At 62.7% G+C, this 109,631-nt stretch carries 116 protein-coding genes and 1 pseudogene (1 of these 117 running past the window's edge); 42 read left to right on the plus strand and 75 right to left on the minus strand.

Going from position 1 to position 109,631, the window contains the following annotated elements:
- Positions 1-182: 182 nt before the first annotated feature.
- The gene (gene ndk, locus ABID19_RS31235) at positions 183-605 is read left to right on the plus strand and encodes a nucleoside-diphosphate kinase (protein WP_352928811.1); all 423 of its coding nucleotides are present in this window, start codon (positions 183-185) and stop codon (positions 603-605) included.
- Between the two features lie 71 nt (positions 606-676).
- On the opposite strand, the gene ABID19_RS31240 is transcribed toward ndk, so the two are convergent.
- The 6 genes from ABID19_RS31240 to ABID19_RS31265 form a co-directional block, all read right to left on the minus strand.
- Entirely contained in the window at positions 677-1,444 is a 768-nt protein-coding gene (locus ABID19_RS31240; RefSeq protein WP_354494472.1) for a YbaY family lipoprotein, read from the minus strand.
- A 174-nt stretch (positions 1,445-1,618) separates the two neighbouring features.
- Positions 1,619-2,101: a molybdenum cofactor biosynthesis protein MoaE gene (locus ABID19_RS31245; RefSeq protein ID WP_354494474.1), complete on the minus strand. Its 483-nt coding sequence runs from the start codon at positions 2,099-2,101 to the stop codon at positions 1,619-1,621.
- Between the two features lies 1 nt (position 2,102).
- Complete coding sequence (gene moaD, locus ABID19_RS31250) at positions 2,103-2,360, minus strand: molybdopterin converting factor subunit 1 (RefSeq protein WP_354494476.1); 258 nt, start codon at positions 2,358-2,360, stop codon at positions 2,103-2,105.
- A gap of 1 nt (position 2,361) precedes the next feature.
- A complete protein-coding gene (pgsA, locus tag ABID19_RS31255) occupies positions 2,362-2,958 on the minus strand; it encodes a CDP-diacylglycerol--glycerol-3-phosphate 3-phosphatidyltransferase (protein WP_352928819.1) in 597 nt (198 codons plus the stop codon).
- Positions 2,959-3,056: 98 nt separating this feature from the next.
- Entirely contained in the window at positions 3,057-5,147 is a 2,091-nt protein-coding gene (gene uvrC, locus ABID19_RS31260; protein WP_354494478.1) for an excinuclease ABC subunit UvrC, read from the minus strand.
- Positions 5,144-5,920, minus strand: a complete 777-nt coding sequence (locus ABID19_RS31265) for an SDR family oxidoreductase (protein ID WP_354494479.1) — start codon at positions 5,918-5,920, stop codon at positions 5,144-5,146. The genes uvrC and ABID19_RS31265 overlap by 4 nt, the downstream gene beginning before the upstream one ends.
- A 419-nt stretch (positions 5,921-6,339) precedes the next feature.
- Between ABID19_RS31265 and ABID19_RS31270 the strand changes: the two genes are divergently transcribed.
- The gene (locus tag ABID19_RS31270) at positions 6,340-6,996 is read left to right on the plus strand and encodes an outer membrane protein (RefSeq protein WP_354494481.1); all 657 of its coding nucleotides are present in this window, start codon (positions 6,340-6,342) and stop codon (positions 6,994-6,996) included.
- Positions 6,997-7,120: 124 nt separating this feature from the next.
- On the opposite strand, the gene ABID19_RS31275 is transcribed toward ABID19_RS31270, so the two are convergent.
- From ABID19_RS31275 to ABID19_RS31285, 3 genes are all read right to left on the minus strand, one after another.
- Positions 7,121-7,732 carry a Pr6Pr family membrane protein gene (locus ABID19_RS31275; protein WP_354494483.1) on the minus strand — a complete coding sequence of 204 codons (612 nt, stop codon included), beginning with the start codon at positions 7,730-7,732 and terminating at the stop codon, positions 7,121-7,123.
- Between the two features lie 109 nt (positions 7,733-7,841).
- Positions 7,842-8,438 carry a glutathione S-transferase family protein gene (locus ABID19_RS31280; RefSeq protein WP_354494485.1) on the minus strand — a complete coding sequence of 199 codons (597 nt, stop codon included), beginning with the start codon at positions 8,436-8,438 and terminating at the stop codon, positions 7,842-7,844.
- A 470-nt stretch (positions 8,439-8,908) separates the two neighbouring features.
- Positions 8,909-9,373, minus strand: coding sequence for a hypothetical protein (locus tag ABID19_RS31285; RefSeq protein ID WP_354494487.1), 465 nt, complete (start codon positions 9,371-9,373; stop codon positions 8,909-8,911).
- A 554-nt stretch (positions 9,374-9,927) separates the two neighbouring features.
- Between ABID19_RS31285 and ABID19_RS31290 the strand changes: the two genes are divergently transcribed.
- Positions 9,928-10,266, plus strand: a complete 339-nt coding sequence (locus ABID19_RS31290) for a transcriptional regulator (RefSeq protein WP_352928829.1) — start codon at positions 9,928-9,930, stop codon at positions 10,264-10,266.
- Here ABID19_RS31290 and ABID19_RS31295 read toward each other — a convergent pair.
- The 11 genes and pseudogenes from ABID19_RS31295 to ABID19_RS31345 all read right to left on the minus strand — a co-directional run bounded on the left by ABID19_RS31295 (position 10,236) and on the right by ABID19_RS31345 (position 20,440).
- Complete coding sequence (locus tag ABID19_RS31295) at positions 10,236-10,688, minus strand: hypothetical protein (protein WP_354494489.1); 453 nt, start codon at positions 10,686-10,688, stop codon at positions 10,236-10,238. The two genes, ABID19_RS31290 and ABID19_RS31295, sit on opposite strands and share 31 nt — an antisense overlap.
- A gap of 303 nt (positions 10,689-10,991) precedes the next feature.
- Complete coding sequence (locus ABID19_RS31300) at positions 10,992-11,840, minus strand: 23S rRNA (adenine(2030)-N(6))-methyltransferase RlmJ (protein ID WP_354494491.1); 849 nt, start codon at positions 11,838-11,840, stop codon at positions 10,992-10,994.
- Positions 11,841-11,843: 3 nt separating this feature from the next.
- Positions 11,844-12,461, minus strand: a complete 618-nt coding sequence (locus ABID19_RS31305) for a hypothetical protein (RefSeq protein ID WP_354494492.1) — start codon at positions 12,459-12,461, stop codon at positions 11,844-11,846.
- Positions 12,462-12,639: 178 nt separating this feature from the next.
- Positions 12,640-13,740, minus strand: a complete 1,101-nt coding sequence (locus tag ABID19_RS31310; protein WP_354494494.1) for an ABC transporter ATP-binding protein — start codon at positions 13,738-13,740, stop codon at positions 12,640-12,642.
- A 10-nt stretch (positions 13,741-13,750) separates the two neighbouring features.
- Positions 13,751-14,584, minus strand: coding sequence for a carbohydrate ABC transporter permease (locus ABID19_RS31315; protein WP_128285115.1), 834 nt, complete (start codon positions 14,582-14,584; stop codon positions 13,751-13,753).
- A gap of 19 nt (positions 14,585-14,603) precedes the next feature.
- A complete protein-coding gene (locus ABID19_RS31320) occupies positions 14,604-15,539 on the minus strand; it encodes a carbohydrate ABC transporter permease (RefSeq protein WP_354494496.1) in 936 nt (311 codons plus the stop codon).
- A gap of 87 nt (positions 15,540-15,626) precedes the next feature.
- Positions 15,627-16,886 carry an ABC transporter substrate-binding protein gene (locus tag ABID19_RS31325; RefSeq protein ID WP_095483209.1) on the minus strand — a complete coding sequence of 420 codons (1,260 nt, stop codon included), beginning with the start codon at positions 16,884-16,886 and terminating at the stop codon, positions 15,627-15,629.
- A gap of 27 nt (positions 16,887-16,913) precedes the next feature.
- Entirely contained in the window at positions 16,914-18,089 is a 1,176-nt protein-coding gene (locus ABID19_RS31330; RefSeq protein WP_354494498.1) for a PLP-dependent transferase, read from the minus strand.
- Positions 18,086-18,826, minus strand: a complete 741-nt coding sequence (locus tag ABID19_RS31335) for a FadR/GntR family transcriptional regulator (protein ID WP_354494500.1) — start codon at positions 18,824-18,826, stop codon at positions 18,086-18,088. Before ABID19_RS31335 ends, ABID19_RS31330 begins: the two co-directional genes overlap by 4 nt.
- A gap of 197 nt (positions 18,827-19,023) precedes the next feature.
- Positions 19,024-19,859 (minus strand): annotated as a pseudogene (locus ABID19_RS31340) (EamA family transporter).
- Complete coding sequence (locus ABID19_RS31345) at positions 19,856-20,440, minus strand: TetR/AcrR family transcriptional regulator (RefSeq protein WP_354494502.1); 585 nt, start codon at positions 20,438-20,440, stop codon at positions 19,856-19,858. The pseudogene ABID19_RS31340 and the gene ABID19_RS31345 overlap by 4 nt, the downstream one beginning before the upstream one ends.
- A 247-nt stretch (positions 20,441-20,687) precedes the next feature.
- Here ABID19_RS31345 and ABID19_RS31350 point away from each other — a divergent pair, with 247 nt between their 5' ends.
- The gene (locus tag ABID19_RS31350; RefSeq protein ID WP_354494504.1) at positions 20,688-21,410 is read left to right on the plus strand and encodes a haloacid dehalogenase type II; all 723 of its coding nucleotides are present in this window, start codon (positions 20,688-20,690) and stop codon (positions 21,408-21,410) included.
- Between the two features lie 33 nt (positions 21,411-21,443).
- Here the strand turns inward: ABID19_RS31350 and ABID19_RS31355 are convergent, their stop codons facing one another.
- The 3 genes from ABID19_RS31355 to ABID19_RS31365 all read right to left on the minus strand — a co-directional run bounded on the left by ABID19_RS31355 (position 21,444) and on the right by ABID19_RS31365 (position 24,701).
- Complete coding sequence (locus ABID19_RS31355) at positions 21,444-21,893, minus strand: DNA polymerase III subunit chi (RefSeq protein WP_354494506.1); 450 nt, start codon at positions 21,891-21,893, stop codon at positions 21,444-21,446.
- An 18-nt stretch (positions 21,894-21,911) separates the two neighbouring features.
- Complete coding sequence (locus ABID19_RS31360; protein ID WP_354494664.1) at positions 21,912-23,423, minus strand: leucyl aminopeptidase; 1,512 nt, start codon at positions 23,421-23,423, stop codon at positions 21,912-21,914.
- A gap of 102 nt (positions 23,424-23,525) precedes the next feature.
- Positions 23,526-24,701 (minus strand): flavin-containing monooxygenase, encoded by a 1,176-nt coding sequence (locus ABID19_RS31365; protein WP_354494666.1) that lies wholly within the window; start codon positions 24,699-24,701, stop codon positions 23,526-23,528.
- Positions 24,702-25,043: 342 nt separating this feature from the next.
- Between ABID19_RS31365 and lptF the strand changes: the two genes are divergently transcribed.
- The 6 genes from lptF (at position 25,044) to rsmA (ending at position 32,838) form a co-directional block, all read left to right on the plus strand.
- Positions 25,044-26,246 (plus strand): LPS export ABC transporter permease LptF, encoded by a 1,203-nt coding sequence (gene lptF / locus ABID19_RS31370; RefSeq protein ID WP_354494507.1) that lies wholly within the window; start codon positions 25,044-25,046, stop codon positions 26,244-26,246.
- Positions 26,246-27,328, plus strand: coding sequence for an LPS export ABC transporter permease LptG (lptG, locus tag ABID19_RS31375; protein ID WP_354494509.1), 1,083 nt, complete (start codon positions 26,246-26,248; stop codon positions 27,326-27,328). Before lptF ends, lptG begins: the two co-directional genes overlap by 1 nt.
- Before the next feature lie 128 nt (positions 27,329-27,456).
- Entirely contained in the window at positions 27,457-29,745 is a 2,289-nt protein-coding gene (locus ABID19_RS31380; RefSeq protein ID WP_435528782.1) for an LPS-assembly protein LptD, read from the plus strand.
- Between the two features lie 253 nt (positions 29,746-29,998).
- A complete protein-coding gene (locus ABID19_RS31385) occupies positions 29,999-30,934 on the plus strand; it encodes a peptidylprolyl isomerase (RefSeq protein WP_354494513.1) in 936 nt (311 codons plus the stop codon).
- Positions 30,935-30,946: 12 nt separating this feature from the next.
- Positions 30,947-31,975, plus strand: coding sequence for a 4-hydroxythreonine-4-phosphate dehydrogenase PdxA (gene pdxA / locus ABID19_RS31390; RefSeq protein ID WP_354494514.1), 1,029 nt, complete (start codon positions 30,947-30,949; stop codon positions 31,973-31,975).
- 23 nt (positions 31,976-31,998) lie between these two features.
- A complete protein-coding gene (gene rsmA / locus ABID19_RS31395; RefSeq protein ID WP_354494516.1) occupies positions 31,999-32,838 on the plus strand; it encodes a 16S rRNA (adenine(1518)-N(6)/adenine(1519)-N(6))-dimethyltransferase RsmA in 840 nt (279 codons plus the stop codon).
- Between the two features lie 37 nt (positions 32,839-32,875).
- Here rsmA and gmk read toward each other — a convergent pair whose 3' ends face one another.
- The 9 genes from gmk to fabD all read right to left on the minus strand — a co-directional run bounded on the left by gmk (position 32,876) and on the right by fabD (position 39,932).
- On the minus strand, positions 32,876-33,550 hold the full coding sequence (gene gmk / locus ABID19_RS31400; protein ID WP_354494518.1) for a guanylate kinase: 675 nt from the start codon (positions 33,548-33,550) through the stop codon (positions 32,876-32,878).
- A gap of 5 nt (positions 33,551-33,555) precedes the next feature.
- Positions 33,556-34,446: a YicC/YloC family endoribonuclease gene (locus ABID19_RS31405; RefSeq protein WP_354494520.1), complete on the minus strand. Its 891-nt coding sequence runs from the start codon at positions 34,444-34,446 to the stop codon at positions 33,556-33,558.
- A 179-nt stretch (positions 34,447-34,625) separates the two neighbouring features.
- The gene (gene mltG / locus ABID19_RS31410) at positions 34,626-35,852 is read right to left on the minus strand and encodes an endolytic transglycosylase MltG (RefSeq protein ID WP_354494522.1); all 1,227 of its coding nucleotides are present in this window, start codon (positions 35,850-35,852) and stop codon (positions 34,626-34,628) included.
- Positions 35,853-35,954: 102 nt separating this feature from the next.
- Positions 35,955-37,217 (minus strand): beta-ketoacyl-ACP synthase II, encoded by a 1,263-nt coding sequence (fabF, locus tag ABID19_RS31415; protein WP_127292612.1) that lies wholly within the window; start codon positions 37,215-37,217, stop codon positions 35,955-35,957.
- A gap of 34 nt (positions 37,218-37,251) precedes the next feature.
- The gene (locus tag ABID19_RS31420; protein WP_006203723.1) at positions 37,252-37,488 is read right to left on the minus strand and encodes an acyl carrier protein; all 237 of its coding nucleotides are present in this window, start codon (positions 37,486-37,488) and stop codon (positions 37,252-37,254) included.
- A 189-nt stretch (positions 37,489-37,677) separates the two neighbouring features.
- On the minus strand, positions 37,678-38,415 hold the full coding sequence (fabG, locus tag ABID19_RS31425) for a 3-oxoacyl-[acyl-carrier-protein] reductase (protein WP_354494524.1): 738 nt from the start codon (positions 38,413-38,415) through the stop codon (positions 37,678-37,680).
- 40 nt (positions 38,416-38,455) lie between these two features.
- Entirely contained in the window at positions 38,456-38,722 is a 267-nt protein-coding gene (locus tag ABID19_RS31430; protein WP_354494525.1) for a type II toxin-antitoxin system RelE family toxin, read from the minus strand.
- On the minus strand, positions 38,706-38,927 hold the full coding sequence (gene relB, locus ABID19_RS31435) for a type II toxin-antitoxin system RelB family antitoxin (protein ID WP_354494527.1): 222 nt from the start codon (positions 38,925-38,927) through the stop codon (positions 38,706-38,708). Before relB ends, ABID19_RS31430 begins: the two co-directional genes overlap by 17 nt.
- A gap of 63 nt (positions 38,928-38,990) precedes the next feature.
- The gene (fabD, locus tag ABID19_RS31440; RefSeq protein ID WP_354494529.1) at positions 38,991-39,932 is read right to left on the minus strand and encodes an ACP S-malonyltransferase; all 942 of its coding nucleotides are present in this window, start codon (positions 39,930-39,932) and stop codon (positions 38,991-38,993) included.
- 266 nt (positions 39,933-40,198) lie between these two features.
- Here fabD and ABID19_RS31445 point away from each other — a divergent pair, with 266 nt between their 5' ends.
- From ABID19_RS31445 to ABID19_RS31510, 14 genes are all read left to right on the plus strand, one after another.
- On the plus strand, positions 40,199-42,121 hold the full coding sequence (locus ABID19_RS31445; RefSeq protein ID WP_354494531.1) for an LTA synthase family protein: 1,923 nt from the start codon (positions 40,199-40,201) through the stop codon (positions 42,119-42,121).
- 302 nt (positions 42,122-42,423) lie between these two features.
- The gene (gene rpsF / locus ABID19_RS31450) at positions 42,424-42,918 is read left to right on the plus strand and encodes a 30S ribosomal protein S6 (RefSeq protein WP_354494533.1); all 495 of its coding nucleotides are present in this window, start codon (positions 42,424-42,426) and stop codon (positions 42,916-42,918) included.
- Positions 42,918-43,166 carry a 30S ribosomal protein S18 gene (rpsR, locus tag ABID19_RS31455; RefSeq protein WP_006203718.1) on the plus strand — a complete coding sequence of 83 codons (249 nt, stop codon included), beginning with the start codon at positions 42,918-42,920 and terminating at the stop codon, positions 43,164-43,166. The genes rpsF and rpsR overlap by 1 nt, the downstream gene beginning before the upstream one ends.
- Before the next feature lie 209 nt (positions 43,167-43,375).
- Positions 43,376-43,960: a 50S ribosomal protein L9 gene (rplI, locus tag ABID19_RS31460; RefSeq protein WP_095496637.1), complete on the plus strand. Its 585-nt coding sequence runs from the start codon at positions 43,376-43,378 to the stop codon at positions 43,958-43,960.
- Positions 43,961-44,136: 176 nt separating this feature from the next.
- Positions 44,137-45,426, plus strand: a complete 1,290-nt coding sequence (locus ABID19_RS31465) for a cyclopropane-fatty-acyl-phospholipid synthase family protein (RefSeq protein ID WP_354494535.1) — start codon at positions 44,137-44,139, stop codon at positions 45,424-45,426.
- A gap of 85 nt (positions 45,427-45,511) precedes the next feature.
- Positions 45,512-45,835 carry a YnfA family protein gene (locus tag ABID19_RS31470; RefSeq protein ID WP_354494537.1) on the plus strand — a complete coding sequence of 108 codons (324 nt, stop codon included), beginning with the start codon at positions 45,512-45,514 and terminating at the stop codon, positions 45,833-45,835.
- Positions 45,836-45,838: 3 nt separating this feature from the next.
- Positions 45,839-46,801, plus strand: coding sequence for a small ribosomal subunit Rsm22 family protein (locus ABID19_RS31475; RefSeq protein ID WP_354494539.1), 963 nt, complete (start codon positions 45,839-45,841; stop codon positions 46,799-46,801).
- A 249-nt stretch (positions 46,802-47,050) separates the two neighbouring features.
- Positions 47,051-48,541 carry a replicative DNA helicase gene (locus ABID19_RS31480; protein ID WP_354494541.1) on the plus strand — a complete coding sequence of 497 codons (1,491 nt, stop codon included), beginning with the start codon at positions 47,051-47,053 and terminating at the stop codon, positions 48,539-48,541.
- Between the two features lie 84 nt (positions 48,542-48,625).
- Positions 48,626-50,029 (plus strand): DNA repair protein RadA, encoded by a 1,404-nt coding sequence (gene radA / locus ABID19_RS31485; RefSeq protein ID WP_354494543.1) that lies wholly within the window; start codon positions 48,626-48,628, stop codon positions 50,027-50,029.
- A gap of 27 nt (positions 50,030-50,056) precedes the next feature.
- Positions 50,057-50,725, plus strand: coding sequence for a CvpA family protein (locus ABID19_RS31490; protein ID WP_354494545.1), 669 nt, complete (start codon positions 50,057-50,059; stop codon positions 50,723-50,725).
- A 78-nt stretch (positions 50,726-50,803) separates the two neighbouring features.
- The gene (purF, locus tag ABID19_RS31495; protein ID WP_352928898.1) at positions 50,804-52,273 is read left to right on the plus strand and encodes an amidophosphoribosyltransferase; all 1,470 of its coding nucleotides are present in this window, start codon (positions 50,804-50,806) and stop codon (positions 52,271-52,273) included.
- A 114-nt stretch (positions 52,274-52,387) separates the two neighbouring features.
- Positions 52,388-53,134, plus strand: coding sequence for an SDR family NAD(P)-dependent oxidoreductase (locus ABID19_RS31500; RefSeq protein ID WP_354494547.1), 747 nt, complete (start codon positions 52,388-52,390; stop codon positions 53,132-53,134).
- An 80-nt stretch (positions 53,135-53,214) separates the two neighbouring features.
- Complete coding sequence (locus ABID19_RS31505; RefSeq protein ID WP_354494549.1) at positions 53,215-53,844, plus strand: hypothetical protein; 630 nt, start codon at positions 53,215-53,217, stop codon at positions 53,842-53,844.
- Positions 53,845-53,969: 125 nt separating this feature from the next.
- On the plus strand, positions 53,970-54,176 hold the full coding sequence (locus ABID19_RS31510) for a hypothetical protein (protein ID WP_354494550.1): 207 nt from the start codon (positions 53,970-53,972) through the stop codon (positions 54,174-54,176).
- Between the two features lie 15 nt (positions 54,177-54,191).
- On the opposite strand, the gene ABID19_RS31515 is transcribed toward ABID19_RS31510, so the two are convergent.
- The gene (locus ABID19_RS31515; RefSeq protein ID WP_352928906.1) at positions 54,192-54,698 is read right to left on the minus strand and encodes an OsmC family protein; all 507 of its coding nucleotides are present in this window, start codon (positions 54,696-54,698) and stop codon (positions 54,192-54,194) included.
- Positions 54,699-54,840: 142 nt separating this feature from the next.
- Entirely contained in the window at positions 54,841-55,875 is a 1,035-nt protein-coding gene (locus ABID19_RS31520) for a MerR family transcriptional regulator (RefSeq protein ID WP_354494552.1), read from the minus strand.
- 233 nt (positions 55,876-56,108) lie between these two features.
- Here ABID19_RS31520 and ABID19_RS31525 point away from each other — a divergent pair, with 233 nt between their 5' ends.
- Complete coding sequence (locus tag ABID19_RS31525; RefSeq protein WP_354494554.1) at positions 56,109-56,996, plus strand: DMT family transporter; 888 nt, start codon at positions 56,109-56,111, stop codon at positions 56,994-56,996.
- Between the two features lie 79 nt (positions 56,997-57,075).
- A complete protein-coding gene (locus ABID19_RS31530) occupies positions 57,076-57,966 on the plus strand; it encodes a DMT family transporter (RefSeq protein ID WP_354494556.1) in 891 nt (296 codons plus the stop codon).
- A 143-nt stretch (positions 57,967-58,109) separates the two neighbouring features.
- Here ABID19_RS31530 and ABID19_RS31535 read toward each other — a convergent pair whose 3' ends face one another.
- Positions 58,110-58,973: a LysR substrate-binding domain-containing protein gene (locus tag ABID19_RS31535; RefSeq protein WP_354494558.1), complete on the minus strand. Its 864-nt coding sequence runs from the start codon at positions 58,971-58,973 to the stop codon at positions 58,110-58,112.
- 111 nt (positions 58,974-59,084) lie between these two features.
- Here ABID19_RS31535 and ABID19_RS31540 point away from each other — a divergent pair, with 111 nt between their 5' ends.
- Both ABID19_RS31540 and ABID19_RS31545 read left to right on the plus strand, forming a co-directional pair.
- Positions 59,085-59,492 (plus strand): tautomerase family protein, encoded by a 408-nt coding sequence (locus tag ABID19_RS31540; RefSeq protein ID WP_354494559.1) that lies wholly within the window; start codon positions 59,085-59,087, stop codon positions 59,490-59,492.
- 128 nt (positions 59,493-59,620) lie between these two features.
- Positions 59,621-61,843 (plus strand): AMP-binding protein, encoded by a 2,223-nt coding sequence (locus ABID19_RS31545; RefSeq protein WP_354494561.1) that lies wholly within the window; start codon positions 59,621-59,623, stop codon positions 61,841-61,843.
- 4 nt (positions 61,844-61,847) lie between these two features.
- On the opposite strand, the gene ABID19_RS31550 is transcribed toward ABID19_RS31545, so the two are convergent.
- The 7 genes from ABID19_RS31550 to ABID19_RS31580 all read right to left on the minus strand — a co-directional run bounded on the left by ABID19_RS31550 (position 61,848) and on the right by ABID19_RS31580 (position 68,201).
- Complete coding sequence (locus ABID19_RS31550) at positions 61,848-62,105, minus strand: hypothetical protein (protein ID WP_354494563.1); 258 nt, start codon at positions 62,103-62,105, stop codon at positions 61,848-61,850.
- 130 nt (positions 62,106-62,235) lie between these two features.
- Positions 62,236-63,051, minus strand: a complete 816-nt coding sequence (gene pssA / locus ABID19_RS31555) for a CDP-diacylglycerol--serine O-phosphatidyltransferase (protein WP_354494564.1) — start codon at positions 63,049-63,051, stop codon at positions 62,236-62,238.
- 3 nt (positions 63,052-63,054) lie between these two features.
- Entirely contained in the window at positions 63,055-63,858 is an 804-nt protein-coding gene (locus tag ABID19_RS31560) for a phosphatidylserine decarboxylase (RefSeq protein ID WP_354494566.1), read from the minus strand.
- Between the two features lie 108 nt (positions 63,859-63,966).
- Positions 63,967-64,314, minus strand: coding sequence for an antibiotic biosynthesis monooxygenase (locus tag ABID19_RS31565; protein ID WP_354494568.1), 348 nt, complete (start codon positions 64,312-64,314; stop codon positions 63,967-63,969).
- 105 nt (positions 64,315-64,419) lie between these two features.
- Complete coding sequence (locus ABID19_RS31570; protein WP_354494570.1) at positions 64,420-66,306, minus strand: ABCB family ABC transporter ATP-binding protein/permease; 1,887 nt, start codon at positions 66,304-66,306, stop codon at positions 64,420-64,422.
- Between the two features lie 75 nt (positions 66,307-66,381).
- Positions 66,382-66,708, minus strand: a complete 327-nt coding sequence (locus ABID19_RS31575; RefSeq protein WP_354494572.1) for an ArsR/SmtB family transcription factor — start codon at positions 66,706-66,708, stop codon at positions 66,382-66,384.
- A 62-nt stretch (positions 66,709-66,770) separates the two neighbouring features.
- Positions 66,771-68,201, minus strand: coding sequence for a LysM peptidoglycan-binding domain-containing protein (locus tag ABID19_RS31580; RefSeq protein WP_354494574.1), 1,431 nt, complete (start codon positions 68,199-68,201; stop codon positions 66,771-66,773).
- 145 nt (positions 68,202-68,346) lie between these two features.
- Between ABID19_RS31580 and ABID19_RS31585 the strand changes: the two genes are divergently transcribed.
- Together ABID19_RS31585 and ABID19_RS31590 are read left to right on the plus strand one after the other, a co-directional pair.
- Positions 68,347-68,958, plus strand: a complete 612-nt coding sequence (locus ABID19_RS31585) for an LOG family protein (protein WP_352928928.1) — start codon at positions 68,347-68,349, stop codon at positions 68,956-68,958.
- 198 nt (positions 68,959-69,156) lie between these two features.
- Complete coding sequence (locus ABID19_RS31590; RefSeq protein ID WP_354494576.1) at positions 69,157-70,158, plus strand: transporter; 1,002 nt, start codon at positions 69,157-69,159, stop codon at positions 70,156-70,158.
- On the opposite strand, the gene rarD is transcribed toward ABID19_RS31590, so the two are convergent.
- From rarD to cysS, 8 genes are all read right to left on the minus strand, one after another.
- Positions 70,133-71,068 carry an EamA family transporter RarD gene (gene rarD / locus ABID19_RS31595; RefSeq protein ID WP_354494578.1) on the minus strand — a complete coding sequence of 312 codons (936 nt, stop codon included), beginning with the start codon at positions 71,066-71,068 and terminating at the stop codon, positions 70,133-70,135. The two genes, ABID19_RS31590 and rarD, sit on opposite strands and share 26 nt — an antisense overlap.
- An 83-nt stretch (positions 71,069-71,151) precedes the next feature.
- A complete protein-coding gene (cimA, locus tag ABID19_RS31600; RefSeq protein WP_354494580.1) occupies positions 71,152-72,768 on the minus strand; it encodes a citramalate synthase in 1,617 nt (538 codons plus the stop codon).
- Positions 72,769-72,770: 2 nt separating this feature from the next.
- Positions 72,771-73,727, minus strand: a complete 957-nt coding sequence (gene pip, locus ABID19_RS31605; RefSeq protein WP_354494581.1) for a prolyl aminopeptidase — start codon at positions 73,725-73,727, stop codon at positions 72,771-72,773.
- Positions 73,724-74,200 carry a GFA family protein gene (locus ABID19_RS31610; protein ID WP_352928934.1) on the minus strand — a complete coding sequence of 159 codons (477 nt, stop codon included), beginning with the start codon at positions 74,198-74,200 and terminating at the stop codon, positions 73,724-73,726. Before ABID19_RS31610 ends, pip begins: the two co-directional genes overlap by 4 nt.
- Positions 74,197-74,688 (minus strand): GFA family protein, encoded by a 492-nt coding sequence (locus tag ABID19_RS31615; RefSeq protein ID WP_354494583.1) that lies wholly within the window; start codon positions 74,686-74,688, stop codon positions 74,197-74,199. Before ABID19_RS31615 ends, ABID19_RS31610 begins: the two co-directional genes overlap by 4 nt.
- Positions 74,689-74,692: 4 nt before the next feature.
- Positions 74,693-75,079 (minus strand): VOC family protein, encoded by a 387-nt coding sequence (locus tag ABID19_RS31620; protein WP_354494585.1) that lies wholly within the window; start codon positions 75,077-75,079, stop codon positions 74,693-74,695.
- A complete protein-coding gene (locus ABID19_RS31625) occupies positions 75,076-75,483 on the minus strand; it encodes an endonuclease domain-containing protein (RefSeq protein ID WP_354494586.1) in 408 nt (135 codons plus the stop codon). Before ABID19_RS31625 ends, ABID19_RS31620 begins: the two co-directional genes overlap by 4 nt.
- Positions 75,484-75,661: 178 nt before the next feature.
- Positions 75,662-77,134, minus strand: a complete 1,473-nt coding sequence (gene cysS / locus ABID19_RS31630; protein ID WP_354494587.1) for a cysteine--tRNA ligase — start codon at positions 77,132-77,134, stop codon at positions 75,662-75,664.
- Between the two features lie 397 nt (positions 77,135-77,531).
- On the opposite strand from cysS, the gene ABID19_RS31635 reads away from it, so the two are divergent.
- On the plus strand, positions 77,532-77,684 hold the full coding sequence (locus ABID19_RS31635) for a hypothetical protein (RefSeq protein ID WP_352928940.1): 153 nt from the start codon (positions 77,532-77,534) through the stop codon (positions 77,682-77,684).
- Positions 77,685-77,760: 76 nt separating this feature from the next.
- Here the strand turns inward: ABID19_RS31635 and ABID19_RS31640 are convergent, their stop codons facing one another.
- Complete coding sequence (locus tag ABID19_RS31640) at positions 77,761-78,522, minus strand: SOS response-associated peptidase (protein ID WP_354494589.1); 762 nt, start codon at positions 78,520-78,522, stop codon at positions 77,761-77,763.
- A gap of 119 nt (positions 78,523-78,641) precedes the next feature.
- Here ABID19_RS31640 and ABID19_RS31645 point away from each other — a divergent pair, with 119 nt between their 5' ends.
- The 4 genes from ABID19_RS31645 to ABID19_RS31660 all read left to right on the plus strand — a co-directional run bounded on the left by ABID19_RS31645 (position 78,642) and on the right by ABID19_RS31660 (position 80,972).
- Positions 78,642-79,058: an NUDIX hydrolase gene (locus tag ABID19_RS31645; RefSeq protein ID WP_354494590.1), complete on the plus strand. Its 417-nt coding sequence runs from the start codon at positions 78,642-78,644 to the stop codon at positions 79,056-79,058.
- A gap of 48 nt (positions 79,059-79,106) precedes the next feature.
- A complete protein-coding gene (locus ABID19_RS31650; RefSeq protein ID WP_354494592.1) occupies positions 79,107-79,478 on the plus strand; it encodes a TIGR02301 family protein in 372 nt (123 codons plus the stop codon).
- Positions 79,479-79,796: 318 nt separating this feature from the next.
- The gene (locus ABID19_RS31655; RefSeq protein WP_008874920.1) at positions 79,797-80,054 is read left to right on the plus strand and encodes a hypothetical protein; all 258 of its coding nucleotides are present in this window, start codon (positions 79,797-79,799) and stop codon (positions 80,052-80,054) included.
- A 123-nt stretch (positions 80,055-80,177) separates the two neighbouring features.
- Positions 80,178-80,972: a hypothetical protein gene (locus ABID19_RS31660; RefSeq protein ID WP_354494595.1), complete on the plus strand. Its 795-nt coding sequence runs from the start codon at positions 80,178-80,180 to the stop codon at positions 80,970-80,972.
- Positions 80,973-81,003: 31 nt separating this feature from the next.
- Here the strand turns inward: ABID19_RS31660 and ABID19_RS31665 are convergent, their stop codons facing one another.
- The gene (locus tag ABID19_RS31665) at positions 81,004-82,335 is read right to left on the minus strand and encodes a dihydroorotase (protein WP_354494597.1); all 1,332 of its coding nucleotides are present in this window, start codon (positions 82,333-82,335) and stop codon (positions 81,004-81,006) included.
- 81 nt (positions 82,336-82,416) lie between these two features.
- Here ABID19_RS31665 and ygfZ point away from each other — a divergent pair, with 81 nt between their 5' ends.
- The gene (gene ygfZ / locus ABID19_RS31670; protein ID WP_354494599.1) at positions 82,417-83,295 is read left to right on the plus strand and encodes a CAF17-like 4Fe-4S cluster assembly/insertion protein YgfZ; all 879 of its coding nucleotides are present in this window, start codon (positions 82,417-82,419) and stop codon (positions 83,293-83,295) included.
- Complete coding sequence (locus tag ABID19_RS31675) at positions 83,295-83,930, plus strand: HD family hydrolase (RefSeq protein ID WP_354494601.1); 636 nt, start codon at positions 83,295-83,297, stop codon at positions 83,928-83,930. The genes ygfZ and ABID19_RS31675 overlap by 1 nt, the downstream gene beginning before the upstream one ends.
- Here the strand turns inward: ABID19_RS31675 and ABID19_RS31680 are convergent.
- The 3 genes from ABID19_RS31680 to ABID19_RS31690 are packed head-to-tail and all read right to left on the minus strand — an operon-like array spanning position 83,927 to position 87,438.
- On the minus strand, positions 83,927-85,309 hold the full coding sequence (locus tag ABID19_RS31680; RefSeq protein ID WP_354494603.1) for a hypothetical protein: 1,383 nt from the start codon (positions 85,307-85,309) through the stop codon (positions 83,927-83,929). The genes ABID19_RS31675 and ABID19_RS31680 overlap by 4 nt on opposite strands.
- A gap of 4 nt (positions 85,310-85,313) precedes the next feature.
- Positions 85,314-86,267 carry a DUF6384 family protein gene (locus tag ABID19_RS31685; RefSeq protein ID WP_354494605.1) on the minus strand — a complete coding sequence of 318 codons (954 nt, stop codon included), beginning with the start codon at positions 86,265-86,267 and terminating at the stop codon, positions 85,314-85,316.
- Complete coding sequence (locus tag ABID19_RS31690; protein WP_354494607.1) at positions 86,260-87,438, minus strand: cell surface protein; 1,179 nt, start codon at positions 87,436-87,438, stop codon at positions 86,260-86,262. Before ABID19_RS31690 ends, ABID19_RS31685 begins: the two co-directional genes overlap by 8 nt.
- 206 nt (positions 87,439-87,644) lie before the next feature.
- Here ABID19_RS31690 and ABID19_RS31695 point away from each other — a divergent pair, with 206 nt between their 5' ends.
- Positions 87,645-89,822 (plus strand): putative bifunctional diguanylate cyclase/phosphodiesterase, encoded by a 2,178-nt coding sequence (locus tag ABID19_RS31695; protein ID WP_354494609.1) that lies wholly within the window; start codon positions 87,645-87,647, stop codon positions 89,820-89,822.
- 15 nt (positions 89,823-89,837) lie between these two features.
- On the opposite strand, the gene ABID19_RS31700 is transcribed toward ABID19_RS31695, so the two are convergent.
- A complete protein-coding gene (locus ABID19_RS31700) occupies positions 89,838-90,728 on the minus strand; it encodes a fatty acid desaturase family protein (protein ID WP_354494611.1) in 891 nt (296 codons plus the stop codon).
- Positions 90,729-90,835: 107 nt separating this feature from the next.
- On the opposite strand from ABID19_RS31700, the gene ABID19_RS31705 reads away from it, so the two are divergent.
- Entirely contained in the window at positions 90,836-91,780 is a 945-nt protein-coding gene (locus ABID19_RS31705; RefSeq protein WP_354494613.1) for a LysR substrate-binding domain-containing protein, read from the plus strand.
- 14 nt (positions 91,781-91,794) lie between these two features.
- Here ABID19_RS31705 and ABID19_RS31710 read toward each other — a convergent pair whose 3' ends face one another.
- From ABID19_RS31710 to ABID19_RS31730, 5 genes are all read right to left on the minus strand, one after another.
- Positions 91,795-92,067: a DUF3303 domain-containing protein gene (locus ABID19_RS31710; protein WP_354494615.1), complete on the minus strand. Its 273-nt coding sequence runs from the start codon at positions 92,065-92,067 to the stop codon at positions 91,795-91,797.
- A gap of 21 nt (positions 92,068-92,088) precedes the next feature.
- Positions 92,089-93,552: a RimK family protein gene (locus ABID19_RS31715; protein ID WP_354494617.1), complete on the minus strand. Its 1,464-nt coding sequence runs from the start codon at positions 93,550-93,552 to the stop codon at positions 92,089-92,091.
- Complete coding sequence (locus ABID19_RS31720) at positions 93,549-94,655, minus strand: peptidase C39 family protein (protein WP_354494619.1); 1,107 nt, start codon at positions 94,653-94,655, stop codon at positions 93,549-93,551. The genes ABID19_RS31715 and ABID19_RS31720 overlap by 4 nt, the downstream gene beginning before the upstream one ends.
- Before the next feature lie 226 nt (positions 94,656-94,881).
- Entirely contained in the window at positions 94,882-95,673 is a 792-nt protein-coding gene (locus ABID19_RS31725) for an anti-sigma factor family protein (RefSeq protein WP_354494621.1), read from the minus strand.
- Entirely contained in the window at positions 95,670-96,188 is a 519-nt protein-coding gene (locus tag ABID19_RS31730) for an RNA polymerase sigma factor (RefSeq protein WP_354494623.1), read from the minus strand. Before ABID19_RS31730 ends, ABID19_RS31725 begins: the two co-directional genes overlap by 4 nt.
- A 304-nt stretch (positions 96,189-96,492) precedes the next feature.
- Between ABID19_RS31730 and ABID19_RS31735 the strand changes: the two genes are divergently transcribed.
- On the plus strand, positions 96,493-96,747 hold the full coding sequence (locus ABID19_RS31735; RefSeq protein ID WP_354494625.1) for a type II toxin-antitoxin system VapB family antitoxin: 255 nt from the start codon (positions 96,493-96,495) through the stop codon (positions 96,745-96,747).
- The gene (locus ABID19_RS31740) at positions 96,737-97,165 is read left to right on the plus strand and encodes a type II toxin-antitoxin system VapC family toxin (protein WP_354494626.1); all 429 of its coding nucleotides are present in this window, start codon (positions 96,737-96,739) and stop codon (positions 97,163-97,165) included. Before ABID19_RS31735 ends, ABID19_RS31740 begins: the two co-directional genes overlap by 11 nt.
- A 3-nt stretch (positions 97,166-97,168) precedes the next feature.
- Here the strand turns inward: ABID19_RS31740 and ABID19_RS31745 are convergent, their stop codons facing one another.
- The 11 genes from ABID19_RS31745 to ABID19_RS31795 all read right to left on the minus strand — a co-directional run bounded on the left by ABID19_RS31745 (position 97,169) and on the right by ABID19_RS31795 (position 107,259).
- Positions 97,169-99,916 carry a DUF2339 domain-containing protein gene (locus tag ABID19_RS31745; RefSeq protein ID WP_354494628.1) on the minus strand — a complete coding sequence of 916 codons (2,748 nt, stop codon included), beginning with the start codon at positions 99,914-99,916 and terminating at the stop codon, positions 97,169-97,171.
- Positions 99,917-99,979: 63 nt separating this feature from the next.
- Complete coding sequence (locus tag ABID19_RS31750) at positions 99,980-100,498, minus strand: PaaI family thioesterase (RefSeq protein WP_352928972.1); 519 nt, start codon at positions 100,496-100,498, stop codon at positions 99,980-99,982.
- Positions 100,495-101,265 (minus strand): DNA repair protein RecO, encoded by a 771-nt coding sequence (gene recO, locus ABID19_RS31755; RefSeq protein WP_354494630.1) that lies wholly within the window; start codon positions 101,263-101,265, stop codon positions 100,495-100,497. The genes ABID19_RS31750 and recO overlap by 4 nt, the downstream gene beginning before the upstream one ends.
- 274 nt (positions 101,266-101,539) lie before the next feature.
- Complete coding sequence (locus tag ABID19_RS31760; protein ID WP_354494631.1) at positions 101,540-102,475, minus strand: aminoglycoside phosphotransferase family protein; 936 nt, start codon at positions 102,473-102,475, stop codon at positions 101,540-101,542.
- A gap of 3 nt (positions 102,476-102,478) precedes the next feature.
- Entirely contained in the window at positions 102,479-103,411 is a 933-nt protein-coding gene (gene era, locus ABID19_RS31765) for a GTPase Era (protein ID WP_354494633.1), read from the minus strand.
- Positions 103,408-104,133, minus strand: a complete 726-nt coding sequence (rnc, locus tag ABID19_RS31770; RefSeq protein WP_354494635.1) for a ribonuclease III — start codon at positions 104,131-104,133, stop codon at positions 103,408-103,410. The genes era and rnc overlap by 4 nt, the downstream gene beginning before the upstream one ends.
- A 4-nt stretch (positions 104,134-104,137) precedes the next feature.
- Complete coding sequence (lepB, locus tag ABID19_RS31775; protein WP_352928979.1) at positions 104,138-104,887, minus strand: signal peptidase I; 750 nt, start codon at positions 104,885-104,887, stop codon at positions 104,138-104,140.
- A 77-nt stretch (positions 104,888-104,964) separates the two neighbouring features.
- The gene (gene acpS / locus ABID19_RS31780; RefSeq protein WP_354494637.1) at positions 104,965-105,378 is read right to left on the minus strand and encodes a holo-ACP synthase; all 414 of its coding nucleotides are present in this window, start codon (positions 105,376-105,378) and stop codon (positions 104,965-104,967) included.
- Entirely contained in the window at positions 105,375-105,947 is a 573-nt protein-coding gene (locus ABID19_RS31785) for a DUF2062 domain-containing protein (protein WP_354494639.1), read from the minus strand. The genes acpS and ABID19_RS31785 overlap by 4 nt, the downstream gene beginning before the upstream one ends.
- A 198-nt stretch (positions 105,948-106,145) precedes the next feature.
- A complete protein-coding gene (locus ABID19_RS31790) occupies positions 106,146-106,715 on the minus strand; it encodes a putative glycolipid-binding domain-containing protein (protein ID WP_354494640.1) in 570 nt (189 codons plus the stop codon).
- A gap of 130 nt (positions 106,716-106,845) precedes the next feature.
- Complete coding sequence (locus ABID19_RS31795; protein ID WP_459077255.1) at positions 106,846-107,259, minus strand: DUF417 family protein; 414 nt, start codon at positions 107,257-107,259, stop codon at positions 106,846-106,848.
- An 83-nt stretch (positions 107,260-107,342) separates the two neighbouring features.
- On the opposite strand from ABID19_RS31795, the gene ABID19_RS31800 reads away from it, so the two are divergent.
- Positions 107,343-107,846, plus strand: coding sequence for a MarR family winged helix-turn-helix transcriptional regulator (locus ABID19_RS31800; protein ID WP_354494642.1), 504 nt, complete (start codon positions 107,343-107,345; stop codon positions 107,844-107,846).
- 121 nt (positions 107,847-107,967) lie between these two features.
- Here ABID19_RS31800 and ABID19_RS31805 read toward each other — a convergent pair whose 3' ends face one another.
- The 3 genes from ABID19_RS31805 to ABID19_RS31815 form a co-directional block, all read right to left on the minus strand.
- A complete protein-coding gene (locus tag ABID19_RS31805) occupies positions 107,968-108,348 on the minus strand; it encodes a VOC family protein (RefSeq protein WP_354494643.1) in 381 nt (126 codons plus the stop codon).
- 14 nt (positions 108,349-108,362) lie between these two features.
- Complete coding sequence (pyrE, locus tag ABID19_RS31810; protein WP_352928992.1) at positions 108,363-108,941, minus strand: orotate phosphoribosyltransferase; 579 nt, start codon at positions 108,939-108,941, stop codon at positions 108,363-108,365.
- 123 nt (positions 108,942-109,064) lie between these two features.
- Positions 109,065-109,631, minus strand: the final stretch of a protein-coding gene (locus tag ABID19_RS31815) for a RelA/SpoT family protein (protein ID WP_354494645.1). 1,662 nt of this gene lie beyond the right edge of the window; 567 of the gene's 2,229 nt are visible here — the last part of the coding sequence; the start codon falls outside the window, past its right edge; the stop codon is at positions 109,065-109,067.

Consider the following 109,631-nt stretch of genomic DNA (forward strand, 5'->3'; position numbering starts at 1 on the left):
ACGCTGCCCGCTTCATCCCCAGCCTCCATTCGCTGGCGATAAAACCGGACAACTCACGTGCTACCTAATCCGGACAACTCATGTGCTTACGACACGATCGAGCACCTCCCCTTGGCAAGCAGACGGGCGGCTTGTATAGAGCCCGCCACCCTCAGTTCCACTTTCATCACAAGGACGACCCCATGGCGCTCGAACGCACCTTTTCCATGATCAAGCCGGACGCGACCCGGCGCAATCTTACCGGCGCCATCACCCAGATGCTCGAAGAAGCCGGCCTGCGCGTCATCGCCTCGCGCCGGGTGTGGATGAGCCGCCGCGAGGCGGAAGGTTTTTATGCCGTCCACAAGGATCGTCCTTTCTTCGGCGAGCTGGTGGAATTCATGTCGTCGGCGCCGACTGTCGTGCAGGTGCTGGAAGGCGAGAACGCCATTGCCAAGAACCGCGAAGTGATGGGCGCCACCAACCCGGCCAACGCCGCCGAAGGCACCATCCGCAAGGTGCATGCGCTGTCGATCGGCGAGAATTCGGTACACGGCTCCGACGCGCCGGAAACCGCCGCGCAGGAAATCAAATACTGGTTCTCGGATACAGAGATCGTCGGCTGAGCTGACAGTTCAGATCAACACGTCATATGCAGAAAGGCCGGCGCAATGCTGGCCTTTTTTCTTTGCGGCGATCAGGTCGCGGCATTAAAGCGCAGGATGACGCGGTCGTCCTTGTCGGCAATAAGAAGCTTGCCGGCGTCGACGCGGTAAGACGTCGCCTTGGCCAGCGCCTCGAACAGCGCTTTTTCCTCGGCCATGACATCAGGCGCGCAGGCCTTGAAAGTCGAACCGATGCCGCTGACGGCGATCGTCGAACCATCTACCTTGGCGGTGGCGAAGTAGACGTTGCAGGGGCCACTGCCGCCGGCCTTGCCGTCCTCGCTGATCCTGAATGTCGCCTGCGGCTCGGCGATCACACCTATGCCGTCGATATACTCGACCAGCCAGCTCTGACCGAACACCGGGGTCGCTGCCGGTTTCTCGCTCGACGTCACCATCTTCAGCATGACGGTCTGCGGCGCGTCGCTCAGCGGGTCGACCTGGTGGCGCATATCGGAAATGAACAACAGCCTGTCGTCGACGGTGATGCGCGCCTGGAGCGCGTAGGTCATGTTGGGCCGGATCACCCCGGGATCGAAGCTGATCTCGAACTTGATCGGCACCTGGCCGGCCGGCGCCACTTTGCGTTCGCCGAGGATTGCGGCGGGTGCATCAGCCAGCGACACATCGGCAAGCTGGACCGAGAGCACGGCGTTGGGCGGCAGCGCAATGCGCTCGCGGTATAGAACTTCGCCCTTCAAGACTTTCTCGGCGGCCACAGACAACTCCGGAACGGCCAGCATGCCGACGACCAGCGGCACGAAACCGAAGATGAAGAACTCGGCGATCCTGCCCAGCATGATCCTGCTCCCTAGAGCCTGTTCCATCCCGATGGATCGGGATGGGACTCTATCTTCTTGTTTGAGCATGATCTTTTCCGAAAACCGGATTCCAATTTTCGGATCATGCTCTGCCTGCCTAACCGGCCAGAAGCTCTCGCAGGATTGCGGTCAATGCATGGCCGCGGGCTGGATTTATTCGCCGGGTTTTAGCTTCCAGCGGCTGGCAGCCCGGTCATCGCTTTCCTTGGCATCGACCCAGCCGCCATCCGAACCATCACTATGGTATTCTTTCTTCCAGAAGGGCGCACGCGATTTAAGATAATCCATCAGGAAGTTCGCCGCCTCGAACGCGGGCTGCCGGTGCGCGGAAGCCGCCACCACCAGCACGATGTTTTCGCCGGGCGCAATCCTGCCGTGGCGATGGATGGCGGTGAGCCCCTGGAGCGGCCAACGGCCGACCGCTTCGGCGGCGATGCGGCCGATCTCGGCTTCGGCCATGCCGGGATAATGTTCGAGTTCGAGTGCCGCGAGCCTGCCCGCTTCATCGCGGCAGAGACCGGAGAAAGTCACCACGGCGCCGATGTCGGTACGGCCTTGCGTCATTCGAGCGATCTCGGCGGCGACATCGAAATCCTCCGCCTGGATGCAAACCGTCGGCACCACCGCGGCCGGCATTTCAGCCACCCGTCATCGGCGGGAACAGCGCGATCTCGCGCGCGCCTGATATCTTCTCGCGGTGCTCGACATGTTCCTGGTTGATGGCGACGCGGATCACGTCGGGGTATTGCAGCGCGTTCTCGTACTCCTCGCCGCGTGTTTTCAGCCAGCGCAGCAGGTCGGCCACCGTCTCGATGCCGGCGGGCAATTCGACATCCTCGTGCGGTTTGCCGATCCGCTCGCGCACCCAGGCGAAATAAATGAGCTTTGTCGACATCCTATTCGTCCATGATGTGCTTGAGGCCGGCACGGAAATAATCGTAGCCGGTGTAAAGCGTGACCAGGGCAGCGATCCACAACAGCACCAGCCCGGTCTGGGTGGTCAGCGGGAAGACCTTGTCGCCGGCAGGTCCCGCCAGCAAGAAGGCGATGGCGACCATCTGGATCGTGGTCTTCCACTTTGCCAGCTGTGTCACCGGCACCGAGACCTTCAGCGCCGCCAGATATTCGCGCAGGCCCGAGACCAGGATCTCGCGGCACAGGATGATGATCGCCGCCCACAGCGACCAGCCGGCGATGCCGGCATGGCGGTCGGTGTCGGCTGCCAGCAGCAGCAGGCAGGTGGCGACCAGCAATTTGTCGGCAATAGGGTCGAGCATCTTGCCGATATTCGAGGTCTGCTGCCAGGCGCGCGCCAGATAGCCGTCGAAATAATCGGTGATCGAGGCGAGCAGGAAAATGATCAGCGCCGACCAGCGGGCGAAGTCGCTCGATTTCAGATGCCCCTCAAGAAAAAAACACAGCACGACCAGCGGCACCGCGACGATGCGGGCGTAGGTGAGCATGTTGGGCAGGTTGAATGCGCGCTGGGCCATATTTTTTGGGAACTCTTTCTGCCTGACTACTCAAATCAGAAGCGAATGTGGGGGGTCAACAGGCGATAGTCGATGGACCAACCGAAAATAGCAATCCATCAACTCTCATGAAAATGGTTGTAGACGAGCTTCGCCACCTGCTCGGATATACCATCGACCTTGATCAAATCCTCGATCGCGGCGCGGCTGACCGCCTTGGCGGTGCCGAAGTGCATAAGCAGCGCGCGCTTGCGGCCGGGACCGATGCCGCTGATCTCGTCGAGCGGGCTCTTGACCATTTCCTTCTTGCGGCGGGCGCGGTGCGAGCCGATGGCGAAGCGGTGGACCTCGTCGCGCAGCCGTTGAACGAAATAGAGCACCGGATCGCGAACGGGGAGCGAAAACGAGTCCCTGCCTTTGACGAAGAAGCGTTCCCGACCGGCGTCACGGTCCTGGCCCTTGGCGATGCCGATGGCCTGGACACGGTCCTCGATGCCGAGATCGGCGAGGATCTTGCGCACCGCCGTCATCTGGCCCTGGCCGCCGTCGATGAGAATGACGTCTGGCCAGGCCGGGAAGCCGCCCGCATCCTCGATATCGTCGCCCTGTTCGGCCGGGGCCGCGGCGTCCGCCGCCTGGTCGCTCTGTGGGGCGTCGCCATGTTCCTTCAGCAGCCGGGAAAAACGCCGCTCCATCACCTCGCGCATCATGCCGAAATCGTCGCCTGGCGTGATCTCGGTCGAGCGGATGTTGAATTTCCGGTACTGGTTCTTCACGAAGCCTTCCGGCCCGGCGACGACCATGGCACCGACGGCGTTGGTACCCATGATGTGGGAGTTGTCGTAGACCTCGATGCGAACCGGCGGCTTTTTCAGCCCGAAGGTCTCGGCGAAACCGGTAAGCAGCCGGCCTTGCGTCGAGGTCTCGGCCAGCCGGCGGCCGAGCGCCTCGCGGGCGTTCTGCAAGGCGTTGTCGGTCAAATCCTTCTTCTCGCCGCGCTGCGGCACCGAGATCACCACCTTGCGACCTGCGCGGGTGGAGAGAGCCTCCGCCAGCAGTTCCTGGTCCTCGACTGCATGTGACAACAGGATAGCGCGCGGCGTCGGCTTGTCGTCGTAGAATTGCGCCAGGAACGAGCCCAGCACTTCCGATCCCTCCAGCGCCGGATCGGCCTTGGGGAAATAGGCGCGGTTGCCCCAGTTCTGGCCGGTGCGGAAGAAGAATACCTGGATACAGACCTGGCCGCCTTCCTGATGGATGGCGAAGACATCGGCCTCGTCGACGGTCTGCGGATTGATGCCCTGGTGGCTCTGCACATGCGACAGCGCCGCCAGCCGGTCGCGATAGATGGCGGCCCGCTCGAAATCGAGGTTCTCCGAGGCCTGCTGCATGGCGGCGGAGATATCGGTCTTCACTTTCTGGCTGCGGCCGGACAGGAAGTCCTTCGCCTCGGCGACCAGTTTGGCATAGTCGCCATGCGAGATCTCGCCGGTACACGGCCCGGCGCAGCGCTTGATCTGAAATAGCAGGCAGGGCCGGGTGCGGTTCTCGTAGAAGGAATTGGTGCAGCTCCTGAGCAGGAAGGCGCGCTGCAACGAATTGATGGTGCGGCCGACGGCGCCTGCCGAGGCGAAGGGGCCGAAATAGTCGCCCTTGCGCGAGCGCGCGCCGCGATGCTTGTAGATGCCGGGCGAGACATGATCGCCAGTCAGCAGGATGTAGGGGAACGATTTGTCGTCCCGCATCAGCACGTTGAAGCGCGGCCGCAAGCGCTTGATGAGGTTGGCTTCCAGCAGCAGCGCTTCGATCTCGGTGCGGGTGACGACGAACTCCATCGTCGACGTCTCGCGCACCATGCGGCCGATGCGGCTGGTGTGGAACCGGCCCTGCGCGTAATTGGTCACCCGCTTTTTCAGGCTGCGCGCCTTGCCGACATAGAGCACGTCGCCTGCGGCATTCATCATGCGGTAGACGCCGGGCGCGTTGGGCAGCCGCTTGACCAGCGTCTGGATCACTTCGGCACCGACCATGCCGTCGGCATCGCCGGCATGCGGCGTCCAGTCGATGGCGGTGAAGGCGACCTCAGCGCCGCCGGCACCGGCAGCTGGTGCCTCGACGCTCTCCTCCGCCGCCTCGTCATCGAGGTCGATATCGGGGGGCAAGTCGTCGGCGGCGCCGCCTCGTTTGTGTTTCTGGTCCATGGGACTCATTCAACAATGCCTGTCACATCCGGCGTCTGCCATGCAAGGTGCTGGCCGCCGTCGAGCGCGATCATCTGGCCGCTCACCGAGCGCGCAGCCCAGAAATAGCGGATGGTGGCGCCGAATTCAGGCAATTCCGGGCCGCGCTTCAGGATCAGGCCGTCGACCTGCGCGGCAAAATCGCTGTCGTCCTGACGCGCGCTCTTCAGCGTTGGGCCAGGGCCGATGGCATTGACGCGAATACGTGGTCCCAGCGCCTGCGCCATCATCTGCGTCTGCGTCCACAATGTCGATTTCGACAGCGCATAGGAGAAATAGCGTGGCGTCGGGCGCCAGACGCGCTGGTCGATCATATTGACGATCAGTCCTTCCTGGCCTTGCGGCAGCGCGCGCGCGAATTTTTGCGCCAAAAGTGCCGGCGCCTTCACATGGACTGCGAAGTGGCGGTCCCAGACAAGCCAGTCGAAATCCTGAACCGTGTCATCCACGAACAGCGAGGCATTGTTGACCAGCAGGGTGACAGGTCCGAGCGCGGCCTCGGCGCGGCCGACCAAGTCGCCGACCGCGGCCATGTCGGTCAGGTCGGCGGCGACGACAGCGGCGCGGCCATCCTGGCCAAAATGGCCGCCGTTGATCCGGGCGGCCAACGCTTCCGCCTCGCCCCGCGAGCGGTTGCAATGAATGGCGACTGCAAAACCGTTCGCGGCAAGATCCTCCACGATCGCCTTGCCGATCCGCTTGGCCCCACCCGTCACCAATGCCGTTCCAGCGGCCTTGCTCATCCTGTCAATCCTCAATAAGCCTCGATTTCAGGCCGGCCGGCGAAATATGGCCGGCCAAGCGTTAAATGCCGTTCGTACCTTGGGCAGCATTGTGGCAAAGCGGCCGGATCGGTCTTTCGACCCTTGCCGGGACTCGGCCTGACAGACCGCAATATAGGGTGCTGGACCCCTTGCTCCAAGCGGTGTTCAGCACGGCAGGGCAAAGCCTCCTGACACGATCTGTTGCGCAGATGCAACGTCAAAGTTCGGCCTCATTCGTGCCCGGTAATGACCCAAGTTCAGGTTCGCTTCAGCCGCATTTTGACACGACATTCGGAACCGTTGAGCGCCAGATCCGTTTATCCCCCCGGCGGGTTGAGGGGCGCTCGTGAAAAGCGTGAAAAGCAAGCCTGTGCCTGTGGCTTAAGGAGTAAAGAACAATGCAAGCCAATCTTAAATTTGCGCGACCGCTGGCGGTGGCGTTCGGGCTTTTCGCCCTCGGCGGAACCGCCTATGCTGCTGACGTGATCTCGGAAGAGCCGCCGGCACCCGCCCCGATCGCTGAACTTCCGGTCGCGTCCTGGGCCGGTCCCTATGCCGGTGTGAGCGTCGGCTACGGCTTCAGCGGCCATGCCGATGCCGAAGATATCGGCGTAGACGTCGGTACCGATGGATTCGTCGGCGGCGTCTTTGGCGGCTATCAGTGGCAGCAGGACAACTTCGTGTACGGTGCTGAAGCCGATATCGGCTACAGTGGCATCGAAGGCGAAGATGCTGACATCGAGGCCAAGGGCGGCGTCGAAGGCTCGCTGCGTGCTCGCCTCGGCTACGCCGTCACGCCGGAGATACTGATCTACGGCACCGCCGGTGGCGCGCTGAAGCACCAGAAGGTGGAAGACCATTTGGTTGGTACCAGCGACAGCAACACCATGTTCGGCTGGACGGCCGGCGTCGGCACCGACATCAAGATCACAGACAATGTGTTCGGCCGTGTCGAATACCGCTACACCGACTTCGGCGACAAGGACTTCGGCGATATTGGCAACGTCAAATCGACCGACAACCGCGTCACCTTCGGCGTCGGTATGAAGTTCTAAGTCGTCCAAGCCACGACAGGAAAGAGCCGGGCCTCGTGCCCGGCTTTTTTATGCCTGAACGCCTGCCCTCTCGCGATGTGTCACCTGTGGTGAGAGGATATCTCGCCTGCCGACGATCTCGAGGTCATTGCCGAGCCAGAATTCGGTCGACCAAGACAAGGACTTCGGCTGCTGCGACAAAACCGAGGGCGATCACGACTGCATTCGACATGACCCCGACCCAGCCATGCGCGGACACGTCTATGAATGGATACGCGTATTTCCCTTCAGCGGCACCTCGGGCCAGGGCATAGGCCAGATAGGCCAGAGGATAGAGCGCCCACAGAAGCGGATCGCGCCACGAGAGCGCCCCCTTTCGCGTGAACAGCAGCCAGAACGATACGACAAGAACAGGGTTGAGCTGATGGAGCAAAAAGTTTGCTTCAGCGGTGGCGCCAGCCAAGGTGCGCAGCCCTTGGAGCAGCAATGCGAAAATCACGCCGACCAAGGCCATGACGGCAGCCACCCCTGGCACCAGCCGTGGGTGATCGAAACGCTCCCCGAGGAGCGCAATGGTTCCGAATACAACGGCGACAAGACCGTTGGTCAGGATTGTGAAATATCCTATCAACACCCATAGCGAGCCGAGCATCGAGGCGCCACCTCTCGTCAGGGTGCCGAGTTCAAGACCAATGCCAATACAGGCGGACAGACAAATAACGAGTGCAAATAAACGACAGATCAAATCGCCACCCATTGGTCGGCTCCCAGTCTGGGAGACCACGATAGGCGCAGGCTGAATATCTGTCGACGAAATCCCCTCGGTCAAACGCGGCAGCCAAGGCTGCCCGCCCCGCCTCAGGCCCTCAAGCCGGGACCGCTGGCTTCAGCTCCGGAAACTTCTCGTCGAAACGCGCTGCCCAGCGGACCAGCCGGCTGCGGCCCTTTTCCCATTTTCCGGCAAAGCGCAGCGAGAGATAGCCAAGGCAGGCACGCAGCGCCAATTGGCCGGCGGTGATCTTCTTCGGCAGTTTTGGCGGATTGGCGTTGAGCAGATCGAGCGTTGTGGTGATCTTCGCCCACTGGCGGTCGAGCCAGGGCTGGTAGACCATGTCCTCGGGGCGCGTGCGCCGCTCATAGACCATCGACAGCGCGCAGTCGCAGATGCCGTCGGCCAGCGCCTCCAGCACTTCTGCCTCGAGTCGCTTGTCGGGATTGCGCGGAAACAGCGCGTTCTTCGACATGCGGTTGAGATGCTGGGTAATGGCGCGGCTGTCGTAGATCGAGCGGCCGTCGTCGAGCACCAGCACCGGAATTTTGCCGAGCGGATTGGCGCCGATCAACTCGGCCGGCTGGTCTTCGGTTTTCATCGGCACGAGTTCGACGGCGATGCCGGCATAAAGCGCGGCCATACGCACCTTGGAACTGTAAGGGGACGTAGAAGCGTAGAGCAGTCTGGGCATGATCTGGTTCCTGATTGCCGCGACAGCGCCGCGCGTCCTATTGGACGTGCAAAGGACGCTGTAGAATTTCGATTTTGCGCATGGTCCTTTCCGAAAATCGATCCCGATTTTTGGGGTCATGCGTGGCACTGTTGGCCGGCTACGCCGATATGATCAACAGCCCACAGACGGGAAAACCAGCTGCCAAGGAGCAGCGGCCGCTTTCTCGCTTGAGGCGGTTGGAGCGACGGGAATAGCTGAACAGGTCAGACGGATCCGAACCTGGCCAATCGCCTTGCAGCGAGGAACCTTTCAGGCACAGAGAAATGCCCCACCAGACTTCGCCGTAACGGCGAAGTCCTGGGAGCTGCGAAAGCTGTGTTCCCTCCGCCTCTGTTCTCGCCCGAGCACCGACCTTGCGAGCGAGGCGCCTGTCCGGCACCCGCCCTCAACCGTCATCAGCACTGTCCCGCGCGGGCGAAGAAACGCGATTACTTCTTGGCCTTTGCCTTGGCCGGCGCTGCCTTTGCCTTCGGCTTGGCCGCAGGCGCTGCTTTCTTCACCGCCGCGGAAGACTTCGCTGCCGCCGCTTTCTTGGCCGGTGCAGCCTTCTTAGCCGGTGCAGCCTTGGCAGGCGCTGCTTTCTTCGCAGCCGGTTTTGCCGCGGCCTTTGCAGCAGGCTTCTTGGCCGGAGCTGCTTTTGCCTTGGCGGGCGCAGCCTTGGCCTTGGCAGGTGCTGCTTTCTTCACAGCCGGTTTTGCCGCGGCTTTTGCGGCCGGCTTCTTGGCCGGTGCTGCTTTTGCCTTGGCCGCGGCGGCCTTCGGCTTAGCAGCGGGCGCTGCTTTCTTCACAGCGGTTGCGACTTTCGCCGCCGCTGCTTTTACCGGCGCCTTCTTTGCCGGTGACTTCTTTGCCGGTGACTTGGATGCCGGCGCTTTGGATGACTGTTTAGCCATGTCATGCCCCTTCCGTTGTGCCGACGGCCATTAGTGACCCGGCGTGCAATGCATATCTGACTCGCGGCTTGCTAGCCAGCGAAGCATCAGCATGAATTTTGCAGTTTAAGTTTTGGTTACGGGCGACACAAGCTCATGCTGATTTCACAAATGTCGCTGCTGCTCTTCGACCTTTTCCGAGGGCGTACGACAGACATTCTGCGCGCTTTGCCGGAACTAATCCCGCTACGAAGCGCGAAGGTTATCAAGCGATTTTTCTCCTCGATCATCGATCGGAAACACCATGATGCGCCGCTTCGTCGATCTCATCGTCTTGTACAAATGGACGATCTACACAAGCTACAGAAACAAAGCGGGGCCGTTCTGTACCATGATCTTCTCTAAGCCCGCCGAGGCAACCCCACGCTCGCACATTTTCTTCTAAGTTGACAGATTACTCCATCTCACAGAGTATTCTGCGGCATGCGGGAGAGTGCAATGTCATTCGCACGAGATCGAACGGCGCTGTCCGAGATCAGTGAGACAGAACGCCGGACACCACGGCAGGCTCGGTGATGGCTGCCGACGAGATCATCCACCAGAGCGTGCGGCTCAGGATCATGGCGGCGCTGAATTCTCTGGAAAGGCGCGAAATGCTGGAATTCAGCCGATTGAAAGCTATCGTCAGCGCAACCGACGGCAATCTCGGCGCGCATATCGATACGCTTGCCAGGGCGGGATACATCGATGTCGAAAAGCTGTTCGTCGGACGCCGACCGCAAACGCGCATCAAGGCGACGTCAGTCGGACGACGCGCCTTTCGCGGTCACGTCGCCTTCCTTCGCAAAATTCTCGACGAAGCTGAGCAGCCGGACAAACGCGGTCAGCGCAGGACGCGGCAGCGGCCGTTGTAAACCATCCAGCGATCGAAGCCCGAGACGCAGAATTCGACATTGTCGCCGATCGAGGCAAAGCCTTGCCCTTCCTCGATCAGATACCAGATGGTGCGGGCACGGCCGTCGGACAAGCTGACGGTGGCGCCGCAATAGCGGCGGCCGATCGGCCAGGTTTCATTGGCGGGCAGATAGCGGTGCTGGTGGATGCGCTGGAAATCAGTGATCTCGACATCGGGCAGGTTCGGCACGTGGTGCACCTGGTAGGAGAAGCGGCTGGTGATCTTGTTCAGCACCCAGGCCTCGCCGCAAACGCCGCTGTCTTCATCGGTATAGACGGCAAGGTCGGCCGCCTTTGCTGCCTGGGTGACGGCAAGGGACGTGCCGAGCGGCGTGCAAAGGGCGATCACTGCAGCAAGGGCGGATTGGGCGAAGCGAGTCATGGCAGCCTCTTATGGTCGATTGCGCGCACTGTGCGGATTCGCTGGCGCGCGGTCAAGCGGTTGTAGAGACGATGGTTTCTTTGTTTCGAAGCAGCTTCGGTCCAATCGCCTGACTAGGGCCAGTCGCATCCATCATCAAACTCCTGTATGATCTCGGTCGGCAGAGGGGAAGGCCAGCCCGTTGTGGGGCACCAGAGGCTAACGCTGACCGCGCCCAGGGTCTTGGGCACCGTGTGAGAAAAGGGCAGCTCACACCTTGCCTCTGCCACATAACAGATACTCAAATTGCGGTGTTAACCGGACTTACCCCCCCGCCAGCCATTCAAGCGTCCAGTGCGCTGGCTGCTCGACCACGAGAAGCCTATGTAGCGCCGGCAGCAGCGTGCGCAGTTCGCCCTCCAGCGTGAACGGCGGGTTGACCACCACCATGCCGCTGCCGTCGAGGCTGGGCTCGGGCGATGGCGGCCTGATCTCGAAGCCGATGTCGAGCAGCTTCGGGATGCCCGACTGCACCAACGCCTTCCGGAAGGCGGCGACCGCTTTACGGTCCTTGACCGGGTACCACAGCGCATAGATGCCGCCCGGCCAGCGCTTGTGCGCTTTCTGCAGCCCGTCGACAAGACGGGCGAACTCGCCCTCCTCCTCAAACGGCGGATCGACCAGCACGAGGCCGCGCTTTTCCTTCGGCGGCAGATGCGCGCCGAGCGCCAGCCAGCCGTCGAGCTCGATCACCCGGGTCTGGAAATCGCCTTGGAACAGCGCCCTCAGCCTCGCGGCATCCTGGCGATGCAATTCGATCGCCGACAGCCGGTCCTGCTTGCGCATGAGATGACGCGCGATCAGCGGCGAGCCCGGATATTTTTTCACGCCGCCTTCGGGATTGAGCGAACGGACGGCTTCCAGATAAGGCGCGAGCAGCGCCGCCGCAGGGGTGCTGATCTCGGCGTCGACCAGCCGGCCGATGCCGCCCTGCCATTCGCCCGTCTTTTGCGCTTCAGTAGACGACAGGTCGTAGCGTCCGATGCCGGCATGGGTGTCGATGACGCGAAACGCCTTGTCCTTCTGCTTCAGATATTCGACGAGCCGGCACAGCACGACATGCTTGACGACATCGGCGAAGTTTCCGGCGTGGTAGGCGTGGCGGTAATTCACGAGCTAATTCGACCCCCTGCCCCAGCGCGGCGGTGGCGGCTGCGAATTCGGATTTTGCGGCCGGCCGCGGCCGCCGAAACGCAGCGCCAACAGCAGCCCGATCAGGCCGGCCGCCATCAGCGAAAACCCGACCGGGCGCGCCCGGCTGTCGATCTCGCCGACGCCGGAGCGCAGCACGAGATCGACCGTCCGCATCTCGATGCCCTCGGCGTCACCGGGGCCAACGGTGAAGGTGTAAGGGCCGGGGCTGACCGTCGCTATCAGGCCTGCCTCGTCGCGGAAGATCTTGTCCGGCAGTTGCGGGCTGACCTGGCGCGGATTTTCCGAATGGGTGAATTGCAGCGTCGAGGCGAGCACCGTTCTGCCGCCGGTGGCGGCGGTCAGCGTCAGCACGGTGCGCTGTTGCGAGACGACGATGCGTTCGGTCCTGGCGGTGAGATCGAGCAACACCCGCACCGGCGCGTCGGCAGCTGCCAGCGGCACCGTCACCGGCTTGAACCGACCCTGTTCGTAAACCCGCCAGGTGCCGATCTCACGGCCGGAGAAATTGGTCATCGCCCAGGGATAGACGACGCCGATGCCGGTGCCGGCGAGCAGGATCAGAAGAAACAGAAAGCGCATGCGCTCAGTCACCTAGCATTGGCGCCGTCGGCGCGTTCCATCTCGTCCAGGAGCCATGTCGAGGCCGAGATCGAATGTCGTATCGAATTCGGCGGTGCCAAGATAGACAATAGCATCGGCCTCAAGGGTGGGAACCGGTTTTGGGAAAATTCGAGTACTCTGAGCGACCCACGGAGGATCAGCTCTTCCCCTTCTGGAGGCTCGATTCCAATGCGCGCATCCCAGTCTCATCGAACAAATGCAAATGTTGCGGCGGGAAAGACACCGTCACCGTCGGGCCAGCTGTCAGCGCGGCCCGGTCGAGCGTGAACACGTTGAAAGGCAGGCCATGCAGGCCGAGATGCAGGATGATGCCGAAGCCAGTCGGTTCGATCAGGTCGACCGTCGCCCTCAGGCTGCTCTCCGAAGCTGGCGACATCTCGACATGCTCCGGCCGGATGCCGAGCGTCACCGCCGAGCCTTCCTCGAGTTGATAGGCTGAGGATAGCCCGATCAGCGTCCCATCGGGCAGCCGTGCGCCGGCCGTGCCCCCACTGACCTCATAGCGTGCCGACAGAAAATTCATGGCGGGCGAACCGATGAAGCCGGCGACGAACAGGTTTGCCGGGCGGTCGTAAAGCTCCAGCGGGCTGCCGACCTGCTGCACCACGCCCTCATGCATGGCGACGATCCGGTCGGCCAGTGTCATCGCCTCGATCTGGTCGTGGGTGACATAGATCGAGGTCGCGCCGAGATCGCGGTGCAGCTTTTTGATCTCTGCCCGCATCTGCTCACGCAAGCGCGCGTCCAGATTGGATAGCGGCTCGTCGAACAGGAATGCCTTGGGCTGTCGCACGATCGCGCGTCCCATCGCCACGCGCTGGCGCTGACCGCCCGACAGTGCCTTCGGCCGCCGCGCAAGCAGCGGCTGCAGCTCAAGCTTCCTGGCCGCATTGCTGACAGCGGCTGTGATCTTCTCGCGGGCCGCCTTCCGGATCCGCAGGCCATAGCTCATGTTCTCGGCGACGTTCATATGCGGGTAGAGCGCGTAGGACTGGAACACCATGGCGATGTCGCGGTCCTTGGGTGCCCGCTCATTGACGCGCATGCCGTCGATCCGGATCTCGCCTTCGGTCACCTCTTCGAGCCCGGCGATCATGCGCAGCAGCGTGCTCTTGCCGCAGCCGGACGGACCCACCAGCACCACGAACTCGCCGTTCTCTATCGCCAGATCGACGCCGTGCAGCACGGAGACGATGCCGAAATTCTTGCGAACGTTGCGGATGTCGATCGATGCCATGAAACCTCGCTCAGCCCTTGACCGCGCCGGCCGTCAGGCCCTGAACCAGATAGCGCTGGATGAACAGAAAGAAGAGGCAGGCCGGGATCAACGCCAGCACGCCAGCCGCCATCATCTGCCCGAAATCGACCGAAAACTTCGACACGAAGGTGAGCAGACCGACCGGAAACGTGGCGGCGCTGTTGCCCGAAATCAGCATCAGCGCGAACAGCAGTTCGCTCCACGCGGCTGTGAACACAAAACCCAGCGTCGCGGCAATGCCCGGCAGCGTCAGCGGCAGGACGATCTGGCGGAACGCCATGAACTGCGTGGCGCCATCGATCTTGGCCGCCTCCTCCAGTTCCTTGGGGATGCCATCGAAGAACGACTGCATCAGGAATGTCGCGAAGGGGATGTTGAAGGCCGTGTAGACGACCACTAGCCCGGTCAGGCTATTGGTCAGTCCGAGCGGCGAGAGCATCTTGAAGATCGGCGCGACCAGCATCACCAATGGAAACATCTGGGTGAGCAGCATCAGCGCGACCAGCCAGTACTTGCCACGGAAGGTGAAGCGCGACAGCGCATAGCCAGAGAGAGACGCGAGCAGCGTCACGATCACGGCCGTCGCGCCGGCAACGATCATGCTGTTCCTGAAGAAGATCGGGAACGCACTATGGGCCAGCACGAAGCGGAAATGTTCAAAGCTCATCCGCGACGGCCACATCCGCACGCCCTCCGAATAGAGCAGGTCGTTCGGCGTGACAGATACTTTCAACAGCCAGAACAGCGGGAACAGCGCAAAGACCACGTAGCAGAGGATCGCCAGGCGGTGCAGCGCGGTGCCGAAGATTGAATACCTGTTCATCTGGTTATCCCCTGATCCATCAGGCCCGATCCATCAGGACTTGCCGCAGCATGACGATCAGCATCGAATAGGCGAGCAGCAGGACGAGCAGCACCAGCGCAATGGCCGAGGCATAGCCGAAATCAAGCGCCCTGAAAGCTTGCGTGAAGATGTAGCTCGCGACGATCTGCGTGCGGTCGGCCGGCCCGCCGCTGGTCATCACGATGATCAGGTCGGCGAAGTTCGAGATCCAGACGGTGCGCAACAGCACGGTGATCGCAATGGTCGGCGCAAGGAATGGCAATGTGATCGAGGTGAACCGCCTGATCGCGCCGGCGCCGTCGATCGCCGCCGCTTCGTAGAGGTCGCGCGGGATGGCCTGGAGCGCGGCCAGCAGCGTGATGGCGAAGAAGGGAATGCCCCACCATACGTTAGCGATGATCGGCCCCCACATGGCGAGTTGCGGATTGGAAAGGATGTTGGCCGGCTCGCTCATGAGGCCGAGCGCATAAAGCCAATGCGGCAGCGGTCCGATGACGGGGTTGAACAGCCACGCCCAGTTGAGCCCGGTGAGGAAGGTCGGCACCGCCCATGGCAGGAACACCAGCGCCTGCGCGATGGCGCGGCCGGCAAACGGCCGGTCGAGCAACAGCGCCAGGATCAGGCCGAACACGAATTGCAGCAAGACGGATGCGCCGGTCCACCACAGCGTGTTGCGCAGCGCGCGGTAGAAATTGTCGTCGCCATAAAGGGTGCGAAAATGATCGAGTCCGACGTAGCCGCCGGAGAAAGGATTGAGCAAGTGCACGTCGCGGAAGGCGTAGGACAGGCCTAGCACCAGCGGCGCCAGCATGATGGTGACGATCAGAATCAGCGCCGGCGCGGTGTAAAGATATGGTTCGGCGTGGCGCGTGATCCGGTCGACCAGCGACCGGCGGCGCGATTCCGGGAGGCCGGCAGCGGCGTCAAGAACCATCGGGTAACGCTTTCATTCCAATCGACCATGGACGGGATCTATCGGAGCCACCCACGATGGGCGGCTCCGATGCTCGCGGTCCGCCGTTTATTTCTTGGCCAGGAATTTCTGCTGTGCCTTGGTCAGATAGTCGGCCCACTGGTTGGCCATTTCCTCGGGCGTGATATCGCCGAGCAGCGCCTGTTGACTGGTTTTGATGACCATCGAGTCCTTGAAGAAGGCGAACTCTTCGAGATAGGTCGGCATGACCGTCGGCACCGCATCCTTGTCCTCGAGTTCGGCGAACCAGCCCTTGAACTGCTCGCTTGCGTAGAACGGATCCTTTTCGGCCGACTTGTGAACCGGCAGCGCTCCGGTGCGCTTGTTCCACTCGACATTGCCCTCAGGCCCTTCGAGCGTTTCGATCAGCTTCCAGGAGAGGTCCTTGTTCTGGCTGGCTGCCATCATCGACCAACCGGCATAGCCGATGGTCGGGAACGTCTTGCCGGACGGCCCCTTCGGCATGGTCATGACGCCGTAGTCTTCCGGCTTCATCCGCTCGGCGATTGCGATCAGCGCGTCTGGATCCTGATCGAGCATTGCGCAGGTGCCGGTGTAGAAACCGGCGACGATTTCGTTGAAACCCCAGTTGACGCTGTCCTTCGGCGCCAACCCCTTCTTGTAGAGATCAACGACCCAGGTCAGTCCCTTGACCCAGCCTTCACTGTTCATGGTCGAGGTGCCGTCTTCATTGAAGAATTTGTTGGAGCCGGCCATGGTTGCGCCGAACATCATCCAGCCGTTGAGGCCGCCCGGCCCGCCGCGCAGGCAGTAGCCATATTTGCCTGGGAGCTTGGAGACTTTCTCCGACGCCGCCACGAACTCGTCCATCGTCTTGGGCGGCTCGGCGACACCAGCCTCCTGGAACAGCTTCTTGTTGTAGAACATCGCCCGGAGATAGAAGCCATAAGGCAGCATGTAGGCGGTGTTGTTCACGTCGCGGCCGAGTTCGAGCGCGCGATCGGTGAGGCCCGAGGTGTGCTCCCACTTGGCAAGATAGGGCTCGAGGCTCTCAAGAAGGCCGTTGTTGGCATAGAGCGACAGCCACGTGTCCGGCATCTCCATGACGTCGGGGATTTCGCCGGCAGACACCATGGTCGCGAACTTCTGGAACGCTTCGCCCCAGGGCAGCGAGATGACCTCAACCTTCGTGCCCGGGTTGGCGGCCTCGAATTTGGAGACGATCGATTTAAGGGTTTCGGTGCGCTCGGGGCTAGTGATCACCTCCACGAGCTTCAGCGTCGTGTCGGCGAGTGCGGCACCCGACATCAGTACGGTCGCGAATGCCGCGATAAGAAGCTTCTTCATTTTCCGTTCCCTTCTTGTCTGATTGCTTCAGGTCTTTTCTTCGGAAGCGGCGGCGATCGCCGTTTCCAGGTCTCTCCACAGCGCCTCGGTTCCCTCGAGGCCGACATGGAGACGCACGGACCGCGGATGGACGCCGAACGCCAGCGCGGAATTGGGTTGGGCTTTCTGCTGCAGCACGACCTCGCCCGGGACGATGAGACTTTCATGGCCGCCCCACGACACACCCAGCTTAAACAGCTTAAGGCGGTCGGCAAACGTCCGGATATCGATGCCGTCGCGGAAGACGAATGAGAACAGGCCCGACGTGCCGGTGAGCCCCGCGGGAAGCCGGTTGGCCAGGCCCGGATGGCAGACCCTCTCGACGATCGGATGATCCTGCAGGCGCCGTGCGATTTCGAGGCCGGACGCCTGATGCGCGCGCATCCGGATCGGCAGTGTGCGCAAGCCACGGATCAAGAGCCAGGCATCGAATGGCGACAGCTTGCCGCCGAGATATGGGTAGGCTTCGGCGCGGATGCGGCCGATCAAGTCCTTCGAGCCCGCGACCACGCCGGCCACGACATCGCTGTGGCCACCCAGATACTTGGATGCGGAGTGGACCACGACGTCGACGCCGAGCGACAGCGGCCGCTGGAAGACCGGGCTGGCCCAGCTGTTGTCTATGATGGTCGGGATGCCACGGGACTTTGCAAGCGCAGCGAGCGCACCGATGTCATGCGTTTCCATGACCCAACTGGTCGGGCTTTCCATATAGAACAGCTTCGCGCCAGACAGGGCGCTGGCGACGGCAGCTTCGTCGCGCCCGTCGACATAGGTCACTTCGATACGCATGCGCGCCAGCAGCGTCCCGAACAGCCGGAACGCGTCCGGGTAGATGTGCTTGACCGCGACGATGCGGTCGCCGGGCTCGACAAAGCTCAGCACCGCCGACGAGATGGCGGACATGCCGCTCGCAAAACCGATCGCGTCCTCGGCGCCTTCTAGTTTTGCGAGCATTTCCTCGAACATGCGCACTGTCGGGTTCAACCCACGCGTGTAGGTCGGCCGCACTTTTTCGCCGCGGTATGTCTCGAGCATCTCGTCATAGTTCGGGAAGGTGAAGAGCGAAGTTTGCACGATCGGCGGCACGACGGCGTCGAAGGCGTTGCCCTCGTCATGCGCGGCAATCAGCGATGCCTGGTCGAAAAAATCGGGACCGTTCATTTCGACATTTCCTCGATATCCTCTTCCACGATCTCGAGGATCTTCAACGTTTTTCCGCGCGCCTGCTCCGCGTCCTTGGCGACGATGGCATCGAACAATTCGCGGTGATACGGAAACGATCGCCGCGCGAAATCCTGGCGGTCGAAAGGATGGTCCCAGAAGCGCTCGAACGCTTCGCGCATCTGTCCCAGGAGCTGCCGGAAAAGCGGGTTGTGCGTGGCGTCGTAGACGGCCAGATGGAAGGCCAGATCTTCCGGACCCGACGTGCCGGTGGCGAGATGGACGCGCTCCATCTCGATGAGTTTTTCCTCGATCGTCCTGAGATCGTCGGCCGTTCGCCGCCGTGCCGCGACCATGCTTGCTTCGGCCTCGATGCCGCGGCGCACCTCGAGGGTGTGCAAGAGACCATCGCGCAGCTCTGCCGTATCGAGCGACAGCGGCAAATGGATCGTGCCGGCGGATATCGGCTTGAGCAGATAGGTGCCGCTACCCTTGCGGGTCTCGGTGACGCCGAGCGCTTCGAAACGCCCCATCGCCTCCCGTATTGTCGAACGCCCGACGGAAAGCGCGGCCATCAATTCACGTTCGGTCGGAAGCCGGTCACCGCTCTTCAGCGCGGCGCGCTCGACATAGTCGGCCAGCGCTTCCATGACCTGCTTGCCGCGATCCAGCGGCGGGAGCGTGGCGATTGCCACACGCGTGGCAGGGGCCCCGGGCAGTTCGCCGCGCGCTCTCATCGCCACCTATTTCCAAAATTGGTCTGACATCTTAGCAGTTTTGCGCGCGGTCATCTTTTCGTCAAGTGGCTGGCAGTGTCTCAGTTTGAATTTCCGCTCACGACCCTTGCGGACCTTGAGCGTTGCCGCAAAGGCTTCTGCGACGTTGCAAAAACCAGGTGCAAACTGTCGTTTTTAATCGGGAATTTCGCGACAGATCATGACTGGTAGCCGAGGCAGATCGCGCCGATCGCTACGATACCGCAGGCGACAATGCGGCGAGCGGTCAAGGTTTCCCCAAGGAACAACCATCCAATGAGGACCGCGAACACGACGCTCGTTTCCCTCAGCGCCGTAATTGGACCTGCCGGCCCCAGCGCGAAAGCTGCCACGACGACGCCATAGGCGATCATTGCAACGAGGCCACCGCCGAGTGCTTTCCATGTTTCGGGGGAGCGAACGTCAACAGCGAGCTCTCCTCGCATGAGCATGAACGTGGCGGGAAGCAGGCTTCCGTAGAGAACCAGCACCCAGGCCGTGTATGCGCCGCTATGGTCGGCCAACCGCACGCCGACTGCATCGACTGTAGCATAGCTGGCGATGATCGCGCCCGTCGCCAGGGCAAATAGGATCGAGGACGTTGAGGCCCTGCCCTTACCGAGCGAAAGGCTCATGATGCCCGCGGCAACAAGGGTGACACCCACCATCTGGTAGTGCCGAGGCGTTCGCCGGCGAGCAGGAAACCGCCCAGCGTGACCAGCAGAGGCACGGTCCCCCGGACGATCGGGTAAACCTGTCCAAGTTCGCCATACCGGTAGGCCGCGACGAGGAAGACGCTGTAGCCGACCTGAAGGGCGGCAGAGAGCGCAATGTACGGCCAGGCATCAGCGGCCGGCAGTGGAAGGATAAAGATAAACGGCAATGCCAGTACCGTGCTGGAAATGCTCATGACGGTCACGGTCCACAGCCGATCAGCGCCGTTGCGGAGAAAAGCGTTCCATGTCGCATGAAGGGTGGCGGCAAAGATTGCGAGGCCGACGACGACCGCGCTCATTGGATCGCCTTCGGTACAGCAAGAATCCGCTTTGCTGCCTCGCGTGCATTCTCGATGGCAGCCTTGCCCTGCCCCATTTGAGCAAGAAGGGTTGCGCCTTCGATTAGCATGAACAGTGCCGAAGCCATGCTTTCGGCCCGGGCGTCCGGCATCGTCGCTTCGAGGATTTTTTGTATCCGCCGCCTCAGACCGTCCTTTTGCCGAGTGACAGCCTTGAACACCGGGTGCTCGGGGTCTCCAAATTCGGCCAGGGCATGCTGGAACAGGCATCCGTGAAAATCCGGGCTGTCGAACCAGTGCTCGTACCAGTCGAGAATAGTCGCGATCTTCTGTTGGGGTGTGGTGGCTGCGTCCCCAAGCCGATCGAGCTGCCGTGCAAACCGATCGGCCCGCCAGTCCAGAACCTCGACAATGAGGGCGTCCTTTTTCGGGAAATGACGATACATCGTCATCTTGGCGACCTCGGCCTCGGCAATGATGCGGTCGATGCCGGTCGCGTGGAAACCTACGCGCTTGAACAAGCCATAGGCAGTTTCAACAATGTGCTGCCGCTTTTCGGCGGCGTCGGCGCGGAGCGACATGGCAAAACCTTAAGTGATACAGACCTGTCTCACTTATAGATCGACCGGCAGCTTCGGTCAACGAGTGTCGGAGCGTCGAGACTGCAGCAGCGCCAGGCCGGCCGAGATCGGACCAAAATGTGCATGTGCCAGTCGAGGGCAAGCCGCACAGCTGCACCAACGACGCCAGCCCCTGGGGAGCGCGCGGTCGACTTCCCAGGCCGATCCGTGCCAAAGACGCCGTGTGCGGATCAAGGAGCCAAATGTGATGCCATTGGATGGTGTACGTGCCCTGGTATTCGACGTATTCGGCACTGTCGTCGATTGGCGCAGCGGCGTGGCGCGCGAAGCGGAACCGTTCCTGAAGCGGCATGGAGCCGTAACGGCCACTCCTACCGCTTTCGCGGATGCGTGGCGCCGCCGTTATTCCCCAGCGATGGAGGAAGTGCGCAGCGGCCGACGGCCCTTTACACGGCTCGACGTGCTGCATCGGGAGAACCTGGAAGCCGTTTTGCCAGAATTCGGGATCGACCCGGCTTCGGTGCCGGCATCCGAGCTGGACGAACTGAACCTGGCATGGCACCGCTTGGAGCCATGGCCGGACGCGGTGGCCGGCCTCACACGGTTGAAGGCCCGCTATATCGTCGCGCCGCTCTCGAACGGCAACATCGTCCTCATGCTCAACATGGCCAAGCGTAGTCGCATCCCCTGGGATGCGATCCTCGGCGCCGAAGTCGTGCAAGCGTACAAGCCGATGCCGGAAGCCTATCTTCGCACCGCTGACGTCCTGGCAATGAAGCCAGATGAGATCTGTCTCGTGGCCGCTCACAATGGCGACCTTGCAGCGGCTCGGGCGTGTGGATTGCGAACAGCCTTTGTCCCGCGTCCGACGGAGCACGGGTTAGCGCAGACCACGGATTTGCATCCCGATCAGGCCTGGGACCTGGTGGCCAGCGACTTCATTGAATTGGCTGAACGTCTTCAGTTGTAGCGCGTCTCGACGACCGCAAACGAGGCAAAGGCTTTACGCCTTGCGTTCCCAGCGCCGATCCGATGTCTGTTGCCAGTAGGTGACCGCGTGGCCGGCTTCCTTCATCGTCTTCCAATGGGTGCGCGCCGCCTCGACTTGGGCCGCATCGTGGCCGTCGAACAGGAACACGGCGCGCTTATAACTGCCAAGCTCCGGCGGCGCCGCTCCGTCGACCAGGAAGCGTATTTGCGCCTCGTTTGGATTGTCCTGGCCGGTGGTCAAAAGGATCGGTTGCTCGGCCAGATGGGATTCGCGGTCGGTTGCATGCGCCAGGAACGAATCGTCCCTGAAGGTCCAAAGATGCTGGTCCAGAGCGTCGCGCCGCTCCTCGGTGCCGGTCTGCACCACGGCGCGCCAACCGCGATCGACGCTGCGCTCGAGCAGGCCGGGCAGCGCATCCTCCAGCGTCGATTCGGTCAGGTGATAGAACAGGACGTCGGCCATGATCGTGCCTTGAAGGCCTCACCCCTCGTAGTTGTCGCGCACCAGCCGGTCGAGCAGCCTGACGCCGAAGCCGGAGGCCCATGACTGGTTGATCTCGCTGGACGGCGCGCCCATCGCGGTGCCGGCGATGTCGAGATGCGCCCAGGGCGTATCCTTAACGAAGCGCTGCAGGAACTGCGCCGCGATGATGGCGCCGCCGTAGCGGCCGCCGATGTTCTTCATATCGGCATTTTTCGAATCGATCAGCTTGTCGTATTCGGTGCCGAGCGGCATGCGCCACACCCGTTCCTGCGTCGCCTGCCCGGCGCTCGTCAGCCTGTTCGCCAGTTCGTCGTCGTTGGAGAACAGGCCGGCATAGTGCTGGCCGAGCGCGACCATGATGGCGCCGGTCAGCGTCGCCAAATTGACCATGAATTTCGGCTGGAAGCGATCGTTGCAGTACCACAGCGCATCGGCCAGAACGAGGCGGCCTTCGGCGTCGGTGTTGAGCACCTCGATGGTCTGGCCTGACATCGAGGTGACGATGTCGCCGGGGCGCTGCGCGTGGCCGTCGACGGCATTTTCCACCAGCCCGATGACGCCGACGACGTTGGCCTTGGCCTTGCGTGCGGCCAGCGCGTGCATCAGCCCGGTCACGGCGGCGGCGCCGCCCATGTCGCCCTTCATGTCCTCCATGCCGGAGGCCGTCTTTATCGAATTGCCGCCAGTGTCGAAAGTGACACCCTTGCCGACGAAGGCAACGGGGCTGTCCTTGGCCTTACCGCCGTTCCATCGCATAACGGCCAGGCGGGCGCCACGCGGCGAGCCCTGCGCGACGCCGAGCAGCGAGCCCATGCCGAGCTTCTTCATATCTTTCTCGACCAGGATCTCGACCGTGACGCCGAGCGCTTCCAGTTCGCTGACGCGGGCGGCGAATTCCACCGGCCCGAGTATATTGGCCGGTTCGTTGACCAGATCGCGGGCCAGGAGCACCCCGTCGATCACCGCCACCTCGTCGGCGAAGGCCTTTTTCGCCACCGCCGGATCGGCGGTGTGGATGGTCACCTTGACCGGCTTTTTGGGCTCGGCCTTCTTGCCATCGCGCTGGGCGTCGCCGTTGTCCTTTTTCGTCTTGTACTTATCGAAGGCATAGCTGCGCAGAAGGATGCCCGCGGCAAGCTGCGCTGCATGCCCACCGCCGACGTCAACGCCAGGCAGATCGAACACGACGGCCACCTCTGTCGCCTTGCGCAAGGATCCAGCGATGGTGCCGCCGAGCTTCAGCCAGGCATGGTCGTTGAGCCCCGAGACCTTGCCGACGCCGATCGCCACCAGCCGGTCGAGCGATGTGCCCTCCGGCGCCAGCACTTCGACCAACCCGGCAAACTTCCCGGAAAAGTCGGCCACCGGAAACGCTCGCTCCAGGGTGTTGGCCGGATCGCAAGCCTTTGCCGCGTCACCCAGGGCGCCATCGTCGGCCGCCAGCACGAAGACACTGCCCTTTTTGGGCGTGGCGAATTTGGCGAAGGCGATCGAAGGTCTCGAAGTCATCATGTCCTGCTTTCGGGAACGGCGTTGGTTTTTTGGGAGAATGCCTTGATAGAACCCGATACTTGGCCGTTTCCGGACGGAAGCACCACCCCAATTTTCAAATCAGCGCCCCTGCCTGACGATCTGCTGCGCGATTGCCTTGGCCTGGATGCGGGCATTGGCGAAGCAACCGCGAATGCTTGGCCGCATGCCGGTAAACCACAGGCCGGGCAATTTCGGGTCGGTCTCGCCGCCGTTGAAAAGCGGAACGCCCTTGCCATCGAGGACGCCGAGCTTGCCGACCATGCGTTCGAGCCCGGTGCGGTAGCCGGTCGCCGCGATGACGATATCGGGAGCGATCAGGTTGCCATTGTCGAGGAAAACGCCGTCGCGGGTAAATTCCCTTACCTGCGGCAGTACCACGACCTTACCGGCCTTGATGGCGCTGACGGCGCCGTCGTCGGTGGCGATCGCGGTGTAATCGGCAGTCAGGCGGCTCGCGCCTCCCGAGGGTGCGGGCGGCAGGCCAAACTTCGTCAGGTCGCCGAAAACCAGGCGCTGCGTTGCAGCCATCACCGCATCGGCGAGCCAAAACGGCAATCGCGCCAACAACGGCGAGACCCTGTGGACCGCGATCTTGCCGATGCGTTTGGGCAGCAGCGAGGGCCCATTGCGGGCCGACAGCCAGACAGAGGCGGCGTTCGCCCCTGTCAGATGATTGAGCACGTCGAAGCCCGAATTGCCGGCCCCGACGACCAGCACTTTTTTTCCCGCATAGTCCTCGGCCTTGCCAAAATCCGCCGAATGCACGATGCGGCCGGCAAAGTTTTTGGTGCCCTTCCACTGCGGGATGAACGGCTGCCGGTCGCGCCCGGTGGCAATGACGACATGACGTGCCAGCAGGGGCCCGGCACTGGTCTCAACGGTCCAGTGATCGCCGTTGAACCTGATCTCCTCGACGGCGACGCCAAGGCGGATCGGCAAACCGTGCGCCTGGCTGAAATCGTTCAGGTGGCGGATGACGGCGGTTTTGTGGGGAAAGGCGGGAGTGCCCGCGGGATAACCGACGCCAGGCAGCGTCGAGAGATCGCGATGCGAATTGAGATGCAACCGTTCGTGCCGCCGGTACCAGGGCTCGGCGAGCCGGCTTTCCTTTTCCAGCACAAACGTCGGCACGCCGGCCTTTATCAGCGCATGGGCGGCGGCCAGCCCCGCTGCGCCGGCGCCGACCACGATCGCACCGTGAAAAATCGATTCCTGGCCGGTTTGACCGCGCAATTCTGTTACGTCTGCTTCCATGCCTGTACCTATCGCAGCCACGGCGGCCATGTCAGTGATCGGCGCGACATTTGGTCGTTTTCCGGCATTTGGCAAGACTTTGCCGGAATCAGGTCCCATATGGCGCAGGGAATCGATGGCGATTCGTCGCGGCACGGCCCCGCTTTCCTGCCGCAACCTGTTGTTAACCATTGATGTTCGCCCTTTCTTATCCATTGCCGCCGACACTCCGGCCCACCGGGACAGCGATGTGGGACGGGAAACCAGATCGAACCGTCAAACGGGACCGGTTGTGCAGGCGTCGCCGGACCACTACCTTGTCCGGAGGCATGATGCCGTTCGGCAAAATCGAGAAAAGCCTTTATGAAGGTCGTTGAACGCTACATCATGCGTCGTGCGTTGGCGGTGTTCCTGGCAGCGCTCGTCTGGACGCTGGCAATCGTGTGGACGACGCAGGTGCTCGCCCGCATTGACCTTGTCACCGACAGCGGGCAGTCGGCGCTGACCTTCTTTGAGGTCGCTGCGCTGATCATTCCGTCGATCGTCCCTGTCGTCGTCCCTTTCGCCCTGGTGGTCGCGGTCGCCCAGACGCTGAGCGCGATGAACTCCGATTCTGAACTTGCCGTCTTGAACGCCGCCGGCGCCTCGCGCTGGACCATCGTCAGGCCGATCATGCTCCTGGCGCTGGCGGCCAGCATCTTTTCGTTCGCCGTCGACAACGGCGTCGACCCCTATGCACGCCAGAGAAACCGCGAACTGGTGGCGTCGTCGCGTGCCGATCTGTTGTCGCTGATCATCCAGGAAGGCACCTTCCGCAAGATCGACGACGGCCTGTTCCTGCAGATTGGCGAACGGCTTCCGGACAACCGCCTCGGCGGTATCTTCGTCGCCGATTCGCGCGAAGAGGGGGTCAACCTCATCTACTACGCCAAGAGCGGCGCCATCATCGAAAGCGGCGACGAGAAGGTGCTGATGATGAACGACGGCGTCATCCATCGCGAAACGCTGACAGGCGATCTTTCGGTCATCCGATTTACCTCCTATGCCTTCGACCTGTCCGCCTTCATGTCGGCCTCGTCGGACATATTGCTTTTACCGAAGGACCAGACGACCCAATACCTGCTCAATCCCAGTCCGAACGACAAGGCGTTCCAGAAAAGGCCGTATAGGTACATGGCCGAAGTCAACCAGCGTTTTTCCGAGTGGTCCTATTCCCTCGTCTTTGCGCTGATTGCGCTTGCGGTCGCGGGAGACGCGCGCTCCCATCGCGAAGCGCGCATTCATCCGTTGATCACGGCGATCGCGATTGCGCTTTTCGTACGCTGGCTTGGTTTCTTTGCCGCCGGCAAGGCCGATAACGTTCCACAATACGCCTATATGGTCTACGGCGTTCCTATCATCGCGTCCGCGATCGCGATTTGGTTCATCGTCTCCAACCGGACCATGGAACTGCCGGTTGCCTGGGCCGACTGGATGACGAATTTCGCAGGCCGCTTCAGCGACGGCTGGAGCGCCATCAAGCTCCGCTTCGCCAGGCGTGGCGCTTCTGGCCAAGGGGCCGGCTAATGGGCTGGACGCTGGGTAGATACTTCTTCTTCCGCTACGTGACGATCACCATCTGGTTCTTCGTCGGCTTGTTGGCGCTTGTATTCCTGATCGACTTCACCGAGCTTTCCGGCCGCACGAGCGGGGTGCCGGGCTTCACCTACGGCGCTGCGTTAGCCATTTCAGGGCTGAGGATGCCGATGATCATGCTGCAGACGGTGCCGTTCGTCGGGCTGTTCTCGGCGATGGCGACGCTGGTCTCGCTCAATCGCAGATATGAGCTGGTCATCGCACGTTCCGCCGGCGTGTCCGCATGGCAATTCCTGCTGCCGTGCTGCATCGGGGCGCTGCTGTTCGGCGTGCTCTCGGTCGGCATCATCAATCCGATCGCCGCGCACGCGTTTTCCTGGTCCGAAAAGATCGAGACGCAGCTCCGTTCCGGCAAGTCGAACGCCGTCTCGGCCGATGCCGCGCCTTGGATCCGGCAGAAAACCAGCTCCGGCGACACTATTATAGGCGCGCGCGCCATTCTCAATCAGGGCCTGGAGATGGCCAACGCCGTCTTCTTCGTCCTCAGCCCGCAAGGCGACATCGTCGAACGCAAGGACGCCGCGCACGCCTTTTTGCGGGATGGCTATTGGGAACTGCGGGACGTCAAAATTTTCCGGGACGGCAACATCCAATCGGTGGCAAGCGACCGGGTGCCGACCAATCTCAAGCCGGAATTCGTGCAAGAGCGGCTGGCGCGCCCGGAGACCATTCCTTTCTACGATCTGCCCAGCAAGATCGAGGTTGCCCGCTCCTTCGGTCTCAAGGCAAATGCCTTTGCCATGCAGTTTGATTCGCTGGTGGCGTTGCCGTTCCTTCTCGTCGCCATGACGCTGATCGCCGCAACGGTGTCGATGCGATTTGCGAGGATGGGACAATCCGCGACGATGATTCTGGGTGGCGTCCTGGCTGGGTTTCTGCTTTATGTCGTGACGGTGCTGGTCAAGGCATTCGGCGTGGCAGGATTCGTACCCACAGTCGTGGCTGCATGGGTTCCGGTTGTTGTGGCTATGTTCTTCGGGGTGACTTTCTTGCTGTACAAGGAAGACGGCTAGTGAGGGGGGCGGTTTTGCGCATCCATAGGCAGGCCGGTTTGGCGCGCCTTTATGGGGCGAGCGCCTTGGCATGCCTGTTCGCTTGCGTCGTCCCGAATATTCCGGCTTCTGCCCAGGATATCAGCGACATGGCAGCCGACGTTCCCGCCGGCTCGCAAATGCTGCTGGCGGCGGATACGCTGGTCTATGACAACGACAACCAGACAGTGACGGCCGTCGGCGGCGTCCAGATCGACTATGGCGGCAACCGCCTCGTCGCCCAGCGGGTCGAATACAATCGCAATACCAAACGCCTCGTCGCCAGCGGCAATGTCGAGGTCGTCAATAGCGACGGTACCAAGATCTATTCGGAGCATGTCGACATCACCGACGACTTCGCCGACGGCTTCGTCAATGCGCTGCGCGTCGAAACCGTCGACAAGGCATATTTCGCCGCCGAAAGCGCGGAACGCATGGGCGGCGTGCTGACAACGTTCCACAACGGCGTCTACACGGCCTGCGAGCCGTGTGAGGACAAACCGGACAAGGCGCCGACCTGGCGCATCAAGGCCAGAAAGATCATCTGGAACGGCGAGAAGAAGACGGTTCGCTTCGAGAATTCGAATTTCGAGTTCTTCGGCTTTCCGCTTGCCTATCTGCCGGCCTTCGAGATCGCCGATCCGACCGTCAAGCGCAAGAGCGGCTTCCTGATCCCCGGCATCGCCTACAAGAGCGAGCTCGGCGTCGGCGTCAAAGTCCCCTATTATTTCGCACTTTCACCCACCTACGACCTCACCGTCACCGGCAGCGGCTACACCAAGCAAGGTTTCCTTGGCGAAGCCGAGTGGCGCCAGCGCTTCAACAACGGCCAGTACAGCCTGAAGATCGCCGGCATCCGGCAAGAGGACCCCGACGAATTCATCGACAGCTTCGGGCACAATGTCGATTCGGGTGCGGACGGCGATCCGAACAAGTTCCGTGGAATGATGGGCACCAAGGGCCAGTTCGCCATCAATCCGCGCTGGGACTTCGGCTGGGATGTCCTGTTGCAGACCGACAAGAACTTCTCGCGCACCTACGCCATCGAAGACTTCAACGACAGCGTGCATCGCTCGTCGATCTACCTGACCGGCCTCAACGGCCGTAACTATTTCGATGTGCGCGCCATGCGCTTTGAGGTCCAGGAAAAGACGCTTCCTGACGATCCGACCGCGCGCGCCGGCAAGCAGCCCTGGGTGCTGCCTTCACTCGACTACGCCTACATTCCCGACATGGCGGTGGGCGGCGGGCAATTGTCGTTCAATGTCAACGCGCAGGCCATCAGCCGTGAAAGGCTTGATCGTATCCTTGCCGATCCCGGCGACGCTGCGTCCGTCAACAATGTCCGCGGCATTGAGGGCCAGTCGGGCCGTCTCACCGCCGAAGCGGAATGGAAGCGCACCTTCACCACCGATGGCGGGTTGCTGCTGACGCCGCTGCTGGCGCTGCGCGGCGACGCCGGCTATGTCAATGCCTCCTCGGCCTCGCTCGCCGCCGTCAACCAGATGGCGTCGAATTTCGGAGTTGATGACGACATGCGATCATCGCTCACCCGCTACATGGCGACCGCCGGGCTGGAAATGCGTTGGCCGGTGCTGTTCTCGTCGACCCATTCCAGCCATGTCTTCGAGCCGATGGCGCAGGTCTTCATGCGTCCGAACGAGCAATATGTCGGTGGTCTCGCTGTCCCCAACGAGGACGCCCAGAGCTTCGTCTTCGACGCCACGACATTGTTCGAGCGTGACAAGTTCTCCGGTTACGACCGCCTGGAAGGAGGCACGCGCGCCAATGTTGGGCTGCGCTATTCCGGGGCCTACGACAATGGCTGGAGCACCAACGCGCTGTTCGGCCAATCTTATCAGCTGGGCGGGCGCAACTCCTTCGATTCGCCCGACCTGGTCAATGTCGGCGCCGAGTCCGGCCTTGAGACAGCGACCTCCGATTATGTCGGCCTGGTCGGCTTCAACAGTCCCACCGGGTTCTCCGGCTCGGTCAGCGGCCGTTTCGATGAACAGAGCTTCGACGTTCGCCGCGCCGAGGTGAAGGCGGCCTATTCCGGCCTGCCGATTTCGTTCAGCGCTAAATACGCCTTCATCGAGGCGCAGCCGCTCTATGGCTTCGCGACCGATCGCCACGAAGTCACGCTCGGCGCCTCGACGCAACTTGCAGAGAATTGGCGCGTCTTCGGTACCGGCACCTACGATCTGGAGCAAAGTGTCCTGGTCAGGGACGGGTTCGGCTTTGCCTATAGTGATTCATGCTTCACCTATTTGATGACGTTCTCGGAATCCCGTGACCTCGTCACCAAGGAAGTGTCGCAGAATGTCGGTTTCAACCTGTCGTTCCGCACGCTCGGCGATTTCGGCTCGTCATCCAGCGCCATCGACACTACCCGGTAGCAGACGCTGGCCAGTAGCAGACGCTGGCCAGTGGGGGACGACTGGCCAGCAACAGACGGCCAACGCATCGGCTTGAAAATCAGAATTGATTTTGGGAAAGCGCGATGCGTAGATTCAAAGTGTTGGAATGTGCTTATGCGTCCAAGTGGATGCACGCCGCTCTAACGACATCGTTTCGCCGCATAGGGCAGGCACGGGTTTCAGCTCCCTCAATAATGAGATGGAATTGGGCCGGAACCGAGATAGAATTGGGATGCTTTCGATGAGGAAATACCTCTTTTCGGCAGGGTTCGCGCTGCTGGTGGCGGCGACCTCGGCCTCGATCACCGTGATGACGCCGCCGGCTTTCGCCAGCCAGATCAAATATGTCGTCAACAACGTACCGATCACCACCGGCGACATCCAGCATCGAGCTGCCTTCCTGCGGCTGCAGCGCAAGAAAGGCGACGCCGCAAACGAAATGATCGAGCAGACACTGCGCGTCGCCGAAGCCAAGCGTCTTGGCATCCGCATCAGCGACGCCCAGGTCGATGCCGCCTATCAGCGTTTTGCCACGACCAACAAGATGCAGCTCAAGCAGCTCGATGGCGTCATGGCGCAGTCCGGCGTCGGCAAGGAGCATTTCAAGGAGTTCATCCGCTCCCAGATGGCCTGGAACCAGGCGCTGACGGCGCGCCATCGCTCCGAGAGCGGCGGCGGCGCCATGAGCGAGCAGGACGCGGTCAGGCGCATGCTCGACAAAGGCGGCGCCAAGCCTACCGCCATGGAGTACATGCTGCAGCAGGTCATCTTCGTCGTGCCGGCGAGCGAGCGCAGCGCCACGCTATCCAAGCGCAAGCGCGAGGCCGACGCCATGCGCGCCCGCTTCAACGGCTGCAATACTTCGCGCGAATTTGCCAAGGGCCTGATTGACGTCACTGTTCGCGATCTCGGCCGGGTGCTGGCGCCGCAATTGCCGCCGGAATGGGCCGACCAGATCAAGGCCACCAAGGTCGGCGGCGCCACCACCACGCGCGAGACGGACCGCGGCGTCGAGTTCATCGGCATCTGCTCGTCACGTGAAGTGTCCGACGACAAGGCTGCCCAGATGGTGTTCCAGAGCGAAGGCGCAACCGGAAAGGACGCCGACCAGCTCTCCGAGAAATACGTCGCGGAGTTGCGGAAGAAAGCCCGCATCGTCGAGCGTTAAGACATTCTGGACGTGCCAGAGATACAGCTTCCGCTGGCGTTGAGCGTCGGCGATCCGTCCGGCGTCGGGCCGGAGATCGCCATTGCGGCCTGGCAAGCGCGTGACAGCGCCGGTGTGCCGCCCTTCTATCTTCTCGCCGATCCGGTGCTGATTGCCGCACGGGCGCGCCTGCTCGGCGTTAAGGTGCCAATCACGGGGACGGTGCCAGCCGAAGCGGAGCGCGTCTTTGCACGCGCCCTGCCCGTCGTGCCGCTTGCCGCCGGCTTCGTCGACAACCCCGGCCGGCCGGACCCAGCCAACGCCGCTGGGATAATCGAGGCGATCGACCGCGCTGTTGACGACTGCCTTGGCGGCAGTGCAGCAGCTGTTGTCACGTGCCCGATTGCCAAGAAGCCACTCTACGATGCCGGCTTTCGTTTCCCCGGCCATACCGAGTATCTGGCGCATCTGGCGACGCTCCAAACCGGCGCAGAAGCAATGCCGGTGATGATGCTTGCCGGTCCCGAGTTGCGCACGGTTCCCGTCACCATCCACATCGCGCTGTGCGAGGTGCCGAAAGCGCTGACGACAGACTTGATCATCGCAACCGCCCGCATCACCGCCGCCGATCTCGAACACCGCTTCGGCATCGCCAAGCCACGGCTTGCCATTGCCGGCCTCAATCCGCATGCCGGCGAAGGCGGCGCGATGGGCGGCGAGGACGAGCACATCATCCGCCCGGCGATCGACAGGCTGAAGGCGGAGGGCATCGACGCTCTCGGGCCGTTGCCCGCCGACACACTGTTCCATGCCCGCGCCCGAGCCGGCTACGATGTGGCGCTGTGCATGTATCATGACCAGGCGTTGATCCCAGCCAAGGCGCTGGCCTTCGACGAGGCGGTCAATGTCACGCTCGGCCTGCCCTTCATCCGCACCTCACCGGATCACGGCACCGCCTTCAATATCGCCGGCAGGGGCATAGCACGAGCCGACAGCCTGATCGCGGCGCTGAGGCTCGCCCGCAGGCTTGCCGATACCAGGACGAAGGCTGCCGGCGCATGAGCGCCTTGCATGAGAGCGGTCGCATGAGCATCGACGGCCTGCCGCCGTTGCGCGCGGTGATCGAACGCCATGGGCTGCAGGCGAAAAAGGCGCTCGGCCAGAATTTCCTGCTCGACCTCAACCTGACCGGCAAGGTAGCACGCGCAGCCGGCGACCTGACGGACGCCACGGTGATCGAGGTCGGTCCGGGTCCCGGCGGACTGACCCGGGCGCTGCTTTCCCACGGCGCTGGTCGGGTCATAGCCATCGAGCGCGACGAGCGCTGCCTGACAGCGCTCGCGGAAATATCAGATCACTATCCGGGCCGTCTGGAGATCATTGCCGGCGATGCGCTGAAAACCGATTTTGCAGCACTTGTCGAAAAGACGCATGGGGCCTATGGATCTGTGAGGATCGTCGCGAACCTGCCCTACAACATCGGCACCGAACTTTTGGTACGCTGGCTGACCGTCGCCGAGTGGCCGCCCTTCTACGCATCGATGACGCTGATGTTCCAGCGCGAGGTGGCCGAGCGCATCGTCGCCCGTCCCGGCAGCGATGCCTATGGCCGGCTGGGCGTGCTTGCAGGCTGGCGGACGGAGGCAAAGATCGCCTTCGACGTGCCGCCACAGGCGTTTACGCCACCGCCCAAGGTGACGTCGTCGGTGGTACATCTGGTGCCGCGGGCAAATCCCCTGCCCGTCGAGGTCAAGAAACTCAGCCGCGTCACCGAAGCGGCCTTCGGCCAGCGCCGCAAGATGCTGCGGCAGAGCGTGAAGAGCCTCGGCGGTGAAGCCCTGCTCACCCGCGCCGGCATCGATCCGACACGGCGCGCGGAAACGCTCAGTGTCGAGGAATTCGTGCGGCTGACGAATACGGTTTAGCTTCCTTCGCCCCGTTTACGGGGAGAAGGAAGAGGCATCAGCCCGTTTTCTCGTCGAGCAATCCCGAGACGAAATCGAACAGGCCGGGGCGGCGGTCGCGCCTGAGCCGTTCGGCGATCACGATGCCCCGCACTTCGGCGAAAGCGCGGTCGAGATCGTCGTTGATGATGACGAAATCATATTCCTTCCAGTGCTCGATCTCGTTGCGGGCGTTCTTCAGACGCGTCTCGATCACCGTTTCCTGGTCCTCGGCGCGGCGCTTCAGCCGCGCCTTCAATTCCTTCATCGAGGGCGGCAGGATGAAGATGGAAACGATGTCGGCGCGCATCTTCTCCTTGAGCTGCTGGGCGCCTTGCCAGTCGATGTCGAACAGCATGTCGCGGCCCTGTGCCAGCGCCAGTTCGGCCGGCTCACGCGGCGTTGCATAGCAATTGCCATGCACTTCGGCCCATTCGAGCAGTTCGTCGGAATCGCGCAGTCGCTCGAACTCACGCATGGTGCGGAAATGATAATGGACGCCCTCGATCTCGCTGCCGCGACGCGGCCGCGTCGTGACGGAGACCGACAGTTCGAGGCTGGAGTCACTTTCCAGAAGATTGCGTGCGATCGTCGACTTGCCGGCACCGGACGGCGACGACAGCACGAGCATCAGACCCCGTCGGCGAATGCGGGAGCCCAAATCCTTAGCTACCATCGGCTCCTTGGCGACCATCAGGGTTACTCCAGATTCTGGACCTGTTCGCGAAACTGGTCGACGACCGCCTTCAGCTCCAGCCCTATGGCCGTGACCGTAGCGGCGTTCGACTTTGAACACAGCGTATTCGATTCGCGGTTGAATTCCTGCGCCAGAAAATCGAGCTTGCGGCCGATGGCGCCACCGCCTGCCAGCAGCACCCGGCCGGAAGCCACATGCGTCTTCAACCGATCGATCTCCTCACGGATGTCGGCCTTGGTGGCCAAGAACGCCGCTTCCATATGCAACCGGCTGGCATCGAGATTGGCGGACGCGTCCACCAGCAGCCGAACCTGTTCGGCAATCCGTTCGCGGATCACCGCCGGCTCCCGCGACGGATCGGCCTCGGCGCGCAGCGTCAGCGCCTCGATGGCGTCGATATGGCCGGACAGCAGCAAGCGCAGCGCGGCGCCCTCGCCCTGGCGTGCCTGCTCCAGCCCGCCTAGCGCCACTTCGAGCGCCGATAGGATCGCGCCGTCGAGCGCCGCCCGCGCCTCTTCAGTTTCGTTGGTTTCGGGGATGTCGAGCACGCCGCGTAGTGAAAGCAGCCCGTCAGCTGTCGCAGGCGCTGCGCCGAACTGCTCCTGCAGCCGCTTGGCCAGCTCCGCCAGATCCCTCAGGAAGGCCTCGTTGACCACGGGCTGCGCCTGCTGGCCGGCGGCGCGGCCGACGGTCAGCGTTGCTTGGAAATTGCCGCGCGAGAAGCGCTTTTGCACCGTCTGTCTAACGGCCGGCTCCAGTCGCTCGAGGCCCTGCGGCAGCCGCAGCCTCACCTCGACGCTCTTGCCGTTGACCGACTTGACCTCCCAGGCGATCGACGTGCCGTCGTGTTCGGCGACGGCCCGTGCAAAACCGGTCATGCTCTGCAAATTCATGATGCCCTTGCAACCCCCTGGCGCATAACCCCGGAAGCGGTTCCGGCCAGATCATACGCGGTTTCAGAACGCTGGAGCGCCTCTTCGCGCCGAATCGGACGCAAGGCGCTCCGGATCAAAAAAACGACACGTCCCTGCCGTCAAACGGATCGGAGGGACGATCCAAGAACCGTTCGGCGCTATTGCGCCGTTCCTGTATCGCCGTCCACCGGCGCATCGGTCTGACCTTCCACCTTGGCAGCGTCGGTTTTGGCAGCGCCGGCCTTGGCGGCTTCATCGGCCAGCTTCTTCTGCAGCGCCCGGTAGCGAGCGACGTTCTGGTTGTGCTCGGCGAGCGTCGGCGCAAAGACGTGACCGCCGGTGCCGTCAGCGACGAAATAAAGATCGTCTGTCTTCGACGGGTTGGCCACGGCTTCCAGCGCCGCACGGCCGGGATTGGCGATCGGCGTCGGCGGCAGGCCGTTGATCAGATATGTGTTGTAGGGCGTCGGCTTCTTGATGTCCGACTGATAGATCGGGCGGTCGGCCGGTTTGCCCTTACCGCCGAACAGGCCGTAGATGATGGTTGGATCCGACTGCAGCCGCATGCCCTTGGCCAGCCGGTTGAGGAAGACGGCGGCGACCCGTGAGCGTTCGTCGCCCTTTCCCGTCTCCTTCTCAACGATGGAAGCCAGGATGACGAACTCATCGACACTGGCCAGAGGCAGATCGGGAGCGCGCCGCTGCCAGACGTCCTCGACCAGCTTCTTCTGATCCGCCAAAAGCTTGTCGACCATCTGCTGGCGTGTCGCACCGCGCGTGAAGCGCAACGTGTCGGTAGCAAGGCTGCCCTCGGGTGGAATGGTCGCAGGCATATCGCCGTCGAGCGCTGCCTGATCGGCGATGCGCTGCAGCGCCTGCTCGACGGTCAGTCCCTCGGGGACGGTCAGCGAGTACATCACCGACTTGCCGCTCTTCAGCAGCTCCATGATGTCGCGCATGGAGGCCTGCGGCTTGATCTCGTATTCGCCGGCCTTCAGCGCGGCGTCATTGCCAAAGGCACGCACGCCAAGGCGGAAGATGCGCGCGTCGCTGATCAATCCGCGCCGCTCGAGCTGGTCGGCAATTTCTTGGACGCCGGTGTTCGGCTTGACCAGGAAGGTGTCGGCATTGGCCGACGGGCCGGGTTCGTTGAATTCCTGCTTGCCGAAATACAATGCAGAGCCGGCCGCCAGAACCATCAACATCACCAGGGAGATGACGAAGTTCATGAACACGACGAACTGGCTGCGCGAAGCGCGCGAGCGCTTGGGCGGCGGCGTGCCGGCTTCAGGCCGCAATGCCTCGCTGGCCGTTTTCGGCACGATCGGACCCGACGGTACGGGCCGCTGCCCTAATTCCCCGTTGTCCGCCGAATTTGTGTTCATGGCGCCCTACCGTTTGATCTTGCAGCGAATCCCCTTGGGCAGAGTAGGGGCGAATATGGCAAAATTGACGACATGCGCGTGCCGTGCCGGTCGGTGCACAAGTCAGCCATTGTAGCGCTGGAAGACCAGCGAGGCGTTGGTGCCGCCGAAGCCAAAGGAGTTGGACAGCGCCACGTCAACCTGGCGGGCACGCGGTTTATGCGGCACCAGGTCGATCGCCGTTTCACGCTCCGGGTTGTCGAGGTTGATGGTGGCCGGCGCGATGTTGTCGCGGATGGCGAGGATCGAAAAGATCGCCTCGGCGGCGCCCGCCGCACCCAGAAGATGGCCTATCGACGACTTGGTCGACGACATCGATATTTTCGACGCGGCGTTGCCGACCAGCCGCTCGACGGCGCCGAGCTCGATCGTGTCGGCCATGGTCGAAGTGCCGTGCGCATTGATGTAGTCGACGTCTGCGGGCGTCAGCTTGGCCCGGTTCAGCGCCGCGACCATGCAGCGAAAGGCGCCGTCGCCATCTTCGGCCGGCGCAGTGATGTGATAGGCATCGCCGGTCAGACCGTAACCGGTTACCTCGGCATAGATCTTGGCGCCGCGCGCCTTGGCGTGCTCCAGCTCTTCCAGAATGACGACGCCGGCGCCTTCGCCCATGACGAAGCCGTCACGGTCGCGATCATAGGGACGCGAGGCCGTCTCCGGAGCGTCGTTGCGGTCGGTGGACAATGCACGGCAAGCAGCGAAACCGGCGATCGACAGCCGCGTCACCGGCGCTTCGGCGCCGCCTGCGACCATTACGTCGGCATCGCCCCACATGATCAGCCGGGCGGCATCGCCGATGGCGTGCGCGCCGGTGGAGCAAGCGGTGACGACGGCGTGGTTGGGGCCTTTCAGCCCATGCCGGATCGAAACCTGGCCGGAGACGAGATTGATGATCTGGCCGGGGATGAAGAACGGACTGATGCGGCGCGGTCCGCGCTCCTTCAGGATCATCGCGTTCTCGGCGATGCCTTCGATGCCACCGATGCCAGAGCCGATCAGCACGCCAGTGGCGCACTGCTCCTCGTGCGTTTTCGGCGTCCACCCCGAATCCTTCAGCGCCTCGTCGGCGGCCGCGATCCCGTAAAGGATGAAGTCGCCGATCTTGCGCAATTCCTTCGGCTCGAGAACGGCCTCGGGATTGAAGGTGGCGTTCTCGCCATTGCCGCGCGGAATGACGTGGGCAACCTTGCAGGCAAGATCCTCCACCTCGAACTCGGTGATACGCTTGGCTGCGCTGCGGCCGGTCAGAAGCTCCTTCCAGCTATGCTCGAAGCCCATGCCGAACGGCGAAAGCAGCCCAAGGCCCGTGACGACGACACGCCTCATCGCAGGTCCTCCTCGGTGATGACTGCAAATAGCGTCAGGCCGAAGCCTTGTCGATGTACTTCACTGCATCGCCAACAGTCAGGATGGTTTCTGCCGCATCGTCCGGAATCTCGACGCCGAACTCTTCTTCGAACGCCATGACGAGCTCGACCGTGTCGAGGCTATCCGCGCCCAGATCATCGATGAAGCTCGCCTGCTCCGTCACCTTGTCGGCATCGACGCCGAGGTGCTCGATAACGATCTTCTTGACGCGCTCTGCGGTGTCACTCATTTGGGCATCCTCGTCTTTTGTTTGTCTGTCTTCGTTAGCGGGCAGAATGCCGCTAATCAAGCTGAAAGATGGTCCTGCCGGAAACGCAATGGCACCGGACCGGTTTTTGCCCGAACCGCCGGGTTGCGGGCCGCATTACACGAAAATCGGCCTGGGTCCAAGGCGAAAAGGGGTGTTTTCCCGCAACTGTCAAATCATCGCCATGCCGCCATTCACATGAATGGTCTGGCCGGTGACATAGGCAGCTTCGTTGGACGCGAGGTAAGCGACGGCGGAAGCGACTTCGGCGCTGGTGCCCATGCGCCGTGTCGGGATCGCCGTCATGATCGCCTCTTTCTGCTTATCGTTGAGCTTGTCGGTCATCGCCGATTCGATGAAGCCAGGGGCGACGCAGTTGACGGTAATGTTGCGGGTGGCGATCTCCTGCGCCAGCGACTTGGAAAAGCCGATCATGCCGGCCTTGGAAGCGCAATAATTGGCCTGGCCGGGATTGCCAGTGACGCCGACGACCGAGGTGATGTTGATGATGCGGCCATGCCGGCGCCGCATCATCGGATGAGTGAGTTCGCGGGTCAGCCGGAAAACGGCGGTCAAGTTGACTTCAAGCACGCTATCCCAGTCAGCGTCCGCCATGCGCACGAACAGCCCGTCCTTGGTAATGCCGGCGTTGTTGACGAGAATGTCGACGCCTTCGAGATCGGCCTCGGCCTTCTGGCCGAGCGCCTTGACCTCGTCGCGGTTGGAAAGGTTCGCCGGGAACAGCTTGACCCGGTCGCCGAGCTCGGTGGCCAGTGTCTCCAGCTTTTCGACGCGGGTGCCATGCAGCCCGACGATGGCGCCCTGCGCATGCAACACCCGGGCGATCGCCTCGCCGATGCCTCCCGACGCGCCTGTGACGAGCGCCTTGCGGCCAGTCAGTTCGAACATGTCCTATCCTCTTCTCGAATTCGGAAGCCGGCAACTTCGATTATCTGTAGACGCCGCCGCGGTGCCCGATCGTTACCACCAGAATGACGAGCCGAATGTCCTGCACATCGCAGATAATGCGGTAATCCCCAACCCGATACCTCCAGAAGGTCGCCAAAGGCCCTTTCAGCGGCTTGCCGGCCTCACGTGGATTGTCGAGACCAGCAACGCGGTTTTCAATAAAGTCCCGGATGCGGTGACGTGTCTGCGGATCAAGTTTTTCGACAAATTTACGCGCCGAGCGGGCATATTCAAGCGTCCAAGCCACGCCAGAAGTCCTCGCTCTTCACGACCTCCTCCTCGCCGCTCCTGATCCGCTCTAGGACCTCGGCCGCAAGATAATAGTCCTCCACGTCCTCCAGACCGCGTTCGATAAGCTCGCGCAGATAATAGGCCTTGCTGCGGCCGGTCCTGGCGGCAAGAAAATCCAGGCGCTCTTCGATTTCAGGCGCAAGGCGAACCGAGGTCGGCATGGCGATCTCCCAATGAATACATGTATTCATGTATCGTCGCAGAGGCGGAAATTCAAGCCTAGGTCAGCTAAGCGCCGCCAGCGTCGCCTCGACATCGGCCGGCGTGCCGACGGCGCCAGTGGCGATATCGCGGTTGATGCGCCTCGCCAGTCCCGACAGCACCTTGCCGGCGCCAACCTCGTAAAGCGTCGCAACGCCATTCGCGCCGAACCACTCCACCGTTTCACGCCAGCGCACGCGGCCGGTCACCTGTTCGACCAGGCGGCGGGCGATTGCGTCCGGATCGCTGGACGCGGTGACCGACACGTTGGAGACCACGGGCACCAACGGCGCGTTCTTCGTCACCCCGGCCAGCGCCTCGCGCATGATTTCGGCCGCCGGTGTCATCAGCGCCGAATGGAAAGGCGCGGAGACCTGCAGCATCAGCGCCCGCTTGGCGCCTTTTTCCGTACACAACTTCGCCGCCAGTTCGACCGCCGCTCTGGCGCCGGAGATCACCAGCTGGCCGCCGCCATTGTCGTTGGCGATCTGGCAAACTGAACCTTTGGCCGCCTCAGCGCAGGCGGCTTCGACATCGGCCTGTTCCAGCCCGATGATCGCCGCCATGGCGCCCTCCCCGGCCGGCACTGCCGCCTGCATGGCATTGCCGCGGATACGCAAGAGCCGGGCGGCATCGGCGACCGAAACGAAACCGGCGGCGGCAAGTGCCGAATACTCGCCGAGCGAATGTCCCGCGACATAGGCGACTTTGTCCTTCAGCGAGAAGCCGCGCGATTCCAGCGCCCGGATTGCGGCAAGCGATACAGCCATCAGCGCCGGCTGGGCGTTTGCAGTCAGTGTCAGGGTCTCTTCCGGCCCTTCCCAGATCAGTTTCGACAGGTTTTCGCCAAGCGCGTCGTCAACCTCTTCGAAGATCTTCCGCGATTCCGGAAAGGCGTCGGCGAGATCCTTGCCCATGCCGACCGCCTGGCTGCCCTGTCCCGGAAAGGTGAATGCGATGGCCATCTGTGGCTCCCAAGCGCTGATTTTTCCTGCCTGTGACGCAAGGCGGGCGGGCAAGTCAAGTCCGCCAGCGACCCAACCCGGCCGGCTCCGGCTCGGCATCGCTGGCCGAGTGCCTGTTCCAAAAGGCTTTTTGTCGATCACTCATGATGAAAATCGCTCACGATTCGTTTGCTGGCTCTTCTTATTTTAGCCACAGGCGCTAGCTTTTCGTGACATATCGATGACAGCTCAGTGACGCTTTTGTGTATGGTCGGGGGAATTGTAAGTTGGCAAGGACTAGGAAAGGCGCCGGCAGAGCCGCGCCACAGTTTTTGGAAGGCGATCCGGCCACCGGCTATCTGCCAGGCCGGAAATGGCCTGTTATCCGCTACGGCCTCGTCAGCCTGCTCGCCGCCACCGTGCTGGTGTTTGCGATCGAACTGATCGTGCGCGGCGACTTTGCCGGCACCGTCGCCTTCTTCCTGCAGCCTTTCAAACCGGGCTGGACCACCATCATCATTTTCGCGTTGATCCTGATCGGTCTCGACGCCGTGCTCGGCCGCAGTCACCAGAGTCTGATGATCGTCGCGCCGCTGACATTGGTGCTTGCCTTTGTCGGCCACCAGAAGTCGCTTTATCTGGGCGATCCGCTCTATCCGACCGATTTCCTCTATGCCCGACAGATCGTCGCGCTGATGCCACTCCTGGTGCGCGATCGCCCGGGAACCGCCCTCGCCTTGGCGGTTGGTATCATTGGCGGCCTGTCGCTGCTCGTCTATGGCTGGCGGCTATGGCGCCGCCGGGTACCGGCGCTCAGCCGTAAGGGCCGCCTTGCCCGACTGACGTTGACGGTGCCGCTGCTCGCCTTCTTCGTCTCGATCATGGATTACGCGACCTTCTCGTGGACGCGTGACCGGTTGCAGATCATCCCGATCATGTGGGATCAGAAGGAAAACTACGCCTCCAACGGCTTCGCGCTCGCCTTCGCGCTCAACGTGCCGATGGCCCATGTCTCGGCGCCTGCGGGCTATTCCGACAAGTCGATCGCAGCGATCGACAGGCCCGACGTGACGGCATCGGTACCGGCCGAGAAGCCCGACATCATCATCGTCATGAGCGAATCCTTCTGGGATCCGACCGAGTTGCCCGGCGTCGCCATCACGCCCGATCCGATTCCCAATGTGCGGGCGCTGCGCTCGGGCTCGATGTTCTCGCCCGAATTCGGCGGCATGACCGCCAATGTCGAGTTCGAGGCACTGACCGGCTTTTCCAACGCCTTCCTGCCGGCCGGAAGCATCCCCTACCAGCAATATGTCCGCGCGCCCGTGCCGTCGATGGCGACGTTCCTGAAGAGCCAGGGCTATGAAACGCGCGCCATCCATCCGGGCACGAGCTGGTTCTGGAATCGCACACCCGTCTATGCGGATTTCGGCTTCGACGACTTCAAGTCGGAAGAAAACCTGCCGTACCTCGAAAAGCGCGGGCCGCTGGCCTCGGACGCAGCGATGACCGACGAGATTATCCGCGAGGCTGACGCCACCGACGATCCGGTCTTCCTCTTCGCCGTCAGCCTGCAGAACCACGGCCCCTACGAGCCGTATCGCTACTACAATCCGACCCACAAGGTGCAGGCGCCGACCAGCCAATGGGCGAAGGATTCGCTGCTGAGCTTTACGGAGGGTGCAGCCGACGCCGACAAGGGCCTCGGGCGCCTTGTCGAATGGGCGAAGAACCGCCGGCGCCCGACGGTCATCGCCTTCTTCGGCGACCATCTGCCGCCGCTCGGTCCTGTCTATGTCGAGACCGGCTTTCTCAAGGACAATGTCGCGCCGCGCAAAGAACCACCTGAGCAAATGCTGCTGCACCACCAGACGCCGCTGATCGTATGGTCGAACCGCACCGGGCCAGCCGAGGAGATGGGCGCGGTAAGCCCTGCCTTCCTGCCCTACCATATCCTGACCACGGCCGGGATCAGCCACCCCTATTACACCGGCTTTCTCGGCCAGATGCGCGAGCATTACCGTGTCGTCGACCGCAATCTGCTATTGACGCCGGCCGGCGAGGCCACGCCGGATTGGGCGCGCAAGAAGGAAATCGACCCGGCCATTCGCGATTTCCGTCTGCTGCAATATGATATGATGTTCGGCAAGCGCCGGGCGGCGCCCGACTTCTTCCCGGAAACAGTGAATAAGCTCCCGCATACAAGCTGAAGCTGTAGCGACATGTCGTCCTGCAGCGGTGGGTTTTCGGACTCGCCCTTGCCTTGTGGTCGAATTCCTGTATAGACGCCCGCAATCTGCCGGTCCTTGCTGGGGGCTGAACGGAGGGCCGGAGGTTTTCGAAAACCTTCGTGTGGAGCCAGAAGCGCTTCCGCCTCCCGTGTCTCCGCTCTCGACCGTCTCGTCATGCTCCTTTCTTCCCCGCCCCCTCTAGGGATTGGCGGGCCAGAGAAGTTGCAGAGGCTTTTGCCGCCGGGAACCGGGAGAGAAACGAAGAAAGGCTTGAGAACAATATGGCTCTTTACGAACATGTGTTTCTTGCCCGGCAGGACCTCTCGCAGCAGCAGGTCGATGCGCTTGTCGAACAGTACAAGGGTGTCATCTCAGCGAATGGCGGGTCCGTCGGCCGGGTCGAGAACTGGGGACTGAAGTCCCTCACCTACCGGGTCAACAAGAACCGGAAGGCATACTACACGCTGATGGACATCACCTGCCCGCCGGCTGCGCTCAACGAGATGGAGCGCCAGATGGGCCTGTCTGAGGATGTGCTGCGTTTCCTCACCATCAAGGTCGATGCGCATGAGGAAGGCCCGTCGGCGATGATGCAAAAGCGCGAAGAGCGCTCGGAACGCGGTGGCTTCGGCGACCGTGACCGTGGCCCGCGCTCGTTCGGCGACCGCGATCGCGGCGACCGTGGCGATCGTCCGCCGCGCAGCTTCGGTGGCGACACTGGTGCAGACCGTGGTCCGCGCCGTCCGCGCGAAGGCGTTGAAGGGAGTGCAGAATAATGGTCGACATCAATCAGATCCCGACCCGGCGCCCGTTCCACCGCCGCCGCAAGACCTGCCCGTTCTCCGGTGCAAACGCGCCCAAGATCGACTACAAGGACGTACGTCTTCTGCAGCGCTACATTTCCGAGCGCGGCAAGATCGTGCCGTCGCGCATCACCGCCGTCAGCCAGAAGAAGCAGCGCGAACTCGCCAAGGCGATCAAGCGCGCCCGCTTCCTCGGCCTGCTGCCCTACGTGGTTCGCTAACACTCTTCTGCGGGCGGTTCGCCGCCCGTTTTTCCCACGGCGACGGGCGCCGCAGGGTTGCCATCAAATCCCGGGTTGAGGTGAAGACCTCTAACTGCCGCGACAGGCAGGACAGCGACATAGGCGGCGACGCCCTCAGCTTCCTGACCTGTTCCAGACAATTCGGCGTCGATGCCAGTGATTTGGCGCCCAAACGAAGGAACAAAACCATGGACGTCATTCTTCTCGAGCGCGTATCCCGCCTCGGCCAGATGGGCGATACCGTCAAGGTCAAGGATGGGTTCGCTCGCAACTTCCTGCTGCCGCAGGGCAAGGCGCTACGCGCCAACGAAGCCAACAAAAAGAAGTTCGAAGGCCAGCGCGCCCAACTCGAAGCCCGTAACCTCGAACGCAAGTCCGAGGCCATGCAGATTTCGGAAAAGCTCGACGGCAAGAGCTTCATCGCCGTGCGTTCGGCAGGCGAAACCGGCCAGCTCTACGGCTCGGTATCGACCCGCGACATCGCCGAGCTGCTGACCGCGGAAGGCTTCTCGGTCAACCGCAATCAGATCCTGCTTAACCAGCCGATCAAGACCATCGGCCTCACCAACGTGGCGATCGCGCTGCATCCGGAAGTTGAGGTCACCATCACGCTTAACATCGCCCGCACGGCCGATGAAGCCGAGCGCCAGGCCAAGGGCGAGACGCTGACCACCGCCGAAGCCATCTATGGCGAAGACATCAACGACAATGCGCGCCCGGATAATTTCTTCGACCCCAATGCCGAGTTCGAAGGCGGCGAAGACAACGGCTGATTGCACCTCATAGGGCGTCGGCGCGGCGCCTAAACAATTTCGTCGGCTTCCAGTCATTTCTGGACCAATGCCCGGGCGCCTCGCCCGGGCATTTTTGTGCCAACAGGAACTTTTCGAAACCCTATATGTTGATGCAGAATAGGACAGCTTGTCTGACCGAGAGGGGACAATTGGTCATGAATATTCTGTTGAAACGCGTTCTCGACCGGCTGGTGCGCACCGGAAATCTCAAAGTAACCGGACCGAAGGGCTTCTCGGTCATTTTCGGCGACGGCAGCGGCGAGCCAGTGCACATGCACATCAAGACCGCGCATGCCGAGCGCGCCATTACCTTCGATCCGATGCTGGCGGTGCCGGAAGCCTATATGGACGGCGAACTCGACATACTCGAGGGCGGCGTGCTGGGGGTCATGCGCATCGCTTTCCAGAACATGGGCAGCGGCGGCATCGACGCCACCTGGTCGAAGGCGATCGAGGGCCTGCGTCACGCCTTCCGCCGTCTGCAGCAGATCAACACGGCGGCGCGCGCGCGCCGCAACGTGCAGCGCCACTACGATCTGTCGGGCGACCTGTACAGGCTCTTCCTCGACGAGGACATGCAGTATTCCTGCGCCTATTTCGAGCAGCCGGATATGACGCTCGATGAGGCGCAGGCCGCCAAGAAGCGCCACATTGCCGCCAAGCTCAGGCTGAAGGCCGGCCAAACCGTGCTCGACATCGGTTCCGGCTGGGGCGGGCTCGGTCTCTATCTCGCCAAGTCCTTCGACGTGGACGTGCAAGGCGTGACGTTGTCGACCGAGCAGCATGGCGTCGCCACCGACCGGGCCCATGCGCAAGGTCTGGAAAACCGCGTGCATTTCGAATTGAGGGATTATCGCGAGCTCAACGAGCGCTTCGACCGGATCGTCTCGGTCGGCATGTTCGAGCATGTCGGCGTCAACCACTTCCGCACCTTCTTCGACAAATCGGCGACGCTCTTGAAGCCGGACGGCGTCATGCTGCTGCACACGATCGGCCGCTCCGGGGTGCCGTGGGCAACCAGCGCCTTCATCCGCAAGTATATCTTCCCGGGTGGCTACATCCCTGCGCTATCGGAGGTGATGCCGGCGATCGAGAAGTCGGGCCTCGTCGTCACCGACATCGAAATCCTGCGGCTGCATTATGCCGACACGCTTAAGCATTGGGGCGAGCGCTTCGCTGCCAATCGCGACAAGGCCAAGGCGATTTACGACGAGCGTTTCTGCCGCATGTGGGAATTCTACCTGGCGGCCTCTGAAGCCGCCTTCCGCTGGCAGGACCTGGTGATCTTCCAGATCCAGATTGCCAAGAAGAACGATACCTTGCCGATGACGCGCGACTACATGGCCAAATGCGAGAAGGCGCTGGAGATGCGCGACATGGGGCATCGCCCCAAAACCCCTGCCGCCAAGCCCGCGCGACGCCGCAAGGTGGCGGATACGGAATAGACTTCCGGCGATTTCGCCATTGCCCGCTTGCCATCGCTGGCCCGCACGCTGAAAAAGGTCTCGCCGTCGCCGCGAGACCTTTTTCATGACCTACCTCATCTACATCGTTGCTGCCCTTGCCGAGATCGCCGGCTGCTTTTCGGTCTGGGCGTGGTGGCGGCTGGAAAAATCTCCGCTGTGGCTAGCGCCAGGCTTGGCCTCGCTCGCCCTGTTCGGTTTCCTGCTGGCGCTGGTCGACATCGGTGTGGCAGGCCGCGCCTATGCCGCTTATGGCGGCATTTACATCGCCGCCTCGCTCGGATGGCTGTGGCTGGTGGAAGGCGTGCGCCCCGACCGCTGGGACCTCGCCGGTGCAGCGATCTGCATCGTTGGTGCGTCGGTCATCCTGCTCGCGCCTCGGGGGGCATGAGCCATGGAACTGCCTATCCCGCTTCGACAGGGCGTCGAGCGCCTCCTCGAGAAAGTGCCGCTGCCGGCGCTGAAACAAGCAGCAAGAACGCTGTCGGACCGCTACCGCGCCGAGCTGCGCGACGGCCGGCTGCATATGGCCGAGGAGATCGCGGTCAAGGCCTATCTGGCAACGCGGCTGCCGGCGACCTACGCCGCCGTCCGTGCCAGTCTGGATGCGGTCAGTGAGGCAAGGCCCGATTATGCGCCGAAAACCCTGCTCGACGTCGGCGCCGGCCCTGGTACGGTGATTTGGGCCGCGCTCGATCTCTGGCCCGACCTCGAGCAGGCGGTGCTGATCGAGGCGAGCGCCGCAGTGCGCCGGATCGGCGAGGTTCTTGCCGCTGAGGCGATGACGGCCAGGATTGCCTGGCTGACCGGCGATGTCACGGTCGACCTTGCCGATCTCAAGCCGGCCGATCTGGTCACCTGCGCCTACGTGCTGGACGAGATCGCTCCGGCGTCACTGCCAAAACTCATCGACCGGCTCTGGCATCTGACCGACGACACGCTGCTGGTCGTCGAGCCGGGCACGCCGGCCGGATGGCAGCGCATCCTTGCAGTGCGCCGGCACCTGATCGAGGCAGGCGCGCATGTGCTTGCGCCTTGCCCGCATGAGGCGCCCTGCCCGCTAGCGGCGCCAGACTGGTGCCATTTTTCGCGCCGTGTCGCGCGTTCGCGCCTGCACCGGCTGGCCAAGGATGCCGAGGTGCCTTGGGAGGACGAAAAATTCATCTATGTCGCCGCGTCCCGCCAGGCTGTTGCCCCGCCGCAGGCACGGGTGATCGCCCCACCGAAATCAGGTTCCGGCAAGGTTTTGCTGAAACTTTGCGAAAAGGACGGCCGCGCCGGCGAAAAACTGTTCACCAAGCGCGACGGCGAGATGTTCAAGGTGGCGCGGCGACTGGACTGGGGGGACACAATCTAATCTCGCGTCGATTCCTGATGCAGCTTCCTCCCCTTCGATTTTGTTCTTGCTTTGTTCAACGCGTTGCGTAGAATCGCAACCTTGCCGTGTCAAATGGAATCAGAGCCCGGGAATTCTGTCCTGTGGACGGTTTGCCGTTCCTGTGAACAGCGGGCATCAACGCTGTTTGAGCGCGAGTGATGCATATAAGTCAGCACCGGCTTTTCCTCGTTCTGTTATCGAGAGGCCGGGATCGAAATCGGGGACATCATGGCAGAAGCAGCGCGAAAATTCGGCGTGGCGGAAACACCGCTCTATCGCGAGGCGCCGAACAACATCGAAGCCGAGCAGGCGCTGCTTGGCGCCATCCTGGTCAACAACGACGCCTTCTACCGCGTCTCCGACTTCCTCAAGTCAGGCCATTTCTACGAGCCTTTGCACAGAAAAATATTTGAGGTCGCCGCCGAGCTCATTCGCATGGGCAAGGTGGCGACGCCGATCACGCTGAAGACCTTCCTGCCCGCGGACGAGAAGGTCGGCGACATGACGGTTGCGCAATATGTCGTGCGGCTGGCCGTCGAGGCGGTCACCGTCGTCAACGCCGCCGACTATGGCCGCGCCATCTACGATCTCGCCACGCGACGCGCACTGATCACCGTCGGCGAAGACATGGTCAACATCGCTTATGACGCGCCGGTCGACATGTCGCCGGGCGAACAGATCGAGGACGCCGAGCGGCGCCTGTTCGAACTGGCTGAAAACGGCCGCTACGATGGTGGTTTTGAGAGTTTTTCCGATGCGTTGAAGAATGCCGTCGACATGGCCAGTGCCGCCTATATGCGCGACGGCCATCTGTCGGGAATCGCCACCGGCCTGCGCGATCTCGATAACCGCATGGGCGGCTTGCAGCCATCGGATTTGATCATCATCGCCGGCCGCCCAGGCATGGGCAAGACGTCGCTGGCCACCAACATCGCCTATAACATCGCTGCCGCCTATGAACCTGCACAGCAGGCCGACGGCTCCGTCAGGGCGGCCAATGGCGGTGTGGTCGGCTTCTTCTCGCTCGAAATGTCGTCGGAGCAGTTGGCCACCCGCATCATCTCCGAGCAGACAGAAATTCCATCGTCGAAGATCAGGCGTGGCGACTTGACCGAAGCCGATTTCGGAAAGCTTGTCGCGTACACCCAGGAGAACCACAAGCGTCCGCTGTATATCGACCAGACAGGCGGTATATCGATTGCCCAGCTTGCGGCTCGCGCTCGTCGCCTCAAGCGCCAGCGCGGGCTGGATTTAATGGTCATCGACTACATCCAGCTCATGCAGGGCTCGTCCGCCAAAGCGTCGCAGAATCGTGTCCAGGAAATCACCGAGATCACCACCGGGTTGAAGGCACTTGGCAAGGAACTGTCCGTGCCGATCATCGCGCTTTCCCAGCTCTCGCGTCAGGTCGAAAGCCGCGACGACAAGCACCCTCAGCTGTCCGACTTGCGCGAATCGGGTTCGATCGAGCAGGACGCCGACGTGGTGCTGTTCGTCTACCGCGAGGAATATTACATAAAAAACAAGGAGCCTGAGAAAGGCACGCCAGAGCACCTCGTCTGGGAAGCCAAGATGGCCGAGGTTCAAGGCAAGGCCGAAGTGATCATTGCCAAGCAGCGCCACGGGCCGACCGGCACTGTCAGCCTTGCCTTCCAGGGCGAATTCACCCGCTTCTCCGACCTCGCCGAGGAGCATCATCTGCCGGACAGGTTTGAGTGACCTCTTGATACAGGTCTCACTCCGCCTCATCTCGCCGGCCTGCCTGCCGTTTACCCCGGCCAAACATCAAACGGCATCAGCCTGATGGCCAAATCCCGCGTCCAGTTCATCTGCCAAAATTGCGGTTCGGTGCATCAGCGCTGGGCCGGCAAATGCGATGCTTGTGGCGAGTGGAATACGCTGGTCGAGGAAGGCACGTCCGGCGGCATCGGCTCGGGTCCGGCCAACACGCGCAACGCACGCAAGGGCCGCGCCGTGGTGCTCACGACTTTGTCCGGCGACATCGAGGATGCGCCGCGCATCGTCTCCGGCATCGGCGAACTCGACCGCGCCACCGGCGGCGGCTTCGTGCGCGGCTCGGCCCTGCTGGTCGGCGGCGACCCCGGCATCGGCAAGTCGACGCTGTTGACTCAGGCCGCCGCCGCACTCGCGGCAAAGGGCCACCGCATCGTCTATGTCTCGGGCGAGGAGGCGGTCGCCCAGATCAGGCTGCGCGCGCAACGGCTCGGCGTCGCCGACACTCCGGTGGAGCTTGCCGCCGAAACCAATGTCGAGGACATTCTGGCCACTATTGCAGACGGCAGGCGGCCGGACCTGGTGATCCTCGATTCGATCCAGACCTTGTGGACCGACATGGCCGATTCGGCGCCCGGCACCGTCACCCAGGTGCGCGCCGCCGCCCAGGCGATGATCCGCTATGCGAAATCCACAGGGGCGGCGATCGTGCTCGTCGGCCACGTCACCAAGGAAGGCCAAATCGCCGGGCCGCGCGTCGTCGAGCATATGGTCGACGCCGTGCTCTATTTCGAAGGCGAAGGCGGTCACCACTACCGCATCCTGCGCACGGTCAAGAACCGCTTCGGACCGACCGACGAGATCGGCGTCTTCGAAATGTCTGATATGGGCCTGCGCGAGGTCGCCAACCCGTCCGAGCTTTTTCTCGGCGAACGCCATGCGAAAGCGCCGGGCGCGGCGGTTTTCGCCGGCATGGAAGGCACCCGTCCGGTGCTGGTCGAAATCCAGGCGCTGGTCGCGCCGTCGTCGCTTGGCACGCCTCGCCGCGCCGTCGTCGGCTGGGACGGCGCCCGGCTGTCGATGATCCTCGCCGTTCTCGAAGCCCATTGCGGGGTGCGCTTTGGTACCCACGACGTCTATCTCAACGTTGCCGGCGGCTACCGCATCTCGGAGCCGGCCGCCGATCTGGCGGTAGCGGCCGCACTGGTTTCATCGCTCACCGGTCTTGCCCTTCCGGCCGATTGCGTCTATTTCGGCGAAATCAGCCTTTCGGGCGCCGTGAGGCCGGTTGCGCACGCGCAGCAGCGCCTAAAGGAAGCCGAAAAGCTGGGTTTTGGAAGCGCGGTTCTGCCCTTGGGCAGCGAGGAACTTGCCGGGGGGATAGGGGCCGGCGCTTTCCAGCCCACCGAGCTTGCCGATCTCGTGGCGCGCATAGCCGGCTCACGGCGCAGCCGTGCCGACGAGCAAGAGTGATGCGGCTCATGAAGTGGGGCAAAAGACATGCCGATTACGCTGCTTGACGGAATTCTCGTCGGCTTCACCTTAGTCTCGGCGATGCTCGCCATGGTTCGCGGCTTTTCGCGCGAGGTCCTCTCCATCATCTCCTGGATAGCGGCGGCGGCGGCGGCGTTCTTCCTCTACAAACCGGTCCTGCCTTATGTTCAGCCCTATGTCGATAATGAGAAGATCGCCATGGTGGCCGCCGCCGGCATCGTCTTCATCATCGCACTGATCGTGGTTTCCGTCATCACCATGAAGCTGGCCGACTGGATCATCGATTCCAGGATTGGTGCGCTCGACCGCACACTCGGTTTTCTCTATGGCGCAGCGCGCGGCATTCTGGTCGTCGCGGTGGCGCTGCTGTTCTTCAACTGGCTGGCCGGCGCCAAGGCTCCCGGCTGGATCGCCAACGCCAAGTCGCGGCCGCTGCTCGAATCGGTCGGAGCCAAGCTCGAAAGCCTGCTGCCCGAGGATCCGGAAAACGCGATCCTCAACAGGCTCAATCCTGGCCAGCCGGTACCCGAGACCGGCGCCGAGACGCCCCCGGCGGCCGACGCACCCGCGGCGGACGCGCCGGCAACCGGCGACGGTGCTCCGGCACCCGACAACAGCGGAACCGACGCGCCACCGGCCGACAATGCACCGGCCAATCCGGCGCCGGCAAACTGACGATCATGTGAAAGCCGCAAACTCTACGTTGCTCTCAAGCAGTCATCACACTATATAGCGACTTTAGCGGAGCTGAAGATGGCAGACGCAGACGACGTGCTTTCCGCCGAAGCCGACGATCATTTCCATGATGAATGCGGTGTGTTCGGTATTTTCGGCCGGCAGGATGCCGCAGCTATTGTCACGCTTGGCCTGCATGCGTTGCAGCATCGTGGCCAGGAAGCGGCCGGCATCGTTTCTTATGACGGCAGCCAGTTCCATGTCGAACATCATGTCGGCCTGATCGGCGACACCTTTACCAAGCAGCGCGTCATCGACAGCCTGCAAGGCAATCGCGCCATCGGCCACACGCGCTACGCCACTACGGGCGGCGCCGGCCAGCGCAACATCCAGCCGTTTTTCGCCGAGCTCGCCGATGGCGGCTTCGCCGTCGCCCACAACGGCAACCTCACCAACGCCATGACCGTGCAGCGCGCGCTGCAGAAACAAGGCGCGATCTTCTCGTCGACTTCCGACACCGAGACGCTGCTGCATCTGGTCGCCACCAGCAGGGAACGCGATCTCAACTCGCGCTTCATCGATGCGGTGCGCCAGGTCGAGGGCGCCTTCTCACTGGTGGCGATGACGGCAAAGAAAATGATCGGCTGCCGCGATCCGCTCGGCATCCGCCCGCTGGTGCTCGGCGATCTCGACGGCGCCTGGATTCTGGCTTCCGAAACCTGCGCTCTCGACATTATCGGCGCGCGTTTCGTGCGCGACCTGAAGCCCGGTGAGATGGTCGTCGTCACCAGCAAGGGCATTGAGAGCCTGTTTCCTTTCGAGCCGCAGAAGACCCGCTTCTGTATCTTCGAATATGTCTATTTCGCGCGTCCCGATTCCTCGGTCGAAGGCCGCAATGTCTACGAGGTGCGCAAGCGCATCGGCGCCGAGCTGGCGCTGGAAAGCCCGGTCGAGGCCGATATCGTCGTGCCGGTGCCGGACAGCGGCACTCCGGCGGCGATCGGCTTTTCGCAAGCAGCGGGCATTCCGTTTGAACTCGGCATCATCCGCAATCACTATGTCGGCCGAACCTTCATCCAGCCTGGCGATTCGATCCGCCACATGGGCGTAAAGCTCAAGCATAACGCCAACCGCCGCATGATCGAAGGCAAGCGCGTGGTGCTGGTCGACGATTCGATCGTGCGCGGCACCACCAGCCAGAAGATCGTGCAGATGGTGCGCGATGCCGGCGCCAAGGAAGTGCATATGCGCATCGCCTCGCCGCCGACGCGCGCCTCCTGCTTCTACGGCGTCGATACGCCAGAGAAGTCGAAGCTCTTGGCATCGCGCATGTCGGTGGAAGAGATGGCCGAGTTCATCCGCGTCGATTCGCTCGGTTTCCTCAGTATCGACGGGCTGTACCGCGCCGTCGGCGAGGCTGGCCGCGACAGTGAGCAGCCGCAATTCTGCGACGCCTGCTTCACCGGGCAATATCCGACCCGGCTTGCCGACTTCGAGGGATCGGACAATGTGCGCACGCTGTCGCTCTTGGCGGCGGGCGGGTCGTAGGGGTCTTGCTGCAACCCGCGAATTTCGCCGGTTTGCAAATTTCATCGCGATTGCTGTATCGCGTCCCCTCCGTCCCGCCTGAGATCATAGAGCGCTAACCTTCGGAGCTGCCCGGTGACCCCTGCCCTCGACCTCTCCGGCCGTGTTGCGGTCGTCACCGGCGCCTCGCGCGGCATCGGCTACTTCATCGCCCTGGAGCTTGCCGCTGCCGGAGCGCATGTCATCGCGGTTGCGCGTACCGTCGGTGGGCTGGAAGAACTCGACGACCAGATCAAGGCGGCCGGAGGACAAGCCACACTTGTGCCGCTCGACCTCGCCGACATGGCCGGCATCGACCGGCTGGGCGGCGCCATCCACGAGCGCTGGGGCAAGCTCGATGTCCTCGTCGCCAATGCGGCGGTGCTCGGCGTCATCTCGCCAATCGGCCATGTCGAGGCCAAGACTTTCGAAAAGGTGATGACCATCAACGTCACCTCGACATGGCGGCTCATCCGCTCGGTCGATCCGCTGCTCAGGCTCTCCGATGCCGGCCGCGCTATCGTGCTTTCCTCCAACGCGGCCCATTCGGCGCGGGCGTTCTGGGCGCCCTATGCGGCGTCGAAGGCGGCGGTCGAGACCATGATGCGTTCCTGGGCGCGTGAGACGGAAAACTTGGCCCTCAGGGTCAATGCCGCCGATCCGGGCGCCACCCGCACCGCCATGCGGGCGCAGGCGGTGCCCGGCGAGGATCCGGACACGCTGCCGCATCCCCAGGAGATCGCCAAGCGCATCGTACCGCTGGCCAGCCCGCATCTGAAGGAAACCGGGCTGATCTTCCAGGCGAAGCACAACCGCTTTGTCGCCTACCGGCAGCCGGAGTAGGCGCATCGCGCATTTTGGCGGAAGAATTGCGCCGCCACCGACGTTGTTGGAATGCAAATATTCGCAAACGGAGGAACACCATGCGCAGACTGCTTCTCGTCACCGCCGCCGCATCGCTTGCAGCCGTTGGCGTCGCATCCTCACAGGATACGACAATGAGTTTCTTCGTCACCAGCGTCGGCTCGGGCAAGGGCGCCGATCTCGGCGGCCTGGCTGGCGCCGATGCGCATTGCGGGTCGCTGGCTGAAGCCGCCGGCGTTACCGGCAAGACATGGCGCGCCTATCTCTCGACCAGCGACACCGATGCGCGTGATCGCATCGGCAAGGGACCGTGGTTCAACGCCAAGGGCGTCAAGATCGCCGACGATGTCGCTTCGTTGCATAGCGATGCCAACGCCATCACCAAGCAGACGGCGCTCGACGAAAAAGGCGAAATGGTCAACGGCCGCGGCGACAAGCCCAACCGGCACGACGTGCTGACCGGCTCCAAGCCCGACGGCACAAAGATCGCCGACCAGACCTGCGGCGACTGGACGCTGAGCCGAGCAGAAGGTGCGGCAATGACGGGCCATCACGATCGCGCCGGTCTCGACGATTCGGCCGCCGCCAAATCGTGGAATTCCTCGCACGCTTCACGCGGCGGCTGCAGTCAGGAAGCGCTGAAGAGCACTGGTGGCGACGGTCTGTTCTACTGCTTTGCCGCGAACTGAGCTGTTCAAACAAACGTGGGGCTCACGCGGCGGCGCCGTGGCGAACCACCGCGCCCAGCCGTGCTTTCGTCTATCGCCCGGAATTGATAGGATCGGCCGAATCCCACAACAAACGAGGAATTCCCATGGCGGCTTCGAGCGTAGCGTTGGTCTGGTATCTGGTGATTGCCGGACCGCAAGGCGGCATGGTGGTGCTGCCCAGCACGTTCGACACCCGCGAACAATGCACTTCCGCAGTCGCTGAATATCAGAAGCAGCCAACCCCTGCCGGCTGGTCGGTGCAATGCGTGCCGAGCGCCTCGCCCTTCGCTGACGAGGGCGAAAGCGAGTAACTGGCCGCGTGTGCTTCAGCGGCGCGCGCTCACCGTCAGTTCCGGCCTGGCGTTGATGGTCTGGAATACCACGCAGTAGCGTTCGGTCAGTTTGAGCAGCGCATCGATGCGTTCTTGGGGCTCATCGCTGTCGAGGTTGAAATTCAGCCGGATGGCGCGGAAGCCGACCGGCGCATCTCTTGCTACACCTAAAGTGCCGCGAAAATCGAGATCACCTTCGGCCTCCACCGTCGCAGTGCCGAGCTTGAATTCCAGCGCCGTTGCCACCGCCTTCAGCGTTACGCCGGCGCAGGCGACCAGCGCCTCCAGCAGCATGTCGCCCGAACACAGTTCGAGCCCCGAACCGCCGGTAGCTGGATGGAGACCGGCAACGGCCAGCGCCCGGCCCGTCTCCACCTTGCAGGCGATCGATTGGTCGTCGATCGAGCCTCTGGCCCTGAGCGTGACCAGCGCGCTCGACGCGTCGTCGCGATAGGCCTCCTTGAGCGGGGCCTGCATGGCCTTCAATCCGGTGGCATCCATGTGCAACCCTTTTCGACAGTCATCTTCATCGCTCGTCACGATACTCGAATAGAACCGAGACAGCCCAAACTTCGATTTCACGACATTTGGATCAGAGTGACAAGCGGTCCGGGCGTTGCTGCGTCATTTGTCCTGGTGCATCTCACGCGACCTCGGGTCGCCACGCGATGACGCCATCCGTTCGAGCCCGCACCTCGGGGGTGGCCAGGCAGGTGGCGACGGCCTCGTAGCCGGGCGTGCCGGGATATGGGGCGACATGGGTTGGCGGGCTGTGATTGGCGGGGCAGAGGATGATCGCTTCGTCGCTGCCGACAGCCGCCAGGTCCAGTATCGCGCAGGAGCGTGTGAGCAGAAAAAGCGATCGACCACCGGGCCCACGGCGGCGCAGATGGGCAATCAGAGCCTCTTGGGAGGCCTGGTCCAGTCCCCGCTCGATCATGTCGATGACCAGGATAGCAGGACCTTCGGCTTCCAATCCAGCGAGCAGGGCGATCAGTGCGTCCGACACGGTGGCGCCGTCCTCAACGAGCCAGCCCAGCGTCCGATCAACCCGCGACCTGAGAGCTGGGTCGGCATCGACGCGAGCCAGAGCCGCCGCACAGCCATTCGCCAGCCGCTCCAAGCCAAGGAAGGCAGCGTCGGGCAGGGTCTCGGCCAGGCGCTGCGCCAGCCGGGTCTTGCCGCTGCCCAGCGGACCGACGATGTAGTTCAGTGGCCCGACATGTCGCAACTCGAAGCGCTCGCCGCCCCAAGGCCAGGGAAGGTCGAAAGCGACGCTGAGCGTCGCGTCTGGCGCCATCAGGCGCGCCAGTTCCCTGGCTGTGGGCGCCTCGCCTCGAGCGAGATCATCCCGTAGGCCGGCGATCTTCTCTATGATGCCGACAAGCTGGCGTAGCCGGTCTTCGAGTACTGCCTGGTGCGCGGCCAAGGCCGGCTCCATGCCCTGAGGATCGCCTTTCAAGACCCGCGCTACCTGAGCCAAGCTGAAACCAAGCGCGCGCAGCGCCGCGATCTCGGCGGCTCGGCCCATCTCGACGGGACCGTAGGCCCGCCATCCGGCCGCGGTGCGGATCGGAGCGATCAGGCCGTGCTGCTCATACAGCCGCAGGGCTTTGGCCGAAACCCCGAGCCGGCCGGCGGCCTCGGAAGCGTTCAGGAACTGGGCGGAAGAGCTCATGAATCACCTTGTTGCTGTTGACCGCCTTTCTTATCGGGCCTGCCCCAAGGGCCGAGTCAACAGGGATGTTTGCAGCAGCTCCACCGACCCTATCGGCTTCCGCCAGCCCTGCCCCAATGCAAGCCTGCCGCTGGCGCAGCGCCGCGCAGGGCTTCGCCCGTATAGCGTGTAGGGTGCCTGCTGCCCGGCAGGCTCCACATTCTCGTTGTCGCGACAACCGCCGGACATAACCAATGGCCGATATCGCCATCCTGGAAACCCGTGAAAGGGTGCTCGCCGGCATCCTGTTTACGGGGGCTGCCTACCTGATGTTTTCGATGCAGGACGCGTCGATCAAACTCCTGGTCGTCGGCATGTCCGTCTGGCAGATCATGTTCTTCCGCAGCGTGACCATCCTGATCGCCTGCGCGGCAGTTGGTGGGCGCCGCCTGTTCGAGGACACCGCGCGCTCGCCTATCGTCAAGCCGATGTTCGTACGCAGCGCCTTCACCCTGGCGGCGTGGCTCTGCTACTACAACGCCGCCCGACATCTGCAGCTGGCCGAGCTCACCACCATCTATTACGCAGCGCCGATTATCGTCACCGTGCTTTCGGTGATCATGCTTGGCGAGAAAGTGCCACTGTTGCGCTGGCTGGCAGTTCTGATCGGCTTTGCCGGCGTCTTCGTCGCCTGCGACCCGGCCAATCTCGGCCTGTCGATGCCGGTGCTGCTGGTGCTGGCCGCCGCCTTGCTGTGGGGCATCGCCATCGTGCTCATGCGCAAGACGGCGATGGCAGAGCGTACGATGATCCAGCTCATCCTCAACAACTTCTACTTCCTGGTCTTTTCGATGGTGCCGGCCCTGCTTTTATGGCAGATGCCCGACTGGGGTCAGGTGCTGCTTCTGATCAGCGTCGGCGCACTCGGCGGCGTCGCGCAATGCCTGCTCTTCGAAGGCATGAAACGCGCGCCGGTCTCCATTGTGGCGCCGTTCGAATACACCTCGCTGGTCTGGGCTTTCGCGCTCGGCTTCGCGATATGGGGCGACGTGCCGCGTCACGAAGTGTTCCTCGGCGCAGCGCTCATCTTTGCGGCCGGCCTGCTGATCATCGGCAACGAACATTTCCGCAAGCGGTTGTAGGATGCGGGAATCCTCCTGCTGACAGTACGGTGTCAGGACAAGGCAGCGTAGTCTGGGTGATATGACGGGGTCTCTAAGCATGCCAGGCACCACCGACACTGCCGCCGAGCGTACCCTTGGCATCGTCCTGGTTTCGGCGTCGGCAGCTGTGTTCGGCCTCACCGGCGTGTTGACCAAGTCGATCCATGCAGACCCGCTGACCATCACCTGCTGGCGCGGCTTCGTCGGCTCGATCCTGATTACCCTCTATGTGCTTTGGCGCCGCCGCCGCTCCGGCAGGCGTGAAAGCCTGCGCCTCGGCTGGCGCGGCTGGCTTCTGGCGGTGGAAGGAGCGCTCGCCAGCATCGCCTTCATCTCGGCGTTCAAATTCACCTTCGTCGCCAATGTCGCGATCATCTACGCTACCGCACCCTTCGTCACCGCGCTGCTGGCGTTCGCGCTGGTTCGTGAGCGCTTCCGACTGCAGACGCTTGCCGCCGCCGCCGTGTCGCTCAGCGGTGTGGCGATCATGGTATGGTCCGGCTTCGGCACCGGGAATCTGTTCGGCGACGGGCTGGCGCTGCTGATGACGGTCGGCGCCGCGCTCTACATGATCATGGTGCGCGCTTTCCGCGACACGCCTGTGGTGTGGGCCGGTGCGGTGTCGGCATTCCTCCTGTTCGTGCTCGGCTGGTTCGTCACCGACCCGCTAGCCATCTCGACCAGAGATGCAGTGTTGCTCGTCGCCTTCGGTGCGTCTTTCGCGCTGGCCTCGATCTTGTGGACGGAGGGTGCGCGGCTTATTCCAGCGGCCGAATCCGGCCTGCTGGGTTCGGCTGAAGTGCCGTTCGCGATCCTGTTCGCCTTCCTGTTCCTGGCCGAGATCCCGCCGGCCGCCAGCATGATCGGCGGCGTCATCGTGCTCTGCGCGGTGTTCGCCCATGCCGGGCGCGACTGGCATGCGGCGAGGCAGCGCGAGGCGGCGCTCTGACCTCCGAAATAAATTTGCAAAGTGGTGGAACCATTATCGAGTTCAGACATTGGTGGTTCGACGGGTCACCCCCAAGTCCCCCCAAACCCCTCGGCCCGTCTAACCTACAGCCGACCGCAAGGTCGGCTTTTTCTTACCAGCGTTCAGCTTGGTAGGCCCTCCAAGACAAGGTTATCGCTGAGAAGCGCAGCCAGATCCTGCGCTGGGGGCTCGGCATCCTGGCGCAGCCGGATGGCGAACTCGGCGATGGGAACCGGCGGCAGCCCAAGGTCGCGCGGTGCCTCGACGATGCCGGAATGGGCAAAGCGCGCCGTCCGCAGCGTCAGAGCAATGCCGGCGTTTACCGCCGTGCGCAGCCCGGCCAGGCTGGCACTGCCGGCGGCGATGCGGTAGCGACGGCCAGCCGTGTCGAGTGCCGCGATCGCCGCTTCACGAAAGCCGCAATATGGATCGAGCAGTGCCAGCGGCAGCTCGTCCTGGCGTGCGGCCAAACCTCTTTGCGAGCAGAGCCACATCATCGGTTCGCGGAGCACGCCGACTTCGTCCGGCGCCGGAGCCTGTCGCATGGCGATCATCAGATCGAGGAAGCCGGTTTGCAGCGCCTGCGCCAATTCGGCGGAGCGGCCGACGCGCAGCTCGATCCTGACGCGCGGATGGCTCGCGGCAAAGGCCCTGAGCAGCTCCGGTAGGCCGCTGTCGGCGAAATCCTGAGTCGTGCCGATGGCGACGCGACCGTCGGCCCGCACGCCCTTGAGTGCCAGCCACGCCTCACGATGCGCTGCCAGGATACGCCTGGCATGGCCGACCAGATCCTCCCCGGCCGGCGTCAAGCCGCGACCTCGACCCTGCGGCACCAGAAGCGGTTCGCCGACAATATCCTCAAGCCGTTGCATCTGCGTGGTCACCGCCGACGCCGAGCGGCCGACAATTGACGCCGCCTGCGCCAACGAGCCGCCATCGACAAAGGCGAGAAAGGTTTTGAGGAGGTCCGGGTCGAGCGTTTGCATAATTCGATTATGTCAAAGTGTGCGTCAAAAACAATTCGATTTTCATAATGGAAGAGCGATGGCAAAGAACCCTGACGGCGAAGAGATGCCGCGTAACCCGAGGAGAAAATTATGCCGATCATCAATGTCAGCGTCACCGGCAACCCCGATGCCGCTTTGTCCGCCGCTATCGCCAAGCAGGTGACCGAACTGACCGCCACGCATCTGCGCAAAGATCCTACCATCACCGCGGTCGCCATATCCTATCTCGACCCGCATCACTGGTTCGCCGGTGGCAAGTCGCTGGCCGAGCATGGCACCAAGACCTTCTGGCTCGACATCAAGGTGGTCGACGGCACCAACACCAAGGTTGAGCTGGAAGCCTATCTCAAGGCGATCTTCGCAGTCTTTGGCAGCCTGCTGGGCAAGGTGCACGAAGAAAGCTACGCCTTCGTGCATGAAGTGCCGGCCGCCGCCTACGGCTATGGCGGCAAGACGCAGGAATTCCGTTTCATCAGCGGGAGAATGAAGACGGCGTGAGCCGCTGCCTTCGCTTCTCCCGATGAAGAAGGCAGAAATGAAGCCGCATTGACCTTGACCCCACTTCGTCTAGGTTCTCACCGAAGCGGTCGGAAGAGCCGCGACGTGATCGTTGGGAGAGATGCGGCATGATCCTGACACTGGCGCTGCTTGCGGGCCTCATTGCGGCCTGGCTGCTGATCGGCGTGGTGGAAAAATTCCGTCTCGGCCTGCGCTTCATGCAGGCGCTGCTTTACGTGCCATTCAGGCTCGCCTACCGGCTTGCCGACGACCGCATCAAGATTGCCCGCAACGCAGCCGCCCCGGTCATCTACGTCATTTCGCACCAGTCGCGCCTTGAACCGGCGCTGATGCTGTCTCTGTTGCCGGAAGACACGCTGCACATCCTCGATGAGGTCTCGGCGCGGTCGCCCTGGTTCGAACCTTGGCGCGAGCTTGGCCGCACCATCGCTTTCAACGCCGAGCATGTCTTCGTCAGCCGCCGGCTGGTGCGGGTGCTGAAGGGCAAGGGCCGGCTTGCCGTATATCTGCCGGATGCAGTCGAACCCGATATCAAGACATTTCGCCTGTTTCGCGCCGTCACCCGTATCGCCATGCAGGCCGATGCCCGCATCGTGCCGATCTTCGTCGCCGGCGCGCGCGCTCTGCCGCTGTCGCTGACGCCAGCCGACAAGGCGCCGCGGCGCTGGTTTCCGCGCCTGTCGATCAGCGTGCTGGAGCCGATGACCATCGCCGAGCTGGTGGCGCGAAACCCTGATCAGTCCTCGAACACCAATGCGCTGTTCGACCGTTTCGCTGAAGCCCGGCTTTTCGGCAGCGATCTTAACCGCGGCCTGTTTCTCGCCATACGCGACGCCGCCGACCGTGTCGGCGCCTCGCACCCTATTATCGAAGACGTAATCAGCGGCGCGCTGAATTACAGAAAGCTGTTCATAGGCGCGCGGGTGCTGGGCCGCCGCTTCGAGGCTGTGACGGCGCCGGGCGAAGCGGTTGGACTGCTGCTGCCCAATGCCAACGGCGTCGTGCTGTCGCTCGTTGGCCTGTTGTCTGCGAGCCGGGTGGCGGCGATGATCAACTACACCGCAGGTCCGGCCAGCGTCACCGCCGCCGTGCGCACGGCGGAAATCCGCACCGTGATCTCGTCGCGGGCCTTTATCGACAAGGCCAGCCTCGCCGACATCGTTGCGGCGGTGGAAGAAGGTGGCGCCAAGCTGCTGTGGCTGGAGGATGTGCGGACCAGCGTGACCGCGCTGGACAAGCTCGCCGCCACCTTGCTATGGCGCTGGCCATTGCAGCCGCAGAATGCAGCCAAACCGGCGGTGATCCTGTTCACCTCAGGCTCGGAGGGCACGCCCAAGGCAGTGGTGCTGTCGCATAGGAACCTTCTCGCCAACGCCATGCAGGCCGAGGCCCGGATCACCATCTCGCCGGCCGACATCCTGCTCAACGTGCTGCCGGTGTTCCACTCGTTCGGGTTGACGGGCGGCACCATCCTGCCGCTGGTCACCGGAGTGAAGTTATTCCTCTATCCCTCCCCGCTCCACTACAAACTGATCCCCGAGGTCGCTCGCAAGGCGAGACCGACCGTCATGTTCGGCACCGACACGTTCCTCGCCAATTATGCGCGCACCGCCAAGGACGGCGATTTCTCCAGCCTGCGCTTCATCGTCGCCGGCGCCGAGGCGGTGAAGCCGGAGACACGCTGCGTTTACCGCGAGCGCTTCCAAGCCGAGATCATCGAGGGTTTCGGGCTGACCGAAGCAGCGCCCGTCGTTGCCGTCAACACGGCCATCCACGGTCGCGACGGCACCGTCGGGCGGCTGTTGCCGGCCATGCGCATGAAACTCGAACCGATCGAGGGCATTAGCGGCGCAGGACGGTTGTGGCTCGACGGGCCAAACCTGATGATGGGCTACATGACATCGGATCGGCCCGGCGAACTGCAACCGCTTGACGGCTGGCACGACACCGGCGACATCGTTTCCGTCGACCGCGAAGGCTTCATTACTATTCGCGGCCGGGCCAAGCGGTTCGCCAAGATTGCCGGCGAGATGGTCTCGCTGGGCGCAGTCGAGATGCTGGTGCAGTCGCTATGGCCGGAAGAGCATCACGCGGTGGTGGCGGTGCCGGATAAGCGCCGCGGCGAACGCATCGTGCTGGTCACCACCGCTGATGACGCCGATCCCGATGAATTGCGCAAATTCGGCAGGCAAGCAGGTGCCGCCGATCTGATGGTGCCGAACGACATCGTCAAGGTCGAGGAAATCCCGGTGCTGGGTTCAGGCAAGACCGACTATGTCTCGACCCGCAAACTGGCGATCGACCGACTGGGGCTCAGCGCGGCAGCTTGACGCCTTAGAGAACCACCACCGACAACAGCAGGATGACGCCGGCCGCCATCATCAGCAGGCCCGGCCAATTCTGCGACAGGCCGAGGAAAGCGAGCCCGCGCCGCCGCGGCTCAAGTGTCGGGCCTGGCGTTGCCAGCTTCGAGCGATCCGGCGCCGCGCGAACAGGTGCCGGATCGCTGAGCCGCCCGCGCCTCAGTGCTGCGCCGGCCATGTACACAACGCCAGCGACAAAGAGCAACGCACCGATAAGGACGACGGCCATTCTTTCTCGCTCCCCTCCTAGTACTGCGCCCGGCACAGCAGAGATCGGTCGCGAGGCGTTCGTGAGGTCACTCGCCTCGCCACTGAGTCAGAACGGTCAAAATGCCTACAGGTTCCCGGCCAGGTCTCCGTTAGCCGATGTCTGAAGGCGGCACCTTCTCGCCTTCGCGCTTCGCGCGCCTGGAATAGGCACGAACACTGAATGGCAGGAAGAGCAGATATCCGGCAACCGACGCCGTCAGCGTGTACCAGGGGTAGGTCATCAAAAGCAGGACGTAGAGGACGACGCCGAGGATGATCGGCAGCACCTTGTCGCCCGGGACCTTCAGGCTCTTGCCGGAATAGACCGGCAGGCGGCTGACCAGCAGGAAGGCAACCAGAATGGTGAAACCGGTGGCGATGAAGGCGGCAGGGCGGGATGGCTCCAGGCCAAGCCGCAAGAAGGACAGATAAAGCGGCAGCATCACCAGTACGGCGCCCGCCGGCGCCGGCACGCCGACGAAATACTCGGTCTGCCACTTCGGGCGATCTGTTTCTTCGTCGAGCACGTTGAAGCGAGCGAGTCTCAGCCCGCAGGCGATGGTGAACAGGAGCGCGGCGATCCAGCCCGGCGAGCCGGCCTGGTCGAGCAGGAAGGCATAAAGCACCAGTGCGGGGGCTACGCCGAAATTGACGATGTCGGCCAGCGAATCCATCTGGGCGCCGAATTTGGACGTCGCCTTCAACATCCGCGCCAGGCGGCCATCGATGCCATCGAGGAAGGCGGCGAGCAGCACCATCACCACTGCCGGCTCGAAACGGCCCTCGAAGCCGAAGCGGATGCCGGAGAGGCCAGCGCAGATGGCGAGCACGGTGACGAGGTTGGGCAGCACCATGCGCATCGGGATTTCATGGATCCGCGGGCCGCCGCTGCCATGCGCCTCGAATTTCTTGAACGGCGCGCCCACGGCTCAGGACACCCGCACGAGCGGCGTTGCGGCAATGCCGCCGAATTCGGCCAGTATGGTTTCACCGCCAACCGCGGTCTGGCCGACGGCGACACGCGGCGTCGCGGTCGAGGGCAGGAACACGTCGACGCGGGAGCCGAAGCGGATCAGCCCGAAGCGCTCGCCGATGCCGATCGTGCCGCCGGTCTCGGCCCAGCAGACGATGCGCCGCGCCACCAGCCCGGCGATCTGCACCGCGGCCACCGTGCCGTTGGGGCTATCTATGACCAAGCCGTTGCGCTCGTTGTCGGCACTCGCCTTGTCGAGCGCGGCGTTGAGGAATTGGCCCGGCCGATGCTCGATCCTTGTGATGCGGCCGCGCACAGGGGAGCGGTTCACATGACAGGAGAAGACGTCCATGAACACCGAGATGCGGGTCATTTCGGTACCGCCGAGGCCAAGTTCGCGCGGCGGCACGGCGGGACCGACTGCAGTGATGATGCCATCGGCCGGGCTCACCACCAGCCGGTCGTCGACAGGCGTGACGCGCTCGGGATCGCGGAAGAAATAGACGCACCATGCCGTCAGGATGAGGCAGATCCAGAACAGGATCGAAGAGAAATAGCCGAGGAAAAGCGTCACCGCTGCGAACGCCGCGATGAACGGATAGCCTTCGCGATGGATCGGAACCAACGTTTTCTTGATCGTGTCGACGAGGTCCATGGGGATGGGGGCAGCCCTTGTTTCAGGTTCGGCCTCAATAGCGGAAAGCCCCTTTGGCCGCAACGCGGCAATCGGGCCGGCCGCCGCACTGCGGCCGCGGGACATCTGACGTCGATGGGACAGCGCCCCTATGTCCCGCTGGCAGGATAGAGGGGGCGCGAAGGATCGCAATGCGAAGCCGCAGAACGAACCGGGTGCCGAATGGCCGTGAGGTTAGGCGCCAGGGATCCGATGATAGTTGGCGATGTCGGCCCTGACGCCGAGCCGGGCGATCGTCTCTTGCGGGTTGAAGGCAATATGCTCATGCGCGGCCTTGACGATCGGCACCACATTGTCGACAGCTGCCTGGCTTTCCCATTCGACAATGGTCACGAGGTTGAACTCGCCCGGCCCGGAGAATTGCTCGAGCAGAAAATCCCGTACGAAGCCTTTCTGCTGGCGCAGCAATTCGTGCGTCATCCTGACCTTTGCGATGATTTCTTCGCGGGCTTCGCTAGGGACGACGAACTTGTCGACCCTGAACACGCTATCATTGCCATGTTGTTGACTTAGCTGATCCATTTCCGCTCTCCGACCGCAACAGGCGCACCGTGCACCTTCGATTGGCGGTCTACGATCTCAACTTAAGTTGAGGTCAAGCGGAAAAATCAACTCATTCTCGACACCTCAATTTACCTCCGAGGGGCGGCGGCGGACGACGACGCCGAGCTCGTCGCTTTCGCGCGCTATACGCAGCCGCTCCTCGGCCTCGGTTGCCTCGCGCTGGCGGTCCCACATCGAGGCGTAGAGGCCGGCCTTGCGCATCAAGGCGGCATGTGTGCCGCGCTCGGCGATCTGGCCGTCCTGCAGCACGATGATCTCGTCGGCCGAAATCACCGTAGACAGCCGGTGGGCGATGACGATGGTGGTGCGGCCCTGGCTGACGAGATCGAGCGCTGCCTGGATCTCCTGTTCGGTATGGCTGTCGAGCGCCGAGGTCGCCTCGTCAAGCATCAGGATCGGCGGCGCCTTCAGGATGGTGCGGGCGATCGCTACGCGCTGCTTCTCGCCACCGGACAGTTTCAGCCCACGCTCGCCGACCATCGAACGGTAGCCGTCGGGAAGCCGCTCTATGAACGGCCCGATCTGGGCGAGTTCGGCTGCCTTGCGGACATCCTCCTCGCTGGCATCGACGCGGCCGTAGCGGATGTTGTAGGCGATGGTGTCGTTGAACAGCACGGTGTCCTGCGGCACCATGCCGATCGCCGCGCGCAGGCTCTCCTGCGTCACGTCGCGAATATCCTGGCCGTCGATCAGGATCTTGCCGCCCTGGATGTCGTAGAAGCGGAACAGGAGCCGCGAAATGGTCGACTTGCCGGCGCCCGACGGCCCGACAATGGCAACCGTCTTGCCTGCGGGCACTTCGAAGCTGATGCCTTTCAGTATCTTGCGGTTGGGATCGTAGGAAAAGTGCACGTCGCGGAACTCGACCTTGCCGGCGTCGACGACCAACGGCTTGGCACCCGGTTTGTCGACGATCTCCTGCGGGACATCGAGCAGATCAAACATCTGCTCGATGTCGGTCAGCCCCTGGCGGATTTCGCGGTAGATGAAGCCGATGAAGTTGAGCGGCACCGAAAGCTGCACCAGCATGGCGTTGATGAAGACGAAGTCGCCAACCGTCTGCGTGCCAGCCTGGACCTCCAGCGCCGAAAGGCACATGACGACGACCGTGCCGAGACCGAAGATGATGCCCTGGCCGAAGTTCAGCCAGCCGAGCGAGGTCCAGATCCTGGTGGCGGCGGTCTCATAGCGCGCCATTGAGCGGTCGAAGCGCTCGGCTTCCATGCTCTCGTTGTTGAAATATTTGACCGTCTCGAAATTGAGCAGCGAGTCGATCGCCTTGGTGCTGGCGTCGGTGTCGCTGTCGTTCATGTCGCGGCGAATGACGATGCGCCAGTCGCTCGCCCTGATCGTGAACCAGATGTAGAGCCAGACCGTCACCGCCACCACAGCCACGTATTTCCAGCCATAGGTGACGGCGAAGATGCCGGCTGTCAGCGCGAATTCGAGGATGGTCGGCAAAGTGTTGAGGACGGTGAAGCGGACGATCGTCTCGATGCCCTTGGTGCCGCGTTCGATGATGCGCGACAGACCGCCGGTGCGCCGCTCGAGATGGAAGCGCAGCGACAGTCGATGCATGTGGACGAAAGTTCGGAAGGCGAGTTGGCGCACCGCATACTGTCCGACGCGGGCAAACAGCGCGTCGCGCAGCTGGTTGAAACCAAGCTGCACCAGCCGCACGACATTATAGGCGACGACCAGCATGACCGGCGCCAGCAGGAAGGCCGGCAGCGGCGGCACCGACTTGGCATCGCCGGCCAGCGCATCGGTCGCCCATTTGAAGAAATAGGGACCGGCAACCAGGGTCAGCTTGGCGACGACCAGAAGCACGGTCGCCCACACCACCCGCGCCCGGAGGTCGGCACGGTCGGCCGGCCACATGTAGGGCCAGAGGTCGCGTAATGTTCTGAAGGTCGAGCCGGAATCGGCAGAGACGGTTTTTTCGGCCATTTTATTGCCTTCGTATTCTTATTGTTTGACCATGATCTTTTCCGAAAACCGGCTTCCACTTTTCGGGATCATGGTCTAGCGGCCAGAGCAGCAGGAATTGACGAGCGCGGCCAGCGACGCGGAAACATCGGCGAGCGCATCGCCGTCGACCCGATAGCGCGAGCGTTGCCGGTCCGGCTCGTAGCGGACGAGCCCGGCGTCGACCAATATCTTCAAATGCTGGGAGACGGTGGACTGTGCCAGGTCGAGATGGTCGACGACCTCCCGGCAGCAGCAGGAGCGGCTGGCCGAAAGATGCCTAAGGATCTCGATCCGCGCCGGGTGCGAAAGCGCGGCGAGCTTCGCAGCCACGGCCTGGCTATCGGCGAAGCCGCAGGTCGTCTCGATCAGGGGAGCATTCATCGTCCATCGCCGATAGACGATGAACAAAGTTTCCGCAAGACAGCAAAAGAAAGAAAAGATTTCTACTCAGTCTTGATCGGCGCCGCCGTGATCTGGTCGCCCATCGCCTTGAGGTCGGCGGGCTCGCCTTCTTTCGATTTTTCCGGGACCTTGAAAACCTGCCCCGGCCAGATGCGGTCGGGATTGCTGATCTGGTCCTGATTGGCGAGATAGATCGTCGAATAGCGAACACCCTGGCCGTAGACGCGCCGTGAAATCCGCCACAGCGTATCGTGGCGGCGGATGATGACGGCGCTGTCAGCGTGTTCGAGCTTCGGTGCCGCGGTCTCGGGCACTTCAGCCGGGGGCGTGGCAGCCGCCGCATCGGCCGGCGCGTCGGTTGCAGGAGCCGCAGGCGTCGTCGCATCAGCGGCCGCAGGCGGCGTGGCAGGTTCGGTTGCCGACGCGGCCGGCTTTGGCTCGGCAGGCGCCACGGCGGCGACCGTCTCTCCCGGCTCGCGCTCAAACGGCACGGCGGCACGGGCCACCACCTTGACCCCGTCGGCATCGAGCGCGTCGACATGTATGGTGTAGGTGCCGACCGGAATATCGCGCGTCGCCTCGACCAGGAAATGGCCGTCGGGCGAGGTTTTTGCGTCGCCGAGCAAGATGTCATTGGCATAGGCACGCACTTTGCGGCCGGGCTCGGCCGAACCGGCGACGAAGATCTTGTTGCCGTCGATCTCGACGGCTTCGACGACGATTTTCCCCGCAGCCGGTGTTGCGGGTGCGACCGGCACTTCCGTAGCCGCGGGGGCAGCTTCGAGAGTGGCCGGCGCCGTAGCAGCCGGCGCGGCCGGTGCAGCGGCAGCGGGGTCCTCGGCAGCAGGAGCGGCCGCTTTGTCGCCGGCAGCCGGCGCGTCAGGCTTTGTCTTGGCGGAGGGAACGGTCAGCAGTTCGGACGGCTTACCCGGCTCCTCGACCATAGCCAGAACTTGGCCGGCCGAATTCTGGGGAATTGAGACGACGGCGGTCTGCGCCGAGGGGTTCACGACGTCGTCGGGCGTCGTCGAACGCAGTGTGATCGTGTAGTCGCCGGGCTTCAGCGGATCGTCGAGAACAATGGCAAAGGCGCCATCGGCACCGGCAACCGTCGCACCGAGGACCGTCGAGCCGTTGAGGATTTCGACCTTGGCGTTGGGCGCCGCATTACCGGCGACGACGATGGAGCCATTGCCTTCGACCCGCACGACGTCAAAGCTCGGAACAATCGCCTCGGCTACGGCAGGTGCCGTGGCCGGCGGCGCCGTCGTATCCGTGGCCGGTGCGGAGGGAAGCCGCCCCGTGGTCGCCGGCTGGGCCGGCTTCTCCACCGGCGGCGTCACCGATGCCACTTCCGCCGGCGGCGTGCGATTGAGATACGGGTCTAGCGCGCCCGACAAATAGGCTGTTCCCGCCGCAGCGACGGAACCGCCAGCGGCGAACAAAAACGCCTTTAATGGATTAATTGCCATATTTCCCTGCCCTTAGCCACCTAATGCCGGTCTAGCCTGTTTTGCCCAGACCGACAAGAAAAACGGGCCGACAAGAAAAGGGGCCGACAAGAAAAAGCCCACGCCGGGCTTGACCACGAATAAAGACCCAATCACCAATCATCTCATGAACACGATTCGATCCATCTGCGTCTATTGCGGCTCATCGCCGGGCCGCGATGAAACCTATGCCAAGGCCGGACACCTGCTCGGGCGCTCGATTGCCAAGTCCGGTCTGCGTCTGATCTATGGCGGCGGCACCAAGGGCATCATGGGAGCGGTTGCCGAAGGCGCATTACGGGCTGGCGGCAAGGTGACAGGCATCATTCCGCGCTTCCTGATCAACAGGGAGGCAACCGAATCCGCGCTTGACCGGCTTGACGAGCTCGTCATCACCGAAAATATGCACGAGCGCAAACATACGATGTTCGAGAAATCCGACGCCTTTGTGGCGTTGCCGGGCGGCATCGGCACGGTGGAGGAAATCATCGAGATCATGACCTGGGCGCAGCTCGGCCATCATCGCAAGCCGATCGTCTTCGGCAATGTCGGGGGTTTCTGGGACCCGATGCTGGCACTGCTCGACCATATGATGGCGGAAGGTTTCATCCACACCGCGCAGCGGGTCAAGCCGCTGGTGGTCGATGATCCGGAAGCGATCGTCGCCGCCATCATGGTCACTGGATCGTCAGTCGATGCGCCGACCGAAGGTGTGCAGTCGGTGATCGACAAAATGTAGGGGAGTAAGGGAGTAGGGCAGTAAGGCAGTAGGTGAATTGCCGAGAACGGCCCCCCTACTGCCCTACTTGCCCTACTTGCCCTACTGCCCTACGATCGGCTGTCAAGAAACCGTCACACGAAACCGGGTTCGCCCGTGCTAGGGATCATCGCCCGGCCGCCATCGCGCGGCGCGTATCGATAACCTGGCGAAGCGACCATGAACATCGCTCTCAATCCGGAAGGCAGCGATCTGTCACCCTACCTGCCCGACGAGCACGGGCTGTTCTTCATCTATCATTTCACCGCCGAAGGCGCGCGAACCAAAGACCCGGCCGCCGCACACTGGACGTGGCGCAGCTATCAGCTTTCCGACATGCGCGCCCGCCACGAGATCGCCGCCGATCAGGCTTTGCCGCCATCGGTGCGCGATGCCTTCCTGTCGGCCGGCCATGGCTGCCACATCGACCTCGAAGGCGACTGGCTCCATGGCGACCTGCCGGACCTGCGCCACGACTATTCGGCGGAGGCGCGCGGGCTCGGTCATTTCCGCTTCGCCTTCAACGACACGACGCTGATCGGCGGCCGCAAGCAACCGCTCCGGTCGGTCGACAATATCCGCAAAACGATCGACAACGGGTCGCGTAAATTCCGCTCTCCCGCCGAACTGATCGAGGCTGTCATGGGCCAGTCGCTCGACGGAATGGCAACGGAACTCGGCAGCCTTGGCGACACGCTCGACGGCATCGAGGACCGCATCGTCTGTGATGCATGGCACAATGAGCGGCAGGCGCTGGTCGATGCGCGCCGGCAACTGGTGGTGATCCACCGGCAGATGGCGGCGCTGACCAGCCTGTTCCGTCATCTCGACCATTCGCATCGCAACGATTTGCCCGACGCAATCAACGACATGGCGGCGCGGCTTTCGCACCGCGCCCACACATTGCATCATGACGGCGAGCAATTGCAGGCACGGGCCCGGCTCCTGCAGGACGAACTGATGGCCAAGCTGACGACGCAGTCGAACCAGTTGCTCTACATGCTGTCGGTGATGACGGCGGTGCTGTTGCCGATGACGATCATCTCAAGCCTGTTCGGCATGAATGTCGGCGGCCTGCCGCTGGTCGACACGCCGATGGGCTTCTGGGTGGTGTCGTTGCTATCGCTGACTGTCGCGGCAGTCGTCTACCTGTTCGTCAGGCGGCTGGGGCGCGGGATGTAACGCTGGCCTTGCGGGCCGAAGAAAACATCGACCAGGAGTAGATCGCCAGCGCCGTCCAGATCAGGCCGAAGGCGATGGCCTGGGTGCTGCCGAAGGGTTCGCCGAAAATCAGCACGGCGATCAGGAACACAATGGTCGGCGCGATATACTGCATGATGCCGATGGTGGAGAGGCGCAACAGCTTGGCTCCGAAGGCAAACAGCAGCAGCGGTATGGCGGTGACCGGGCCGCAGCCGATCAGCAGCGCTGTATCGCTCAGGGAACTGGAGACGAAATGGTCCTGCCCGGTGACGACGAGGAAGACGATGTAGCCGAGCGCCGGCACCGACAGCAAAAGCACTTCAAGCAGAAAGCCTTGGCTCGGACCAATTGGCAGCGTCTTGCGGAAGAAGGCATAAGCGGCAAAGGAAAACGCCAGCACCAGCGACACCCAGGGCAGCTTGCCGGCGTCGATCGTCAGCACCGCGACCGCGATGGCCGCCAGCAACACCGCCGCGATCTGCAGCCGGTCGAGCCGTTCGCCGAGCAGCAGCGCGCCGACAACGACGCTGACAAGCGGGTTGATGTAGTAGCCGAGCGCGGTCTCGATGGTGCGGTCGACCGCGATCGCCCAGACATAGATGCCCCAGTTGACCGAAATCAGCACCGCCGTCAGCGCCGCCATCGAAATGATGCGCGGCGAACGTACCGCGGCTTTGAAATCCGCCGTGCGGCCGGCCCAAATCAAAACGGCCGCTGCGATCGGCACCGACCAGACGATGCGATGCGCGATGACTTCGGCCAGCGGCAGATGTGCGACCGCCTTCATGTAGAAGGGCAGCAGCCCCCACAGGAGATAAGCGCCAAGGGCCAGCAGGAAGCCACGCCGGGCCTTTGCGGCTGCCTCGATCTGAATTACGTCGGTGGCCATGGCCCAACGCTATGCGCCAGCCGCCGTGCCAAGACCATCGCAAAGTTCTGATGGATCAATGGACTTTCGCTGATGGTTCAATTTCACTCTGCTGCGACCAGCCCGGCCATCTCTCGGTTCTTCATCAGCTTGTAGACGATCGAATCCATCAGTGCCTGGAACGAAGCGTCGATGATGTTTTCTGAGACGCCGACCGTCCACCAACGGGCGCCGGTGCCGTCATGCGATTCGACCAGCACGCGGGTGATCGCCTCGGTGCCGCCATTGAGGATACGAACCTTGAAGTCGGCAAGCTCGAGGTCGGCGATCTCGTTCTGGAATTTTCCGAGATCCTTGCGCAGCGCGATGTCGAGCGCATTGACCGGGCCGTGCCCTTCGGCCACCGACATCTTCTCTTCGCCGTCGACCAACACTTTGACGATCGCCTCGGAAACCGTCTTCAGCTGGCCGTTGGCATCGAAGCGGCGCTCGACCATGCAGCGGAAAGAGGTGACGCTGAAGAATTCCGGCAGGCCGTGCAGCATCTTGCGCGCCAGCAATTCGAAGCTGGCGTCGGCGCCTTCATAGGCGTAACCCTCGGCCTCGCGCTCCTTGACCACAGCGATCAGCGCGTCGAGCCGGTGGTCGTCCTTCGGCATATCGATGCCGCGCCGTTTCAACTCGGCGAGGAAATTGGCCTTGCCGCCCTGGTCCGAAACCATGACGCGGCGGCGGTTGCCGACGGCTTCCGGCGGCACATGCTCATAAGTGGCGGGCTCCTTGGCCAACGCCGAAGCATGAATGCCGGCCTTGGTGGCGAAGGCGGAAGCGCCGACATAGGGCGCCTGCGCTTCCGGCGCGCGGTTCAGCAATTCGTCAAAGGCGCGGGACAGGCGCGAGATGCCGGTCAGAGCGTCGGCCGAAATACCTGTCTCGAAGCGGTTGGAAAAGGCCGGCTTCAGCGCCAGTGTCGGCACGATCGAGATCAGATTGGCGTTGCCGCAGCGCTCGCCGATGCCGTTCAGCGTGCCCTGGATCTGACGCACGCCGGCCTCGACGGCGGCCAGCGAATTCGCCACGGCCTGGCCGGTGTCGTCATGGGCATGGATGCCGAGATGGTCTCCGGGAATGCCTGAGGCGATGACCTTCTCAACGATGGCGCGCACTTCCGACGGCTGCGTGCCGCCATTGGTGTCACACAGCACCACCCAGCGCGCGCCGGCGTCGTAGGCGCTCCTGGCGCAGGCCAGCGCATAATCGGGATTGGCCTTGAAGCCGTCGAAGAAATGTTCGCAGTCGACCAGTGCTTCCTTGCCCGAGGCAACCGCCGCCTCGACCGAGGCCTTGATCGCCTCGAGGTTTTCCTCGTTGGTGCAGCCTAGCGCGACGCGGACATGGTAGTCCCAGCTCTTGGCGACAAAGCAGATGGCGTCCGACTTCGATTGGACCAATACGGCAAGGCCTGGATCGTTCGAAGCCGACATCCCTGCCCGCTTGGTCATGCCGAAGGCGACGAATTTGGCATGCGCCGTGCGGCGTTCGGCAAAGAAGGCGGTGTCGGTCGGGTTGGCTCCGGGATAGCCGCCCTCGACATAGTCGATGCCGAACTCGTCGAGCAGCTTGGCGATGGCGATCTTGTCCTCAACGGAAAAGTCGATGCCCGGCGTCTGCTGGCCATCTCGCAGTGTAGTGTCGAAGAGATAGAGGCGCTCGCGGCCCATGATCATTTCTCCGCAAACTTATCCGTCGCCCGGATCAGCCGATCGAGGATGCCCGGCTCCGAATAGGCATGGCCGGCGCCCTCGATCAGGTGGAAATCCGCCTTCGGCCACGCCTTGTGGAGCGCCCAGGCGTAGCGCGCCGGGCACGGCATGTCGTAGCGGCCATGGATGATGGTGCCGGGGATTTCCTTCAGCTTCCACGCGTCGCGCAGCAGCTGCCCCTCCTCCAGCCAGCCGGCATGGACGAAATAGTGGTTCTCGATGCGAGCGAAAGCGACGGCATAGTCGTCCTCACCAAACGGGCCGCTGGTTTCCGGCTCGGGCAACAGCGTGATCGTCTCGCCTTCCCACAAGCTCCAGGCGCGGGCGGCCTCGATTTGTGCCATGCGGTCGCTACCAACCAGCCGCTTGCGATAGGCGGCCATCATGTCGCCGCGTTCGGCCTCAGGGATCGGCGCCAGGAAGCGCTCCCATTTGTCGGGGAACATTTCCGAGACGCCGAACTGGTAATACCATTCCAGCTCCGCGCGCGTCAGCGTGTAGATGCCGCGCACGACTAGCTCGCTGACGCGCTCGGGGTGCGTCTCGGCATAGGCCAACGCCAGTGTCGAGCCCCACGAGCCGCCGAACACCAGCCATTTGTCGAAGCCGCACATCTCGCGCAGGCGCTCGATGTCGGCGACCAGGTGCCAGGTGGTGTTGGCCTCGAGCGAGGCATTGGGCGTCGACTTTCCGCAGCCGCGCTGGTCAAACAGGATGACATCGTAAAGCTTCGGATCGAACAACCGCCGGTGCTTCGGCGAAATGGTGCCGCCCGGTCCGCCATGCAGGAACACAGCCGGTTTCGCGCCCCTGGTACCGGAACGCTCCCAATAGACCTGATGGCCATCGCCAACATCCAGCATACCGGACTCGAAGGCCTCGATCTCCGGATAGAGGGTACGGAGTTCACTGCTCATAATTTCAGACCCTGCTGCGGCCAATTGGCCGTCTCGTGATCCGGATGCTGGAAGGAGATGATCGATTCCTGCCGGTTGTAATAGTCAGGATCGTGATGGACCGGTGCCTCGAATATCTTCTCCACCCAGGGCAGCCGGGCGGCGTAGTTGACCTGGATCTGCGGCGCCAGGTCGGAACGGTCGTCAAAAGCGCCGATGGCGATCTCGAGCCCGCCGGGCTGCCGATAGGTCAACGGCGTGCCGCAGCGGCTGCAAAAGCCACGATCGATGTTGACCGAAGACTGGAAATAGCTCGGCTCCTCGCGCACCCATTCGACGCCGTCCTTCGGCACCGTCACCAGCGCGCCGAAAAAGGAACCGAATTGTTTCTGGCACATGCGGCAATGGCAGATGGAAGCGCGCCCGAGCGCCCCACGAATGCGGAAACGCACGGCGCCGCACTGGCAGCCGCCGGTTCGAACGGTTTCGGTCATGATCTTTCCTCCGGCGGCCATTGTTCGGTGTCGTGGTCGGGATGCTGGTAAGAGACGAGATCGGCAAGATAGGACGCCGACGAGACGTCGGCCATCGTGTCCTCGCCGGGCAATTCGTGGATGTGATCGACATAGGGGAGTTTTGCTTCGGTGCCCCACTGGATCGTCGGCGCGATCTCCTCCGGGTCATCGAAGGCCGCGATGGCGAGTGCGATGCCGTCGGGCGCCTCGAAGGTTAGCGGCGTGCCGCAATCGGCACAAAAACCGCGCAATGCAGCGTTGGAGGAGCGGAAGTGTTTGGGTTCGCCGCGTGTCCAGTCGAGTTTTGCGCCGCGCACGGACACCAGCGGCAGGTAGAAATTGCCGCTTGCCTTCTGGCACATGCGGCAATGGCAGACGGAGGCGTCACCCAGCGCGCCTTCGATACGGAAGCGCACGGCGCCGCACTGGCAGCCGCCTGTGTAGACCGGTCTGTTGTCCAGGCTCATCGCTTCACTCCGAAGCATGGCAGACGGCTTCGACATTGTTCCCGTCTGGGTCGAAGACAAAGGCGCCATAGTAGTTCGCATGATAGTGCGGACGCAGGCCCGGCCCGCCATTGTCCTTGCCGCCGGCGGCGATTGCCGCGGCGTGGAAGGCATCGACCTCGGCTCGGCTACGCGCAGTAAAGGCGACGTGCTGACGGTCCTTCGGCTTGTCCTTGCCTTGATGCAGCCAGAACACCGGGCGGTCACGGCCATAGCCGCCGACCTTGGCGCCACCGGTATATTCCTGCGGCACCATGTAGAGCAGTGAGGCACCGAGCGGCGCCATTGCCTTGTCGTAGAAGGCTTTCGACACGCCGAAATCGAAAACGGTGATGCCGAGATGGTCGATCATGGTACTGCCTCCTTTGCTGGCTCGTGTGCCGGCATCTCAGCGCCAGCCAGGCCGGCCTCGATGATCATGTGCTGGCAGACGTTGTCGATGTCGCGGGTGACGTCGTCGTTCCAGAAGCGCAGGCTGGTCCAGCCGAGTGCTTCAAGCTTTGCGATTCTTGTGGCATCTAATGCCGAAGCTTCCGTCTGTGCATGCTGGGAGCCATCAAGTTCGACGATCAGCCTCTTGCTGGGGCAGGCAAAATCGACGATGTCGCCGGCGATGGGCATCTGGCGCCTGAAGGCTAGTCCCATCAGCCTGTGCGCTCTAATCTCATTCCAAAGCTTCAGCTCGGCGTCGGTCATAGGCCTGCGCATCTTGCGCGCATTGCTGCGGTTGTTGGCGGGTACCGGGAAATGCGTCATCGCAGTGCGCCCCCCTCTGGCCTGCCGGCCATCTCCCCCTCGAGGGGGGAGATCGGCGGCTTCGCCGACAGCGCCCAATCATCAACGTAGGCGATTGGCGAAAGCCGAAGTAACGTCCAATCTCCCCCCTTGAGGGGGAGATGGCCGGCAGGCCAGAGGGGGGCGCTTGGCACCATCCTCATCGCTTGACCTCCCACGTGGTTACGCGTTCGCCCGTGACGGGGTCCTTGCCGTCCTTCAACTGGATGCCTTGCACCAGCAATTCTTCGCGGATGCGGTCGGCCTCGGCCCAGTTTCCGGCGGCGATCAGTGCCAGGCGTTTGGTGATCGCGTTGGCGATGGCGTCTTCATCAACTTTGGCCGGCGCGACGTCGAAGCCGAGGAACGACAGCGCCGCCTTCAGCGAAGCGGCAGCATCGTTGCCCGCTGCGCCAGCGTTGCCGCCAGCAGCAGCATTGAAATCCACAGCCGAGCCGGCCAACTGCGTCAGCACCTGGAACGCAGAATAGGTTGCTAGATCGTCCGACAGGGCTTCCACCACGTCCACCGGCAATTGCTTTGCCGCCGCCGGCGCAAGATCCGCCGCCCGTTTCCATTTGCGCAGCGTATTTTCCGCCTCTTCCAGCTTGCGCACGGAAAAGTCGATCGGCTCGCGATAATGCGTCATCAGCATCGCCAGCCTGAGCACCTCGCCCGGCCATTTGCGGCCGCCAAAGGTCTCCGTCTCCAGCAATTCGTTGATCGAGTAGAAATTGCCCAGGCTCTTGGACATCTTCTGTCCCTCGACCTGCAGAAAGCCGTTGTGCATCCATACCTTGGCCATCGTTTCGGTGCCGTGGGCGCAGCGCGACTGGGCGATCTCGTTCTCGTGGTGAGGGAAGATCAGGTCGAGCCCGCCGCCGTGGATGTCGAAGACCTCGCCGAGATAGGCCGCCGACATCGCCGAGCATTCGATGTGCCAGCCAGGCCGGCCTCTGCCCCACGGGCTGTCCCAGCCCGGCTCTTCCGGCGAGGACAGCTTCCACAGCACGAAATCGCCAGGGTTTTTCTTGTGCGCATCGACGGCGACGCGGGCGCCGGCCTGCTGTTCGTCGAGATTGCGCTTCGACAACTGGCCATAGTCCGGCATCGAGGCAGTGTCGAACAGAACTTCGCCTGCCGCAACATAGGCATGGCCGCGTTCGATCAAGCGTTGAATCAAGGAGATCATGTCGGTCTTGCCGTCTGGCCTAGGCTCGACGAATTCGGTGGCGCGCGGCTCGACCGTCGGCTCCAGGCAGCCGAGCGTCGCCACATCCCTATGGAACTGGTCGGCGGTCTTTTCCGTGACCCGACGGATCGCCTCGTTCAGCGACAGTTTTCCCGCGGCAATCTCGCCGCCGAAATCACGCAGGGCGCGATCGTTGATCTTGTCGTCGACATCCGTGATGTTGCGCACATACGTGATGTGCTTTTCGCCGTAGAGTTGGCGCAACACACGGAAGAGCACATCGAAGACGATCACCGGCCGCGCATTGCCGATATGGGCAAAGTCGTAGACCGTCGGGCCGCAGACATACATGCGCACATTGCGCGGATCGATCGGAACAAAATCTTCCTTCGTCCGCGTCAGCGTGTTGTAGAGGCGCAGGCCCTTCGATGCTTCAGACATTCGTGCCTTCCCAGTCCGATACTTTTGTTTGGGCTGGGAGTCGTTCTCGCGCCGAGACGCCAGTCAGATTCCAGCCTGCTGGCCGGGGCGTTTGTCCACTCTAGAAGGAAGATAGGCGAAAACGTCCAGACCAGCGCGAGGCTAGCCAATAATGCAAATGCCACAAATGGCGAAAGACGTTCTCATGAGCGGCTTTATCGCCTCACCCAGTGTTGCCGTCAAGTCGCAACTTTCGGCAAAAGAGTCGCTGGATCACAGGTAATGACGCAGTGAAACATTTTATTAAACATGTCGGCACAGTCATGAAACATTCGCCGGCTAGATCACCAAATGTCACGATTTGGTCGGATTCGACCAGCAAACCCGGACACGAAGACGTTACCCAGGGAAGAGAAAAATGCCCCGAACCAAGCAGGACTCCAGCGCCAAGCAACCGGCGCTTGCCAGCCAATACCGGGCGATCGGCCCGGCCGCGATCGTCGCCGCACTTCTCCACACCGCGAAGAAGAAAAAGCCGGCGCAAAAGATCACATCGCCGCGCGCCGCCTGATGTGACGTGCCGGCCGCCAGTAAATGGGGCGCCGGCAATGAGGGCGTTGAAGCGGCCCAACAAACAGCCGCTACTGTTAAAACAAAGTCATCTGCCCGTCGTCCGCGCCAGTCTTCTGGCGCCTGGCCTTCTCGGGCTCCGGCCCCACGATGCCCCTTTCCTGAATCTCCGGTCCAGTGTTGGCGACCTTGTTGACAAGGTCGGAAATCGGGACAGCCTCGAAGAAATCGAGCTGTGCCGGTCTGAGTAGGTCGGCCACGTCGCGCGGCTCGAGCGTGCGGCAGTCCAGCCAGCGAGCAAAATCCTGCGGGTGGATCACCACCGGCATCCGGTCATGGATGTGTGCGATGTCGGCATTGGCATGGACGGTCAGGATGGCACCGGTGTCCATTTCCGAGCCGCCCGGCTCGGCATAGGTCTCGATCAACCCGGCAAAAGCGACCAGCCCGCCATGCCTGGGCCTGATCCAGTACGGTTGCCCCCTCTTGACACCAGTTTGCTGCCATTCGTAGAACCCCGAGGCCGGCACCAAAGCGCGACGATGGCGCATGGCGGTGCGAAACGAGGCCTTTTCCACCGCTCCTTCCGAGCGCGCGTTGAACAGCAGCGGAAACTCCCTGGTGTCTTTCACCCAAGTGGGGATCAGCCCCCAGCGCACCAGCATCGCCTGTCGGTCAGGCAGGTTCGAACCCGGCGCAAGTGGTGGACCGGCGAGCGTCATCAGCACCGGCTGCGTCGGCGCGATGTTGTAGCGGGCCGGAAAGTCTTCCAGTTCCGTCAGCCCGAGGAAGGCGGCAGTCTGGTCCGGGGTGGCGGTCAAGGCAAAGCGTCCGCACATGAAATCAACTTTCGAACTGATGACATGTGAAAGTGGCGATGGAACATGCCTTTCGCAACCGCTAAAGCTGTTCACCGACGGCCGGTCCACAATGGGCTATGTCTATCAAACGGGAACTCATGGAAACACGCAGGATCATTCCGGCAGTCTCGGTCGCCGTCGTGCGTGGAAACACTGTGCTGCTGGTCAAGCGGGCAAGGCCGCCCTCGCAAGGCCTCTATGCTTTCCCAGGCGGCAAGGTCGAGGCCGGCGAGACGCTGGAGGAAGCAGCGGCCCGCGAACTGCTGGAGGAAACCGGCCTGCGCGCGGACGACTATCGGCCGCTGCGCGAAATCCACATCGACGGAAGCGACGAGGACCATCCGGTCGATTACCGGTTGACGGTGTTCGGCGCGACCTATGCCGATGGCGAGGCGCTGGCCAGCGACGACGCAGAGACTGCCGCCTTTTATACGCTTAGCGAAATGACGACGATGCCGCTTGCCGGCTCGGTGTTTGCCGTTGCCGACGAATTGCTCAGGAAGGCGGGAGCGTAACCTTCAAAATCGCCTTGCAGACGGCAAATTGTTTCGCCACAAAGCCTTATGATCCGTGCCTCGCTTTTCCTTGCCGCATGCTTGGCCGCCAGCACGGCGATGCGGCCAACGCTGGCAGCCGAAGCCCCATTCGAGCCCGGGTTGATGCGACTGGCGGAGGTGCTTGGATCGCTGCATTTCCTGCGTAATCTGTGCGGCGAGAAGGGCGACCAGTGGCGGGTCGAGATGGAGAAGCTGATTGCTTCGGAAAACCCGGACCCGGAGCGGCGCGCCCGCTTTATTGCCAGCTTCAACCGCGGCTATCGCTCCTTCGGCGGCACCTACACGCAATGCACCGCCTCGGCGACCGAAGCCATCAGCCGCTACATGAAGGAAGGCGAGACGCTGTCGCGCGACATCGCCTCACGCTACGGCAACTGACCTTGACGTCTCCCTGCTTGTGTCCGGCGGCATCTTAGTGCAATCCTTGTGTTGCACTTCTGCAACGGAATTAACGAAACGTTACCGCGCGGATGTCGAATTAACTCAAACTGAAGGTTTTCGTCCCGCTCGCCGGCCTAATCGGCTAAGTTTTGAATCGGATCGAACGCAGGTTTACAAAAAGCGACGAGCCTTGCCAGAGGCGACCCTAGAAATGTCGTATTTACAAGTACTTACTTGACCTGCATGTAACAAAGGGACAGCCCAAGCCTGATCCGCATCTGTCGGATCGCCGCTTGAAAAGGGTGGACATCGCAAATGGAACATGGCGTCAACGACATCGACGCGCTGGTCAGGGAAGAAAAGCGCCTGACAGCCGTGGAAAGCCACAGCGAGGCCTGGGCGGAAGGGCTTTCGGCCGGAATCGAGCCGGAAATCATCGCGGAGGCCGCCCTTGAAACCGCCTTCGGTGAAATGCTGCGCGCCAATGGCGAGACCTCGGCCCTTGCCCTGCTCGACCGCATGCGTGAAAAGGTGATAGCTGGGGCTTTCGAACCAGAACGTCTGCGGCACTGAACCGGCATCAAGCTCTTTGACGACGACGTGCCGCTTGGGCATCATGCCCAGGGCACCTACGGGGCTGGCATCTGTAAAGGCCTGGGCCTGTAAGGGGTCCAGAAAGTCATGGAGAGGCAGGCGGTGAATTCTTTGATGGCAGGCCGGCCGCGTGGCTTGGTCCTCAGCATCTGGCTCGCCGCTTTTTTCGCCGCGGTTCCGCTGGCACTCTGCCTCAACCCCGCTTATGCGCTGAGTGAGATCAAGCGCGAGGACCTTCCTTCACCGGTCGTGCCACCCGCCGATGACGGCACGTCGCCCGGAACTACAGTGCCGATGCCCGACCCGCTCGGCACGGCGCCGCCCTCGGCCAGTCAGCCGACGACGCCCAATGAGCCGGAACAGGTCGAACCAAAGGGCCCAGCGGACGATGGTGGCGTGGCCAATCCGCATGTCGACCCGGATGAACCCTTGCCCGAAGTCCTCTACGATCTCGGCAAGCTGCCGGAGCCGGTCAGGCGCATGCACAATCTGATGATCGAAGCCTGCAAGAGCGGCGACATCGAAAGGCTCCGGCCGCTGATCGGCAAGGGCGACACGATGACTCAATTGTCGCTGAGCGAGATCGAAGGCGACCCGATCACCTTCCTGAAAGGTCTTTCGGGCGACACGGAAGGCCAGGAGATTCTCGCCATCCTGGAAGAGGTGCTCAGTGCCGGCTATGTCCATGTCGATGTCGGCACGCCTCAGGAGCTCTATGTCTGGCCCTATTTCTTCGCGCTGCCGCTGGACAAGCTCGACGCCAGGCAGCGGGTCGAGCTGTTCAAGATCGTCACCGCCGGTGACTATGACAGCATGAAGCAGTTCGGCGCCTACATCTTCTACCGCGTCGGCATCACGCCCGCGGGACAGTGGACGTTCTTCGTCGCAGGGGATTGAGCGGAATTACCCTCCCTGCCCCCAAGCCCGCCTAGACCGGCAGCGCCTCGGAAAACTCCACCGCCCTGCCCTGTCCTGACGTGACGATCTCGCCTTCCCACATCACGCGCCGGCCGCGCACGACTGTGCCGACAGGCCAGCCGGTCACCTTCCTTCCGTCATAGGGCGTCCAGCCGGCCTTCGAGCCTGCCTGCGCATTGGTGATGGTCTCGCGGCGCTTCAAATCGACAATCGTGAAGTCGGCGTCATAGCCGGCGGCGATGCGGCCTTTCCTGGCCATGCCGAAGATGCGCTGCGGGCCGTGACTGGACAGGTCGACGAAACGTTGCAACGTCAGCCGGCCGGCATTGACGTGATCCAGCATGATCGGCACCAGCGTCTGCACGCCAGTCATGCCCGACGGCGAGGCCGGATAGGGTTTTGCCTTCTCGGCCAGCGTGTGCGGGGCATGGTCGGAACCCAGCACATCGACGATACCTTGCTGAATGCCGTGCCAGATGCCGTCGCGATGGCGCGATGCGCGCACCGGCGGGTTCATCTGGATCAGTGTGCCAAGCCGCGCGTAATCATCCGCGCTCAGCGTCAGATGATGCGGCGTCGCCTCGCAGGTCGCGACATCCTTATGCCGCTCGAGGAAGGCGATTTCCTCCGTGGTCGAGATGTGCAGGACATGGATACGCGCGCGGGCCTGTCGCGCGATGCGCACCAGGCGCTCGGTGCAGCGAAGTGCCGCAATCTCGTCGCGCCATACCGGATGCGAGGACGGGTCGCCCTCGATACGTTCGCCAAGCCGCTCGCGCAGCCGGAATTCGTCCTCGGAATGGAAAGCGGCGCGGCGGCGCGTGTTCCTCAGGATCGAGGCGACGCCCTCATCGTCCTCGACCAAAAGGTCGCCGGTAGACGAGCCCATGAAAACTTTTATCCCAGCCGCTCCCGGCAGCCGTTCGAGGTCGCCAACATCCTTGGCATTTTCGCGGGTGCCGCCGACCCAGAAGGCGAAGTCGCAATGCATGCGGCCGGAAGCGCGCCGCACTTTGTCGGCAAGGGCTGCCTCGCTGGTGGTCAGCGGGTTGGTGTTGGGCATCTCGAAAACTGCGGTAACGCCGCCCAGCACCGCTGCCCGCGAGCCTGTCTCCAAATCTTCCTTGTGCTCCAGCCCCGGCTCGCGAAAATGCACTTGGCTGTCGACGACGCCCGGCAGGACGTGCAGACCGCGGCAGTCGACCGTCTCGCCGGCGGAAGCCCGGCCGAGATCGCCAATGGCGGCGATGCGCCCGCCGTTGATGCCGATGTCGCGCCGGCCCTCGCCATCGTGGTTGACCACCGTTCCGCCTGTCAGGATGAGGTCGTAGGTCATGGCCATGCTGATCCGGTCTCTTGCGGGGGGAGTGCCAGCGGCTTACGTAATGGCCGACCGTTTTGCAAGATCAGGTTCTTTCCACCCATGCCCTTTGCCCAATTGAAAGACCGCGCACTCGTTTCCGTGTCAGGCCCGGATGCGGAGGGCTTTTTGCAGAACATTCTGACCACCGATCTCGACGCACTGGCTGCCGGCGAAGCAAAGCCCGGCGCCTTGCTGACGCCGCAAGGCAAGATTCTGTTCGACTTCCTGATCTCGCGGGCTGGCGGGAATTCCTTCCGCCTCGAATGCCGAGCCGATATATCAGGCGATTTCATGCGCCGGCTGACGCTCTACAAATTGCGCGCCAAAGTCGAGATTGCCGAGGCCGATCAGGGGCTTGTCACTGTTGCGTGGGGAGATGAATCAACGGCTTCACAATTTGATTCAAACGGGATTGCCGATGCACGGTTCCTCGACGCAGCCGTCAGCCGCTTTTATGGCGCCACTACTGCGGGCGGCGACCCGGCGGCATGGCATGCCCTGCGCATCGCCCATGGCATTGCCGAAAGTGGCAGCGACTATCAGCTTGGTGAGGCCTTCCCGCATGATGTGCTGCTCGATGAGATTGCCGGCGTTGGCTTCAGGAAGGGCTGCTATGTCGGCCAGGAGGTGGTCTCGCGCATGCAGCATCGCGGTACTGCCAGACGGCGGGTGCTGATCGTTTCGGCCGAACGGCCTCTGCCGGCTCCCGGCACCGAATTGACAGTGGCCGGGCGACCGGTTGGCACGCTTGGCTCCACCGCCGGCACGACAGGCCTCGCCATAGCCCGTATCGACCGCGTCAAAGCGGCGCTCGACTCCGGCCAGTCGATCATGGCGGATGACGTCACTGTCTCGCTCACCATCCCTGCCTGGGCGAAATTCACTTTTCCGCTGGAAACCGTTGGCCCGCAGGAATCCGTCGGCGCGGAGGAGGCCTGATGGCGGCCGACCGTGCCGGCGCGCCGCCGCGCGCCTGGCAGCGCATGCTGTCGGGCCGGCGGCTCGATCTGCTCGACCCCTCGCCGCTCGACATCGAGATTTCAGATATCGCCCATGGGCTTGCCCGCGTCGCCCGCTGGAACGGCCAGACCAGCGGCGACCACGCCTTTTCCGTCGCCCAGCATTCGCTGCTGGCCGAGGCGCTGTTTTCCGAATTGGTACCGGACGCCCCGGCCGACGCGCGGCTGGCCGCTTTGCTGCACGACGCGCCGGAATATGTGATCGGCGACATGATCTCACCGTTCAAATCGGTGATGGGCGGCAGCTACAAGGATTGCGAGCTTCGACTCCAGCGCGCCATCCACCAGCGCTTTTCGCTGCCGGTCGAGCTCGGTGCTGGCCTGCGCAAAGAGATCAAGCGCGCCGACCAGATCGCGGCCTATTTCGAGGCGACGCTGCTGGCCGGCTTCTCCACAGCCGAGGCGACCGAGTTCTTCGGCCGGCCGCGCGGCTTCAACGCCGAGCGCTTCGATTTAACGCCGCGTTCGGTGACCTGGGCGCAAAAAGCATTCCTCAAGCGGTATGCTGCCATCGAGAAATCGCGGCGCCAGAAGTACCCTGAATACGGAAACTAGAAACGGCCACCGGTTCGGAATCCGCCGCCGCCTACGGGCGGCCGGCCTCCCCCGCCTCCCGGCAGACGCAAGCCACCACCGAACCCTCCGGGCAAGCGCGGCTGGCGCTGACGGAAGCCTCCGTTCAACGCATCGTCGAGATTACGGGATCTGAGCGCACCCGAAAGAATGCCACCGATCACGCCCCCAATGACGTCGCCATTGGTGAATCCGCCCATGGGCTCACCATAGCCGCGTTGATGAAACTGGCTTAGCGATTGCTCCAGTTCCGCGCGCTTTCTGGCGAGATCGACAGCGGTCTTGCGGATGTTGTGAACCTCGGCCTCGGCGCGGGCGATCTTCTGCCCGCTCGCATGTAATTTCTGAACGATCTGTTCGTCCGCAGCGGTCGGTGTTGCGAGCGCCTCTTTGTAGAGCGTTTGCAGATCCTGGCGGCCGAGCCGTTCGGACAGGATCTCGATGGCCTTGCGGTAATCAGGATCCTGATCGGCTTCGCTGGCGCCATCGGCATCGAGCGCCGTCAGATCAGCCTTGGCCTTTTCGAGCCGGGCGGCGGCGGCATCGAATGCCTTCTCGGCATCGTCCAGTTCGTTTTCTAGGGCGACGATACCCTTGGCCTCAAGTGCCTTGCGTTCGAGCGCGTCACGCTTGGCCGTTTCCTTCTCGATGTTCTCGACCAGCCTATCGGCGTGCTCACGCAGGCGCAGAGGAATTTCGTTCAGCATATGGTAGTTGGGACGCGCTTCGTCGTACCCGATGAGACGCGCTACCTTTGCGTCGAAGAAGCGGGCCAGAGCACCGCCCCGATAGGCGTTCGTGCCATATCCCGACCGCCACAGATACATGAACAGGGTGTCGTCCTCATAGGGTTTTCCCTTGGATTGACGGTCGCTCTCGGCTTGCGCGGCCTTCTCCGCTCCGGCCTTGGCGACAACTTCCGCCCGGACAACCCGCTCCTGCTGGGCTTTCCAGGCGGCATCCTGTTGGATCGATGCCTCCACGCTGGCGGCCAGGCCCTCGATCCGATCGCCCAAGGCGTCAACGGCAGCGGCCTTTTCGGCATGTTCGGCTTCCGCAGCGTGCGCCGCCTCCAACGCCCTTGCACGACGATCCGCCGCCGATGAAAGCCGCTGGCGCCCGCGTTCGACCAGATCGAGGGCCTGCCGTTCCACCCTATCGATCTCGCCTGCAACTTCCTTGCTCAGGAGAGCCTCGAGCCGGATCGCGGCCAGCGCCTTGAAGTCTTCGGCCTGTTCGGTTCGCAGTCGCACGGCTTCCTCGGCCGATGTGCGCGCCATGACGGCAAGCTTTTCCTCCTCGGCACGCACACCGAGGATGGCGCGCTCAATGGAGGATGCGGTTTGGCGGCCGGAGATCATGATTCTACCATTTCGTGATCATCCCCAGAACCGGCGTCAGGAAATCCATCTCGAGCGCACCGCGCCGCTTCTCGCCAAGCTTGTTGTTCTGCACGATGCCATCGTCGAGTTTGTCGCGTTTGACCGCATCGAAGACCGCTTCGGAAACGCGGGCGCCCCATTTCGTCACCGTGTCCGTCGTCCCGGTTTCCTCGTTGACGATCGGCAGGCTGAGCACCTGCCCATCCGGCGCCACCGCTTCGACGATCAGATAGTAATTCTGACCAGCCGGATTGATTTCGGGGACGCGGAAGACGCCCGTATCCTCACCCGGCCGCGACACGACCCGCAGCACATATTGCTGATTGAGGCGGGACCTGAGGTCGCCCAGCTTGGCGATCGCGTCCTTCGCGGCGGCCGCATCGCCCCTCGCAAGCGCCGCCTGGCCGTCGGTCACCAGACCGGCTATGGCGGTCTCGGCCTCGGGAACACGGGCTTCGCCGCGCGCGGCATCGGCTGCGACAGAGAGTGCGCGGGGCAGCGTGTCGCTCAGTTCGATCTGGGCCTGCTCGGTTGCCTGGCGTTGCGTATGGCGGGTCCATGCCTGCCAGCCGATCAGCGCCGCCACGATCGCCAGAATCGCGACAATGGCGACAGCGACCCTGCCGCGACGGATCCAGAGCCCGGCCATGGTCCGGCCAAAGCTCGGCGGCGAAGGCGTGTAGACGAAGCGGCTCTCCTTGAGCGCCTGAATGCCTTCCTCGAGAATCCGGTCCGACACCTCCAGACCCTGGTCCTCGTAGATCTGCCTGAGACGCGCCTTCAGCGCATCGTCGCGCGCATCCCCGCCGAGTTCCCTGGCGACCAGTCCCTCATGATGGCGAAGCGTGTCGACGACATCCATCGCCAGCATGAGTTCGCTGAGTTTCGGCGTCTGCGGCGCGCCGCCGGACGCGGCCGTAGCGGCGGCGTCAACCATCGATCGTCAGCGCATTGCCCTGTTCCGCAAGCTTGGCGAGACGGCGCTTGCCATCTTCCACAGCGTCGCGGATTTCCTTGGAGTTCTGTGTCGAAAGCTTGCGCATCTCGGCGATGATGTCGGCTGAATGCTCCTGGAAGCTGACGACGGAATCCACGAGTTTCTTTACCGCATCCGCCCGAACCGTCGGCCCGTAGCCGGCCTTGATCGCCTCTTCCTGGATCTTGCCGCCAATCTCGGCCAGCACTTCGATCGACTTCGAGACCCCTTCCTTCATTGCATTCAGGGTCTGGGTCGATTCATGCAGCCCGAAGAGGCCGGTGAAAGAGGCCTTGAGCGCCGTCAGCACCGATTCATTGGTCGAGAAGAAGGAGACGGACTGCTGATAGACACGTTCCTTAGCATTGGTCGTCTGGACGAGACGCGCCATGATCACTTCGGAGGTGTTGTAGCCAATCGTCAGATTGTCGGCGAGATCCTTGGCGACCTGATAGCGGTTCTCCTCGTTTTGCATGATGCGCAGATATTCGTCACGGACGAGTTCCAGCTTGGCGCGCCCGGCAAGATCGTTGGCGGTAAAAGCAGCCACCTCACTGGAGGCCTTGGCGAGATCCGACTTGGCGCCACCGAGCTTGTCCTCGGCCAGCTTCAGCACCTCGAGAGCCGATACCTCGGCTTGCTTCATCGCCCCGCGAAAGTCGCGATAGGCCTCCAGGATCACATGCTCGCGCTCAATGTTGGACTTGGTGTCCTTGGCGACGTCGAGATAGACATCCTTTATCTCGTCGAAACGCCGTGCCACGTCACCGCGCGATATCTTCATCCAGACGTTCGTGGCCCGTTCGAAGATGTCGAGCTTGCCGTCGGAAATCTGATCAACCATGCGCTTGGCATCGTCACGGATCGAATTGAACCCCTTGGTGATCTTCTCGTATCGTTCGGCGGTCGACATTTCCGAGATCTGTTCGCGAACGACCTCATTGAAGACGCTCATCTGGCCGAGCGTTCGCGCGATGACGGCGATTTTATCCGGAGCGAGATCGCTGATCTTCTCCAGTAGTCCCACGATCGGGGCATCCTCGGTCTTATCAGGCGCAAGACCAAGATCACGCAATGCACCCATGGCCTTGTCTAGATATTGCATCGGCGTTTTTATCGTAACCTTGCTCATGAACTTGCTCCCTCTCCTTAGACCGTTGCATTCCGAGCCATGGTTCTATGCTAAACATAAGATATTAAACGTATACGACTGCAATTTATCAAAGTCATCGTGTTTGTAACCAGTCGGGATGCCGTGGCACCGCGCGACCGAAAAACGTTAAATTAACCGGAAAGGGCAACAGTGCCGTGTTCGATCACGGTCTGCAGGCACGCCTCATGTCCGTCGCTCATGCCAAGGCTGGTTTGCCCGTCCGCGGACGGAGGGCCGAAGGCGTGGGCCTGCCGCGGATCGAGGACGAGCTGCGCAAACAGAATGATCGTTTCTCGGCCGCCGTCGAGAACATGTCGCATGGCCTGGGCATGTTCGATGCCGACGAGCGCATGATCATATGCAACGGCAATTACATCAGCATCTTCTGCCTCGACGCCGAGATCGTGCAGCCGGGCATCCGGTTTTTCGACATTCTCCAGCACAGCGTCGACATCGGTGTCGCCTCGCACAGCGCCGAAGAACTCTACGCTATCCGCAAGCCTTATATCGACCGGGCGAAACCCTCGACCTACGAGGAAACATTGTCGGATGGCCGCATCATCAACATCTCGCACCGGCCGCTGGCTTCGGGTGGCTGGGTATCGATCTATGAGGACATCACCGAGCAACGGCGTGCCGAGCAGGAGCTGAAGGAGCAGCACCGCCGCTTCGACGCGGCACTGGCCAACATGTCGCAAGGGCTTTTGATGTTCGATGCCGATGGCAGGCTGATCGTGCGCAACGGACGTTTTCTGGAACTATACCGCGTGACGCCGGCCGACTTTCCGCTTGGTATGAGCCACCGCGATCTGCTCGAGCAGCTCGTACGCCTGGCCGTCTATACGGGGATCGATATCGACAATGAAATCTCGAACACCGTGGCCAGCCTTCAAGCCGGGGAAATGCGATCGACAGACCGCCATCTTGGCGACGGCAGAACGCTTCTGGTCGTACGGCGGCCGATGAGTGGCGGAGGCTGGGTGGCGACGTTCGACGATGTCACCGAACGCAGGCGCGTCGAAGAGCGCATGACCCATCTTGCGCATCACGATACGCTGACCAACCTGCCCAATCGATCGATGTTTCGCGAACGGCTCGACCGGGCCCTGGGCGAGGCCACGGACCTGGCGATATTTTCGCTCGACCTCGACCGCTTCAAGGCCGTCAACGATACCTGGGGGCATCCGGCCGGCGACTGGCTGCTGAAATGCGTGGCCGAACGGCTGCAACGGTGTTTGCGCAGCGAAACGGACGTAGTCGCTCGTTTCGGCGGCGACGAGTTCGTCATCATCCAGTTCAATACAAAACGCGCCGGCTCAAAGAGTGCCAGCCCAAAAGATGCCAGCCCAAAAGTTGCCAGCGATGCGGAAAAACTGGCAAAACGCATTGTCGACACCATAGGAAAACCGTTTCGCGACAAAAGCCGCGATATGCATGTCGGCATCAGCCTCGGCATCGCCCTTTTTCCCGACGACGGCAGGGATGCCGACACACTGCTGAAAAATGCCGACATGGCCCTCTACAGGGCAAAAAGCGAAGGACGCAATGTCTATCGCTTCTTCGAGCCAGGCATGGATGCGATGGTGCGGGCGCGCCGCGCACTTGAAACCGATCTGGACACAGCGCTACAGCAGCGGGAATTTGAGTTGGATTTCCAACCCATCATGAACATCGCTTCCAGCGAAATCGTCGGCGCCGAAGCCTTGATGCGGTGGCGTTCGCCGGCACGCGGCTTGGTGCCGCCAGACGACTTCATCCCGGTTGCGGAAGAAATTGGGCTGATCGTGCCGCTGGGAGAATGGGCGCTGAGGAAAGCCTGCACGGTTGCAGCGGGCTGGCCGCATGGGCTGCGTATCGCAGTCAACGTCTCGGCAGTGCAGATCAAAAGCGGCACTTTTGCCCGAAGCGTCATCTCCGCGCTGGCATTTTCCGGCGTGCCGGCCGATCGGCTTGAACTGGAAATCACCGAAACAGTGCTGATGGACGAGAGCGAGACAGTGCTCAGAACGCTCCGGCAGTTGCGCGACCTCGGCATCCGTATCGCACTGGACGATTTCGGCATCGGTTACTCCTCGCTCGGATATCTCCACCGCTTTCCGGTCGACAAGATCAAGATCGACCGCTCCTTTATCCGCGACATCGACAACCGCGACACGGCCGCGATCGTGCGGACGGTCATCGGGCTCGGTGCGCAGCTTGGCATCACCGTCACCGCCGAGGGCGTCGAAACCGAAGAACAACTTGAGTTCCTGCGCAGCGAAGGCTGCGTCGAGGCCCAGGGCTATTTGATCGGCGTGCCGTCGAAGCCGGCCGACATCAACCGCTCGCTGAAGACGAGAGCTGCGATCGGGCGATCAAGCTGAATGCGACGGGCGCTATCAGCGCAGCGTCTCGACATATTTTTCGTGGAAACGCACGTAACCGGCTTCGATCTCCTTGAGATGACGCTCGATCAGGGCGTGAAACGCCGGCAGTTGATGGAACGGCACACCCGGATAGGCATGATGTTCGGCGTGAAACGGCATGTTCCAGGCGAGCTTGCGAACAAACCAGTTGGTCAGAGTAGTCCGGGTGTTTTCCAGCATGTTGGCGACAAGCGGACAACGCCCATGTTCGGCCAAGAGATAGAGGCGCAGGAACGGCTGTCCCAAAAGCGCCGGCACGATCCAGACATAGAGCAGCGTGGTTGCCCGGAACCAGACGGCCAGCACCAGCACGACAGCATAGAAGGCAATCATCGCGCGGGCCTCGGCGCGCACCTTGGGCCGGCCTTTCGGCGGCACATAGCTGTCTCGACAGCCACCACTGGCGTTGCTGTAGAGCGTTTTGAAGTGGCCCCACCACACCGGAATGCCTGAGACGTGGATCAGATACTGACGCCAGGTTTCGGGCTTGGGAAAGGCCAGTTCCGGGTCGTTCTCCGGATCCTGAGTAAAGCGATGGTGGGCGAAATGGAAATAGCGGAACCAGTCGGCCGGCAGCGCGATCGCCAGACTGCAGACGCGCGCCATGAAATCGTTCAGCCGCTGTGTTTCGAAAGCCGTGCGATGGACCGTCTCGTGCAGAAGCGTGAACAGGAAAACGATCAGGATGCCTTGCGGCAGCATCAGCAGCGGCCAGTACGGCACCTTGGCGATGATCAGCGCACCAATGACGATGATCGCGCCCCAATGACCGGCAAGCTGCAGCAGCCCGAGGCGATCCGACTTGGCGGTCAGCCGATCGCGCTGTTGCTGCGTCAGCGAAGCGATCACGTCGCGATGGTCCATTGGTTTGATCCCGCACTGTCGATCGGAGGAGCCTAATCGCCAAAACAGCTTTCGCAAAACGAGGATTTCTGCAATTTAGATAAGCTTAACTTATCTATTGGGTCGCCATGGTCGCACTTCCGTCCTTGCGGGGACTCCAGGCTTTCGAGGCCGCGGCGCGCCGCGGCAGCTTTGCCGCCGCAGCCGAAGAGCTATCGATTTCGGCGGCCGCGGTCAGCCAGTTGATCCGGACCATCGAGGACCAGATGGGCCGCAAGTTGTTTCACCGGGCCAACCGTCGTGCCGTGCTGACCGACGCCGGCCTGGAAATGCTGCCTCGACTGACAACGGCCTTCGAAGAGATCGGCAGCGTGTCGCGCGAGCTCGGCGGCGCGGAGTTTCGATCGCGGCTTGTCGTCTCGGTGCCGCCATCCATGGCGATGGGCTGGCTCTCGACGCGTCTGAAGAGCTTTGTCGCCAGCCATGGCGCGGTCGATATATCGCTGAGAGGCGATGACGATCCGGTGTCGTTCGACCGTGACCTGATCGATATACGTCTTTCCTATGGGCGCTCCCACTATCGCGACCAGACAACCGAAGAAATCGTGAGCGACGCCGTCTATCCCGTTTGCGCACCCATGATGGCAAGAGGGATCGGCGGCCTTGACGGCGCCGCCCTTGCCAGCCTGCCGTTAATCCACACGAATTGGGGACCGACAGGCGCCTCCTTTCCGTCCTGGCATAACTGGTTCGAGACGGCGGGAATCGAACCCGGCCGCGCCAGCCAGCACGGTCTGTCGGCGAACTCGTCGCGGGCGGCGCTCGATCTGGCCATTTCAGGCCTTGGCGTGGCGCTGGCGCAGGGCGTCTTCTGCGCCGAGGCAGTGGAGGATGGCAGGCTGGTCAGGCCCGTCGCACAGGCGCTGGAGCTGCGCCAGCCCTATTGCCTAACGATCCCGCAAAGAAGCTTGAGGCGCGACGTGGTGGCGGCGTTCAAGGCGTGGCTGATCGAGGAATGCCTGCGCTCGGTGGGTTCGCCGGCGTTGATCGCTCGGCCATCTGAGAGCCAATAACGGCGATTGTTCGCTCAGAGATGGCCGCTCAATGCCTCTACCATGTCCTTGTTCGTCGCCACGGGAACGATCTCGAATTCGACCAGATCCGCCCATTCGACGACCCAGCGCTGCAGGAGCGTGACGTCATCGGCCTCCACCAGCAGGAAGCAGCGGCTCATATCCGCTGCGATCCAGCTGTGATGCACGACGAGCGCGTCTGGTTTCAGGCGACCCTGGTCGCGGAAGCGGCGGTAGATCTCCTTACGGTCACAGCCGCGAAAATCCTCGGTCACGAAAAACAGCATCTCTGCCCCCTACTCTGATGATTATCGCCCCGGCCGGTCGAGCCGCTCCAGGAACCACTGCGTCAGCCGTACCCAGACCTCGTCCTTTTCGCCGGAATCCTCCCAGCCATGGTCGAGATTGGGATTGTCGTTGACCTCGATGACGAAGACGCCGTCCTTGGTCTCCTTGAGATCGACGCCGTAAAGGCCGTCGCCAATGCAGCGCGCTGCCCTTACCGCCGTCTCGACGACATGGGCCGGCGCCTCCTTCAGGGTGAAAGTCTTGATGCCGCCCTGGTCGGGCTTGCCGTTCGCCTTGTGATTGACGATCTGCCAGTGCTTCTTGGCCATCAGATAGTGCACGGCAAACAGAGGCTGGCCGCCGAGCACGCCGACGCGCCAGTCATATTCGGTCGGAATGAATTTCTGCGCGATCAGAAGGTCGGAATCCTCAAGCCATTCGCTGGCAAGCGTCTTCAGCTCCTCGAAGGTGCCGCATTTCTTGACGCCGCGCGAAAACGACGAGTCCGGGATCTTCAGCACCAGCGGAAAACCCAGCGTCTGCGCCGCCACTTCAAGGTCCGAGATGCCGGCGATCATCACCGTCGGCGGCACCGGCACCTTATTGTAGGTCATCAGCTCGTTGAGATAGACCTTGTTGGTGCAGCGGATCATCGACAGCGGGTCGTCGATGACCGGCATGCCCTCCTGCTGGGCGCGGCGGGCGAAGCGGTAAGTGTGGTTGGAGATCGAGGTGGTCTCGCGGATGAACAGCGCGTCGTAATTGGCGAGCTTGGCCAGATCCTTTTTGGTGATCGGCTCGATTTCGACGCCCATCTTTTCGGCGATCTTGGCCCAGTAGCGCAGCGACGAGATCTCCGACGGCGGCAGTTCCTCATGCGGATCGACCAGCGTGGCGAAGGTGTAGCGTGACGGCGTGCGACCCTTGGTGTCGCGCCATTCGCGGTTGGTGTAAGTCTCGAGGCACTGAAGGAAGCGCTTTTCTTCCTCCTCGGTCATCCTGGCCAGCGGATGGAAGCCGATCTTGCGGATCGACGCCCATTCGGCGCTGTCGGTGATGTGGACCTCCAGCGCCGGCGCTCGGAACCAGTCGAACAAAAGCTTGGCGAAGCGATCCCATATCTTCGACGGGCCGATGCCAAAGAAGATACAGACTTTTTGCGGAAAGGCGCCGCCGAGATCCTTGCGGCACTTGTTCAGCGCCAACTCCAGCTCCGGCAGCGCATGCTCGTAGAGCTTGCGCTCGGACAGGTCGATCATCGTCTCGACCGTCGGAATGACCTTGTGGCCGCGCGAGCCGGCGAGCAGCGAGGCATAGTAGCCTCGGCTCTGGTAGCCATAATTGTTCGACAGGTTGATGACCTTCGGCCGCTGGCCGCGAAACAGCGCCGGATGCGCAAGATAATCGCGATTGGTGATGATCTTGTGCGGTGTCGCCACCTGATCGAGGTCGTTCTGCCGGCCGGTAAGGATGACCCAAGTCATTGGCTGTCGCGCTTTCCGAGGGTGATGGCGGCGCGCAGTCCGTCGCGGCCGAACTGCGCCATGTTCATGAAGATGCCGTAAGGCACCGGAATGTTGGCGGCATCAAGGATGGTTTCCTGTCTCTCGTCTTCGACCCAGGGATCGTGGATCAGGATATGATCGCCATCGTCGCCGATGGCCAGCACCCAGTGCGGAACCTTCTTGCCGAACATCAGGAAGCCGCTGATCAGGACCAACACGAGTTTTCCTTCTGCGATCGCCGTGCGGATGTCGTCAATGGCGAATGGACGGTAATTCACCGGGATGCCGTAACGTTCCGCGCGCCGGCGAAAGTCGACCTGCGCCAGCTCCATCACCCGGCGCTTGTCGTGGCTGCGCACCGACTGCAGGAACAGCGCACCATGGAAGGATACATAGATCTCGGCAGAGAGCCCACTTTCGTGGCCGGCAACGGCGAGGCCGAACGGCTCGCAGCCGCCCGGCCCCGACATCATGAAGACGGTCGTCGCCTCGCGCCACAAGCGGATTTCCATGACCGGGTCGGGCACGAAGCCGCGATCGAAATTGGCCATTGCCATCATCAGGCAGCACGGACCGCAGGTGAATTCGCAGGTCTGCTGGTAGAACGGCACCCTGGTGGCGACAGGAATGTCGCCGCGCAAGGTCTTCTCGTAGCGCAACGCCGTGGCGCCGTCCTCGTAGTAGCCCGGCTCGCGGCCGATCTTGCGGTAGCCGCTCTGCTCGTAGATGCGGATGGCCCGACCGTTGTCCTCGCGCACCTCAAGACGCAGCATCATGCGGTTGTGCTCGAAGGCGACCTCCTCGGCTCGCCCCAGCAGCATGCGGCCAATGCCGAGCCCGCCGAAAGATGGATCGATGGCGATGGAATAGAGCCGCGCAACGCCGCTGCCCTTGCGAAACAGCACGACCGCATAGCCGGCGATGCGGCCCTCGCTTTCGGCGACCAGCATCTCGGCGGTCTCGCGTTCGATCAATTGGCGAAAGGAACGGCGAGAAATGCGGTCGCTTGAGAAAACAGCCTTCTCGATGGCCGCGAGGTCATCGACGTCGGACGCGCGGGCCGTGCGAATCTCGGCAGGCATGCGGGCTCAGAAAACCTCGATTGGGTTGTGGAAAAGGCCCTGGTCGAAACGTCGATAACACCAGCCGAAGCGCCAGCATCCGTCAAGCGCTATCGCACCTCGATTCGGGCCGAATTGTGACAGTTTGGGCCCGGTGCATGAGGGTACGTGGCGCTGCAGATTGGTGCAAGGACTTGAACAGGATCGTGTTTCGCCCACAGCGCCAGCTTCGGAAAACATTGACCGTTCAGCCGGCCAGTCCGGCCAGAAGCTGGCTGTAGGCGCTCTTCGCCACCGCAGTCAGCTGCGCGCGCGGCAGCGAGCCAACGACGGCGCAGCCATAGCCCTTGTCCAGCCAGTAGATCGCCTCGGGGCCGTTCTCTTCCGACCCATAGGTGCCCTTGGTCTTCTCGGCCGATTCAGCCGTGACGAAGAGCGAGATGCGCTCGCCCTTGTCGTCTTCATAAAGCAGCATCGCGGCCTTGCTCTCACCCGCCGGCAGCAGCCGGCCGCCGACGAGATGGAACCCTTCCGCCGCAAGATCCGGTGCGACTAATTTCAGGCCGACCCGATTGGACAGCCAGGTCTGCAGATGATCTTTGTCGCTGGCGGGCACTTCCACCGCATGCCGTTTTTCGGCGGCATAGATGACATGGGCTGCGATCGCCTGCTCGGCGAGTTGGTCCTCGGCCGGGTCTTTCAGACCAAAATGGTCGAGGCCGGCGACATAACCGCCAACACCGCCGATGGCCAGCACGGCCGCTGCCGCAGCCGCCAGCCACCAGCGCGAGCGTGATGCCGCCGCCCTGACTGGCGCCTTGCCGAACACGATCTTCTGCAACCGCGCCGGCACCGGCTCATCGAGCACGCCAGCGAAGGCGGCACGAAGTGCTGCGCGGTCGGCGACATAACGGGCGCTCCTCGCCTTCATTTCAGGATTAGCATCGAGCCAGGCGTCATAAGCCACGCGCTCGTCGCCCGGCAACTCGTCATCGAGCTCCATGTGAATGTCACGTTCGGAAAAATCGCGCCGGGTCATTTCTCGACGATCCTTATCGCCCGGCGGCGCGCGGCGTCGTCCAGCAGCCCGCGCAACTCCTCACGCCCGCGCGCGATGCGCGACATCAGCGTGCCGGCCGGCACGCCGAGGATGCTCGCGGCCTCGGCATAGGAAAAGCCTTCGATGGCGACCATGACGAGTGCCGCGCGCCGGTCGGGGCTGATGGCCTGCAATGCGTCGATAATCTCGCGCGAGGCGATGCTCTCCACCTGCTCGGCGGGCGTTGCCTGCACTTCTCCCGCTTCCAGCGGCAGCAGGGCTGCGTCGCCGCGCCGCTTCAACTTGCGCATCTGGTCGATGAACAAATGATGCATAATCGTAAACAGCCACCTCCTGGGGCTTTCTCCAGTCTGCCAGTTGTCGAGCCGCACCAGCGCCCGTTCGAGACAATCCTGAACGAGGTCGTCGGCGGAATCGCGGTCGCGCAGCAGCGAGCGCGCATAACGGCGCAGGCGCGGTATTTCGCCAAGGATTGCTGCCTTCTTTTCGTCCATGACCGCTGGTTCTGAGGTCGCCTCTGTTCAACGATTGAACGCGCCTTCACGGCGCGGCGCAAGCGGCCAGCGCGAAGCGGTCCGCCGCCCCGGTCACCCAAGCGCTATAGTAACGCTGGCGGTGGGCGATTTATTCCCGGCCGGAAACGGAGATAGGTTCTGTCGCGTTGCCATTCGCCCGGTAGACTAAGTCTCGGGTCGAAATGCGTCCGCAGCCTTGAAAACGCGTCCTGGAGAATGTATATTCAACGATGTATATCCCGTATATTCAATTTGGAATATACGACGGGCGAGGAACTCGAATATGTCTCTTTACATCCGGGATGACGAGGTCGACGCGCTGGCTCGTCAGTTGCAGTCTGCCATCAAGGCGCCCACAAAGACGGAAGCGGTGCGGATCGCTCTCAAGCGCGAGCTCGAACGGACGAACGCGGTTCTTCCGCTGCGCGAGCGCATTAAAAAGTTTCAAGATGCCGCAAGAGCACTTGGACCCCGTGACCCGAACTTCGATATGAAAAAATTCATGGACGAAGGATGGGGAGAACCTGATGTTCCTTGACGCTTCCGCCATCATCGCGATCCTCTTGGAGGAGGCAGATGCGGACAGTCTGCTAAAAAAGATTGAAAATGCCGAAAAGCTCTATTTCTCGCCGAGTTCCGCATTTGAAGCGATCGTCGCGATAGCCCGCAGCACATCCATAGCGGAAAATGGCGACCAGACCTCGACACCACCAGCCTTGATCGATCGAGGCCAAATGATCGTGATGGACTTCCTGGCCGAGCTTAGGGCAGTGGAAGTTCCAATGGATACACGCATCCGCGAACTCGCCATCAAAGCCGCCCGCGACTATGGTCGATACGTCGGCCATCCCGCCAAGCTGAACTTCGGCGACTGCTTTAGCTATGCATGTGCCAAGGCCTACCGGGTACCCCTGCTCTACAAGGGCAATGATTTCTTGCAGACCGATCTGGCCTGAATACTATCCGGCTTCGGATTTGGCCGCTCTTGTCAGCAGTCGCTGATAAAACAGGCCGATGCCGATCAGCACCGCGCCGAGGCCGATAAAGGACAGCGCCCTCAGAACGCCTTCCAGTTCCGACATGTCGAAGAGGAAGACCTTCAGCACGGCGACCGAGATCAGCGCGGCCGACGCGATGCGCAGCACCTGCGACTTCAGCCAGACACCGGCGGTGAGCAGCGCCACGCCGATGATCAGCCACAGGGCTGAATAGGTGTAGGTCTCGAGCTGGCCGAGGCCGCTCCACAGGCCGATGAACTCGCCCTTGAACAGCCGCCTCACCGACAGCGTCGCATAGACGAAGGCAAGCAGTGCCGCCACCAGCGCCAGCATCGCGGCGTACCATTTTGGCCGCTTGTCTCTGCTATAGAGCGCGAGCCCCCCGGCGGCGATGGCCGGTAAGAGATAGGCAAGGAACAGCAGGTTGAACACCGGGATCCGGCCGGTCGATTCGTCCGTAAACAGCGGGTTCAGCGCCAGGAAATGCTGGACGAGGACGAAGGCGACCGAGACCACGCCCGCGGCAAGCGAACCATGGCGCAGCACCGAGCTTGGCGAGCGCATGTCGATGGCGACCAGGATGGCGCCGGCGCCGAGGGCGATCAGCGTGTAGATCGCCTGCTCGGCGAGCGTCGCAGCCCCCGTGTCGATGACGCCGTCATGCATGGCGTGGCGCACCAATATGGCAATGGTGAGCAGCGCAAACAGCGCAGCGCCCGCCTCCATTGCGAGGCGCGGGCGGCCATTTGTGGTGCGGGCGAGTTGCCACGCTGCAAAGCCAAAGGCGAGCGCCGGCACGCCGTATCCCGGCAGCAGCCAGTTGAAGACAGGCGTCCTCGACAGAAACTCGGCGCCGACGATTGTCGGATCGAAGGCAACACGGCCGAGCACCGCGACGACCGCGCCAACCGAAATCCAGCCAAGCACCGGATAGGCGCGCCAGCGGGTGGCAAGCGCCGGCACGATGGCCGCGGCACCCAGAAGCATTGTTGTCCAGCCGGACCCGAAGGCCATGTAGAGCATCAGCAGGCCGGCAACTGCTGCCCCGCCGAGCGCGAACGAGACGGCCGCCCCGCCCTGCAGCGGCGGCTCTTCACCGCGCGCGATCCACTCGGCGCCGGTGGCGAAGACCACGACCAGAAGCGCTGCCACCGCCGCGTAGACAAGATCGCGGTCGAGATTGCCGAAGGTGAACCAGAGCGCCAACAGAATGACCAGCGGCGCGACGACGCCCCACGCTGCCCACGAGGCGGCGCGGATTTGTGCCGATGCGGCAAATCTGCGCGCTGCCCAGAAGCCGGTGCCGATGAAGACAAGCCCGAGTGCGATGCCGATCCTGAGCATCCGGGCATCGGATGCCACGGCGGGCAGTCCATCGACACTCAGGCCACTGGCAAGGTCGGAAGCAATCGAGGTTGGCGGAATGATGCCGAGATAGACCAGCACCGTCGCCAGCCCTGCGGCGTGCAGAAGCGCCAGAGCCAGCGGCCGGTAGAGCGCTACCGCGACCAGGGCTGCTATAAGGGCTGCTCCCGACAGAGCGTCGCCGGCGGCAGCGTATGCGGGGTCGACGAATAGCGCCATCGCCGAAAGGCCGACGAAAAAACCAGGTGCGATCGACGGCCAGTCGAAGCTCCTGGCGGGTTCAGCTTCGCCACCGCGATGGCCGAGCCAGACGAAGGCAAGCACGGCCAGGGTCACCGCATTGATAAAGAGGATGACGGGCAGGTTGGCGCCTGGGGCATCGGTCATGTAAAGAACGGTCCAGAGACCGGTGCCGACGAATGCCGCCGCCATCAGCAATTTCCAGTCGCGCAGGCGGGCGATGGTGGCGGTGGCGGCAAGCACGATCGCGAGATAGCCGAACAGCGCCCAAGGATTGGGCGCCTGCGCAGCGACCAGCATCGGCGTCACCACCGCGCCGAGCAGGCCGATGCCGGCCAGCGCCTGGCCGTGGACGAGCGCGGCCACGATCGTCGCCACGCCGATGGCCCCTAGCAGCGTGAAGGCGAGCGCCGGCCCGATGAAGCCGTAAACGCCATGCGCAGCATAAACCGTGCCGAACAGGATGAAAGCACCGGCCGCCGTCAGGATCGCCGGAATATAGGCGCCGGCGACGCCCTGCACCGGCACCCTGAAGCCGGTGCGGCGGATGAACTCGCCGACGGCGACCAGCACCAGCCCGAGCATTGCTGCCATGCTCAGCCGCACGCCGGGACCGAAAATGCCGGCCTCGATGGTGTATCGGATCAGGAATAGGCCGCCCAGCGCCAGCGCGATGCCGCCGACCCAGACAGCCCAGCGGGTGCCGAGCGCCGTTTCAATGTCGGGTTTTTGGTCGGATTTTTGGGCCGCTTTCGCCGCCGCTGCGGCCGGTTGCGCAGGTGCTGATCCAGCTGGCGCCGCTTCGCCTGCAGCCCATGGTCCGGGTGCGACCTCCCCGGCCTCAGTCTCCGTGAGCGGTTTTTCCGCAGCCTCACCCGCCGATGACGGCGCAATGTCAGTCGCTGGCGCCGCGTCGGCTGGCTTGCTGTCGTTTGCGGCCGGTTCTACCGGCTTGGTCTGCGGCGGCGCCACATCCACGCCTGAAAGCACGAGGCTGCGCAACGCGCCAAGCTCGCGCTCGATCAAGCCGATGCGGCTCTGCTGACGCGAGATAATGACGAACAGCGCGATGATCGCGACCAGGCCGATCAGGCTTTCGAACATGGCGGTTCCCCCAAACCCGGCCAGTAGTTACCGACAAACACGGCGGCTAAACGGCCAGCCGAGTCAGCGCGCCGCCAGATTGGCGGCCGGAAAGATCGAGCATGTTTCGGTGCCGAACGCCAGCAGCTTGCCGTTGGCATCCTTCAGCGTTGCCTCCGAAACCGCCAATGTGCGGCCCTTGTGCACCACCCTGCCCTCACACACCACCTCGCCGGTCTTCGGCGTGATCGGCCGCGTCAGGTTCACCTTGAACTCCGCCGTCGTATAGGCCTCGCCCTTGTCGAGCAGCGTCTGCACCGCGCAGGCAAGGGCCGAATCCAACAGCGTCGCGGCCCAGCCGCCATGCACACCGCCCAGCGGATTGAGATAGCGCTCGTTCGGCATGCCGCGGAACACCGCGCGCCCTTCCGACACTTCGGTCAGGTCGAAACTGAGCTGGAAGGAAATCGGCGGCGCCGGGTATTTGTTGTCGATGATGCGCTGGAGCAATTCCAGGCCGGTGTATTCGAGGATGTCGCCATGCGGAATGGTGCCGAGGCCGAGCGGCGAGACCCGGCCGGGGTAGAGCTCCACTTCGCTCATCTGGTGATTTCTCCGGCAGGTTCTTCGATCAGGGTCTTGCCGGGCGCGTGGTGCTTGCGCAAGGCGGCGAGGAAGCCGGCGCGGGCACCGGGCGCCTCGATGCCGCGCGGCTCGTAGACATGGCGGGTAAAAAAGAAGCCGGTCAGCCGGAACGCGTCCTCGATTGCCGGCGGATCGGCGCGCAGGCCAGATCGCTGCAGGAAGGCTGGCAGCGGCAGCATCTTGTCGCGCCACGGTTCGCCAGCGGCGCGCGATACGGAGCGGCCGGATTTCGGCGAGACATAGGCAAGGTCCTGCCTGGCGCCGGTCGCGGCACATTGGCTGAGATCGAGGCCGAAGCCGAGTTCGTCGAGGATCAGCAGCTCGAAGCGCGCCACCAGCTCGCCGGCGGCGTTCGCATCGTCCAGATGGGCGATCATCACGGCCAACGTCTCGTAGAGGCCGCCATGGGCGTCGCGCTCCGGTAGCAGGCGCAGATGTGCGGCCATGGTCTGCAGCCCATAGATGGCGACGGCGCTGTCCATCAGCCGCGCGGCGTTCATCTCGATCGCTTCGGCCTGGAAGGTGCCAAGATGTTCGTCGAGCCGCGCCCGCCACAACAGGTCGACGCGATTGCCGGGCTGCAGAACCGGCTGCTGCTTGCGCGAGCGGCCGCCGCGCACAAGGCCGAGGTGGCGGCCATGCGCACGGGTCATGACCTCAAGAATGGCACTGGTTTCGCCATGCTTGCGGGTGCCGAGAATGATTCCCTCGTCGCGCCATTCCATGAATGGAGCTTGTCACCGCTTCGGTGGCGAAATCAAGGTTGGGTAATCGGATGCCAAGGCTCCGAACTCGGATCGGCAAAAGGCTTGTGGACCGCCACGCCGACGAATGGCGAAGCCTGAATAAAAAAACCGCCTCGGCGGCGGTCGCTGGCGCAAATCAGCACTATGCCCAAATTGATAGCATAACTGGGTGCACAAAGCAAGAACAAACTTGCCCGCTTTCGCTTTGGCTCGTTCGAAGTCCGTCCAACGCCGGAACCAACATTCGGCGTCATCATGCCATGCGCTGATGGTCGGCAAGCACTTCATCGATCACGCGTCGCGACTTTTCAACTTCGACTGGATCGATGTCTATATGTCCGGCCACCGTGATCAGCGCCTTCCATAGCGTCCAGCCACGGCCCCGTGCCCAGGTGGCCTCATCGACCTGAAGACCCGCGCGAAACACCTCGCGGCTTTCCCCTTCGAAAAGCGTCCACGCTATCGCCAGATCGCACGAGGGATCGCCCACGCCGGACGTCCCGAAGTCGATCACTGCGCTCAAACTGCCTTGCCTGACCAACAGGTTTCCCCAACTGACGTCACCGTGGAACCAGACGGGCGCGCCGTGCCATGTCGCCGCAAGCGCGGCTTCCCACACCGCGCTCGCGGCGCCTGTATCGATCTTGCCGTCGAGGGCTGCGATTGCTCGCCGGGTTTCGCCGTCATAGACGCTCAGTGGTCCGCCGCGAAAAAAGTTGTGCTGCCCTGGCGCCGGTCCACCGGCGGGATCGATCTGTTGCAGGGCGACTAGGAACTCGGCCAGGCTGGCCGCGAATTGCGGCAGGCTGGCAATACGCTCCAGCGTCGCCGTCTCGCCTTCGATCCAGCGATACACGGACCAATGCCAGGGATAATTGTAGGCAGGGGTTCCCATCGCCAGTGGGACCGGAACAGGCAGCGGCAGCAGGGGCGCAAGCCTTGGCAGCCAGCGATGTTCCTTTTCCACTTGCAAGGAATAGGCCGCCGCACTCGGCAACCTCACGAGCATATCGTCTCCGAGGCGAAAGGTCCTGTTGTCCCATCCGCCTGATGCTACCGGCCTGACAGCAAGATCTTTCCATCGGGGAAATTGCGTGGCGACCAACCGGCTCACGATAGCCGTGTCGATAGTGATTTCTTGTTTGAGCACGATCTTTTCCGAAAACCGGTTCCCACTTTTCGGGAACATGCTCTAATGCGGAAACTCCAGCCCCATCTCGCGGTAGCGCTCGGGGTCGTCGCCCCAGTTCTCGCGCACTTTGACGAACAGGAACAGGTGCACCTTCTGTTCGAGAATACCTGATATCTCCATGCGTGCCGCCTGGCCGATGGCACGGATCGTCTCGCCCTTGTGGCCGAGCACGATCTTCTTCTGGCTGTCGCGTTCGACATAGATGGTCTGGTCGATGCGCACCGAACCGTCCTTCTTCTCTTCCCATTTCTCGGTCTCGATGTGGGAGGAATAGGGCAGTTCCTGATGCAGCCTGAGATAGAGCTTTTCGCGAGTGATCTCGGCCGCCAGCTGACGCATCGGCAGATCGGAGATCTGGTCTTCCGGGTAATACCAGGGGCCGGCAGGCAGGGTTTCCGAGAGATAGTCGAGCAGGTCCTTGCAGCCCGACCCGGTTAGCGCCGAGACCATGAAGGTGCGCTTGAACGGCACTCTTTCATTCGCTGCCGCGGACAGCGCCAGAAGCGCCTCCGGCTTGACCCGGTCGACCTTGTTGAGGATCAGCACCATCGGCTGCCGGACATCCTTCAGCCGTTCCAGGATGGCGTCGGCGTCGCCCCTGATGCCGCGCTCGGCGTCGATCAGCAACATCACGATATCGGCGTCCTTGGCGCCGCCCCAGGCGGTCGTCACCATCGCCGTGTCCAGCCGTCGCTTCGGCTTGAAAATGCCCGGCGTGTCGACGAAGACGATCTGTGCGTTCTTATGCGTGGCGATGCCGCGCACGATGGCGCGCGTCGTCTGCACCTTGTGGGTGACGATCGACACCTTGGCGCCGACCAGCTGGTTGACCAGTGTCGATTTCCCCGCATTGGGCGCGCCGATCAGCGCGACGAAGCCGGAGTGTGTGGCGGCAGCTTCGGTCGCCGGCGTGACGTCTTCGGTGGCGGTCATGCCGCGCTCCCCTTATTTAGCCAGATGCCTTCGCGCAACAGCAGTGCGGTAGCGGCAGCTTGCTCGGCCTCGCGCTTGGAGCGCCCGCTGCCGGTTGCCGGCGAATAGGCGCCAACCCTGACGCTGACGGTGAACAGCGGATCGTGGTCCGGTCCTTCGCGGCTGTCGATCATGTAGACCGGCACGGCGGCTGCCGCCTGATGCGCCCATTCCTGCAGTTCGGTCTTGGCGTCGCGGCGGGCGGCACCGATGGCCTGCGAGCGCGGCCGCCAGTATTTGTGGATAAAGGCGCGGGCCGCCTCCAGCCCGCCGTCGAGATAGAGCACGGCGATCAGCGATTCCAGCGCGTCGGCGCGCAAATTGACGCGCTTGCGCCCATCGAGGCCACGCACGTCCGAGCCGGCGCGGATCAGCTCCGGCAGGCCGATCTCCTCGGCGATTTGCGACAGCGCCTCGGCATTGACCAGCGCGTTGAGCCTGAGCGAAAGCTCACCTTCGGCAGCGTCCGGAAATGCCGCCAGCAGCATGTCGGCGACGACCAGGCCGAGGACGCGGTCGCCCAGGAATTCGAAACGCTCATAGTCCATGCCGGCATGGCTGCTGCGAGCGCTGGCATGGGTCAGCGCGCGCTGCAGGCGCTGGCGGTCGGCAAAGGCGTGGCCTGTGCGCTCCATGAGCGCTTCGGCGAGCGCGTCGACGGTCAGCCGTTTTGTCGCCGCCATGGCCCTAATTGACGAAATGGAGCAGGCGCGACGGGCGCATCAGCGACGGCCATTTCCAGATTTCGAGCGGGCTGGCGCTGCCGCCGATCGAGAAGAAGATGAGGTTGGCGCGACCGACCAGGTTCTCGTCGGGCACGAAACCGACGGTGAAGCGGCTGTCCGAGGAATTGTCTCTGTTGTCGCCCATCATGAAATAGTGGCCAGGCGGCACATCGAATTCGCGGGTGTTGTCGCCGATCGAATTCGGCGTCAGGTCGAGCGTGTCATAGCTGACGCCGTTCGGCAAAGTCTCGCGATAGACGTCGACCGGCCCGTTCTCCTCGGTGATGTCGCGATTGTCGATCTGCCCGACCTTCTGGCGTGGTACGCCAACGCCATTGATGAAGAGCTGGCCGTCCCTGACCTGGATCTTGTCCCCCGGCAGGCCGATGACGCGCTTGATATAGTCGACGGAGGGGTCCGGCGGGAACTTGAACACCGCCACGTCGCCGCGCTTCGGCTCGGCGCCCCAGATGCGGCCCGAAAAGAGGTCCGGCCCGAACGGCAGCGAATAGCGGGAGAAGCCATAGGACCATTTGGTGACGAACAGGTAATCGCCTTCGAGCAAGGTCGGCCGCATCGACCCGGACGGGATAGAGAATGGCTGAAAAAGCAGCGTGCGGATGACCAGAGCGAGCAAAAGCGCCTGGACGATGACGCTGACGGTTTCGCCAAGCCCGCCGGATTTCTTCTGGGATTTTTCAGCCACGCTCATGTCGTCCTCGATTATGCGTTGGTTGGTATAGAGTCTCGGCGCGCGCTGGGCAACGTCATGCCGGTGGTCAGATGCAATCAATATGGCGCTTCTTCGACGGGCAACGCCTCGATGATCACAAAGGCTTGAGCAAGCGGAAAGTCGTCGGTGATGGTGAGGTGGATTGCCGCTCTGTGCCCTTCAGGCAAGATTTTGTCCAGCTGCGCCGCCGCCCCGCCGGTCAGTGCCATGGTCGGCTTGCCGCTGGCCAGGTTGACGACGCCCATGTCGCGCCAGAAAACACCTTGCGCCATACCGGTGCCCAGCGCCTTGGCGCAGGCCTCCTTGGCGGCGAAGCGTTTGGCATAGGAGGCGGCGCGGGCGCCGCGATTGTCGGAGCGGGCCTGTTCGACTTCGGTGTAGATGCGCTGGATGAAGCGCTGGCCGTGGCGCTCCAGCGATTTTTCGATGCGTCTGATGTCGATCAGGTCGCTGCCGATACCGATGATCATTCGGCGGGAACTTCCCGTCCGGCCGTTCCAACTCTGCCTGCCAGGCGCAAGCGTCTTTGTTCGCGGAAGGTGGCCATGCCCCAGCGCGTGATGCCGTAGAACAAAAGGCCGAAGATCAGGCCGAGCGGTACGGCGCCGATGGTCATCGGCTTCAAAACCGGTCCCCATAATTGCGAAAAGGAAAGGTTGTGCAGCATCTCGCCGAGATGCGCGGGCGGCCCATGCGCCGGCAGCTGCTCGTGCAGAACCAGCTTGCCGGTCTCCCAGGACGCCCCCCACAGCAACGGGAAGGTCAGCGGGTTGCCGAATGCCGTGCCGAGTGCGGCCGCGACCAGATTCCCCGCGATCAGCCAAGAGACGGCGAAGGCGATGATGAAGTGAAAGCCGAGCGGAAAGAACGATGCGAACACGCCAGCCGCGACACCGGCGGCCACAGCATGTGGAGTAGCCTTTAGCCGCAGGATGCGCTTGAAAAAATAACGCAGCGAGCGCGAGAAAGAGCGGCGTGGCCACAGATAGGTACGCACCCGCTCGAGAAAACCATCAGGCTTGCGGCGTCGAAAAAGCACTCTGTTCCAGTTCCCGGTTCACTTCGTCCAGCCATCTCTGGCCAGGGGCTCTGCGGCCACATCTTGCGCTTTGCGGTCACCGAAAGGCAACAACGACTTTGATATAGCGATACACCGGCCACGGAACAACGAAAACGCCGCCGCGGGTCTGCTGCAGGCGGAGATTGCCGACGTCGCGGGCGTCGGTGCGTTCCGCTACTATAGCGCAGGGCTGGCGTTGCCGGCCTCGAAAACCCAGCCGTCGGGGTAATCTTGAGCAAAGCCAGCGTCGGGAATGAGCAGCGTGGCACGGTAGGGCACTGTGGGAGCCTCGTAGATGTACTCGGTCTCGCTCACACGATGGTAGGTCTGCGGCAGAACAACCAAACTCGAGGCGCCGGCAACCAGCCAAGCCACCGGAAAATCCGCCTTGTCGCCGACCTTCAGGTCCATTCTGCGGATTTGTTGCAGGTTCGTCGCCGGCGTAAAGCCGTAATCCAGGTCCACCATCGACTGAACCGCCAACTGCCGCTGCCCATTAACAGTCCAGCCGACCTCGTTGCGGATGATTGTGAGATCAACTGACTGGGAACCGATGAACCCGCGAACGCTGCCGGATTTGGTCGTCCAATCTTCGGCCAGTTGCACAGTGTAGTCCAAACGCGCCGGGCCGGCATCTGAGAGGTAGACAGCGGCTCCATTCAAGAGCCAGCCGGGGTCTGCCTGCGTTAGCTGCGCGACATCGTGCCCTGGTTCGTCCGTCCTGCGCCAGATAGCGAGTAGGGTCATGCTCTCAGCCCTCGATTTCGTTGTTCGTCGCTACGATCAACTTCCCGGTCGGAGACGAGTTGCTGAAGGCTTCTTCCCAATATGACCAAGCTCACTCCGAGCAAGGCGACATCCTTGATCAGAAAGGCGCCTAACCCGTTGAGGAAGGGAAGCCCTCCAGATCCCGTTCCCAGATTGGCAGGGTGAGCATTGTCGAGGATGTCAGCGCAAAGGTGACTGAACCGATGGCACCTCCCACGAGGCCAGCCCAAACGCTGCGGACCGATGCTATCAGCAGAAGCGCTGTGACCAGTTCGACCACGCCCAAGAAGTAGGAGGCTCCCGCAGGTCCGAACGCGGGATAGAGCCATGCCAGCCAAGGCGTATTCTCGATGAATGGCCTAAGCGCCTCGATCTCGATTGCGGTGAATTTCAAGATGCCGATCAACAGCAGAGGGAGCACCACCCCCAAAAGGGTTACCGCGCGACCGACGGCGGTAAGGTGGCAGCCAGCTTGATTGATGCGCGCCGCGAACGGAGCGTTGGCGGTTCTAGAGGTAATCATGGCCTTCCTCCTTCGATTTGTATGCTCCAAGCATATAATAATTCGACCTTGATGTATATGCTCCGAGCATATATTTTTTGTCGATGGCTGATTCCAAGATTGAAAATGTGATTGGCGCCCTGGCCCTCGCCTTCGCGGACACGTTGCAGCGGGAGGCCCAAGCCAAAGCACCGGAGCCCGGCCCTGCGGCTTCCGCGATCACCCTCATTGGCCACGTACCGGGTCTGTCGATCGAGAGGCTGCGCCGCGCATTGTCGCTGTCTCATTCGGGCACCGTCAGATTGGTCGATCGACTGGTGGCGGACGGATTGGCGGCTCGGTTCTCGGCGCCTGACGACCATCGCGCGGTAGCGCTAAGGCTCACGCCGTTGGGCGAGACGACCTGCAGTGCTATTCTTTCTGCTCGTCAGACGGGGCTCGCGTCAGCGCTCGCCGTCTTAAGTTCGGAGGAGTTGCAAGAGCTCGGCAAACTTGCCGCCAAGCTGTTGCGTGGGCTCGTCAGCACCGAGGACCATGCATATCGTATTTGCCGGCTCTGCAACTATACCGCTTGCCTCGACTGCCCTGTGGAAGCGGAACTGTCCTGAGCGGCGGCTTTGGCAAAACTAAGCTTCGCCGCATCGGGACGATGGCCTAACCGCTGCGGCAGGCGTGAACACCGTTGGCCGCAGCTTTGCCGATGCACTTCGTTCTCGCCGAAAATGCCGGTTACCTGCTGTACTCACTGACCTCGACGAGGTTGTCGTCCGGGTCGCGGAAATACACTGACATCATCGGGCCACGGGCGCCGATCCGCTCGACCGGCCCGACTTCGACGGCAACGCCATTGGCCTCGAGACTGGCGCATATCTCGCCGAGCGGGCGGGCGGCGACCAAGCAGAAATCCGCCGAACCCGGAGTCGGCGTCTTGGCCTTCGGCTCGAAAGTGTGGCCTGCCTCGTGCACATTGATCTTCTGCGTTCCGAAAAGCAGCGCCGTCGGCAGGTTCGGTGTGTCGACGCGCTTGAAACCGAGCACGCGCTGATAAAAGGCGCAGGTATCATCGACGGAGCGAACCGTCAGCACGAAATGATCGATGCCGGCAATCACGGCGGCGCCCTCAGTTATATGTTGCGGCTGCCCGGCTTGATTGCCGGTATCGCGGCGAGCTCGGGCGGCAGCTTGTCGGCAGGATAGGCCGGAACCTCGTATTCGGCGAGCGCGATCAGCGGCACGCCGACATCGGTCTTGCCGGCCGAGCGGTCGATGATGCAGGCAGCGGCAACGACATCGGCGCCAAGCGCGCGCAGGCAGTCAACGGTTTCGCGGATCGACAGGCCGGTGGTGACGATGTCTTCGACGATGACGACGCGCGAACCCTTGGCGATCTCGAAGCGGCGGAGCCTGAACTCGCCCCCTTCCCGCTCGACCCAGATCGCCGGTGCGCCTAGGTGGCGCGAGGTCTCGTAGGCCGGGATCAGGCCGCCGATCGCCGGGCCGACGACATAGTCGATCTTCCCGGACACAGCGGCGCGGATCCTTTCGGCCAGCGCCTTGCACAGGCGCTCGGTCTTGTCGGCATGCATGAACACCCGCGCCTTCTGCAGGAAGACCGGGCTTCGCAAGCCCGACGTCAGGATGAAATGCCCTTCGAGAACGGCACCGGCTTCACGGAAAATGCCCAGCACTTCGTCGGTGTTCATTCTTCGCTCCATGTCCATTGTGAATGGTGAATGGTGAATGGTGAATGGTAGTGAGTAGTGAGAGCACCCTTCTTTCACTATTCACTATTCACTATTCACTATTCACTATTCACAATTCACTATTCACCCATTCACGCGCCGCGCATCGCTGACGCTCGAATTGTCCTTGAGCTGCGACAGCAGCCGGTTCAGGTGCTTCAGATCCCAGACTTCGAGATCGATCAGCATTTCGGTGAAATCGGGCGCGGTGCGCACCATCGACAATGTATGGATGTTGGCATCGTTGGACGCAACGACCTGCGCGATGTCGGCCAGCGAGCCCGGCGCGTTGATGGCGGTGACCGAGACGCGCGCCGGAAAGCGCTCCTTGGTGCGCTCGTCTATGTCCCAGCGCACGTCGATCCAACGTTCAGGCTGGTCGTCGAAAGCCTGCAGCGCCGGTGACTGGATCGGATAGATGGTGATGCCGGTTCCCGGCTGCACGATGCCGACGATGCGGTCGCCGGGCACGGCACCTTCCGGCGCGAAGCGCACCGGCAAGTCGCCGCGCACGCCGCGGATCGGCACGGCGCCGTCCTTTGGCTGGTCCTTGTCCTTGCGTGCCGCACGTCCCGGAATCTGGAACAGCATGCCGGCGGCGTTACGGATCTTCGACCAGCCCTCCTCGCGCTGCTTGGGCGCGGCCAGCGT

This window comes from Mesorhizobium robiniae, from assembly GCF_040545535.1.
GTDB classification, from domain to species: domain Bacteria; phylum Pseudomonadota; class Alphaproteobacteria; order Rhizobiales; family Rhizobiaceae; genus Mesorhizobium; species Mesorhizobium robiniae.

What these genes read in the sequence shown, in the direction of transcription:
- ABID19_RS31315 (WP_128285115.1), bottom strand. Translation starts at nt 14,584, where the DNA reads ATGAACAGGTATTCAATCTTCGGCACCGCGCTGCACCGCCTGGCGATC.
- relB (WP_354494527.1), bottom strand. Translation starts at nt 38,927, where the DNA reads ATGCCGACCTCGGTTCGCCTTGCGCCTGAAATCGAAGAGCGCCTGGAT.
- ABID19_RS31385 (WP_354494513.1), top strand. Translation starts at nt 29,999, where the DNA reads ATGCTTTCGATGAGGAAATACCTCTTTTCGGCAGGGTTCGCGCTGCTG.
- ABID19_RS31715 (WP_354494617.1), bottom strand. Translation starts at nt 93,552, where the DNA reads ATGACTTGGGTCATCCTTACCGGCCGGCAGAACGACCTCGATCAGGTG.
- ABID19_RS31735 (WP_354494625.1), top strand. Translation starts at nt 96,493, where the DNA reads ATGTCTCTTTACATCCGGGATGACGAGGTCGACGCGCTGGCTCGTCAG.
- lptG (WP_354494509.1), top strand. Translation starts at nt 26,246, where the DNA reads ATGGGCTGGACGCTGGGTAGATACTTCTTCTTCCGCTACGTGACGATC.
- fabF (WP_127292612.1), bottom strand. Translation starts at nt 37,217, where the DNA reads ATGAGGCGTGTCGTCGTCACGGGCCTTGGGCTGCTTTCGCCGTTCGGC.
- ygfZ (WP_354494599.1), top strand. Translation starts at nt 82,417, where the DNA reads ATGCCCTTTGCCCAATTGAAAGACCGCGCACTCGTTTCCGTGTCAGGC.
- ABID19_RS31575 (WP_354494572.1), bottom strand. Translation starts at nt 66,708, where the DNA reads ATGAATGCTCCCCTGATCGAGACGACCTGCGGCTTCGCCGATAGCCAG.
- ABID19_RS31740 (WP_354494626.1), top strand. Translation starts at nt 96,737, where the DNA reads ATGTTCCTTGACGCTTCCGCCATCATCGCGATCCTCTTGGAGGAGGCA.
- ABID19_RS31520 (WP_354494552.1), bottom strand. Translation starts at nt 55,875, where the DNA reads ATGAGCTCTTCCGCCCAGTTCCTGAACGCTTCCGAGGCCGCCGGCCGG.
- ABID19_RS31515 (WP_352928906.1), bottom strand. Translation starts at nt 54,698, where the DNA reads ATGGATGCCACCGGATTGAAGGCCATGCAGGCCCCGCTCAAGGAGGCC.
- ABID19_RS31700 (WP_354494611.1), bottom strand. Translation starts at nt 90,728, where the DNA reads ATGGACCATCGCGACGTGATCGCTTCGCTGACGCAGCAACAGCGCGAT.
- ABID19_RS31355 (WP_354494506.1), bottom strand. Translation starts at nt 21,893, where the DNA reads ATGGCCGACGTCCTGTTCTATCACCTGACCGAATCGACGCTGGAGGAT.
- rsmA (WP_354494516.1), top strand. Translation starts at nt 31,999, where the DNA reads ATGAGCATCGACGGCCTGCCGCCGTTGCGCGCGGTGATCGAACGCCAT.
- ABID19_RS31295 (WP_354494489.1), bottom strand. Translation starts at nt 10,688, where the DNA reads ATGACTCGCTTCGCCCAATCCGCCCTTGCTGCAGTGATCGCCCTTTGC.
- ABID19_RS31360 (WP_354494664.1), bottom strand. Translation starts at nt 23,423, where the DNA reads ATGACTTCGAGACCTTCGATCGCCTTCGCCAAATTCGCCACGCCCAAA.
- ABID19_RS31505 (WP_354494549.1), top strand. Translation starts at nt 53,215, where the DNA reads ATGCGCAGACTGCTTCTCGTCACCGCCGCCGCATCGCTTGCAGCCGTT.
- ABID19_RS31465 (WP_354494535.1), top strand. Translation starts at nt 44,137, where the DNA reads ATGAATATTCTGTTGAAACGCGTTCTCGACCGGCTGGTGCGCACCGGA.
- ABID19_RS31290 (WP_352928829.1), top strand. Translation starts at nt 9,928, where the DNA reads ATGGCTGCCGACGAGATCATCCACCAGAGCGTGCGGCTCAGGATCATG.
- ABID19_RS31320 (WP_354494496.1), bottom strand. Translation starts at nt 15,539, where the DNA reads ATGGTTCTTGACGCCGCTGCCGGCCTCCCGGAATCGCGCCGCCGGTCG.
- ABID19_RS31275 (WP_354494483.1), bottom strand. Translation starts at nt 7,732, where the DNA reads ATGGGTGGCGATTTGATCTGTCGTTTATTTGCACTCGTTATTTGTCTG.
- ABID19_RS31470 (WP_354494537.1), top strand. Translation starts at nt 45,512, where the DNA reads ATGACCTACCTCATCTACATCGTTGCTGCCCTTGCCGAGATCGCCGGC.
- pyrE (WP_352928992.1), bottom strand. Translation starts at nt 108,941, where the DNA reads ATGAACACCGACGAAGTGCTGGGCATTTTCCGTGAAGCCGGTGCCGTT.
- rpsR (WP_006203718.1), top strand. Translation starts at nt 42,918, where the DNA reads ATGGTCGACATCAATCAGATCCCGACCCGGCGCCCGTTCCACCGCCGC.
- ABID19_RS31545 (WP_354494561.1), top strand. Translation starts at nt 59,621, where the DNA reads ATGATCCTGACACTGGCGCTGCTTGCGGGCCTCATTGCGGCCTGGCTG.
- ABID19_RS31635 (WP_352928940.1), top strand. Translation starts at nt 77,532, where the DNA reads ATGCCCCGAACCAAGCAGGACTCCAGCGCCAAGCAACCGGCGCTTGCC.
- ABID19_RS31530 (WP_354494556.1), top strand. Translation starts at nt 57,076, where the DNA reads ATGCCAGGCACCACCGACACTGCCGCCGAGCGTACCCTTGGCATCGTC.
- rplI (WP_095496637.1), top strand. Translation starts at nt 43,376, where the DNA reads ATGGACGTCATTCTTCTCGAGCGCGTATCCCGCCTCGGCCAGATGGGC.
- ABID19_RS31330 (WP_354494498.1), bottom strand. Translation starts at nt 18,089, where the DNA reads ATGAACGGTCCCGATTTTTTCGACCAGGCATCGCTGATTGCCGCGCAT.
- ABID19_RS31760 (WP_354494631.1), bottom strand. Translation starts at nt 102,475, where the DNA reads ATGTTCCCGAAAAGTGGGAACCGGTTTTCGGAAAAGATCGTGCTCAAA.
- ABID19_RS31625 (WP_354494586.1), bottom strand. Translation starts at nt 75,483, where the DNA reads ATGACGCATTTCCCGGTACCCGCCAACAACCGCAGCAATGCGCGCAAG.
- cimA (WP_354494580.1), bottom strand. Translation starts at nt 72,768, where the DNA reads ATGGGCCGCGAGCGCCTCTATCTCTTCGACACTACACTGCGAGATGGC.
- fabG (WP_354494524.1), bottom strand. Translation starts at nt 38,415, where the DNA reads ATGTTCGAACTGACTGGCCGCAAGGCGCTCGTCACAGGCGCGTCGGGA.
- ABID19_RS31730 (WP_354494623.1), bottom strand. Translation starts at nt 96,188, where the DNA reads ATGGACGAAAAGAAGGCAGCAATCCTTGGCGAAATACCGCGCCTGCGC.
- ABID19_RS31350 (WP_354494504.1), top strand. Translation starts at nt 20,688, where the DNA reads ATGCCATTGGATGGTGTACGTGCCCTGGTATTCGACGTATTCGGCACT.
- ABID19_RS31325 (WP_095483209.1), bottom strand. Translation starts at nt 16,886, where the DNA reads ATGAAGAAGCTTCTTATCGCGGCATTCGCGACCGTACTGATGTCGGGT.
- ABID19_RS31245 (WP_354494474.1), bottom strand. Translation starts at nt 2,101, where the DNA reads ATGCCGGCCGCGGTGGTGCCGACGGTTTGCATCCAGGCGGAGGATTTC.
- uvrC (WP_354494478.1), bottom strand. Translation starts at nt 5,147, where the DNA reads ATGAGTCCCATGGACCAGAAACACAAACGAGGCGGCGCCGCCGACGAC.
- ABID19_RS31620 (WP_354494585.1), bottom strand. Translation starts at nt 75,079, where the DNA reads ATGATCGACCATCTCGGCATCACCGTTTTCGATTTCGGCGTGTCGAAA.
- pgsA (WP_352928819.1), bottom strand. Translation starts at nt 2,958, where the DNA reads ATGGCCCAGCGCGCATTCAACCTGCCCAACATGCTCACCTACGCCCGC.
- ABID19_RS31345 (WP_354494502.1), bottom strand. Translation starts at nt 20,440, where the DNA reads ATGTCGCTCCGCGCCGACGCCGCCGAAAAGCGGCAGCACATTGTTGAA.
- ABID19_RS31585 (WP_352928928.1), top strand. Translation starts at nt 68,347, where the DNA reads ATGAACACGATTCGATCCATCTGCGTCTATTGCGGCTCATCGCCGGGC.
- ABID19_RS31475 (WP_354494539.1), top strand. Translation starts at nt 45,839, where the DNA reads ATGGAACTGCCTATCCCGCTTCGACAGGGCGTCGAGCGCCTCCTCGAG.
- pip (WP_354494581.1), bottom strand. Translation starts at nt 73,727, where the DNA reads ATGAGCAGTGAACTCCGTACCCTCTATCCGGAGATCGAGGCCTTCGAG.
- era (WP_354494633.1), bottom strand. Translation starts at nt 103,411, where the DNA reads ATGACCGCCACCGAAGACGTCACGCCGGCGACCGAAGCTGCCGCCACA.
- ABID19_RS31685 (WP_354494605.1), bottom strand. Translation starts at nt 86,267, where the DNA reads ATGGTTGACGCCGCCGCTACGGCCGCGTCCGGCGGCGCGCCGCAGACG.
- ABID19_RS31705 (WP_354494613.1), top strand. Translation starts at nt 90,836, where the DNA reads ATGGTCGCACTTCCGTCCTTGCGGGGACTCCAGGCTTTCGAGGCCGCG.
- ABID19_RS31710 (WP_354494615.1), bottom strand. Translation starts at nt 92,067, where the DNA reads ATGCTGTTTTTCGTGACCGAGGATTTTCGCGGCTGTGACCGTAAGGAG.
- rpsF (WP_354494533.1), top strand. Translation starts at nt 42,424, where the DNA reads ATGGCTCTTTACGAACATGTGTTTCTTGCCCGGCAGGACCTCTCGCAG.
- ABID19_RS31270 (WP_354494481.1), top strand. Translation starts at nt 6,340, where the DNA reads ATGCAAGCCAATCTTAAATTTGCGCGACCGCTGGCGGTGGCGTTCGGG.
- ABID19_RS31790 (WP_354494640.1), bottom strand. Translation starts at nt 106,715, where the DNA reads ATGACCCTACTCGCTATCTGGCGCAGGACGGACGAACCAGGGCACGAT.
- ABID19_RS31800 (WP_354494642.1), top strand. Translation starts at nt 107,343, where the DNA reads ATGGCTGATTCCAAGATTGAAAATGTGATTGGCGCCCTGGCCCTCGCC.
- ABID19_RS31285 (WP_354494487.1), bottom strand. Translation starts at nt 9,373, where the DNA reads ATGGCTAAACAGTCATCCAAAGCGCCGGCATCCAAGTCACCGGCAAAG.
- ABID19_RS31305 (WP_354494492.1), bottom strand. Translation starts at nt 12,461, where the DNA reads ATGCGCTTTCTGTTTCTTCTGATCCTGCTCGCCGGCACCGGCATCGGC.
- lptF (WP_354494507.1), top strand. Translation starts at nt 25,044, where the DNA reads ATGAAGGTCGTTGAACGCTACATCATGCGTCGTGCGTTGGCGGTGTTC.
- ABID19_RS31720 (WP_354494619.1), bottom strand. Translation starts at nt 94,655, where the DNA reads ATGCCTGCCGAGATTCGCACGGCCCGCGCGTCCGACGTCGATGACCTC.
- ABID19_RS31590 (WP_354494576.1), top strand. Translation starts at nt 69,157, where the DNA reads ATGAACATCGCTCTCAATCCGGAAGGCAGCGATCTGTCACCCTACCTG.
- recO (WP_354494630.1), bottom strand. Translation starts at nt 101,265, where the DNA reads ATGGAATGGCGCGACGAGGGAATCATTCTCGGCACCCGCAAGCATGGC.
- acpS (WP_354494637.1), bottom strand. Translation starts at nt 105,378, where the DNA reads ATGATCATCGGTATCGGCAGCGACCTGATCGACATCAGACGCATCGAA.
- ABID19_RS31550 (WP_354494563.1), bottom strand. Translation starts at nt 62,105, where the DNA reads ATGGCCGTCGTCCTTATCGGTGCGTTGCTCTTTGTCGCTGGCGTTGTG.
- rarD (WP_354494578.1), bottom strand. Translation starts at nt 71,068, where the DNA reads ATGGCCACCGACGTAATTCAGATCGAGGCAGCCGCAAAGGCCCGGCGT.
- ABID19_RS31680 (WP_354494603.1), bottom strand. Translation starts at nt 85,309, where the DNA reads ATGATCTCCGGCCGCCAAACCGCATCCTCCATTGAGCGCGCCATCCTC.
- ABID19_RS31365 (WP_354494666.1), bottom strand. Translation starts at nt 24,701, where the DNA reads ATGGAAGCAGACGTAACAGAATTGCGCGGTCAAACCGGCCAGGAATCG.
- ABID19_RS31615 (WP_354494583.1), bottom strand. Translation starts at nt 74,688, where the DNA reads ATGAGCCTGGACAACAGACCGGTCTACACAGGCGGCTGCCAGTGCGGC.
- ABID19_RS31240 (WP_354494472.1), bottom strand. Translation starts at nt 1,444, where the DNA reads ATGCTGGGCAGGATCGCCGAGTTCTTCATCTTCGGTTTCGTGCCGCTG.
- ABID19_RS31380 (WP_435528782.1), top strand. Translation starts at nt 27,457, where the DNA reads ATGGCAGCCGACGTTCCCGCCGGCTCGCAAATGCTGCTGGCGGCGGAT.
- ABID19_RS31690 (WP_354494607.1), bottom strand. Translation starts at nt 87,438, where the DNA reads ATGAGCAAGGTTACGATAAAAACGCCGATGCAATATCTAGACAAGGCC.
- purF (WP_352928898.1), top strand. Translation starts at nt 50,804, where the DNA reads ATGGCAGACGCAGACGACGTGCTTTCCGCCGAAGCCGACGATCATTTC.
- ABID19_RS31490 (WP_354494545.1), top strand. Translation starts at nt 50,057, where the DNA reads ATGCCGATTACGCTGCTTGACGGAATTCTCGTCGGCTTCACCTTAGTC.
- ABID19_RS31580 (WP_354494574.1), bottom strand. Translation starts at nt 68,201, where the DNA reads ATGGCAATTAATCCATTAAAGGCGTTTTTGTTCGCCGCTGGCGGTTCC.
- radA (WP_354494543.1), top strand. Translation starts at nt 48,626, where the DNA reads ATGGCCAAATCCCGCGTCCAGTTCATCTGCCAAAATTGCGGTTCGGTG.
- cysS (WP_354494587.1), bottom strand. Translation starts at nt 77,134, where the DNA reads ATGTCTGAAGCATCGAAGGGCCTGCGCCTCTACAACACGCTGACGCGG.
- ABID19_RS31645 (WP_354494590.1), top strand. Translation starts at nt 78,642, where the DNA reads ATGGAAACACGCAGGATCATTCCGGCAGTCTCGGTCGCCGTCGTGCGT.
- ABID19_RS31540 (WP_354494559.1), top strand. Translation starts at nt 59,085, where the DNA reads ATGCCGATCATCAATGTCAGCGTCACCGGCAACCCCGATGCCGCTTTG.
- ABID19_RS31750 (WP_352928972.1), bottom strand. Translation starts at nt 100,498, where the DNA reads ATGAGCGAAGTGGAGCTCTACCCCGGCCGGGTCTCGCCGCTCGGCCTC.
- ABID19_RS31610 (WP_352928934.1), bottom strand. Translation starts at nt 74,200, where the DNA reads ATGACCGAAACCGTTCGAACCGGCGGCTGCCAGTGCGGCGCCGTGCGT.
- ABID19_RS31535 (WP_354494558.1), bottom strand. Translation starts at nt 58,973, where the DNA reads ATGCAAACGCTCGACCCGGACCTCCTCAAAACCTTTCTCGCCTTTGTC.
- ABID19_RS31665 (WP_354494597.1), bottom strand. Translation starts at nt 82,335, where the DNA reads ATGGCCATGACCTACGACCTCATCCTGACAGGCGGAACGGTGGTCAAC.
- ABID19_RS31655 (WP_008874920.1), top strand. Translation starts at nt 79,797, where the DNA reads ATGGAACATGGCGTCAACGACATCGACGCGCTGGTCAGGGAAGAAAAG.
- moaD (WP_354494476.1), bottom strand. Translation starts at nt 2,360, where the DNA reads ATGTCGACAAAGCTCATTTATTTCGCCTGGGTGCGCGAGCGGATCGGC.
- ABID19_RS31310 (WP_354494494.1), bottom strand. Translation starts at nt 13,740, where the DNA reads ATGGCATCGATCGACATCCGCAACGTTCGCAAGAATTTCGGCATCGTC.
- ABID19_RS31510 (WP_354494550.1), top strand. Translation starts at nt 53,970, where the DNA reads ATGGCGGCTTCGAGCGTAGCGTTGGTCTGGTATCTGGTGATTGCCGGA.
- ABID19_RS31560 (WP_354494566.1), bottom strand. Translation starts at nt 63,858, where the DNA reads ATGTCCCGCGGCCGCAGTGCGGCGGCCGGCCCGATTGCCGCGTTGCGG.
- ABID19_RS31725 (WP_354494621.1), bottom strand. Translation starts at nt 95,673, where the DNA reads ATGACCCGGCGCGATTTTTCCGAACGTGACATTCACATGGAGCTCGAT.
- mltG (WP_354494522.1), bottom strand. Translation starts at nt 35,852, where the DNA reads ATGAACACAAATTCGGCGGACAACGGGGAATTAGGGCAGCGGCCCGTA.
- ABID19_RS31265 (WP_354494479.1), bottom strand. Translation starts at nt 5,920, where the DNA reads ATGAGCAAGGCCGCTGGAACGGCATTGGTGACGGGTGGGGCCAAGCGG.
- ABID19_RS31795 (WP_459077255.1), bottom strand. Translation starts at nt 107,259, where the DNA reads ATGATTACCTCTAGAACCGCCAACGCTCCGTTCGCGGCGCGCATCAAT.
- ABID19_RS31745 (WP_354494628.1), bottom strand. Translation starts at nt 99,916, where the DNA reads ATGTTCGAAAGCCTGATCGGCCTGGTCGCGATCATCGCGCTGTTCGTC.
- ABID19_RS31335 (WP_354494500.1), bottom strand. Translation starts at nt 18,826, where the DNA reads ATGAGAGCGCGCGGCGAACTGCCCGGGGCCCCTGCCACGCGTGTGGCA.
- rnc (WP_354494635.1), bottom strand. Translation starts at nt 104,133, where the DNA reads ATGGCGGCGACAAAACGGCTGACCGTCGACGCGCTCGCCGAAGCGCTC.
- ABID19_RS31565 (WP_354494568.1), bottom strand. Translation starts at nt 64,314, where the DNA reads ATGGATCAGCTAAGTCAACAACATGGCAATGATAGCGTGTTCAGGGTC.
- ndk (WP_352928811.1), top strand. Translation starts at nt 183, where the DNA reads ATGGCGCTCGAACGCACCTTTTCCATGATCAAGCCGGACGCGACCCGG.
- ABID19_RS31480 (WP_354494541.1), top strand. Translation starts at nt 47,051, where the DNA reads ATGGCAGAAGCAGCGCGAAAATTCGGCGTGGCGGAAACACCGCTCTAT.
- ABID19_RS31695 (WP_354494609.1), top strand. Translation starts at nt 87,645, where the DNA reads ATGTCCGTCGCTCATGCCAAGGCTGGTTTGCCCGTCCGCGGACGGAGG.
- lepB (WP_352928979.1), bottom strand. Translation starts at nt 104,887, where the DNA reads ATGAGCGTGGCTGAAAAATCCCAGAAGAAATCCGGCGGGCTTGGCGAA.
- ABID19_RS31525 (WP_354494554.1), top strand. Translation starts at nt 56,109, where the DNA reads ATGGCCGATATCGCCATCCTGGAAACCCGTGAAAGGGTGCTCGCCGGC.
- ABID19_RS31280 (WP_354494485.1), bottom strand. Translation starts at nt 8,438, where the DNA reads ATGCCCAGACTGCTCTACGCTTCTACGTCCCCTTACAGTTCCAAGGTG.
- fabD (WP_354494529.1), bottom strand. Translation starts at nt 39,932, where the DNA reads ATGGCCATCGCATTCACCTTTCCGGGACAGGGCAGCCAGGCGGTCGGC.
- ABID19_RS31640 (WP_354494589.1), bottom strand. Translation starts at nt 78,522, where the DNA reads ATGTGCGGACGCTTTGCCTTGACCGCCACCCCGGACCAGACTGCCGCC.
- ABID19_RS31570 (WP_354494570.1), bottom strand. Translation starts at nt 66,306, where the DNA reads ATGGCCGAAAAAACCGTCTCTGCCGATTCCGGCTCGACCTTCAGAACA.
- ABID19_RS31650 (WP_354494592.1), top strand. Translation starts at nt 79,107, where the DNA reads ATGATCCGTGCCTCGCTTTTCCTTGCCGCATGCTTGGCCGCCAGCACG.
- ABID19_RS31675 (WP_354494601.1), top strand. Translation starts at nt 83,295, where the DNA reads ATGGCGGCCGACCGTGCCGGCGCGCCGCCGCGCGCCTGGCAGCGCATG.
- gmk (WP_354494518.1), bottom strand. Translation starts at nt 33,550, where the DNA reads ATGGTCGCCAAGGAGCCGATGGTAGCTAAGGATTTGGGCTCCCGCATT.
- ABID19_RS31420 (WP_006203723.1), bottom strand. Translation starts at nt 37,488, where the DNA reads ATGAGTGACACCGCAGAGCGCGTCAAGAAGATCGTTATCGAGCACCTC.
- ABID19_RS31405 (WP_354494520.1), bottom strand. Translation starts at nt 34,446, where the DNA reads ATGAATTTGCAGAGCATGACCGGTTTTGCACGGGCCGTCGCCGAACAC.